Raw genomic sequence first — 115,343 nt, 5'->3', positions numbered from 1 at the left:
CGCCAGCGCGAGCGTCGCGTCGCGTGGAATGACGGCCAGATGCACGGGCAGGCCCAGTTTGTCGGCCAGCTCGGAAAGGCGGTCCAATTGCGGTGTTGGCGCAATGGCATCATCATCGCGCCACCACACAGGCAAGGGCAAGCTTTCGGCACGCCAATGGTTCAACTCGACGTCAAGTGGGCGCCAGTCGGGGTTCATGTGCGCTGCTCCAGCAGGCGCTTGGCGATGTGGACGGATTGGATAGCCCCGTCAAAACCGAAATCCTGTTGTACACGGGGGCCGTCGGCCACGACACGCTCCACCGCCCGAGCCAATGTCGCCCCGCTCAATGCTCTGCTTTCCAGAACTTCGATTGCGGGCAGATCGGACAGGCTTCGCCCGCGCAGCCCTTGTTCCACCTCTTTGCCGTCGTCGAAAGGCACAAACACGGCGGGGGTGCCACTTTGAAGGATATCCATGGCAGTGTTGTAGCCGCACATGCTTACCGAGGCCGCTGCAAGGGGCAGCATCTGGCGGAAATCCGGCCGCACCGGTTCCAGAACAACCGAAGCACCTTCGGCCATCCGAGACAATTCCGCGATCCGTGCCTTTGCATCCGTTCCACCGACCAGCAGGCGCCAGCGCCTGCTGGGCATCTTTCGGGCGGCCTCGATGGCTGCGCGAAAGATCGGTTGCCCGACGGATCCGCCGCCAGCGCTGACCAGGATTTCATCCTGGCCCGCCGCGTCGGGGTGAGGTTGGGGCAATGCAGGCGCCACAAAGCCGGTGTAGTGAAGTCGCTTGGCCAATCGGTCCGACACCGGCCAGCTGACCGACAGGGGCGTAACGCTTTCGGTCGAATGAACCAGAATGCCGTCATAATACCGAGACACGATTTCATCCGCGCGCTCGGCCTTGGCGGGTTTGGAGGGCGGAGCCAGAATGTCGCGGACCGATCCGAGAATGACGGGACGCTCAGGCAACGCGCTTGCCGCATTCAGGGCCGCATCGAACTCGGCCGACAGTGATCGGCGACCAAAGGGGTAAAGCTCGGTGATCAGGATCTGCGGCTGGAAGCTGTTCACCGCCTGCACCAGGGCGGCCTCGCGCGTGGCGTGATAGGCCGCGTCAGCCTCGTCGCCGGCTTCGGTCAGCAAACGGGTGAAGTTGGTTCCGTCTGATCTGAGCGGCGGCAAGCCGAACAGGGTCATGCCCGTGCTGTCCAATTGCGGCGCGGGCACGCCACCCGTCACGACCATGACGTCGTGGCCATCATCCCGAAAGGCCCGCCCCAATGTCAGCGCCCGGCTGAGATGCCCGGTGCCCAACAGGTGCGTGACGATGATCATCACCTTCATTGCGGGGCCTCGTATTTGATCAGGCGAACGGGGTCGGCGTCGGCGGTCATGGTCTTCATGTCGACGATATACAGCCGATTGCGTTTGATCTTAAAGGGGGCAGGTCCTTCGAAATTCCAACCCCATGCCCAAGCCAGAATGACCCGCATGATACCGATATGGCAGACCGCGACCGTATCCTGCCGCAGCGCGGACAGCCAGGGGCGAAGCCTGTCCCGAACCTCGGCCGGGCTTTCCCCGTTTGGTGGACGGAAATCCCAGCCCCAATGCTCGATATGACGATATCCGCTGGATGTGTCCGCGATCAGGTCGACCCCGCGCTGACCTTCCCAATCGCCCCAGTTCATCTCGGTCAACGCGTCCGCGGTGTTCGGGTCGCGACCGGTCACGATTTGCGCCGTCTCACTGGCGCGGTGCAGGGGGCTGGACCAGATGTCAGCCTCGGCCCAGTCCTGTGGCAATCCATAGCCCGCCAATTCGGCTCGGGCGTCATCGTCCAGCGGTATGTCGCTGCGCCCCTGGATCCGTCCCGCTCGGTTCCAATGGGTGTGCCCGTGTCGGAGCAGTGCAAGCCGGGTCATGATACGTCCTTCAGCAGGGGGCGGAGGGTTGCCCACAAGCGCTCGGTCGCCTGTGGCATCAGGTGGCGCTCTGCCACGTAGTTGCGTGCCGCAGCGCCCAGAGTGTGGCGCAGCGTGGAATCCGACAAAAGGGCCTGCATGCCATCCGCAAATCCCCTGGCGCCACTTTCGACGGATGGATAGGCCGCCGGGGACAGAACATCGCGTACGCCGGGCCGATCCTGAGCGACCACAGGCAATCCCGCAGCCTGCGCCTCGAGGTAAATCATGCCGTAAGCTTCGTTCACTCCGGGCCATGCAAGCAGAGATGATTGTTGATAGACGCGTTGCAGTTCTTCCCGGTCAAGCTGACCCAGAAAACGCACCCGCTGTCCGAACGGCGCCATCAGCGCCTCAACTTGCCTGCGCGCTGGGCCGTCTCCTGCGATGTTCAGGTGCCAGTCCCCGGTCAAATGCGCCAGGGCCTCGGACAATATCTGATAGGACGCCAGCTTGTCCCCATGCCGCATCATGCCCACGGTCAGCATGGGTGCGCCACCTGTGGCGGCCGGAGGCAGTTCCGAGATGGGCAGGAACGGAGGCAATTCGACCAAAGCCTGATCGCCAAAGCGATCCCGCTGCAAAGTGATCAGGTCGTTGGCCGTATGATAAAAGATCACATCCGCTGCATCGCAGGCCTGATGCGCCGCCTTGGCGAACTCAGCCCACGGCCCGTTTAACCGACTGGATGCGCGGGTGCTTTCCAGTTGCACATAGGGAATGCCACGCGCCTTGCAAACCCGAGGGCCCAGCAGGTCAGGTGCCTTGTAATAGTTGTGGTAGGTCACCCACAGATCGGTATCTGATGGCAAGTCAGAGACAAGTCGCTTCGCTTCATCTTCTGCCGCGCGCCTCAGGGCTTGTTGCAGGTCTTCGTCGCCGCTTTTGTCATAGATGCGCAAGTCGGTCGCCAGATCGACCGTTTCACCCTCGGCGGTCAGCGCCTGCATCAGATTCCGGGCCATTTCACGGTCGCCCGAAGGTTTCGGGCTGTCAGGAGATTTCATCGGGGCATAAAACGCGACCCGCGCCATTACGCGTTTTCCATGCACATGGAATTGAGGCGTTCCGACAGCCGTGCAATGCCGGGAGCCATTCGGAATTCGGCGATCAGGCGATCATAGGCCGCATGCGCCATCTGTGACGCTTGCTGCGGATTGGCTGACAAACGTTCGACGGCATCCGCAAGTGCAGAGGGGGCGTCATCGGACAGAACCCCATGTGTTCCGGTTTCGATAAACTCGGGGATCGCCGAGACCGGTGTCGACAGGATTGGCAACAACTGAGACGCGGCCTCCATCAACACATTCGGCAACCCGTCGCGGTCTCCGTCCTTCGCGATGCGGCTGGGCAGAACGAACAGGTCGGCATCACGCATTGCTGCGATGACCTGGGGCTGGTCGCAAGCCCCTTTCCAGGTGATCCGGTTCGCAATGCCGGCTGCGTTCGCCTGTGCCCGCAAAGCGTCACCCAATGCGCCGCCGCCGATATGGGTCCAGTGCCAGTTCAGGTCATCGGGCAGAAATGCAAAAGCCGCGATCAGACGATCGAAGCCTTTCTTCTCGACCAGCCGCCCGACGGAAATCATGTGAAAAGGATCATTCACAGCACGCAGCCTTCGCGTTGGGGGCTTGGGAAAGCGAGACAGGTCCAAACCGTGATAGATCAGGTCCACGCGCTTGGGGTCATCGGCCAGGCTGCGCAGATGTTCCGCTCCGATGGCTGTGCAGGTGGCGCCAAACGTGGCCCCGTAGGATGCGGCTTGCAGCTTTTCACGTTTTTCCCAATCCGGCGACGTCCAGATATCCTTGGCATGAGCCGAAAAACTCCACGGCAATCCGCGCATGATGGCGGCGTAACGGGCAACGGATGACGGCGTGTGCATGAAGTGAGCGTACAACCCTTGCGTCCGGGCAGGCAATTCCGCGGCCAGAACGCAGGCTTGCCCAAACCGTCGGATGCGATTGGGTGTCGGGTCGCGCTTCAAGTCCTGACGCCAGATCCGATAGGCCTTGTCGTAACCGGGAAGCGTTTGGGCAAGGGCCCGTGCCGCCCAGACCCGTTTGGGTTCGTCATGAAGATACTCGGGCAGGTATCGGACCTGTCCTGTGAACCGGTCGTGCAAGGGATGGCGTTTCGTATCGGTCGGGTGCCGCAAAGACCAGATGTCAAAGCGATGCCCGGCCTCCTGCAAGGCGACAAGTTCCTGCGCAATGAACGTTTCGGACAGTCGTGGCCAACCTTTGACCACAACCGCCAATCGAGGAGAATCTGAGGTCATCCGGTGGCTCGTTCCTGTTCCCAGGTCAGCAGGCTTTCGATGCGGTCGGTGACATAATCCAGCCCGTCCAGCAATCCGCTTTGTATCGCCTGCGACGGCAGGGACTGGTGCGGCAGTTCCCGAATGGCGCGGATCATCGCGTCCGGCGTCAGGCCATCCCGGTTTTCATCCAGCATTCGGACAAGGCCCAGCCCTTCTGCGCGCGAGGCCCGTATCCACTGTTCCAGACGAGGCGTGGTGCGCGGGACGATGACAGCGCGTTTGTCAAAGGAAAGAACCTCGCAGAACGTGTTGTAGCCGCCCATGCAGACGACGCCTTCGGCCCCTGCAAACAGCGTTTCGATCTGGGATTCGAACCCAACGGCGGTGACGCGACCGTTCAATGCGGCAACGCGGGTTTCGAAATCTTCGCGCAACTCACCGGACAGGAAGGGGCCATAGACCAAAACCGCCCGCGGCGACAGGTTTGGATCTTTTTCATAGGCAGACAGGACGAGGTTGACCATCGCCTTGCCGTCGCCGCCGCCGCCGGGCGTGATCAGGATATAGGGTTGTTTCGGAGGCTCGCCGACCGGACCAAGATCGCGGCGCAGATATCCCGTCCAGTGGATGCGGGACTGTGCCGCGGCGCTCAGCGGCAACCCCTTTGTCGGGTCGTAAATCGACTGCAAACCGTAAACCCAGATTTCGTGATAAAACCGTTCGGTGGCTTCAACCGCTTCCTTGCGCGCCCACTCGGCGGCCAGGACTTCGGGTTCATCCAGAACATCGCGCAACCCAAGCACCATTTTGGTTCCGCAGTTCTGTTGCAGGTGGTTCAGTGTCGGCAGCAGCTCACCCCGGAACCCCGTCGGTTCCTTGTCGACGATCAGCACATCAGGGTCGAACTGCTGAACAGCGGTTTGAATCAGACCCGACCGCAACTCGGTCACTTCTTCGATGCCCATCCCGATCGTGCGTGCAGCATAAGACCCGTCTGCGCGTTTGGTGACACCGGGCAGGCGCACGTGGTCAACGCGACGGGGAAAGGTAAACCGTCCGGCCACGGGTGATCCCGTCAGGATCAGCGCGGATGCGCTTTGGTCCGCCTGCGTGATCGCGGCCGCCAAAGCCCGAGACCGGCGAAGATGGCCCAGCCCGAACGTGTCGTGACTGTAAAACAGGATACGCGGTGCGCGGCCCGGTTTGGAATTGGTTTTGCCTAGGCTCATAGTGTTGCCTGTCTTCTTGATCCCGGTTCGAAATCCGCGCGTTTGCAAGCGTTACTGTATATATCCCCGTCACGCTTGCCAAAGGAGGAATTGCTCTTCCGCAAATGTTCCAAGCATTGCGATTTGGCAACAGCATATTGACGGTTTCGCGTCATGTCGCACCAAGGCTTGAGGGGGATCGCAAAAGAACCGGTGAACTGGCAAAGGGGCAGGGCCTACAGATCCCGTTCATATTCAATTTTCGCCAGATTGAAAACATCCGGAATCAGGCAGTGCGCCAAGAACACGCCCGGACACGATATTGAGCAGGGTGCGCCCGAGTGTTTGAACTGCCTGAAACCCTTCTGTAATCTGACCGCTATCGGAAAAACTGGATGCAAAACCCCATGAAACATACCTTTCTGGCCGCAACACTTCTGGCTTTGTGGGCTTTTGTACTGGCGCTTCCGGTCAGCGTTTCAGCGCAAACATCCTTGATTCCGGGATACAACGCGGACAGTTCGTCTGCGTCTACGCAGGAAAGCGACTTGGCTGCCGCAATTCGCGCCGCCAGCGAAGCCGGGGCCAGTGTGATCGTCATCGACAGCGCCGGGCAGGTTGTGACAACGGCAGGCGGCACGGATGCGGGCACGAATGATGCGGCGGGCGATTCGAACAATCCCATGGGTGAGGGATCGCAGCTGATGAAGGCGCAGGAGCGGTTCTCGAAATTCCGTGAGTCCATGCAATCACGGCTTGAGGCGCTGCCGTATTCGGTGTTCGAAGTGAAGTATATCCTGCGTCAGACCAGTCCGGACGGTCGCATTCAGACCTATGTGGAAGTTCTGGGCTGGAACATTCTGTTCCTGTTGTTGGGCCGCTGGCTGTCTATCGAGATATACGGGAAACGCATCGCGCGCCGCTGGGTCGTGGCGCGGATCAAGGATGAACCGCAGGGTTACCGAGAAAAGATGCCCTTCCTTCTGTTCCGGTTCCTGATGGGGATCGGAGCGACGATATTTGCCATGCTCATGGCCCTGATCGTCGGATACCTGTTTTTTGGCGAAGCGGACGATATCTCGATCCAGTTCACGGTCACGGCGATCTTCACGGCGTTCTTCCTGTCGCGCACGGTGTCCGATCTGTGGCGGATGGTATTGTCACCTTACCTGAGTCAATACCGGCTGCCACCGTTCTCGGACCGGGACGCCAAGCGGCTGTATCTGTGGGCTTCGGCACTCGCGACCTATGACATCACGGTTGTTCTGTTTTCGACCTGGGTTGCGGATTTCGGGCTGAACTACAACGTCTACGCCATGGTCTATGGCTGTCTGACAATGGTGGGCGCTTTCGGCAATATTCTGATGATCCTGTTCAATGCCCGGGCTATTTCAAATGCCATCCGGGGCGGCAGAGCGCCGGATCAGGTCTCGTGGTTGTTGCGGTTCGTATCCTTCGGCTGGGCACCTGCACTGATCGTCTATGTCGTGTTCAGCTGGTTCCGTCTGGCGGTTGATCTTGCACTGGAGAACCCAACGCCGCTGCCGCTGATCGCAAGCAGCTATATGATCTTCATGTCCGTCGTCGTTGCCTATGGTGCGATGAACTACGTGCTGGAGCGGTATTTTGACCGTTCGCGCAAGATCAACGAGATAAACGAAGAAACCGCCGCTCCCGAAGCGGATGCCGAGCCCGTGGAAACGCCCGAGGCAGAACAGCGCAAACAGTATCTTCTGACCTATGAAGATCTGGCGCGCCGGGTGGCCGGAATTCTGGCCTTTGTGATTGGTGCCTATGCCCTTGTGGTGATTTGGTACCCCGATGCGGACTGGAGCGAGGACCTGCCGGTTGCACGCGTGCTGGATGTAATGGTCATCATTTTCATCGGCTACATCCTGTTTCATTTCTTTCGCATCTGGATCGACAGCAAGATAGCGGAAGAAGTCGATGATGGCACCGAGGCCGAACTGGGCGATGAGGGCGGGGAAGGCGGGCAAAGCCGGCTGGCGACGCTGCTGCCATTGTTCCGCGGCGCAATTCTGGCCGTTGTGGTCGTGACCATCATGCTGATCGTTCTCATGGAACTTGGTATCAATGTCAGCCCGCTGTTTGCCGGTGCTGGTGTGGTTGGTCTGGCTGTCGGTTTCGGATCTCAAACACTGGTGCGAGACATCTTTTCAGGGGCGTTTTTCCTGATGGATGATGCCTTTCGGAAGGGTGAGTACATCGATATCGGAGACGTCAAGGGAACGGTCGAGAAAATCTCGGTCCGGTCCTTCCAGCTGCGTCACCATCTTGGCGCGCTGAACACGATTCCTTTTGGCGAAATCAAGGTTCTGACGAACTATTCCCGTGACTGGGTGATCATGAAACTGCCGCTGCGCGTGACCTATGACACCGACGTGGAAAAGGTGCGAAAGCTGATCAAGAAGCTGGGGCAGGAGTTGCTGAGCGATCCTGTGATCGGCGAAAACTTCATACAGCCGCTGAAGTCCCAGGGCGTGATCGAGATGCAGGATTCAGCGATGATCATCCGGGTCAAGTTCATGACCAAACCGGGCGATCAGTGGTTGGTGCGCAAGAAGGTCTATCAGGAAATTCGCGAATTGTTCGCGCGGGAAGGCATCAAATTCGCGCATCGCGAAGTCACCGTGAGGTTGGCGGACGGCAAAGAGGCCGATGACTTGACGCCGAAACAGCGTGAGGCGGTAACAGGCGCGGTGCAGGCGGCGATTGATGAGGATTATCTGGACGATATCGGGCCAGGGGGCGATGATCGATAGGGGCGCTCCCGTCGCTTTGGACTGCGTCTCTTACGAGACGCCACCCAAAGCGTTGGGCCCGGCCGCGCGTCCCGCGCGGCGGATGGTCAGTTGGCGTTGAGTGGCCAGACAGGGTCCGAAGCGCCCAGTTTCGACGCAGGCAAATCCCAGCGCATCGTCGCTTCGCCGACCCTCAGCGCAGGGTTGAGGCGATGGCCCGGCCCCCAGCCGGAAGTCTCTGTCGCCGTGCCGTAATCTGTTGTTGCCGGGGTGATGGGCGCGGATTGTGCTTCGTCTTTACCGAGCACGGCCAGAAGTTCGGCGGTGCGCGCCAGAGAGAGATGCGCGTGCATGATGGAATTGCCAGATGCGGCCTCGGCCAGTGCGGACAGGACGGCAGCCGCCATCAGATAGCCGGTCGCGTGGTCCAGAGCCTGAACCGGCAACGGGGTCGGCTTGTCCGCGTTCGCCCACCCCATCCCGGCATGGGCGATACCCGCGCTCATCTGGACAAGGCTGTCAAACCCGCGCCGGGTCGACCATGGACCTTGCCAGCCATAGGCATCCAGCGTGACTTCGATCCGGTTCGGAGCCAGCTCGTCACGTTTGGCCCGGGTCAGACCCAGTGCCTCCAGCGCGCCGGGTCGATACCCGTGTACGAACACATCCGCTTGAGCCAGCAACCCATGCAATCGTTCAAGGCCGGTTTCGGATTTCAGATCAAGATAGGCGCAGCGCTTTCCCAGCGATATGTCGGGGATCACCCCCGGTTCATCCCAGCCAGGCGGATCGATGCGCAAGACCTCGGCTCCGAACCCTGCAAGCGTTCGGGTAGAAACCGGGCCGGCCAGAACGCGCGTCAGATCCAGCACCCGCAACCCGGCCAGAGGCCGGTCAGCGGTGGCCCGAGGTCTGTCGCGCAGATTGACATAGCGCGGTCCCTGCCATCCGATCAAAGGGTCGCGCGACACGGCGCGGCCTTGTGGGTGATCAAGCCATTCCGTCCGGCTGCGCATGGCAGCGGCCACCCCACCTTCGGCAACAACCGCCGTTTCCAGATCCGATACTGACCAAGACCTGACGGCTTTTGCCACGGCTTCACGCTCTGGCTGGGTGGCAAGGACTTTCAACGCGGCAGAGCGATGGCGGGGCAGGTTTGTGTGCAGCCTGATCCAGCCATCAGCGGCTTTGTAGTCGCCCGCGACCGCATCCCACAAACTGGGCATGTCCCAACCTTCCGGTTTGAAGGAATAGCCGAACCACAGAGATGCCAGCCGATGATCGATCGAGACTTCGGGTGCGTTCGTGGACAGGTTGATCGCCTGGATCAGCCGGGCCATTTCCCGCCCCACGGCTGCGAAACTGGCGGTGGCCAGTTCGGAAACGGCAAAGGCGCTTGGCAGAACACCGGCACCGACCCTGTGATAGCTGCCGGCAGCGGGAAGCGTGGCCAGCAGACTCATTGCTGATAGGGGTCGAGACTGTCGCGCAGCCCGTCACCAAGGAAGTTGAACGCCAATACCACGACAATGATCGGCAGCATCGGGATTGCCGTCCAGGGATAGATCTCGATCGACGCGAGGTTCTGCGCGTCATTCAGCATCACGCCCCAACTGACTGCGGGTGCGCGCAGGCCGAGGCCAAGAAAACTGAGCGCCGTTTCCCCCAGGATCATGGCAGGGATCGACAATGTGGCCGATGCAATCAGGTGCGACATGAAGTTGGGCAGCAGGTGCTTGCGGATCACACGGCCAGAACTTGCCCCCATCATCTCGGCGGCTCTGACATATTCCTCTTCCCGCAAAGACAGGAACTTCGCGCGAACCGAGCGCGCCAGGCCCGGCCAGTCCAAGATGCCCAGAATGATCGAAATGATGAAGAACACCGCGACCGGGCTCCAGTTCGAAGGCACGGCGGCGGAAAGGGCCAGCCACAGCGGCAGTTCCGGCAACGAACGCAGGATTTCGATGACACGGTTGATGGTCCAGTCGATACGCCCGCCGAAATAGCCGGCCATCGAACCGAACAGGATGCCAAGAAAGAAGGACACCGAGATACCGATCAGTCCCACCGTCAAAGACAGCTGCGCGCCATAGAGAATTCGGCTGAAGATGTCTCGGCCCAGACGGTCGGATCCCCACAGGAACAGCGTTGTCCCCTCTGGCGGGCAGAACAGATGCGTGTCCGACGGTATGAAACCGGCCAGCTTGTATTCAGAGCCTTCGCAGAAGAACCGGATCGGGCGCGGGTCTTCCGTGTCGGGGACAAACTTCCATTGGAAGGTTTCAAGGTCCGCCTCGGCGACGATCGGATAGACATGTGGGCCGATGAACTCACCCTCGTGAAACCAGTTTACCGATTGTGGTGGCGCGTACAGGTGCTCTCCGTTTCGGTCATTTGGCCCGTAAGGCGCAATAAACCCGGCAAAGGGCAGCATTAGATAACAAAACAGCAGGAAGATGCCCGAGATCAGGCCCAGCTTGTGGGTTTTGAACTTGCGCCAGACCAGAACCCAGTTGGGGGCATCCAGATCGGCGCGTTCCAGCTGCTGAATCGAGGCCTGCGGATCAAACGGCGCATCATCGACATAGCGGTTGTCAGGACGATCAGTCATGCCTCGCGCCCCTCATACCGAATGCGCGGATCCAGCATCACCAGCAGGATATCAGAAATCATCGTGCCGATCAGCGTCAGCAGGGCGACGAACATCAGGATGAACGCGGACAGGAATTGATCCTGCGTCTTCAAGGCAGTCAGCAGTGTAGGGCCAATGGTTTGCAGGCCCAGAACGACCGATACCAGAACCGAGCCGGACACCATCGACGGCAGCAGGTTGCCGATATCGGCGACAAAGGGGTTGAAGGCCACCCGCAGGGGATACTTGGTCAGCATCCGTGACGGGGCCATGCCCTTTGCAATGGCGGTTTCCACATAGGGTTTGCCGAGTTCGTCCAGCATGTTCGCGCGCAGACGCTGCATCATCGCCGATGCGCCTGAAGTGCCGATGACGAAGGTCGGTACGATCAGGTGGATGAGGATGGATTTCAGTTTCTCCCAACTCATCGGCTGGCCTTCGAAACTGGGATCCATCAAGCCCCCGATCGGCAGGTTGAAATACTGGTGGCCATAATAGAACAGGATCAGCGCAAGCAAAAAGTTCGGCGTTGCCAGCCCCAGATACCCCACGAAGGCCGAGGTATAGTCGATCCATGTCCGGGACCGCGCGGCGGCGATAACGCCCAGCGGCAACGCGACGGCATAGACAAACAGGATCGCAGCCAGATTGACCACAACCGTCAACCAAAGCGTGTCGCCGACGATTTCGGAAACGGGACGGTCAAATTCAAAGGACCACCCGTAATTGCCCTGGATCAACCCCGAAAACCCGTGCGGTCCGGGCCAGAATCCCATCCAGATCAGGTATTGTTCCCACATCGGACGGTCCAGAGCGTATTCAGCGCGCAGGAACTCTGCCTTTGCGACACCTGCCGACTGGCCCGAGGCCTGAAGTTCAGCGATCTGGTTGCTCAGATAGTCGCCGGGCGGAAGGTTGATGATTACAAAAACCAGAACCGAGACCACCAACAAAGTCAGCAGCATCGTGAAAAAGCGATACACCACGTAGCGCAGCATGATCATTTAGCTGCTCCTGCTCAATCGGCGAAAAAGAACTCTTCCGGGCGGTGAATGCCGAAATGTGCACCGGGTTCCCAGGCCCACATAGCCTGTTCCGGAACATTTCGCAGGCGGTTTGACACCACAATGGGCTGGGGGGCGCCGTTCAGGATGCCGATGGCATAGACCTGATCGGCATGGATTTTCAACATCTCGGTCCAGACAGCCGCGCGTTCTTCATCGGTCGTGGCGATTTGCCATTCATGCGCCAATTCCATCAGGCGCTGCGCCTCTGGCATGTCGGGGGCTTCACCCGCTTCGCCACCGGTCTGATAGTGCTGCCCCCATTTTGGCCAGGCCAGGAACACCTGATCTGTCGGAGCGAGATAAGCCGGGGACGTATGCGCCTGCGGAATACCATCATCCCAACCGAACCAGACGGACGCCATCGAATTGCCCGCGAACACACGGTTGCGTAGGATGTCCCTGTCCAGCGGGCGCATGACCAGTTTGACACCGATTTCACGCCAGGTATCGGTTACGATCTGAAGCGCGTTTTCGACTTCCTGCCGCTCACCTGCGGTTTCGATTACCAGCTCCATTGGGCGACCGTCAGGCAACAGGCGAATGCCGTTCTTGTCGCGCTGATCCAGACCAGCCTCATCCAAAAGCGCATTGGCCTGATCAACATCGTATTGCGCCCAGGCCGCAGCGTTTTCTTCACTGTAGAAGGGCGAGGCGGGAAGAACCGAGTTCGCGGCGGGGTGTGCGAGTTTGAAGTAAAGCGCCTGGTTGATGGTCTGCCGGTCGATGGCCAGCGACAAGGCGCGCCGCACGCGAACGTCCCTCAGTACATCGCGCCAGACATCATCAGAAAAGTTCAGGTTCGGGTAGATCGCGATCTGCGAGGCCACGCCGGTTTTCCACAACAGCGTTTTGTATCCGCCTTGTGCTTCGCCTTTCTTGAGGATCGACGCGTCTCGGAAGGCAAGGCCACGGCCTTGCAGGTCGCTTTCACCGGCGTTGGTCTTGGCGGCAACAAGACCGGGGGCGACGATCTCCATCTCGACCACGTCAATATAGGGAAGTTGCACCCCCTTGCTGTCGATCCGGTGATAATAGGGGTTGCGCACAAAGTTGTGACGGATTTTCTTGCCCGAACTGGCGTTCAGCCATGGCTGCAACGTGGGAAGTTCGTGGTTGTCGAACTTGTAAAGATTATCCAGCTTGTTGTGCAGCGCCGCCCAGCTTTTGACCCGGGCATCTTCAACCTGAAAGGCAAGCTCTTCCGCGTCCGCGTATTTCTCGTGATACTGTTTCAGAAACGCGGCCGGCCGGTAAATAAACGGCGGTCGTGCTTGTGCCAGAGATTGCAGGAAGTTCGGGTTCGGGTCGTCCCATTCGAAGATCACGGTGGTCTCATCGGGAAACGTGACCGTGGGCAATTTACCTTCGACGATCAGAAAATCGGGTGGGCCTGACGGGCTGAGCAACTCGTTGCTGGCGACGTCTTCCCACCAATAGCGGAAGTCTTCCGAGGTAAAGGGTGAGCCGTCCGACCACTTGTGCCCTTCGCGCAGTTTCAGGGTAAATTTGCGATTGCCCTCGTTTTCATACGAGGCCAGCAGGTCGGGTACCAATTCGTAATCTTGGTTGAACCCAACCAACCTTGCATAGCCATAGACAACCATCTGCCGGATATCTTTGGATCGCGTGACCATAGTGCGCAGAGTGCCACCCGGTTTCCCGAATTCTCTTCCTTTTGCGGCCAGATCCACAATCAGAGGGTCCTTGGGCAAACGCCCCTGCACTGGCGGAAGATTGCCGCTTTCAACCTCGGCGCTCCAGAAGGCGCTTTCCTGAGGTGTTGGGATTGTATCTGCCGCCGCGGGCAGGATCCCTGAAAACGCCAGCATAGCAGCCAGCAGCAGAGGGCGAATGGTATTAAACATGGCAACGTACCTTATGGCCCGGTTCCAATTCCACCAGTGAGGGTATCACGGTGTCCGAGAAACGAAAGGCTTCATCCCAACTGTCCGGCGCGCCGGCACCCAGAGAAACCAATTGAAGGTCAATCGGGCGATTGATGTCGGGTTCGGGTTGAGCGGCAATCAGCGCCTTGGTGTATGGATGGCGCGGATTGTAGAAAAGAGTTTCGGGCGGTGCCTGTTCGACGATCAGACCCCGACGCATGACGGCAACTTCGTCAGCGATCCGTGCGACAACGGCCAGATCATGTGAGATGAACAGGTAGGACAGGTTCAGGCTGTCTTGCAGGTTTTCCAGCAACGTCAGGATTTGTTCCTGAACAGATACATCCAATGCCGAGGTCGGTTCGTCGCACACGATCAACTGCGGGTCCAGCATCATGGCCCGCGCCACTGAAAGGCGCTGTCGCTGCCCTCCGGAAAACGCGTGCGGATAGCGTTTGAGCATATCACCCGTCAGGCCGACGCGCTGCAACATCTCGGCGGCCTTGTCACGCTGTTCGGCTGTTGTGCCGATGCGGTGGATTTCCAGTGGTTCGGTCAAGGCGTCCTGAATGCGCATCCGGGGGCTGAGCGAACTGTAAGGGTCCTGAAAAACCATCTGTGCCTTGCGCTGAAACGCTGTGCGCTGGGCTCGGGTCATGTTGTGCACCGTGATCGGGTCGGCATCGGGGGCGGTACGAAACAGGACTTCACCACCGGGGTCGGGCAATTCAGCCCCCAGGGCGATGCGGGCCGCCGTTGTCTTTCCCGATCCGCTTTCACCGACAATTGCCAAAGTCTTGCCGCGCGCCAGGTTCAGGTCGACTCCTCGGCAGGCATAGATTGCTTTGTCGGATTGCCATCCTTTGCTGGACCGCATGGTGTAGGTCTTGGACACATCCTTCATCTGAAGGATCAGATCCGTGTCGGGCATCGGTATACCCACCGCATCCTGGTCCGGTATTTCCGGCGCGGCATCAAAAAGCTGCTTGGTATACGGGTGTGCGGGCGCGGTCAGGATCGGGGCGGCAGGGCCGGCCTCCATGATACGTCCCTTGTGCATGACGACGACCTGCTCGGCCATGTTGGCGACGACACCCAGATCATGAGTCACCAGAATGAGCGCCATGCCGGTTTCACGCTGCAATTCCTTGATCAGGCCCAGAACCTGCGCCTGCGTGGTCACATCCAGTGCGGTGGTCGGTTCGTCCGCGATCAGCAATTCTGGTTTTGACACCATGGCCATGGCGATCATGGCACGTTGGCGCATACCGCCGGACAACTCGAAAGGGTAGGAGTCATAGGCGCGCTGTGGATCAGGGAACCCGACGCGTTCGAATTGCGTCAGGACCTTTTTGCGTGCCGCGGACTCGGACAGCCCACGATGTAGCCACAAAACCTCGCTGACCTGATTGCCAATCCTGTGCAGCGGGGAAAGCGATCTCATGGGCTCCTGAAAGATCATTGAAACCCGATTGCCGCGGATGTCGCGCAGCTCACGTTCGGAAACCGTGGTGAGCTCGCACATGCCCTTGGAATCGTTCAGGGTAATCGTGCCGCTTCGAATCTGCGCCGTGCGGGGCAGGATACGTAAGGCTGCGCGGCATGTGATTGTTTTTCCCGATCCCGATTCTCCGACAAGGGCAAGCGTCTGTCCGGCTTGGACATCGAAGTTCACATCCGTGACCACGGAATTGCCCGTACCAAAGCCGATGCTGAGGTCTCTTACGGACAACAACGCGCTCATGCGGGTTTTCCACCCGTTTGACCGTTCGATGACATCGGTTACTTCAACTCCCCGTGATTTTTTGTTCAGTGTCGCGCGGTTCCGCCCGTCTAGTCAAACCCGTTCTTGGGCCGAAATGTCGCGAAATCGTGAAACTACGGGCTTCGTCGCTACACAAAGTCTTGAGATTTTGCCATCAAGGACGGCATCGGGCGCATTTATGCTCTCGAATGGTATCAAGGAGATATTTTCCGGTGTCCGAGAATCAAAGCCGTCTGGATCTGTTCATCGATCGCATGGTGTCACAGCGCGCTTGTCTGGATCACGCAATCCGGCTCACTGCGGGCATGGCGGGTCCGGTGTTCGAATTGGGTTTGGGCAACGGGCGTACGTATCACCATCTTGTGCAGCACATGGATGGCCGCCCGGTCTATGTGTTCGAACGCGCGGTGGCTTCGCACCCCGACTCGACCCCGCCCGAAGATCACGTGATTCTGGGCGATGTGCGGGATACCCTGCCTGCATCGGTTGAGCGGTTCGGCGCGTCAGCCAGCCTGATCCACGCGGATCTTGGTGGGCACAATCGCGAAAAGAATGACAAATTCGCGCGGTTTGTATCTCCGCTCATCGAGCCTTTGCTTGCTCCGGGCGGGCTGATGGTCTCAAGTGATCGGATGTATTTCGAAGGGCTGACCGAGATGCCGTTGCCCGAAGGCGCCGTCGAAGGGCGCTGTTTCATATATCGCCGCTGACCGAAAAGGAGTAACGGCATGATTTTTTACGATTGCTCCACTGCTCCAAACCCCCGTCGTGCGCGGATGTTCATTGCCGAAAAAGGATTGGATATCGAAACGCATGAGGTCTCGATTGCGAAAGGTGAACAATTGAGCGAAGCCTTTCGCGCCGTGAACCCACGGGCCACGATCCCGGTTCTGGTAACGGATGACGGAACCGTTCTGACAGAAAATCTGGGCATTGCGGCATTCCTGGAGGCACGGTTTCCCGAACCGCCTTTGATGGGCCGAACCCCCGAGGAAAAAGGATTGGTTCTGATGTGGAACGCGATCGTCGAACATCAGGGCGGGGCACCGATTGCCGAGGCTCTGCGCAATGGACATACTGCCTTCAAGGATCGCGCCATTCCAGGCCCTTCCAATCATGCGCAGATTCCCGAACTTGCACAGCGCGGGCGCGAGCGTGTGGCATCCTTCTTTGAAATGCTGGAATCACGTCTGACGGAAAGCCCGTTTGTGGCCAGTGACGTGTTTTCCCTGGCGGATATCTCGGCTTTCGTTTTTGTCGATTTCGCCCGCGTCATCAAGATGCGTATCCCGGAAGACAACGAGGCCACCCTGGCGTGGTTTCAAGCTATCCAATCTCGTCCAAGCGCAAGCCTGTAAACCGGCCGAACCGCGCCGGGTTGCGTTGTGATCGGCACTGTACAGAAATGTCTAGACAGATGTGAACAGTGCAACTAGCGTCTCCTCAGATTCTGTTCAGGGGAGGTCGGGATGAAATCCCAATATCGCGTCGTGGTCATCGGAGGAGGCGTTGTCGGGGCCTCGGTTCTGTATCACCTGGCCAAGTTTGGCTGGTCGGATGTCGTCATGTTGGAGCGGCGGCGGCTGGCGTCTGGGTCGTCCTGGCACGCAGCGGGGGGCATTCATGCTTTGAATGCCGATCCGAACATGGCGTCTTTGCAGGCCTATACGATTGATCTGCTCAGCGAGATCGAGAAGGAGTCAGGCCAGAATATCGGCCTGCACATGACCGGTGGTCTGACGCTGGCGGGAACCCCCGAACGGTGGGAGTGGTTGCAGGCCAATTACCGCATCTTCCAGTCCATCGGCATTGATGACTGTGAACTGCTGAGCCCTGAAGAGGCGCAGAAACGCTGCCCGATCATGTCCACCGATGGCATTCTGGGCGCGATGTGGGCCGACCGCGAAGGCTATATCGACACCACAGGCACCGTGCAGGCCTATGCCACAGCCGCGAAAAAGCGCGGGGCGGAATACTATGAGGAAACCAAGGTCGAGGAACTGATCCAGACGGCGGATGGCTGGCAGGTGGTGACCGACAGGGGCACGATCACTTGCGAACATGTGGTCAACGCCGCCGGCCTGTGGGCCAAGCAGGTGGGGCGCATGGCAGGGGTCGAACTGCCGGTTTCTCCGCTGAAACACCATTACCTGATCACCGACACGGTGCCCGAGGTCGCCGCGGCCGATTTCGAGATGCCGATGACCGTGGATCTTGAGGGCTTCACCTATATGCGGCAGGACCAGAAGGGCGTTCTGGTCGGCATTTATGAGGTCGATCACGAGCACTGGGCCATGGACGGAGCGCCGTGGAATTATGGCGAAGAGCTGTTCCAGGAGCAGCTGGACCGTATCGAAAACGAGCTGACGCTGGGGTTCGAACGCTATCCGGCGATCCAGAACGTGGGAATCAAGACATGGGTGAACGGCGCGTTCACCTTCTCGCCCGACGGCAACCCTCTGGTCGGTCCGGTGCCGGGCAAGCGGGGCTATTGGACCGCCTGCGCGGTGATGGCCGGGTTCCTTCAAGGCGGCGGCGTCGGCAAGACGTTGGCCGAATGGATGATCCATGGCGAGCCCGAGGCCGACGCCTGGCCGATGGACGTGGCGCGCTATGGCGACTATGCCCAGAACAAGCGCTATATCCGCGAGACGACGGGGCAGTTCTATTCCCGCCGCTTCGTGATGACCTATCCAAACGAGCAACTGCCCGCCGGGCGGCCGCTGAAAATGGCACCGGCGCATGATGCGATGACCGAGGCAGGGTGCAAATGGGGCGTCAGCTGGGATCTTGAAGTACCGCTTTATTTCGCGCCGAAAGGGTTCGAGGAAACCCCGACGCTCAAGCGTTCGAACGCGCATGACATCGTGGCCGAGGAATGCAATGTGATCCGCGAAGGTGCGGGCTTGCTGGATATTTCGGGCTTTTCTCGGTTCGAGGTTTCCGGTCCGAACGCAGAAGCCTGGCTGGATATGGTAATGGCCTCCAAGCTCCCCGGCCCGGGTCGTGCGAAACTGGCCCCGATGTTGGGTGAGGATGGGCGGCTGAAGGGCGATCTGACGGTGCTGAACTGGGGCGACGGGACCTGGTGGATCATGGGCAGCTATTACCTGCGGGCCTGGCATATGCGCTGGTTCGACGATCACATGATGGATGGCGTCAATATCCGTGATTTGGGCGAGGAATATTGCGGCTTTGCCGTGGTCGGGCCGAAGTCACAGGCGATTGTGGAAAAACTGGCGGAACAGGATATCTCGGGCTTGAAGTTCATGGGGTGCGGCGATTTCGATATCGGCCTCGTGCGCGCCCGCGTCGCCCGCATGTCGGTGACCGGAGAAAAAGGGTACGAGATCAACTGCCGCTATGGCGACCATATCAAGCTGCGCCGCATCCTGCTGGAAGCAGGGGCCGAGGAAGGCATCCGCGAATGCGGCTTCAACGCGATGCTGTCAACACGGCTTGAAAAAAGCTTTGGCATCTGGTCGGCGGAATTCACGCAAGCCTATACACCGGGCATGACCGGAATGGATCGCTGGATCGCCTGGGACAAGGACTTTGTTGGAAAGGCGGGCGCGCTTGCCGAACGTGACGGCAACGGCCCCGCGCAAATTCAGGCGACATTGGAAATCGATGCTCTGGACGCAGATGCCAGCGGATACGAACCGGTCTGGGCCAATGGCGAACGCGTTGGGTTCGTAACCTCGGGCGGCTACGGGCACTACACCGGCAAGTCACTGGCGATGGCCCTGATCGATCGGGACAAGGCGGAACCGGGCACGGAACTGTCCGTCCACGTGGTGGGGGTTGAACGCCCGGCGCGCGTGATTGCGCCGTCACCTTATGACCCCGAAGGCAAAGCGATGCGAGGCTGATCATGACTGCTGCGGAGCGCGGGCGCCGACGGCGGGGGCGGGGGGCTGAAGCCGCCCCGCAGCCCGGTCGCGATGTGAACTATCGCCAGCTCAGGAACCCTTTCCCACAGATGGAAGTGTTCCCGGCCGATCAGATCGCGGATATGCATGACACCGCCTTGCGGACACTGGAAGAGTTGGGGGTAAAGACCCTGCTGCCCGAGGCGCGGAAACTGTTCAAACAGGGCGGCGCGCGGGTGGATGAAGACACTGAGATGGTGTTTATCGGGCGCGAGATGGTTGAAGCCGCAGTCGCGTCAGCGCCCAAATCCATCGCCTGTCGCGCCGGCTCGCGGCGTCGCGATTTTACTCTCGAACTGGGCTCGCTGGTGTTTCAACCCGGAGCCGGCGCGCCGAACGCAACCGATCTTGAACGTGGTCGGCGCCCGGCGACAGGTCAGGATTACCTGGAGTTTCTGAAGCTCACCCATCATTTCGACGTGTTCCAGATGATTTCGCCACAGGTCGAACCGCAGGATGTGCCGACCCATCTGCGCCATTACTTCACGACTCGGGCCCAGATGGAACTGACGGACAAGTTTCCGTTCTTCTTCTCGCGCGGGACGCCGCAGGTGATGGACTGTTTTGAGATGCTGACCACGGCCCGCGGTCTTTCGGATGATGCGTTCCAGGGCAACGCGCATTGCTATACGATCATCAACACCAACAGCCCGCGCACCTTGGACATCCCGATGGCGCAAGGTCTGATCGACTTCGCCCGCCACGGTCAGATGTCGATCATCACACCCTTTACTCTGATGGGGGCGATGGCACCGATCACCGTGGCCGGGGCGATCACCTTGTCCCATGCCGAGGCCCTTGCCGCGCTGACTTTGACCCAACTTGTCAATCCTGGTGCGCCGGTCTGCTATGGCACGTTCACCAGTAACGTGGACATGAAGTCCGGCGCGCCCGCCTTTGGCACGCCCTCGCACTTTCAGGCATCACTGGCTGCGGGCCAACTGGCGCGGCATCTTGGTTTGCCCTGGCGGTCGGCTGCCGGATCGGCGTCAAACACCAACGACGTACAGGCCGCAAACGAGAACCAGTTTGGCCTTTGGGGATGCCTTATGGCCGGTGCAACGGTGATCATCCACTCCGCAGGCTGGTTGGAAGGCGGGTTGACGGTTTCCTTCGAAAAGCTGGTCTGCGATGCGGAAGTGCTGAATATGGTCGCCGAACTGTGCGCGGGCGTTCAGGCAGGGCCGTCCGAGATCGGGTTTGAAACTGCATTGAGTGAGGTTGAACCCAGTGGCCACTTCTTTGCATCAAGCCAGACGATGGAGCGCTATAATACTGAGTTCTATCAACCGCATGTCCATGACTACGCCAATTTCGGCACCTGGGCCGAACGCGGGTCTGTGGACGCAAACCATCGGGCAACGGATGTTTGGAAAGGCATTCTGAACGACTTCCAGGCGCCCGCTGTCGACAATGATCGGACAGGTGATTTACATGACTTCATTGCCCGTCGTACCGCCGAGGGCGGGGCACCGCCGGAGAGTTGAATGAGCCCGAAACCGATCCTTCATCGCGATGACCCCGAGGCCGAACCATTGATCGGCAACATCAAGGTCACGCGTGACGACTGGCTGAACGTGGCAATGGATGTGCTGATTTCGGACGGGGTGGACCAGATCAAGGTCCTGAACCTGGCCGAACGGATGGCAGTATCGCGGTCGTCGTTCTATTGGTACTTCAAATCCCGGCAAGAGTTGCTGGATGCATTGCTGGCGCGCTGGCAGGCCACCAACACCGCCGCCTTGGTCGCGCAGGCCGAAGCACCAGCCGAGACGATAACGGCGGCCGTCTGCAACGTTCATCGGTGCGTGGTGAACACCGATCTGTTCGATACGGCGCTGGATTTTGCCGTACGTGACTGGGCGCGAAAATCAGGCAAGGTGCGGCGTATGCTGGACCAGTCGGACGCCCGCAGGCTGGAAGCGCTGCACGCCATGTTCGCCCGCTACGGCTATTCCGAGATCGAAGCCGAAACCCGGGCGCGCGTGCTGTATTACATGCAGATCGGTTATGATCTGGCGCAATTGAACGAACCTATCGAAATGCGGCTGTCGATGGTGCCGCATTACCTCTACGCCTTCACAGGTGTCGAGCCGAAACCCGAGGAAGTTGAAGAATTCAGCGCGTATTCCCTGCGCTTTTGGAAAGGAAACCAGACATGAGCCAACCAGACGCAATCATCATCGGAACCGGCGTGATCGGCGCGGCTATTGCGTTCGAGATGTCCAAGGCGGGATGGAAAACCCTGTCATTGGACCGGAATTCTCAGGTCGGGCACGGTTCTACCGCGGGGTCCTGCGCGATTATCCGGATGCATTATTCTACATTTGATGGAACCGCGTTTGCCTGGGAAGGCTACCACTACTGGCGCGACTGGGCCGCGTATCTTGGCTTGCCGGAAGACGCCAACCTTGCGCAGTTCCGCGAAACCGGCTGTCTGGTCATGAAAACCGAGGCGAACGGGATGCTGGAAAAGCACATGCGCAATTCGTCCGAGCTGGATTGCCCGTTCGAGGAATGGTCAGATGAAAAAGTGCTGGAACGCTTGCCGGTCTATTCGCTGGACAGCTTTGCCCCCGCGCGCCGTATGGACGATCCTGAATTCGGCCAACCCAACGGGCGCAGAATGACGGGCGGTGTGTACTGGCCTCAGGCGGGTTATGTCACCGACCCGGCCCTGTCGGCCCAGAACCTGATGGATGCCGCGAAGCTGCATGGGGCAGAGGTGCGCACCGGCGCTGAAGTCACGGAAATCCTGACCGAGGGCGGGCGCGTTTCCGGCGTCAAGCTGGCCTCGGGCGAGGAAATCCACGCCAAGGTTGTGGTCAATGTGGCAGGACCTGGTTCGTCCATCATCAACAAGATGGCCGGCGTTCTGGACGATATGACCATCAAAACCCGGCCCTTGCGGCAAGAGGTCGTGCACGTTCCAGCCCCTGAAGGGTTCGATTTTGAACACGACGGAACCATCGTTTCGGACAGTGACATTGCCTGCTATTGCCGGCCGGAACACGGCAATCACATCCTTGTCGGATCTGAGGATCCGGAATGTGATCCGCATCAGTGGTGCGAGGACGATGTGAACTACAATCGTGAATTCACCGATCAATGGACCACGCAGGCCATGCGGTATGCGCAGCGTGTGCCCAGCCTTGGTATTCCATCGAAAACGCGGGGCGTGGTTGACCTGTATGATGCGTCTACCGACTGGATTCCGATCTATGACAAATCCAGCCTGCCGGGGTTCTACATGGCCTGTGGGTCAAGCGGAAACCAGTACAAGAATGCGCCGATTGCGGGCAAGATGATGGCGGCACTGATCGATTACTGTGAAGGTGGCGCCGATCACGACGCGAAACCGTTGCAGTTCGAATTGCCATATATCAAGCGGACAATCGACGTGGGCTTCTACTCGCGCAAACGCCCGATCAATGAGGAAAGCAGTTTCTCGGTTCTGGGCTAGTCGCGTTTCGCAAACGGTCTATGTCGTGTGTGGCTGTCAACAAGCCCGGCCCTGACATGACCGACCGAAAGACAACCGTATTGATCCTTGGCAGCGCCCCATCGGCGCTGGAGGCGCGGGCATGGTCGCGCGCGCCTTTCACGCATATCGTCGCCATCAACAACGCGTGGCGCATCCGAGAAGACTGGGATTACCTGATCCACCCCGAAGACTTCCCGGCAGAGCGCCGCCCTGGAAAAGTTTTTGGCACTCAACAGATAGTCACTGCCGACGAATATGTCCCAAGACAGAATGACTATGGCGGGTTCGTCTATGCCGGCGGAACGATGGCTTTCACGGCAGGCTATTGGGCTTTGTCAGCCCTGAAGCCGGATGTTCTGGCTTTTTCCGGTTGCGACATGATGTATTCAGGATCGGGACGAACACATTTTTACGGAAATGGCACTGCGGACCCTTTGCGAGAGGACGTGACACTGCGTTCGCTTGAAGCGAAGGCCGCCCGACTGGGTCTTTTTGCAGCCGCTCAGGGGTGCAGAACCGTACGGTTATCCGGCGCACCAAGCCGGCTGGTGTTTCCATCCGTCAACATATCTGACCTGACAGCCGCACCGCTTCCCGATATTGCAGCCATGCACAATGTGCAGCGAATGGAAGATGATCTTGGATATTATGTAGCCTCGGGACGGTATTGGGAAGTTGAACACCGGTTCGACCCTGCTGCGATTGACGCATTGGATCGTATGTGGCTAAGGGCCTATCGGCTTGCCGTATCGGAGAACGCGGCCTGACACCGTTCAGGCGGCGGCGAAGGTAACCCAGGCCCAAACCATCGCAACATAAGTTAAGTTGTGCATCAACTGATCCAAACCTGCAGCGCGCCAAAAAGCGGGTTGCGTTGGCTCAAGTCGCTTTTTGTCTGAATAGCTGGCCTTGATGAAATCGATATTGAAATGGATGAACCATTCCAGCGCCCCGACAATCAGAATAAAAGACAACGGCGCGCCGAACACCAAAAAAACGACGACAGAACCCACAACATGCACAGCGGCATGTTGCGCGCGTCCCAAGTGAAAATACTCACCCCGACCGGAAAGCATCTTCGGTGTCTGGAGGTAGTAGTCAGCGAACATATGCTTGATCAGCAAAAGACAAAGCATAAGAAACACTGCGCCAATACTGGCAGTCAAAAGAACCCTCCCGATATCGTTCTGACGCCAACATTAGGCAATAAAACGGGCACGCGTAAATGAACTAGTTCACATTCGGTCAAGAAATTTTCCAAAAGGGAAAAATTTGCTTATCCTGTCTGGATGATATTTGATTCATGCTGTTGAAATTGCATGCATTGCGTTTAATCCACGTCGAAGGTCAGCAGCAGGGGCAGGTTCCATAGAACGCACAATTTTCCGCTTTATCTGGAAATACTCCAAGCGCGAACAGCTGATCCTGCTGGCCGTGACGGCGACGCTGTTTCCTTTGCTGTACCTCACACTTGAGTTGCCAAAACGAATAATCAATGACGCGATCGGGTCGTCCACCTCTGAGGTGACGATCTGGGGCTATTCCATGTCGCAGACCAGTTTTCTGGTCGTTCTGTGCTTTGCCTTTCTGGCGGCCGTGCTGTGCCACGGCCTGATGAAAATGCGCATCAACACCATGAAGGGCGTGCTGAGTGAACGGATGCTGCGGCGCTTTCGCTATCAGTTGATCAGCCGGGCGCTGCGCTTTCCTCAACCCTATTTCGAGCGTGTAAGCCAAGGTGAAATGGTGTCAATGATCACCGCCGAAAGCGAGCCGATGGGCGGCCTGATGGGCGATGCGATCAGCCAGCCGGTTCTTCAGGCCGGCCAAATGATCACCATACTTTCCTTCCTGTTCCTGCAAAGTGTCTGGTTCGGGCTGGCCGCGGTGGCGCTGATACCCTTGCAGGCCTGGTTGATCCCCAAGCTGCAACGCCAGATCAATCTGCTGAACAAAAAACGCATTCAGGAGGTTCGGGTTCTGGCGGCGCAGATCGGCGAGAACGCAGCGGGCGCGTCCACCCTGCGGACCAATGGCGGCTGGCGTTTTCGCCGGTCGATGATCTCAGAGCAATTGGGACGCCTGTTCGGCATCCGTTTCGAGATCTATCAAAAGAAGTTTTTCATGAAATTCCTGAACAACTTCATCTCGCAGCTTACACCGTTCATGTTCTATCTGGTTGGTGGTCTGTTGGTGCTTCAGGGCTCGGTTTCGCTGGGGGCGCTGGTTGCCGCATTGGCTGCGTACAAGGATCTCAGCTCACCTTGGAAGGAACTGCTGACCTATTACAACCAGACCCAGGACATGTCGCTGCGCTGGGATGTGGTTCTTGACCGTTTTGCCCCGGCCGGAATGCATGATGAAACCTTGTTCAAAGGTGAACCTACCGAGTGGCCGCACCTGAACGGCGACATCGTGCTGGATCACGTTTCGGTGCGCGACATGGATGGCAATCAGGTGCTTGATGATCTGGACCTCAGTTTTCCTGCCGGAAAGACAATTGGGATCGCCGCCCCCAGCGAGGAAGATCGACGCGCCATCGGCGAATTGCTGACACGGGAAATACGTCCAAGTGCTGGCCAGGTTCGGATCGGGGATCTGAAACTGGCCGAGGTGCATCAGGCGGTTGTCGCCGCGCGTATCGGGTATGTCACATCACGCCCTGTCATGTTTCAGGGTACGCTGGGCGACAACGTGATGATGCCGATGCGGTTCAAACCGCTGACTGACCCGCCGGACGATCCGGATTTTCTTGAAACTCTGAGGGCGGGCAACAGTGCCGATCCGTTCAGGGCGGAATGGCTGGACCCAACTCTGGCCGGCTTTCAGGACGCCGCAGAACTGCGTGCCTGGTGGTTGCAGTTGATTGATGGAATGGGGTTTGGCGCAGCGCTGTTCCAACGAGGCGCCGAACAGAGTTTCGATGCGGCCGAGCATTGTGAATTGGCAAAGAAACTGATCGAGCTGCGCCCGGTCGTGCAGCAGGCCGTTCGGGAGGCCGGGCTGGAACAACAGGCGCTTGTCTTTGACCGGAACACCTATAACGCGGCCCTGCCTGTGGCTGAAAACCTGCTTTTCGCAACGCCACGTGTTCCTGTGACACAGGCTTTGCTTGCGCAGCAAAAGGTCTTTCTCGGACAGTTGCGTGAACTGGGGCTGGACGAGACATTGATCGCGTTGACACGCGATGTGATCGACATGCTGCGCCAGATCTTCGGGATCGATGGAACCGACCACCCGTTGTTCCAAAAGCTTGGTCTTGATGCAAAAACCTATGAAATTGCAGTGGATCTGGTGGACCAGACCCGCAAAGAAGGTTCGGACGGGCTGGATGACGAACAGCTTGCCAACATGTTGGCGGTGCCATTTGTGATCTCTGCCGAACAGATCGGACCTGCGTTCACGGATGAACTGAAGGATCGCATCCTTGAACTCCGGCACAGCCATTCCGAGAAACTGATGGAGCGTTTGCAAGACGTCTTCGTTCCATTGGATCCGAACGTCTTTGCGCCCGGATTGACGGTCATGGAAAATGCGCTGTTCGGAAAAGTCAGCCAGATTGGCGGTTCCCGTTCAGACGAAGCCCGCAAGCTGATTGTCGATGTGTTGGCTGAAAACGGCGCGCGCCCATTGGTCACAGAGCTGATCTATGATGTGCAGGTTGCTTTGGGCGGTCAGAATCTTCCGGCGGTATTTGCCGAGCCCTTGGCCTTTACCCGTGCGACGATCAAGAAACCTGACATCCTGATTCTGGAAAATGCGCTGGCCAGCTACGACATGAAAACGCAGGTGGCGGTCTATAAACGGCTCCGTGAACTGCTGCCGGACACCACTGTTGTCTATCTGAATGATCAGTTCGAAAACCCCGGTGCATTCGACATGTATGTGGAAATCCGGCAAGGTCGTGTGGTCTCGGACGGAGGGCCTGTGGAGGTGGAGGAAGACAGTGCGGCATCGGCGGACTTGACGCGGAAACTACGCGCCTTGGAACAAACCCCCTTGTTTTCGGGTCTGGATCGGCGTCAGCTGCGCCTGCTGGCCTTTGGCGCGCGCTGGTTTGATGCCGAGCCGGGGCAGGTGGTGTTCTTGAAAGATGACCAACCCACCGACGGTGCCTATGTGGTGCTGGAGGGCGAAGCAGGTCTGTACCTGCCGCAAGAACAGGGGCCTGACCAATTGATCACCAAAGTCGGGCCTGGTGCTTTGGTCGGAGAGTTGGGCCTGATCAGAAAAGAACCGCGTGCGCTGAGCATGGTGGCAGAAACCCAGCTTTCCTGCTTGCGGATCGGTGAAGAAGAATTCCTTGCCGTTGTGGAAAACGACGCGGCGACCGCATTCAAGCTGTTGCAGGTGATCGCCGGCTATGTGTCCAATTAGCGATCAGCAGTCCGTGTTGCAGAACAAATCATAAAGCAGACGGATCACTTTTTCCGTGGCGCCGTCGCGCAATGAATAATAGATCGTTTTGCCTTCCCGACGCGTCGAGACCAACTCTTCCTCGCGCAGGCGCGCCAGCATCTGGCTGACTGCGGCCTGCCGCAGCTGAAGCAGCTCTTCAAGTTGGCCAACGGATTTTTCACCACCACCAAGATGGCACAAGATCATCAGACGCCCCTCGTGCGCCAGTGTTTTAAGAAATGCAGCCGCGCGTGCAGCATTGTCTTTCATGTCCGGCAGAGCGTCTGTTGGGTGTTCCTGAGGTTCGGTTTCGTTAAGTGCCACTTTCTGACCGTCATATCGCGTTTGTGATGCCAATATGCATCAAGGCCATTGATATTGTCACCCCTCGGTTGCCGGGGCGCCCCCTTGAAAAGCGTTGCCTTCAACGTAATCGCATGGGTCTTCCTGCATTTGCAGATGCAAACCGTCTCCGTCATATGGGTGCGCGCGGGCCAGGTCTTCATCGACATCGATCCCAAGGCCCGGAGCATCCGGGGCGGCGACAAAGCCATTCTCGACCCGGATCGAGCCCTTGATCAGTTGATCGTGGAACGGTGTTTCGATGGTTTCCAGAAGCAGCAGGTTGGGAATGGACGCCGCCAGATGTATATTGGCGGCCCATTCCACCGGACCGGCATAGAGGTGCGGTGCCATCTGCGCGTTGAAGACCTCGGCCATGGCGGCGACTTTCTTCATCTCCCATATTCCGCCTGCGCGTCCCAGGGCCGGTTGCAGGATTTCGGCCGCTCCGGCGCGCAGGACGGCTCCGAATTCGGCCTTTGTGGTCATCCGTTCTCCGGTGGCAACCGGAATGCGTACATTGCGCGCGACGCGGGCCATGTCTTCGATATTGTCCGGCGGCGTAGGTTCTTCGAACCACAGGGGTTGGAATGGTTCCAACGCCTGCCCCAGCCGAATTGCACCGGCTGTGTTGAACTGGCCATGCGTACCGAACAGCAGATCGGCCCTGTCCCCCACGGCCTCACGGATCGCCTTGCAGAAGGCAACGGACATGGAAATGTCGCGCATCGCGGGCATGTGCCCGCCGCGGATGGTATAGGGGCCTGCGGGGTCGAACTTCACGGCGGTGTAGCCACGGTTTACCATTTCCGCCGCCGTTTCACCGGCCTGTTCGGCAGAGGTCCAGAAATCGTTCAGGTTGTGCTGGGGCAGGGGGTAAAGGTAAGTATAGGCCCGGATCCGGTCATTCATCCTGCCGCCCAGCAGCGCATGCACCGGCCTGTCGCGATCTTTGCCCAGAATGTCCCAGCAGGCTATTTCCAACCCCGAGAATGCGCCCATCACCGTCAGGTCCGGCCGCTGCGTAAAGCCGCTGGAATAGGCGCGGCGGAACATGAGTTCAATGTTTTCGGGGTTTTCTCCCAACATATGCCGGTCGAACACGTCCTGAATGACATGACGCATCGCTTCGGGGCCCACGGACGAGGCATAACACTCACCCCATCCCGTGATGCCGGTATCGGTCGTCACTTTGACAAGTATCCAGTATCGCCCTCCCCAGCCAGGAGCGGGCGGGGCGGTGACGATGACGTCTAGATCCTGAAGTTTCATCCCAAGTCCTTTTGGTGGGTCAGGTCCTGTCGAACAGGATCACATTTCGCTTGGCCGATCCGGTTTTGGTGTCGGCGATGGCCTCGTTGATCTGATCCAGAGACCAGCGGCCCGAGATCAGCTCGTCCAGTTTCAGCCGCCCCTGCTTATACAGGTCCACCATCCATGGTATGTCGCGCTGAATGACCACGTCGCCCATTTTCGACCCGACGATACCCTGGCCCAGGGCTGCCAATACAACAGGTTCATAGCTGGCCATGTCACCGGAATGTGGCATCCCGATCATGATCGCCTTGCCGCCGCGCCCAAGATAGCGCGGAGCCTGATCATAAGCGGGAACCGCGCCGACAGTGATCAGAACGGCATCGGCACCGCGTCCACCCAGCGCCCTGTATGCAGCTTTCCAAGGTTGATCCAAGCTGGCCAAAACGCCGTGGGTTGCGCCGAACTCTTTGGCGACCTCAAGCTTTTCTTCGGTCATGTCCACGGCCACGATCCGCCGGGCGCCTGCAATCCGCGCGCCTTGAATTGCGTTCAGGCCGACACCGCCGGCCCCAATGACCACCACGTCCTGACCGGGGCGCACGCCCGCCGCATTCACCGCAGCGCCGACCCCGGTGATCACACCGCAGGACAGCAGGCTGGCCAGTTCCTTGGGCAGGTCATCCGGGATTTTGACGATCTGGCGGTGGCTTACCACGACCTTTTCGGCAAAGGCCCCGCATGCCATCGCCTGTTCGAGCGGGCCGCCATCGCCTGTTTTCAATGGACCTTTGACAGTGTCGTAGGGTGTTTCGCAAATTGTCGGTTGCCCGCCTGCGCAAGCAGGGCAAGACCCGCAGGCGCGGATCAGGGTCACCACCACAGGGTCGCCGACCTTGAAATCCCCGGCCGCCTCTCCGACTGCGGTGATCACGCCTGCGGCTTCGTGCCCGTAAACGGCTGGCAGGAACCCTCCCCATGCGCCTTCGGCATAGGAAATGTCCGAATGGCAGATGGCCACGGCATCCAGTGTCACCTCGACCTCGCCCGTGCCGGGGGGTGCCAGATGAACGTCTTCGATCACCAGTGGCTCGCCAAATGCCCGGCAGACTGCGGCTTTGATTTTTTGCATGTTGTCCCTCACTCCCGTTGGGTTCACGGTGGCGCGGGAAAAGGCGGCTCGCAAGGCAGAAACCGCCATTTGCGTGTCGTTGTTACGCTACGACAGGCCGGGACCGTCTAAACAGAAGGAACCCTGCCAGCATCAACATGAGTGCCAGCAGGAAAGGGGCGCCGGGCAGGTAGAGCGGGGTGTCAGGTCGAATGAACTGCGCGAATACGCTGGTCATCACCAACGGTGAGATCACCATCGAAAGCGCATGCAACGCAGTCAGGACACCTTGCAATTCGCCTTGCTGCGAATCTGGTGTGGCCCGTGACATCATCGCCTGAAGGGCGGGCGTGATGACCGCCCCAATGGCGGTAATCGGAATGAGAAGCAGTGCAATCAGGCCGTTGGTCAGAAAGGCCAGAATGGCGAAGCTTATGATTTCAAAGATCATGCCATAGATGATTGTTGCCCGCTCGCCCAAAAGCCGGATGGCCGGGCGGATCAGACCGCCTTGCACGACGGCCATGCCGATACCATAGATTCCAAGCGACAGGCCGATCATCTGCGCGGACCAACCGAAGCGCTCGGTCGTGAAATAGGACCAGATGGCCGGATAGACGTAGATTGAAACCGAATACAGGAAATAGACCCACAGCATCGGCTGGATGCCGGGCAATGATGCTATGGCGCGAAGCGAGTTCACCGGGTTCGCGCGTCGCAGGTTGAAGGCACGCCTGTTTTCATCGGTCACCGTTTCGGGCATCACGAAATATCCGATGCAGAAGGTCAACGCCGCCAAACCCGCAGCAGCCCAGAACGGTGCGCGGGTTCCAAATTCGCTTAGCAATCCGCCGATCACCGGACCCAGAACGAACCCCACGCCAAATGCCGCGCCCAGAAGGCCGAAATTTGCGGCCTTGTCTTTTGGGGCGGACACATCGGCCATGAAAGCCGCCGCTGTCGAATGGGTGGCCGCCGTGATGCCGCCGACGATACGTCCGACCAGCAAAAGCCAGATGCTGCCCGCCATGGCCATGACGACATAGTCCAGCGCCATGACGAACAAGGACACCAGCAATACCGTTCTGCGCCCGTAAGCATCGGACAGATTTCCCAGAATGGGGCCGAAGATGAATTGCATCGCGGCAAAGGCTGTGCTCAGCACGCCGCCCCAGATCGCGGCATTGGCCAGGGTGCCGCCCTGAACCTCGACAATCAGTTGCGGCATGATCGGCATCACAAGACCAATGCCCATAGCATCGATCATGACGATGCCGAGGATGAAGAAAAACGGCAGACGCATCGGACCTGAACAAATGAGTTGTGAGCGGCACCCTAGTCATGCCCGACGAATGAGGAAAGAGACAGTTCCGCCGGACACCCCATGTCGTTGCGGCAGGTTGCTAGAGTTTGCCCGCCAGTTCGGACAGAAGCTCAGCCAATTCCTGCGGATGTGAAAAAAACGGCGAATGCGAGCTGTCGATTGTACGTCGAAGGTTTTCGGGGACGCAGGCGCTCATGTCTGCCTGGTACTCGGTCGGTATCGTGTGGTCGTCGGTTGTTCGGATATAGGCCTTGGGGACCTTGGCAAAGCGCGGGCCGACAGGCAGCGGTGTTTCTTGTGGCAGGATGGCTTGCGGACACAGGCGCGCGTATGCGTATGGCAGGACGTCGTCCGGGCAATCGTGATAAAACAGCTGTGGGATCGCATCCACGGACACGGTATAGGAAAGCCCGTCCGCAGATTTTTCCACTGCGTGCGCAATGGTTTGCCGCGGCCCGCGCCTGCGCATTTCCGCCATCGAAACACCATCCCGGGGGACATAGGCACACAGGTAAATCAAAGCGCGCATTGCATCCGGGCGCGCCTCGGCCGCTGCGCTGATCGGAAAGCCGGCCCAGGAATGGCCGACGACGATCGTATCGGGTGTACAGGCGTTCAAAATGGCATCGCGGCAACTGTCCAGCGTGACGTCGGCCACCGGCGTGGGGTCTGCACCATGGCTGGGCATGTCGATGGCGCGGGCGGTATGGCCCAGGGCTTCCAAAGCGGGGATCAGGTCGCGCCAGCACCAGGCGCCGTGACACGAGCCATGGACCAACAGGAAGGACGTCATTGTCATTCTCCTTCAGACATGTCCGATCTCGGTCAGAAATCCGGTCAGGATTTCTGCGTATTCCGCGGGTTTCTCAACGCAAGGCAAATGTCCGGCGCGGCGGATCAGCCGAAATCGGGATCCGGGAACAAGATCAATCGTTTCCCGCACCAGATCGGGCGGGGTCGATCCGTCTTCGCTGCCCACAATCCCAAGCGTGGGCAGGCGCAGGCCGCTTGTTGGGGTATAAAAGTCGGTACCGGCAATGGCGGCACAGCAGCCCAGATACCCTTCGACTGGTTGGCTGACCATCATATCGCGCCAGGGCAGGTGGTTTTGGGCGCGGCGGTATTCGCGCGAGAACCAACGCTCCATCGTGGCATCGGCCAGAGCCTCGATCCCGCCCTTTCGCACCGCCTGAATGCGCTCTTGCCAGATCGAAGGCGTAGCGATCTTGGCAGCGGTGTTCGACAGCACCAGCGCACGAAACTGGTCCATGCGTTTGACCGCCAGCCCCTGCGCGATCATCCCGCCAATCGAGAGGCCGACAAAGACGCAATCGCGAACCTGAAGGTGATCCAGCAGCGCCTCGGCATCCCGCACCAAAGCGCCCATCGAATAGGGTGCAGGGGGCACCGCGGATTGCCCGTGCCCACGTTTGTCATACCGGATGATGCGCATCCCGTCGGGCATGTATGGCAGCACCGCGTCCCAAAGATGCAGGTCGGTTCCCAGGGAATTGGCAAACACAATGGGTGCACCGTCCGTGGGGCCGTCGATGCGATAGTTCAGTTTCACGTCGCCCAGATCAGCGATCATCATGACAAAGGTCCTTGTCGTCATGCGGTCCTGATGCAATTTGCACAGCTTTCGCACCCATGTCAGGTCAGGAATTCCAACGCCTTAGCAAATATTCCCGGATCGACATTCCCGCCCGATGTGACGACGATCACGTCGTCGCCTTCGATCTCGTCGCCCCGGAAAAGGGCCGCGGCCAGGGCTACGGCGCCGCCGGGTTCCAACACGATTTTGAGGCGCAGAAAGGCATATGCCATGGCCTGCAATGCCTCGTCTTCGGTGACAGAAAGTCCGGGGCCGCAAAGACGATGAAGGATCGGAAAGGTGATATCGCCGGGCTGCGGTGTCAGGATCGCATCGCATATGTTACCCGACGCCGCATTGTTGTTTTGAATGCGACCTGACGCCAAGGATCGTTTGACGTCGTCGAACCCTTCCGGCTCACAGGGGCGCGCCCGCAAATTCGGCGCGTGTTTCTCCAGCGCCAGCGCAATGCCCGAGGTCAAACCTCCGCCGCCGCAACAGATCAGAACATCCGCCTGCGAAACCCCAATTTCCGCTGCCTGCCAGGCGATTTCCAGCCCGGTTGTACCTTGCCCCGCGATGACCTGCGGTTCGTCATAGGGGCGGATCAGGGTCAGACCCCGTTCGGCAGCGATGGCTTCGCCTATTTCCTCTCGTTTTTCATTCGCACGATCGTACAAAACGACTTCGCCGCCCAGCGCACGGGTGTTGTCGATCTTGAGTTGCGGCGCGTCCGACGGCATGACAATGACCGAGGCAATCCCGTGCTTCGCGGCGGCCATCGCAACGCCTTGCGCATGGTTGCCCGATGAATATGCGATCACTCCACGCTGGCGTATGCCCTCACCCAGCGCCGAAATGGCCGACCACGCGCCGCGAAACTTGAAACTGCCGGTATGTTGCAGGCATTCCGGTTTGACCCAAATCCGGCGGCCCGCAAGCGTGTCGAGAAAGGGCGACGACAGGATCGGCGTTTCGCGAACGTGTCCTTTCAGCCGTTCTGCGGCGGCTTCGATCATCTCAAATGTGCTCATGCGGCGTTCTTCAATACCTTCTGTATCAGGTCCAGTGACTGGGGTTCGTTCAGGAACGGAACATGCCCACGATCCGGTACCTCGACCGAGATCAGGCCCGGGTGTCGGTGCCGCATCTCGGCCAGAGTGGCCACGCCCAGAACATCGGAATTCGCGCCCCGGATCACACCGGTTGGAATGTCACGCAAGGCTTCGAAGAACACCCATAGATCAGGGGCTGCCCCGCTTGCAGCTTGTTCAAGAAGCGCCTTGCGCAAGGCTGGATCATATCGCAACTTCAGCCCATCCTTGCGCATTTCATACTGAAATTCTGCCTGTTTGCGCCAGGTTTTCAGTGGAACACCGGGAAATTGCGGCTCCAATACGTGTTTCAATGCGGCGGCGGCTTCATCATAGGTTTTGGCCGTGGGCTGCGCCCCCACGTAGGCCATTATCTTGGCGATACCTGACGGCTCGATAACCGGCCCCACGTCATTCAGAATTACGGCGGCCAGACGTTCGGGGTGGCTTGCGGCCAGCGCCATGGCGATCAGCCCGCCGCGCGATGTGCCCAGAATGACTGCTTTAGCGATCCCCAGATGATCGAGCAGCTCAAGCGCGTCATGGGATTCGCGGAAGATATTGTAGTTCATGAAATCGGAGTCGTATTCCGAACGCCCGCGCCCCCTGTAATCCATGGCGATCATGCGCAGGCCCGAGGCATGTGGCGCAAAAAACGAAAAGTCGCGGCTGTTTCGAGTCAGACCGGCCAGGCACAAAAGCGGCGTGCCGGTGCCGGTCTCTTCGAAATAGATGCGCCTGCCGTCCGTTGTCATGAATTCTGACATCAGAGACCGGCCAGCTTGGGAATCGAGGTCAGATCGGACAGCACATGCGCAGGTGTCCAGGGAAGGCGATCCATGGGTTCACCAATCCGATTGACCCATGCGGTCACAAAACCGTACCCGCTGGCCCCGGCAGCGTCCCAGCCGTTCGAACTGACGAACAAGACCTCATCGCGTGCGCAGCCAAACCTGTCTTGCACCAGATCATAGACACGGGCGTGGGGTTTGAAGACGCTGACGCTTTCGACCGACAGAACATCATCCAATACATCGCCGATTCCGGCGGACTTCACGGCTCCGTCCAGCATGGGGGGCGACCCATTGGACAGGATCGCCGTGTGCAGCCCACCATCCTTGAGGGCTTTCAGCATGGCCGGAACTTCGGGATAGGCCTGCAATTCCCAATAGAGATCAAGCAGACGTTGGCGCAGTTCCGGGTTGCCTTGCAGGCCTGTGGCCTCCAGAGCCCAATCCAGCCCGTCCTGGGTGACGTCCCAGAAATCCGCATGCGCATCCGCCACGGCGCGCAACCATGTGTATTGCAGTTGTTTCAGACGCCAATGCCCCGCAACGGTGGTCCATTTGTCTTTCAGGGCTTCGAAACCCGGCTCGTCTGCCGCCTGTCGGGCAGCCGCGGCAACATCGAACAATGTTCCGTAGGCGTCGAACACACAGGTCGTGATCGCCATATGATCCTCCTTTGATTGCGCGCAGGTTGGCACATCGGCGCAGGGGGTGAAAGAGCCGAGGGTTTACAACATTGTGTCAACCTATAGGGTTGGCCGCTTAACCCCTTGGAACGGCCGGAGGCCACGATGACCGAAATCAAACAAGGCGACACGGTTCGCATCCACTACACCGGGACGTTGCTGGACGGCAAAGTCTTTGACAGCTCGGACGGGCGTGATCCGCTGGAATTCGTGGTCGGGTCGGGCCAGATCATCCCGGGTCTGGACCGTGCCATGCCGGGCCTGTCCACCGGGGATAAGACGCGGGTCGAGATTGCCTGCACCGACGCCTACGGCCCGATCAACCCGGCGATGCGTCAGGAAATTCCCCGTGAAGGCATTCCAGACGACATCCCCCTGGATCCAGGGACACAGTTGCAGATGCAAACGCCAGAAGGTCAGGCCGTGCCTGTAACGGTTGTGGATTCAAACGACGCCACCGTTACCCTGGATGCAAATCACCCGCTGGCAGGGCAGGATCTGGTTTTCGAGATCGAAGTCGTTTCAGTCAACTGAGACATGGTTCGGGCCGGATGTCCGGCCCGGATCTCACCCTATCAGAGCGTGAAACGCGGCCCGCACCTGTGGCTGCGTAAAGAAGACAAACACCAGCAGCAGCGAAGTCAACGTAAGCAATAGCACCCTGGCCCGTTGGCTGAGAAAGCCGGGTTTTCGCCGACTTTGCGTCACGCGTGCATTATTTGCAATGATTTGGTCAAGTTTGCTCATATCGATTACCTGCCGCTAAATGATGGTAAAATCTGGGCAGCGGCAGGGAAAGATATGGTCACATGGATTCGGGTTGAGGCATGCCCAGAACGTGGAAACCACCGTCAACGCGGATGATCTCACCCGTCGTGCAGGCACCGGCATCTGACGTCAGGTACACAGCCGTTCCGCCGACAGCTTCAAGTGTGGCGTTAGAGCGCATCGGTGCATTCTGATCGCAGAATTTGTAGGTCTTGCGTGCGCCGCCGATGGCTGCACCGGCAAGGGTTCTCATCGGCCCCGGGGAAATCGCATTCACGCGGATGCCATCGGGGCCAAGATCGTTGGCCAGATAGCGCGTTGCTGATTCCAGCGCAGCCTTTGCGACACCCATCACGTTGTAGTTGGGCACAACCCGGTTGGAACCCTGATAAGTCAGGGTCAACAGGGAACCGCCATTGTCTTTCATCATCGGATAGGCGCGACGCGCGACCTCGATGAAGGAATAGGCCGAAACATCCATCGAATGCTTGAAATTGGCCCGTGTGGTATTCAGGAACCGACCTGTCAACTCGGACTTATCCGAATAGGCGATCGCATGGACCAGGAAATCTATGGTGGGCCAACGTTCGGCCAGCTCGCCAAAAGCGCGATCCAGAGACTCGTCGTCGGTAACATCCGCATCGACCATGAAATCGCTGCCCAGGCTCTGAGCCAACGGCTCCAGCCGCTTTCCGAATGCCTCGCCCTGATAGGTGAATGCCAGTTCGGCGCCGGCCTCGTGCATGGCCTTGGCAATGCCCCACGCAATCGAGCGGTCATTGGCCACGCCCATGATCAGGCCGCGTTTACCTTTGAGAAGATCCGACATTACTTTCACCCGTTATACTTTGAAAGAACCATGGACCCGTTTGTGCCGCCAAAGCCGAAGCTGTTGGTCATGACACTGTCCAGTCCTGCGTTTTCAACCACTTGAGTTGCAATTTCACCGGGCTGAATGCCTTCGGCAAGCGTGTCGACATTGATCGATGGTGTAATGAAATCATTTTCCAGCATCAGCAGGCAGAAAATCGTCTCAAGCGCGCCCGCCGCGCCCTGAGCGTGGCCTGTCATCGACTTGGTCGAGGAGATGGGGGGTACATTGCCTTCGCCAAAGATGCGGCGCACCGCCTCTACCTCACCCACATCGCCGACGGGGGTCGAGGTGCCGTGGGCATTGATATAGCCGACCTTGCGCCCCTCGGGCAGGGTACCCAGAGCAAGTCGCATCGCGCGCTCGCCGCCCTCACCTGAAGGAGCAACCATGTCGTGGCCGTCTGAAGTTGCGGCATAACCCGTAACTTCAGCATAAATCTTGGCGCCGCGGGCCAGGGCGTGGTCCAGCTCTTCCAGAACAACGATTCCACCGCCGCCCGAAATCACGAAACCATCGCGGTTTTCGTCGAACGCGCGCGAGGCTTTATCGGGTGTGTCATTATATTTCGACGACATGGCGCCCATTGCATCGAACAGGCAGGAAAGCGTCCAGTCCAGTTCTTCACCGCCGCCGGCGAACATGACGTCCTGCTTGCCAAGCATGATCTGTTCGGCCGCGTTGCCGATGCAATGCAGCGAGGTCGAGCAGGCCGACGTGATCGAATAGTTGATGCCCTTGATCTTGAACGCGGTCGCCAGATTGGCCGAGATCGTCGAGCACATGCATTTTGGCACGGCAAACGGCCCGATGCGCTTGGTCGCGCCCGTCTTCAGAACAGTCTGATGCGCCGTCAGCATCGCGCTGGTCGATGGTCCGCCAGAGCCAGCAACAAGCCCGGTGCGCGGATTGACGATCTGGTCTTCGGTCAGACCAGAATCGGCAATCGCCTGGCTCATGGCGATATGTGCATAGGCCGCCCCTGGACCCATGAAGCGCAATGTGCGCTTGTCCACATGCTGGGCCACGTCGATCTTGAGCGTTCCTGCGATCTGGCTGCGAAAACCATGTTCCGCCATCTGTTCGCTGGCCACGATCCCGGATTTACCTGCTTTGAGCGAGGTCAGTACCTCTTCGGCATTGTTCCCGATCGAGGACACAACCCCCAGACCGGTGACGACTACTCGACGCATGTGCGCACTCCTTGTTTCAGACCGTTCAGGCTCAGGCCTCGGACAGAACGACCTTCATGTCCTTGACATCATAAATCATCTCGCCATCGGCTTCGACAATGCCATCCGCCACACCCATTGTCAGGCGGCGCGTTTGAATCGCTTTTTTGAAATCGATTTTATACGTCAGCATTTTACGGTTCGGGCGCACCATGCCGGTCAGCTTTACTTCGCCGACGCCAACGGCCATGCCGCGCCCTTGCCATCCACGCCAGCCAAGGTTGAAACCGGTCAGTTGCCAAAGCCCGTCCAGCCCCAGACAGCCCGGCATGATCGGGTTGCCCGGAAAGTGGCACTCAAAGAACCAAAGGTCGGGTGTGATGTCGAATTCGGCCAGCACATGGCCCTTGCCGTGCAGACCACCATCCGCAGAGATGTCGGTGATCCGGTCCATCATCAGCATCGGTGGGGCGGGCAATTGTGCGTTGCCGGGGCCAAATAACTCACCGCGAGCGCATTTCAGCAGATCATCTTTGTCAAAACTGCTAGGGAACTGGGCCATTCTGCCACCTTTCCTGCCGGGGGTCTGTCTTTACATCTGGCTTCGTCTAACACCCGTTTGCAAGGTCCTGCAAGAGCGGCGCGCCACATCATGTTGTGTTGGTTCTTATCTTGCGAATGAATTTCATTTGTAATTGCCGGTGATGCGCCCCTATATATATAGGCAGCAATAACGGGTATCGGATCGATGACACCTCAGAGCCGCGAAATCGCAACAGGTTGGCTGGTGAATGCCGGCTTGCGACCGACGCGTCAGCGCGTGGCGCTGGCTGAGCTTCTGGTGGGCGACGGCCGCCATCGCCACGTCACCGCAGAAAGCCTTTTTGAATCGGCAAAGGCGAACGGGGATGCGGTGTCTCTGGCAACGGTCTACAACACTCTGCGTGCTTTTTGCGATGCGGGTGTGCTGCAAGAAATCACAGTGGACGGATCGAAAAGCTATTTCGACACGAACACGCATGATCATCCCCACTTTTATTGGGAAGACGACGCAAGGCTAAGCGATGCGCCGTCGGATCAGCTGGTCATTCAGCGCCTTCCCGAGGCGCCGGAAGGTGTCGAAATCGCCTCTGTCGATGTCGTCATTCGCTTGCGCAGGAAGTAACAGACCTTAAACGCCTGTCAGCCCGGCCACCAAAACACGTTCGGCCTTTTCTATGACCGTGTCAGAGGGCCCTGTACCGTGCCGTGCCAGAACGACGGATTCCGCTGTGTCCGGATTGGCGATCGGTACGCTGACCAGATGCTTGTTGTCATAGCTGAAGCTGCTGGGTGGGCTGGCATAGCTGATCCCGATTCCCTCACCATGGGCGGCAAGGCTGCGTTGAATCTCAAGGGATGCGGCCCGGTGCGCGACGGTAGGGCGCAGCCCGTTTTGTCGGAACAGGCCGAGAATGTGTTGGGCGGACAAACCTTCCGAAGACAGAATCAGCGGATAACCCTCCAGCGCCGCAAGGGTGACTTCCGTGGTTGTCGCCAATGGATGATCCGGGGGCATCAACGCTTTCGGTCTACTGTCGAACAGCTTTGTACGGGCGAACCCCGCATCCATGGTCAGGTCGTATGTGATTGCAATGTCAATCTGGCCATCCATCAATCCATTCAGCAGCCCTTCGAAGGACCCGGCCACATATGTAAGGTTGATATCAGTGAACCTGTCTCGGAGAAGTTGCAGGGCCGGGGCCAAAAGGAAGGGGGCCAGGTCCGTAAAGCAGCCCAATCTCAGCCTGGTGGTGCCCGGCGCGGAGGTATCGGACGTTTCGATTCGCGCAGCATTTTTCAGCAAGACCTCGGCCTGGTCTATGAACGCACGTCCCTAGGGTGTCAGTGCCATGGCTGCGCCTCGGCGGCGAACGAACAGCGGATACCCCAAATGGGCTTCAACACGCGTCAGCGCAGTGGACAAGGCCGGTTGCGATACATTGAGATGCTGGGCTGCCGCCGACAAACTGCCGTGACGCCCGACTGCCCAGACATATTCATATTGGCGCAGCGAAATATATAACATGAGGTTAATAATAGCTTCGAAAGATATGATTTGAACAGAATACATTTTTCCGGGCAAAAACAAAAAAACTTCAGGAGCTTCCGATGCCACACCCTCTTGTTTCTCAGCAGATGATCGACACTTATCAGGCCGACGGTGTCGTACTGGTCAAAGGGCTGTTTGCGGATCACGTGGATCAACTGCGCGATGGTGTGGCCGTGAATATGGCCGATCCCGGTCCCTATGCCTCGGAAAACAAGAAGGCGGGTGAAACAGGTCGTTTCTTTGATGATTACTGCAATTGGACCCGGATTCCGCAGTTCCGCGACGTGATCGAGACGTCTCCCGCAGCTGAGGTTGCCGCGGATCTGATGCAATCGAGACGCGTTCAGATGTTTCACGATCACGTGCTGGTCAAGGAACCCGGTACGTCGATGGCGACACCGTGGCATCAGGACGGCCCATATTATTTCGTCGAGGGTCAGCAGACGATCAGCTTCTGGTCTCCGCTTGATCCGGTCAGGCAGGCGACGCTGCGGTGTGTCGCCGGGTCGCACCGATGGGAGAAAGAAGTTCTGCCGACCCGATGGGTTTCCGAGGACGGCTTTTTCCCGGATGAAGGTCAGTACATCCCCGTGCCGGATCCGGATGCCCAAGGTATGAAGATCGTCGAATTCGAGATGGAGCCCGGCGATGCCGTTGCTTTCAACTATCGCACGCTACACGGTGCACGCGGAAACCAATCGGACAGCCGTCGCCGCGCGTTTTCACTGCGGCTGGTGGGCGACGATGCCCGGTATGTAGAGCGCCCCGGCCGAACCTCGCCCCCGTTTCCCGGTCATGACATGACGCCGGGACAGCGCCTGCGCGAGGATTGGTTTCCGATCTTGTTGCAGCGCCAGGCCGGCTCAGAACCACTGACCTGATTCGATCAGCCCGAGATCCAGCAGCTGGTGGGACTGCCATTCAAACGGCACCGAGTTGCGCCAGCGAAAGCTTCGGATGTCAAAGGTTGACCCTGCATTGGATTTCAGCGCCTTCGCGGCACGGAAGGAACAAATGGCGGCCGTCAGGTTGTGATGCCAGGGACAGGAATAGGTATTGTATTCCGGTTCGTTGAAGGTGTGATCGGGTCTCAGCACCAGGTTTTTTTGCGCTTTGAACAATGCGATGCGGTCGATCCTGCGACGTTCGTATGGAATGTGGTCCTCGAACCGCCATCGCAACCCGCCTGAAAGATCCACCTGACGGTCCAGCGGTTGGCCGCTTGGGTCGTGGCGGGTATGGGCATAATAGCCAACACTGTCGAACATGGCCTGATCGGGGGCCACGCCATTGGGATGTGCGGTCAGATCCTCGGCGTATAGGTCAACGACATAGCTGAGCATCGCATTGCGACGCTCTTCACCATGAAAGACAAGCATCTCGCCCACGCTGCGCGTTTCGCAGTAGGGAAAGAATAGGTATTCGGCGTTGTAGCAATAATACATCCAGATGCCGGGTGCGGCCTGAATGATCCTGTTTATGGTTTCGAACACGACCAGCCGGGGAACACATTTCAAATTGACCCGATGTACCTTGGCGGACAGGTCCTCTGTCAGGTGAAACTCGTCCGGGGCAAAGACGATCACGGATTTGAAACCCAAGCTTAGATGATGGTGCAGCGTGCTGGCCAGCTCCACGTCGTCCTCGGCAAAAATCAATGCTACGGGGCCTTTGGCCAGTGCGGCCTGTCCCGATTTCAGGAAATGGTCGAGGGAATCGTACGTCATCGGGTGCTTTTTGGTCCGGTCTTGCTGGAAAGTCCTGCCAAATTCGGGTAATTGCGCCCGCATTGCAAGCGGCGTTCGAAGCGTATAGATGACGCCGATCCAGCGAATGCAAAGGCCCGTCCCATGTCCGAACCGAAGAAGCTGTTTATCAAGACTTATGGCTGTCAGATGAACGTCTATGACAGTGAACGCATGTCCGAGGCGCTGGGCGGGCAGGGCTATGTCGAAACCAAAACGCCTGACGATGCCGACATGATTCTGCTGAACACTTGTCACATCCGCGAAAAAGCGGCTGAGAAAGTGTATTCGGAACTCGGTCGCTTCAAGGGTCTGAAGGCCGAAAAGCCTGACCTGAAGATCGGTGTGGCAGGCTGTGTTGCGCAGGCCGAAGGTGAAGAAATCATGCGCCGCCAGCCGCTGGTCGATCTGGTAGTCGGTCCGCAAAGCTATCACCGTCTGCCCGAGATGGAGGCCAAGACCCGTGCGGGCGAAAAGGCGCTGGACACCGATTTCCCCGAGGAAGACAAGTTCGAAAAACTGAAAAACCGTCCCAAGGCCAAACGCGGCCCGACGGCGTTTCTGACCGTTCAGGAAGGGTGCGACAAGTTCTGCGCCTTCTGCGTGGTGCCTTATACGCGTGGGGCCGAAGTCAGCCGCCCCGCGGATCGCATCATCCGCGAAGCCCATGATCTGGTTGAACGCGGCGTGCGCGAGATCACGCTGTTGGGCCAGAACGTGAACGCCTATCACGGGGCCGGCCCCGACGGAGACATGACCCTGGCAGGGCTGATCTGGGAACTGAACAAGGTTGACGGGCTGGAACGTATTCGTTTCACCACGTCGCACCCCAATGACATGGCCGACGACCTGATCGAGGCACATGGCAGCTGTGAGAAACTGATGCCGTATCTGCACCTGCCGGTTCAGTCGGGCTCGGACCGTATCCTCAAGCGAATGAATCGCAGCCACACGGCAGAAAGCTATCTGCGCCTGATCGAACGCATTCGTGCGGCGCGCCCGGATATCGTGATGTCAGGGGATTTCATCGTCGGCTTCCCCGAAGAAACCGAAGAGGATTTTCAGGCAACGATGGATTTGGTTGAAGAGGTCAAATACGGCTACGCCTATTCCTTCAAGTATTCCACACGCCCGGGAACACCGGCGGCCGAACGGGCTCAGGTTGATCCGGCTGCGGCGGATGATCGATTGCAGCGCCTTCAGGCCCTTATCACAAGACACCAAAGGGAAATTCAGGACGGTATGGTCGGTCGTACAGTCCGCGTTTTGTTTGAAAAACCGGGCCGCCTGCCGGGCCAGATGGTCGGAAAATCCGAGTATCTGCATTCGGTGCACGTGAAGGGCACCGGGATTGCCGTTGGTGATCTGAAAGAGGTCCGGATCACCGACTCGGGCGCCAATTCTTTGGCGGGTGAGCTGCTCTGAGTCGGTAAGATTCCGCCGTTCAGACACCATAGTTGGTGTTTGTTTCGAAAATTTACCCTTGATTTATTGCTTGGAACTATGCTCGGAGAGGAGCCATGTTTTTTCAGGCGCCGTTTTTGCGTCAAAAAAACGATTATTCGCCGATCCCGAGATCGGAGTGATGGAGGTACGAGTGCCAATCTTGAACAGCTTCAGGACCCTGAGCCTAGTGAAAACCTTGCCTTTGGCCTCGGTTGTCACTTTTTTTGCCAGCGCGACGATTGCCGGAGACCTGAAGGGCACGACAACCGATCCTGTCGTTATCAGCCCCAAGAAGTTCAGCAGTGACGTCAGTGCATTTTACCTGGGGATTGCTGGCGGCTACGCATCTGGCTGGGACGATCGATTTGGTCTGAGAACGCCCGCCGGGCTGTTTGATATTGGCGACCTGAACGTATCCGGCGCATACGGTGGCTTTCGTGGTGGCTGGCGTGGTGTTCTGCCTTCAAGGTGGGGGCGTGATTTCGTTTATGGTTTTGAAGTCAGTTATGATTTCGGATCCTTGGACGATAGTGTCAGAACCCAGATCTCTGGTGCCGATGTTCAGGGTGGGACAGAGGTTTCTGACGTTTTGTCCCTCAGGTACCGAAGCGGCCTGACAAGTCGAAACGGTCGGGTTCTGTACTTTTTCAGTGTCGGTTACTTGTGGGGGGATGTTGAGACAACCAACAATATCGCAACGGGGACTTCGACACAGAATTTTGCGGTGTCGGATCGGCGGGGCGGATATACCGCAAGCATCGGTGCCGAACACAAGCTGACAGACAATTGGTCGGTCACCGGCGAATACGAATACGTCCAGTTCAAATCCGAAGACGTTCAATTCGGTTCGGGCTTTTCCACGAAGTCCACACCGAAATACGGCGGCTTGAGATTCGGGCTGAACTATACGTTCTGATGCGCGTCTGACAGGCTTTTTCTTTTGTATGATCGGCGCTTTTGTCATCTGTGGGCTTATTTTTGAAACTGTGGCTTGCGCCCACCGAGATTTGTTGTCTACGCTCAGGGTGAACTGCCAAGACAGGAGAACGGATTGGCCATCGGTGCCCTGACCCCACCGCAAGACGAAATGCCCCAACGCGAGGCGTTTTTAGAGTTTCCCGACAACCGATTGTTGATTGACCTGTGCGGCGAATACGACCGCAATCTGACCGACATCGAAAGCAAGCTTTCCGTCCAGATCGTACGCCGCGGCAATCAGCTTGTCGTGATGGGCGATGAAGACGCCCAGAAGCAGGCTATTGAGGTGCTTCAATCGCTTTACACGCGATTGGAAGGCGGGCGCGAGGTCGAGGCCGCGGACGTGGACCGAGAACTGCGGATGGGTAGTTCGGAACAGGGGACCGGCAGCCGCGACGGCGATCAGTTGGAAATGTTCAAGGGCGGTTCAGTCGAGATCAAAACCCGCAAGAAACTGGTGGAACCGCGCACGGACGCCCAGAAAGCTTATGTGCAGTCACTGTTTCAAAATGAGCTTGCATTTGGCATTGGGCCTGCTGGCACGGGGAAAACCTATCTGGCTGTCGCGGTGGGCGTGTCGATGTTCATTGGCGGGCATGTGGATCGAATCATCCTCAGCCGTCCGGCGGTCGAGGCGGGTGAAAAACTGGGCTATCTGCCCGGTGACATGAAGGACAAGGTCGATCCCTACATGCAGCCGCTGTACGACGCGCTGAACGATTTTCTGCCCGGCAAGCAGCTGGCCAAGCTGATCGAGGAAAAGCGAATCGAAATAGCGCCGCTGGCGTTCATGCGTGGACGCACGTTGGCCAATGCTTTTGTGGTGCTGGACGAGGCACAGAACGCCACGACCATGCAGATGAAGATGTTCCTGACTCGTCTGGGCGAAGGCAGCCGTATGGTAATCACCGGCGACAGGTCTCAGGTGGATTTGCCACGCGGCGTTCAGTCGGGTTTGCAGGATGCCGAAAGACTGTTGAAAACGATCCCCAACATCAGTTTCAACTATTTCACGTCCAAGGACGTGGTTCGCCACCCGCTTGTGGCCGCGATCATCGAAGCGTATGAGGCGGATGCGGGCCGCGAAACCAGTTGATTGCAAGGCTCATTCACAGGGCTGTTGTGCGATAAGATGAATCTGGAACTCACTGTCGAAGACGACCGGTGGCAAGGGCTTGAAGCTTTGTCGCGGCAAGCGATATCCGCCGTCCTGTCCCATGCGGAACTGGACCCTGAGCTTTGCGAGATCAGCGTTCTGGGATGCGATGATGCGCGCATTTCGGAGCTGAACGCCGAGTTTCGCGGCAAACCAGCCGCCACCAATGTTCTGAGCTGGCCGGCAGAAGACTTGGCCCCGGACGAATCCGGGCAAGCGCCGCATCCGCCAAAGCCGGATTTCACCGGTGAAATTCCTTTGGGCGATATTGCGATCTCCTTCGACACCTGCGCGCGTGAGGCGGATGAGGCGGGCAAGGACATTGATGATCACGTCATCCATTTGCTTGTTCACGGAACGTTGCATTTGCTGGGATATGATCACATTCGTGACCCCGATGCCGCTTTGATGGAAGGGATTGAGGTCGAGATACTTGGCAAATTGGGTATCGATGACCCATATAAGGTATAAGGTGGGTCATGTGACCCGATCAGTTGGAACAAGGTAATGGGCGAAACAGACGGCAGTTCTAGGGCGGCGCAAAGCGCGCAACCTCAGGACAGCGGCAATGATACAGAAGAGAAAAGCGGGTTTATTTCCCGCATTTTCGACGCGTTTTCGGGTCATGAGACTCAGCAAAACCCGGGGATGAATGGGCAGAGCGCAGCGGCCGCTCGGCCTCACGGGATGATGAACCTGCGCCGGATGCGCGTCGAAGACGTGGCCATTCCAACGGCCGAGATCATCGCGGTTCCTTCTACCATCACCAAGGATGAACTGGCTGACGTGTTCCGGGACAGTGGGTTGTCCAGAATCCCGGTCTATGAAGGAACGCTGGATACGCCGTTGGGCTTCGTTCACCTCAAGGATTTCGCACTGACCCATGGTTTCAATGGCGGTGCCGACAAGTTTGACCTGAAATCCATGTTGCGCACGCTTTTGTTCGTGCCGCCTTCAATGCCGATCGGAGTCCTGCTGACCAAGATGCAGACCGAACGTCGCCATATGGCGTTGGTTATTGATGAGTATGGTGGCGTCGACGGGCTGCTGACGATCGAAGACTTGATCGAACAGGTCGTGGGTGAGATCGCGGATGAACACGATGCAGACGAAGATCAGCTTTGGGTGCAGGAAAAGCCGGGCTGTTACGTTGTGCAGGCACGTGTGCCGCTTGAGGACTTCGAGGCCGAGATCGGCAGATCCTTGACCAGCCACGAGGATGTGGATGAAGAAGACATCGACACGCTGGGGGGGCTAGTGTTCATGCTGTCCGGGCGTGTTCCGGCACGGGGTGAGGTCGTGATTCATCCGGAAGGGCCGGAATTCGAAGTGATCGAAGCCGACCCGCGACGCATCAAACGGTTGCGCGTCATGCTGCCGGACGTCGCTGCATGACGCCTGTCCGGGGCTGGCCGTTATCGTCGAGACTGTTTGCCGCCGCCGCACTGGGCGCCTTCGGCGCTTTTGGCCAGGCACCGCATGGGTATTGGGGCGCTACGGTTGTTGCACTGGTTTTGATCGTTCCGGTGTTCCTCGCCAGTGAAACCCGTGCTCGCGCGGGGTGGATCGGCTGGTTCTTCGCCACCGGCTATTTTGCCCATGCGCTCAGCTGGATCATCGAGCCCTTTCAGGTGGATGCAGAGCGCCACGCCTGGATGGCGCCGTTTGCGCTGGTGTTTATGGCCGGCGGGCTCGCCCTTTTCTGGGCGGTTGCGTTTCGACTGGCGCGGCATGTTGGCGCGATCGCCATGCAGCAAAGCGTTTTGCTGATCGCAACGCTGTCGCTGGCTGAACTGGCACGGGGATACGTGCTGACCGGGTTCCCCTGGGGCGGAGTGGCGCAAATCTGGGTGAATACGCCCGTGGCGCAAGTGCTGTCTCTGGTAGGGCCGTATGGCCTGAATGCGCTGACATTTGCCGTGGCGTTTCCGATAGGGGCGGCACTGATTCAGGAAAGACGCTTGCGGGCACTGCTCCGTCCACTGGGATTTACATCTGCGGCGGCGGCGCTGGCAGTTGGCTATGCGTCGATGCGGCCAATAGTGCAGGAAGGCCCGCACACAGTTCGTGTTGTTCAGCCCAACGCGCCGCAGCACCAAAAGTGGGACCCGGCATATGCGCCCTTGTTCTTTGCCCGTCAGATTGAATATTCCGCCGCTTTGCCCAGACCGGACCTGATCGTCTGGCCCGAGACCGCAGTTCCAGCCTGGCTGGGCAGCGCGCAATCGTATTTGACGGCCATTGCGGATGCCGCTCAGGGGACGCCCGTGGTTTTGGGGATCCAGCGCGGAGACGGCCCGAGGATTTTCAACTCGATGGTCTATCTGGATGAAGCCGGGCAGCAGGGCGGTCTGTATGACAAACACCATCTGGCCCCGTTTGGAGAATATGTGCCTTTTGGCGAGTTGATGGGCCGTTTTGGGATTTATGGGATGGCGGCCACAACGGGGCATGGATTCAGCGCAGGGCCGGGGCCCGAGCTCTTAGGCCTTGGCAAATTGGGAAAGGCGCTGCCTCTGATCTGTTACGAAGCCGTGTTCCCTCAGGATGTGAACGGGGCGGCGGGTCGGGCGGACTTTCTGTTGCAGATCACCAATGACGCGTGGTTCGGAACGCGTTCGGGACCGTTTCAGCATCTGGCACAGGCCCGGATGAGGGCAATTGAACAGGGTTTGCCGATGATCCGTTCGGCCAATACCGGCATATCGGCCATGATTGACCCATTGGGTCAGGTCACGGCCTCATTGGCGCTGGGCAAGGCGGGATATGTGGATGCGATCCTGCCGCAGCCACATCAGCCAACAGTTTATTCCCGCATCGGGGACAGCCCTGTTCTTGGACTGCTATTGTTTCTTGCTGCATTGGCGTGGTTCAACATCCGTCGCCTGACCAAATAATTTAAGATTGACCCCATCTTTAAGCGAGCGTATGCGTCTGTGACCTGTCACAACGGCTTCCTGGCGTGGCGGAGAAACCCCTAATGGAGCGCATTTATGTCCCGACAGAACTATACATTTACTTCGGAATCCGTTTCCGAAGGGCATCCCGACAAGGTCTGTGACCGCATCTCGGATGCTGTCCTTGATGCATTTCTCAATGAAGAACCAGAAGCCCGTGTGGCCTGCGAAACCTTCGCCACGACCAACCGGGTTGTGATCGGTGGCGAAGTAGGTCTGTCTGATCAAGACAAGCTGCACGATTACATGGGACGCATCGAACAGATCGCCCGCGACTGTGTCAAAGACATCGGTTACGAGCAGGACAAGTTTCACCACGAAACCGTCGAAGTAACCAATCTGCTGCACGAACAATCCGCCCATATCGCTCAGGGCGTTGATGCTGCGGATGACAAGGACGAGGGTGCCGGCGACCAGGGCATCATGTTCGGTTATGCCACGACTGAAACTCCGGCGCTGATGCCCGCACCGATCCAGTATTCGCACGCTATCCTGCGGCGACTGGCGGAAGTACGCAAGAATGGTACCGAACCTGCTTTGGGCCCCGACGCAAAGTCGCAGCTGTCAGTCGTTTATCGCGACGGCAAGCCGGTCGGCGTCAGCTCGATCGTTCTGTCTACGCAGCATCTGGATGAAGCGTTGTCTTCGGATGATATCCGCGCCATCGTCGAGCCTTATATCCGCGAAACCCTGCCTGACGGCTGGCTGTCGGCCGAAACCGAATGGCACGTCAACCCGACCGGCAAATTCGTTATCGGCGGACCGGATGGTGACGCGGGCCTGACCGGGCGCAAGATCATCGTGGATACCTATGGCGGTGCGGCCCCTCATGGCGGCGGCGCGTTCTCGGGCAAAGACCCGACCAAGGTTGACCGCTCGGCAGCATACGCAGCACGCTATCTGGCCAAAAACGTCGTGGCGGCCGGCATGGCCGAACGCTGCACGATTCAGCTGAGCTATGCGATTGGCGTGTCCAAGCCGCTGTCGATCTATGCCGACACGCACGGAACCGGCCAATTGGCGGATGCGGTTATCGAAAAAGCTGTGGGTGAGGTCATGGATCTGACACCGCGCGGCATTCGCCAGCATCTGCAACTGAACAAGCCAATCTATCAGCGCACTGCTGCTTACGGCCACTTTGGTCGTCAGCCGAGCGATGATGGGGGGTTCAGCTGGGAGCGCACCGATCTGGTCGATGCGTTGAAGTCCGCAGTTTGATCTGAACAACACAAAGCGCGCCTTTCAGGGCGCGCTTTTTCCTCGTGTGTACCGCGCGCCCTTGCAACGTTCTCTGGCGCGCAGTATGGCGACCGCCATGAGCACCGAGACCCCACAACGCCCGCGCAGAAACTTCTATGGCCGCTTCAAGGGCAAGACCCTGAAGCCCAGCCAAAAGACCTATCTGAACGAAGATCTGGCGGCTTTGTCGCCCGGTGCGGTGGATTGGGATACAAACCCCGAACGCAGGCCGTTGGACCTGAACAAGTTGTTCGGCGGCAAGCCGGTCTGGCTGGAAGTCGGCTTTGGCGGCGGCGAGCATCTGGTTCATCAGGCGCAAAGCAACCCCGACATCGGCATCATCGGGGCCGAGCCCTATATCAACGGCGTTGCCATGCTGCTGGGCAAAATTCGGCAGGCGGAGGTTGATAACCTTGCCGTGCATCCCGGCGATGCCCGAGACCTGTTCGACGTTCTGCCAGAGGCCAGTATATCGCGCGCCTTCCTTCTGTATCCTGACCCGTGGCCCAAAACCCGGCATCATCGTCGCCGTTTCGTGACACCGGAACATCTTGAACCCTTGGCAAAGGTCTTGAAGCCCGGATCGATCTTCCGGGTCGCCACGGACATCCCCGACTATGTGCGGCAGACTCTCGAGGAAGTCCCCCGCGCCGGATTCGAGTGGCTGGCCGAGCGCCCCGCAGATTGGCGCGAGCCGTGGGACGACTGGATTTCCACACGCTACGAGCAGAAAGCCTTGCGTGAAGGTCGCACGCCCCATTACCTGACCTTCCGCCGCAAAGACTGATTGCCGCTGGACCAACCGGTGCCAATTCGCTAATCGGCTTGAGCACTGATAGCGCAAAAGGAGCCCCCATGTCCGGACACGGAACGCCCATCCCGATGACTTCGCATCCCTGCGGCCCGCTGACCGGCACGGCAGAGGTGCCGGGCGACAAGTCGATTTCGCACCGGTCGTTGATCCTTGGCGCGATGGCTGTGGGCGAGACCAGGATCTCGGGGTTGCTCGAAGGTGAGGACGTCTTGGACACCGCAAAGGCAATGCGGGCCTTCGGGGCCGAAGTCACAGATCATGGCGGCGGCGAATGGATGGTGCATGGCGTGGGCGTCGGCGGGTTTGCCGAACCGGATCAGGTGATTGACTGCGGCAATTCCGGCACCGGAGTCCGGCTGATCATGGGTGCCATGGCGACCTCGCCGATTACGGCAACCTTTACTGGTGATGCCAGCCTGAACAAGCGCCCCATGGCGCGGGTAACGGATCCGCTTGCGCTGTTTGGGGCGCAGGCCGTAGGCCGCTCGGGGGGGCGTTTGCCCATGACGATCGTCGGTGCGTCGGACCCGACTCCGGTCCGGTACGAAGTTCCGGTGCCCTCGGCCCAGGTGAAATCCGCCGTTCTGCTGGCGGGGCTGAATGCCCCCGGTAAAACCGTGGTTATCGAGAAAGAGGCGACCCGCGATCATTCCGAGCGGATGTTGTCCGGTTTCGGTGCCGAAATTACCGTGGAAGACACTGTTGAAGGCCGGGTCATCACTTTGACGGGGCGCCCGGAATTGAAGCCGCAAGTCATCGCCGTTCCACGCGACCCGTCCAGCGCGGCCTTCCCGGTTTGCGCGGCGCTGATCACGCCCGGTTCGGACGTTCTGGTGCCGGGTATCGGCCTGAACCCCACGCGCGCGGGCCTGTTCACGACGCTGCGCGAGATGGGCGCCGACCTGACCTATGAAAACGAGCGCGAAGAGGGCGGCGAGCCGGTTGCCGATCTGCGCGCGAAATACTCGCCAGACATGAAGGGTATTGACGTACCGCCTGAACGCGCGGCCTCGATGATCGACGAATACCCCGTTTTGTCCGTGGTTGCCGCAAACGCCACGGGCACCACGATGATGGGCGGGGTGAAGGAACTCCGGGTGAAGGAAAGCGACCGCATCGATGCCATGGCGCGCGGTCTGCGCGCAAACGGCGTCACGGTCAACGAGGGTGACGACTGGTGGTCGGTCGAAGGGTTGGGTATCGGCAAGGTTCCGGGCGGCGGGACGTGCGAAAGCTTCCTGGATCACCGCATTGCCATGTCCTTCATGGTGATGGGCATGGGCGCGCAGAACCCGGTAAGCGTGGATGATGGTGGTCCGATCGCGACATCCTTCCCGATTTTTGAACCGTTGATGGCGTTGCTTGGTGCAAAGGTAGAGCGCAGGTGAGCTTCACTGTCGCCATTGACGGACCTGCGGCTGCGGGCAAGGGCACGATCTCCAAGGCCGTTGCGGCGCATTTCGGGTTCGCGCATCTGGACACCGGCTTGCTGTATCGCGCCGTTGGGCGGCGCACTCTTGAAGGGTTTGGCGCGCTTGAAGCAGCGCAGGCCCTGACCGCCGAAGAGCTTGAGCAGGGTGATCTGCGCACGGCTGAAATCGCGCAGGCCGCATCCAAAGTGGCGGTGATTCCCGAGGTTCGCGCCGCCTTGGTGGATTTTCAGCGCGCCTTTGCCCGAAGGTCGGGCGGAGCCGTTTTGGATGGGCGCGACATCGGGACGGTGATTTGTCCCAATGCCGAGGTGAAGCTGTTTGTAACAGCCAGCCCAGAGGTGCGAGCCGAACGCCGGTTTCTGGAGCTTAGTACAAAAGGTGCTGACGTGACGCGCGAACAGGTTCTGGCAGATGTCAAAGAGCGGGATGCCCGCGACGCAGAGCGCAGCGCTGCGCCGATGAAGCCAGCTGAGGATGCAGTGCAACTGGACACGACAGACCTCAGTATCGAGGCTGCATTGGCCAAAGCGCTTGAAATCATAAGCGCAAAACTGCCCGCGACGCGCTGACGTCGCAGGCAGGGGCGACATTTACAGCTCGCCTACGGCGATGCTCTTGATGTTTGCCCACTGTTCGTCCGCCGTTTTTGCGGTGGCGGGAACGTCCTTCAGGAAGGCCGCGCGGGTTTCGGCGTTCAGGAACAGGTACAGTTTTCCATCTGCGACCAGGTACTGATCCGGGTCTCCGTCGAACTTCTTGCCGACCGATACGCCGAATGAACAGAACCCACCATGCTGCGGCAGGTAGGCCTCCGGGTTCGCTTCGAACGCCTCGAGGTTGGCGGCTGTGGTGAAGTAATAGGATGCGCCATCATAGGTCGCCGAGTGGGTGGCGAAGCCTTCGACCGGATTACCATCATTGACCAAAGCAACCAGATCGACCCCATGTGCGGCAAGCGGGGCACCTGCGGCCGAGATGCCGTTCGACACGTTGATTTCGTCCGCGGCAAATGCCGGAGTGGACAGGGCGATGGCGGCTGCCAGGGCGGTGAAGACGATAGTTTTCATTACACGTTTCCTCTTGGTTCTGGGTTCGGGTCGATCGGATCGTCGACCGGTGAAACATAGTTAGGGGATGAAAGCTGGACGTGTAATCGCAGATAGGCCATCAGATATTGCAGATCGTACAAGTATCTGAATGTCCAGAGGGTGCGTTCACCAAGCTTTGTTTGGTCAGTGTGGTTTTGCGTACCTATGCTGAAAGAATGCCCGCAGGAGTGCCATCATGATCCGATTAGCCCTCATCCTTGTTTTCATTGCCCGAAGCCTTGCCGCGCAAGAGCCCGTGCAAAGCCCACCCGAAGCCGAGCCGCCGATGACGTATGAACGGCTGGGCAACATTCTTTTCGCGCTTGACCCCGAAGCAGAGCCGAGCGGCCCCGGGTTTCAATTGACGATTGCAGGGGTGGAGGTCTTGGTCATCACCGACACCAATGCGGATCGGATGCGGGCCATGGTCCCGATCCGCAGCGCCGAGGCGCTGTCGGAGGAAGACTTGATCCGAATGATGCAGGCCAATTTCGACAGCACGTTGGATGCCCGCTATGCGATTGCCAATGGCACCTTGTGGGCTGCGTTTATCCACCCATTGTCCCTTTTGGAAAAAGACCAGCTGATCTCGGGGCTGGCCCAGACTGTGAACATCGCCAGGACATATGGCACCCTGTATTCCGGCGGCGCGGCAGAGTTCGGAGGCGGCGACAGCACCGATCTGCAACGTGAGTTGATTGAGGAACTGCTGAAGAAAGGCGAAGAGATCTGACTGCATCGTGAATATGGGACTGGCGTGACGCCAGCTGATAGGCCGACGTTGCGCGGACGGGCCTTCAGGCCGGTGCGTCATAGACCCTAGATGGATTCAGGAAAGCTGTTATAGTTTCTTCCCAGCGAAAAGGGAAAGCTGCGACACAACCCGCAAAAAAACAGGGGCGCAGCAAAAAATTCCCAAGCCAACAGGGACAAAACTACATGAACAATCGTTTGAACAAAATCACCATCGTGGGTGGCGGTACGGCTGGATGGATGACCGCGCTGATCCTGGACATGGTGTTTTCCCGCACGTCGGCGCCCAAGGGTCGACCGCAAATCTGCCTGATCGAAAGCCCGAACATCTCGACCGTGGGGGTGGGTGAGGCCACGGTTCCGCGGATGCCTGTCACGCTGCGTCAGGCGGGTATTTCAGAGCGGAGTTTCTTCCGCGAGACCAACGCGTCCTTCAAGCTGGGTGTGAAGTTCTGCAATTGGAACAATGACGCCAAGGGCAATCGCATCGACTACATGAACCCCTTTGCGCACGGCCAGATGCTTGAGGGGCTGGAGGCCGCCGAGTATTTCCTGCGCTTCGGCAATGGCGACAGGGATTTCACGCAGTCCATATCGCCGCATGATGATCTGGCCCGTTTGTGTAAGGGCGCGCGTCAGTTGGGGCAGCCGGAATTCGAACAACGGTTTGGTTATGCCTATCATCTGGATGCCGTAAAGTTTGCAGGCATGCTGACCAGGGTCTGCACGAAGCGCGGAGTGGAGCATATCCGGGATGAGGTGCAAACGGTCGAGTTGGATGAACAGGGCAATGTCAGTCATCTCATGCTCGAAGCAAAAGGCCGCCATGACATTGAGATGGTCGTGGATTGCACCGGGTTCCGTGGGCTGATCATCAACAAGGCACTTGGCGAGCCATTTTTGGATTACTCTGACTACCTGCCCAATGATCGGGCCATGGCGTTGCAGATCGAGCATCCGGATCCTGACAAGATCGAAAGCGCCACCAGATCCACTGCCTTGGGCGCAGGTTGGACGTGGCGCGTGCCGCTTTTTAACCGTGTGGGCACAGGATATGTCTATTCGTCGGCACACCGCACGGATGATCAGGCAGCGGACGAATACCTTGAGTGGCTGGGTGACAGCGGCAAAGGTTTGACACCGCGCGTGATCCCGATGCGCGTCGGTCGCGTGCGCAATGCCTGGGTCAAGAATTGCGTGGCCATAGGCCTGTCCGGCGGGTTCATTGAACCGCTGGAAAGCACGGCGATCCATATGATTGACCATGCGATACGCTGGTTCGCCGAGCATTTGCCCACGCGAGACATCGAGCCTTCGCTGAGGGACAGATACAATCGACAGATGGACAAGCTTTATAACGAGGTACTGGAATTCATCTGTTTGCACTATCGGTTGGGCAACCGTACCGATGACCAATACTGGATCGATGCGCGCACCGAGATGAAGATACCGGATCGGTTGGCCGAAAATCTTGACTTGTGGCAGTATCGCCTGCCGATGGATCACGATATCGAGTTCGCCACTTTGTTTGACAGCCGCGTTTATCAGACCGTTCTTTTGGGCAAACAGGTTTATGATACGGGCTATGGTTCAGGCATCCGTGATCGTCTTCGACCGTTGAAGAAACCGATTTGGTTCCAGGGTATGAAGAACGCGAAAATGGATCTGGCGAAGATCGTTAAATCCATGCCGGATCACAAAACACTGTTGCGCGATATCCGGGGGGAACTTGATCAACCTGCCTTTGGAATGGCGGCGGCAATGAAGCCTACAGTGGCGATGCCGGGCACGGCGCCAGCCCCTGTTGTCATCGAGAACATGCCGAACTTTGCTGAAATCCAAAGCGGCAAAAAGGATCTGCAACTGTTCTGACTGCTTCCTGCCCGTCGCGCAGGGAATGTTTGCAGGAAAGGCGGGGTGCAAACTCCCCGTCTTTTTTACTTCCGTGTGCTTTGTTGATATGTAATGTAATTACATACACATTGCGAAAGGCGACCGTATTGCAACAACTCAAGAAACAAGGGCAAACAAGGGGTCGGAACTTGCGGAGTACCCTCAAACGTCGGAGACGACAGGCGGCGCCTATGCAGGTCTACGACTCTCTGCCGTCAGGGCTGCGCCTGTGGTTGGCCTCGGCAAGCTTGCCGTGGAGCCCCGTTTCTGCGCAAAAAATCTGGAACCGGGCCGGAGGTGCGCGCAACCCATCCGCAGCGTTGATGCGACTGGACGCAATTGAACAGGCCATGCTGCGGCGCGATGCCGGGGTTTGGACCTTCAAAACCGGCAACGCGCCTGGGTACAGAGCCGCCAAACCTTGAAAATATGGGCTTTGCCCTTGCACATACCGGGGAATCCGCCTATACGCGCGCTGTCGATACAAGGGCGGTCAACATCCGGATGACGTTTCTGAGCAGGGCCGAGTTACCTCGGCCCTTTGTGTTTGTTTGTTCAGGGGCGCACCGGATCACGCCTGAAGACATCATGAAACAAGACCGGCGGAGACAACCGCTCGGCCAGCAAAAACGTATTGTAAAGGAAAACAACGCCACATGGCTAACGCATCCATGGAGGAATTCGAAGCCCTCCTGAATGAAAGCTTCGAAATGGACACACCCGAAGAGGGGTCTGTTGTCAAAGGCAAGGTTCTGGCGATCGAAGCCGGCCAAGCCATCATCGACGTAGGCTACAAAATGGAAGGCCGCGTTGATCTGAAAGAATTCGCAAATCCCGGCGAAGCCCCTGAAATCGCTGTAGGCGACGAGGTCGAAGTTTACCTGCGTGCCGCAGAAAACGCCCGTGGCGAAGCCGTCATCTCGCGCGAGATGGCCCGCCGTGAAGAGGCATGGGACCGTCTGGAAAAAGCATATGCCGACGACCAGCGCGTCGAAGGTGCAATCTTTGGTCGCGTCAAAGGTGGTTTCACCGTCGATCTGGGTGGCGCAGTTGCGTTCCTGCCCGGCTCGCAGGTTGACGTTCGCCCCGTGCGCGACGCTGGCCCGCTGATGGGTCTGAAGCAGCCGTTCCAGATTCTGAAAATGGACCGCCGCCGTGGCAACATCGTTGTTTCGCGTCGCGCTATCCTGGAAGAATCGCGTGCCGAACAGCGTGCCGAAGTTATCGGCAACCTGTCCGAAGGTCAGACCGTCGAGGGTGTCGTCAAGAACATCACCGAATACGGCGCATTTGTTGACCTGGGCGGCGTTGACGGCCTGCTGCACGTCACCGACATGGCATGGCGCCGTGTGAACCACCCGTCCGAGATCCTGACGATCGGCGAAACCATCAAGGTTCAGGTCATCAAGATCAACAAAGAGACCCACCGCATCAGCCTGGGCATGAAGCAGCTGCAGGAAGATCCGTGGGATCTGGTTGCTGCCAAGTACCCGCTGGGCTCGGTCCATCAGGGTCGCGTTACCAACATCACCGACTACGGCGCGTTCGTCGAGCTGGAAGCCGGTGTCGAAGGTCTGGTGCACGTGTCCGAGATGTCCTGGACCAAGAAAAACGTCCACCCCGGCAAGATCGTTTCGACCAGCCAGGAAGTCGACGTCATGGTTCTGGAAATCGACGGCGCCAAGCGTCGCGTGTCTCTGGGCCTGAAGCAGACTCAGCGCAACCCGTGGGAAGTGTTTGCAGAAACACACCCCGAGGGCACCGAGGTCGAAGGCGAAGTCAAGAACATCACCGAATTCGGTCTGTTCATTGGCCTCGAAGGCGACATCGACGGCATGGTTCACCTGTCCGACCTGTCCTGGGACGAGCGTGGCGAGGATGCGATCCAGAATTACCGCAAGGGCGATGTCGTTCAGGCGGTTGTCTCGGAAGTTGACGTCGAAAAAGAGCGTATCTCGCTGTCGATCAAAGCCCTGGGCGGTGACAAGTTCGCCGAAGCCGTGGGCGGCGTGAAGCGTGGCTCGGTGATCACTGTCGAAGTCACCGCGATCGAAGATGGCGGCATCGAGGTCGAATACGAAGGCATGAAGTCGTTCATCCGTCGTTCGGATCTGTCGCGTGACCGTGCCGAACAGCGCCCCGAGCGTTTCTCGGTCGGTGACAAGGTCGACGTCCGCGTCACCAACGTCGACAGCAAGACCCGTCGTCTGGGCCTGTCGATCAAGGCGCGCGAGATCGCCGAAGAGAAAGAGGCCGTGGAACAGTACGGTTCTTCCGATTCGGGCGCATCGCTGGGCGATATCCTGGGTGCAGCCTTGAAATCCGGCGACTGAGCCAAGGCAGTATCCCAAGCATGAATTTCGGCCCCGCACGACAGTGCGGGGCCGTTTTTGTTGCGAATCAATATGTTCCGAACCGCAGGGTTAATAAGGGGATTGATCGCGCATTAAGTGTGGAAATTGGCCTGACAGATAAAATTTCGCGCGAGAATGTGGCAAAATAAAGCCTCAAAACTCAGAGTATCCGTTCCCCCCTTCCGGGTTTTTTCCTATACTGTCAAAACAGTAGACCTGTCACACCGGCTGCCTGGGAGGGTATCACGCATGATCCGTTCAGAATTGATTCAGAAAATCGCTGACGAAAACCCGCATCTCTATCAGCGTGATGTCGAGCGGATCGTGAACACCGTATTCGAAGAAGTCACAGACGCCATGGCGCGCGGTGACCGTGTCGAACTGCGGGGCTTTGGTGCCTTTTCCGTGAAGAAACGCGACGCACGTGTTGGGCGCAACCCGCGCACGGGCGAGACAGTGCAGGTCGAAGAAAAATGTGTACCGTTTTTCAAAACTGGCAAGTTGCTCAGGGATCGATTGAACGGTAAAGCCTGACACCATGATGCGTTACCTTCGATATGCTTTTCTGGCGGCTCTCGGGATCATCCTGATTTCCGTGTCTCTTGCCAATGTTCAGTCCGTTGAACTGAAACTGATGCCGGATGCTCTGGCCGAGCTTCTGGGTTTTAACCTCAGCGCGTCACTGCCGCTGTTTCTGGTGGTTTTAGGGGGTGTTGCAGCAGGATTGGTTATTGGTTTCCTGTGGGAATGGCTGCGGGAACACAAGCACCGCCGCGACGCGACAGTGAAGAAAACCGAAGTGCGCAAGCTTGAGCGCGAAGTCAAGAAACTCAAGAAAAAGCAAAACGAAGGCAAGGACGACGTGCTTGCCATTCTGGATGAGGCGAGCTGAGCCTGACCGATATGCCTGATGTTCGGTTCAAAATCTGCGGTCTGACCGCACCGGATCAAGTGCGCGCTGCGGCAGACGCCGGGGCAGGCTATGTTGGGTTCGTTTTCTTTCCGAAATCGCCACGCAATCTGGATGTTTCGCGGGCCGCAGAACTGGCGCATCTGGTCCCAGTTTGCGTTGCCAAGGTGGCTTTGGTGGTGAATGCCACTGACGAAGAATTGGACGGCATCGTTTCGACTGTACCGCTTGATATGCTTCAACTGCATGGCAAGGAATTGCCCGAACGGGTTTCCGAAATTCGCGAGCGATTTGGTTTGCCGGTGATGAAAGCCATAGGAGTGGCCGAGGCCGAGGATCTGGCGGCCATCGATCTTTACTCGGAGGTGGCCGATCAACTGCTGATCGATGCGAAACCGCCCAGAGAGGCTGAGTTGCCGGGCGGCAACGGGTTGGCCTTTGACTGGCGGCTGTTGGCCGGACGGAAATACTGGCGGCGACCCTGGATGCTGGCCGGAGGCCTGACACCCCTGAACGTTGCCGAAGCTGTCCGGATGACAGGTGCCCGGCAGGTAGATGTGTCATCCGGTGTCGAAAGCGCGCCTGGTGTGAAAGATGCGGCCCTGATCCGCGACTTTGCATCGGCTCTCAGGTGATCTGAAAAAGATCTTGTTGCGTATCCCTCGAAACAGAGGGGTTGAGCATGCTCGCAGCAATCGGGGGCGTTTCCTTGAAACATTGGTACCATGCGCCGGAGTTTTTCTGGCGCGCGGGACAGGCCTGTCGGCAGGCGCAAGGCGACCCATTGTGCCTGCACGCTGACTTGTTCAGGCAGGATGGCATCTATTTTTCATTCAGTGTCTGGCAAGACATCGAAGCAATGCTGACATTTTCTCAATCCGGCCCCCACAGGCGTGCCGTGTTGGCGGCCGATCGTTTGGCGGATGTGAACAGGTTTCATCATTTTCCGTGCATTGGTGTGCCCTCGCCGGAACAGGCGATTCAGGTCTGGCGTCAAAACACGCAGGTTGTGGAATGATGCGTTTTGCCCATGGCAAATCCCGCTGCCACCACCTATGAACAACAGATACGACGAGGGAGACACCCATGGCCAACGATCTTTTCAATTCCTTCATGTCCGGCCCTGACGAACAGGGACGTTTCGGCATCTTCGGCGGGCGTTTTGTCAGTGAAACTCTGATGCCGCTGATCCTGTCGCTGGAAGAGGAATACAACAAGGCCAAAGATGATCCGACGTTCTGGGCCGAAATGGATGACCTGTGGGCAAACTATGTGGGTCGTCCTTCGCCGCTGTATTTTGCGGAACGCCTGACCGAGCATCTGGGGGGTGCCAAGATCTATCTGAAGCGTGACGAGCTGAACCACACCGGCGCGCACAAGATCAACAACGTGCTGGGTCAGATCATTCTGGCGCGGCGTATGGGCAAGACCCGGATCATTGCTGAAACCGGGGCAGGGCAGCACGGCGTGGCCACCGCCACCGTATGTGCCAAGTTTGGCTTGAAATGCATTGTCTATATGGGGGCGCACGACGTGCAGCGTCAGGCCCCGAACGTATTCCGCATGCGTCTTCTTGGGGCCGAGGTGATCCCTGTGACCTCGGGTCGTGGGACGCTCAAGGATGCGATGAATGACGCGCTGCGTGACTGGGTGACTAATGTGCGCGACACGTTCTACTGCATCGGCACCGTGGCTGGACCGCACCCCTATCCGGCAATGGTCCGCGATTTCCAGTCGATCATCGGCAAGGAAGCGAAAGAGCAGATGATGAAGGCTGAAGGCCGTTTGCCTGATACGATCATCGCGGCAATCGGCGGCGGTTCGAACGCGATGGGTCTGTTCTATCCCTTCCTCGACGACAAGGACGTCAACATCATAGGCGTCGAGGCGGGCGGAAAAGGTGTGAACGAGAAAATGGAGCATTGCGCCTCGCTGACCGGCGGTCGGCCGGGCGTGTTGCACGGCAACCGGACCTATCTGTTGCAGGATGACGATGGCCAGATTCTTGAAGGCTATTCGATCTCGGCCGGGCTGGACTATCCGGGCATCGGGCCCGAGCATTCCTGGCTGCACGAAATTGGACGCGCGAATTACGTCTCGATCACCGACAAGGAAGCGCTCGAGGCGTTCCAGCTGTGCTGCGCAACCGAGGGGATCATCCCGGCGCTGGAACCAAGCCACGCTTTGGCCCATGTGATGAAGATCGCACCGGAATTGCCCAAGGATCACCTGATCTGCATGAACATGTGCGGTCGTGGAGACAAGGACGTTCAGACCGTGGCCAAATATCTGAACTTCGATATGTCAGACACCGAAGGCCGTACGGCGGACTGAGTGTGAACCGGGGCGGCATGTCCCGGTTGCTCTGTCTTGGGGTCGATGGCTCAAGCAGACCTGAAAGCAATAATTCCAAGGCAGGAAAGGCGGGATAGTCAAACATGTGACATGTCCGCCGAAATCAGGTTGCCCTGCAAAAAGGACCGCCGCCAATGCGCATATAAGGACAACACAGAAGCCCGAGGAATCGCCGGCTGCTGTGAAACCTCGATCATTGTGCCTGCATTTGTTTCCCAACAACTGCCAGTTGCGACCCCTGCCCGAGATTGTTGCGAATATCCCGTCAAAGCCGAGGGTCTGTATCCGGCATATCTTGAGCATATGACTTGCAAAGTCTCGGCTTGTTGTGACCTTTCGCCTAAAAGACACCCTGAAAACACCGAGGTCCGAAGTGTTTTCCGGGGATTTTTCGCCTTTGCCTTGCGGTTTGTGCATGGCCATGTGGCCCGCACGCCAAAGTTGAGTTGCTTCCAATTCTATACAGTGTCTCCAAATTGAATTAACTATTGGGTAACAGGCGTAGTTGCGGCCGGTTCAGGGGACGTCTCTGCAATGGATGGGACAATGGATGACGTGGTTCGGGGCACAGTGTCTTTGCCCGGGCGCCCTGGTGTTTAGCGCCCTCGCGGTGTTGTAGGAGGTAAAATGGTTAGGTCCGTTATTTCGAGGCTGTTGTGCCTCTGTTTTCTGATTTCAGCACTCATGATCGGAAGCGCGAAAGAGGGTGCGGCTCTTGGTGGCGGCTTCATCATAACCTCGGTTCCGACGCCGAACGGGGGAAGCATCTTTTTCAACAATATCCCATTTACCGGCACGGCCTTTGTTTCTCTGGGGGGGTCGGGGCAGGTTCCCGGCGGCAGTTTCTATTTCAACAACGGCATTTTGAACCAGAGTGCGATCACGCCCGCCGGCCTTGCTTCCCTTGGCTATATCGGCGCAACCATTCTCAGTCAGGATGGCGCGGATTCCACATATGCGGCAGACGGGTACATGGGGATTACGTTCACCGCGCGCGAAACCGTTGGAGGGCCGCTTTATCGCTATGAGATCGCGTTGTCCGGTGTAACGAACACCCAAATCGTCAACACGCGCGTTCTGGTGGATACGACACAGCCAACTGCAACGATCGGGGCCTTGACGCCGACCGGCAGTGGAACGTTTCAAGCAAGCATTACCCTCAGCGAACCAAGCACCGATTTCACCGTGGGCGACCTGTCCGTCACCAATGCAACGGCTACTCTGACCGGGTCCGGCACCAGCTATGTCGCCACTTTGACGCCCCAGAACAACGGTACCATCGAGCTTTTCATTCCGGCAGGGGTGTTCTCGGACGCGGCTGGGAATCTGAACCTTGAGTCAAACAGGGTCAGCACGCTTCAGGCCGTGACAAATGCCCAACGTCAGATTCAGGCGTTCCAGAACGCCCGGGCCAACAGCCTTGTGACGAACCAGCCGAAACTGACCCAGTTTCTGCAAGGTTCGGGGTCGGGTGTACTGGACACGTCTGTCACGCAGGGCTCAGGGTATCTGAATTTCGCCAGTGATCCGTCGCGCCCCGTCTGGTTCAGTGTGACCGGCAACTGGAGCTCGCAGGATGATTTTGATAGCTCCTATGCACTGGCTGTTGTCGGGGCGCATCGTCAGGTCAGTTCGAACCTGTTGATCGGAGCCATGCTTCAGTTCGACTATGCCGAAACGGAAAACGGCCCGGCCAGCGTGGATGGTACGGGCTGGCTGGTTGGTCCCTATGTTGTGGCAAAAATGCCCAATCATGCGGTGTTTTTCGAGGGGCGTGTTCTTTATGGACAAGCCGACAACAACATCTCACCGTTTGGCACTTACGAGGACAGTTTCGACAGTGACCGTTGGCTGGTCCAGTCGCGCGTAACCGGTGAGATAAAGCGTGGCGCCCTGACATTGATGCCTTTGCTGGACGTAAGTTATGCCAGCGACGATCAGAAAGCTTATACCGACAGCCTGGGCAATCTGATTCCACAGCAGGATTTCAGTTTGACGACGGCACGGTTGGGTGTCGATTTCAGTCACCCGTTGCAAGTGTCACGTGGAGAGATGATGCTGACGGGTGGGCTTTCTGGGATTTGGAGCACGACTTCGGGTACCGGGACCGCCCCGGGCGTGACACCGATTGGCGATACCGCCCGTGCCCGCGCGGATCTGGGCCTGGACTACCGGCTGGAAAACAACAGCTTGCTTGCAGCAAACGTGTTCTACGATGGCATTGGTGAAAGCGGTTTCGAAAACTACAGCATCAGCCTGATCTGGCAAATGGCATTCTGACCTTGGGGCGAAACTGGATCGCGGATCACGTCTCGCCCCGGGCGCAATGGCTTTCAGGCATTCGCCTTGTTCTGAAGCAAGATATCAAGCGGCACAATCTCGAGCGCGCGTTGATGGGTCGCCTCCAGGTGAACCTTTGGGGCGCATCCTTCGTCATGGGCCTGTAGGAACCGGCCGGCACACAGACACCAGCTGTCACCGGGCTTGAGGCCCGGGAAATCGAACTCGGGCCGAGCCGTGCTCAGATCATTGCCGACGTATTTCGAGAATGCCAGAAACTCGGCCGTCATCACGGCACATACGGTATGGCTGCCCTGATCCTCGGGGCAGGTATTGCACGCACCATCCCGAAAGAACCCGGTCAGAGGATCGCGTGAGCAGGGCGCCAGAACGCCGCCGAGTACATTGATACTATCTTGCTTCTGCATGAACACACCTTACAGGCTTTCTGCGATCTTGCGGAACATTTCGATATTCTGGTCGTTTACGCCAGTGTCGCGGAATTTCCGATCAGCGCCGGTAGACACAATCAGAATGCCGCGAGGTTGGTTGAAATAGATGTATTGCCCATACACGCCCCGGGCCAGAAACTCTCCCTCATGGGCGCCGCGCGGGATCCACCACTGGTACCCATATCCAATCTTCCCCTGAGCGGTCGGGGCGCTGGGTTGAGTTGCCTCGAATATCCAGTCGACGGGCACCACTTGCCGGCCGTTCAATTTCCCATCTTGCAGGATCATTTGCCCGAACCGTGCAAAGTCACGTGTTGTGAAGTTCAATCCGCCCAGAACAAATGCGACACCGGCGCCGTCAGTGACATAATACCCGTCACGCTCAAGGCCCAGGGGCTGAAGGATTTTTTCCGTCAAAAGATCCGCGACACTGCGACCGGTCGCCCCGCGTATCACCATGCCCAATACATGCGTGTCTATGGAAACGTATTGCCAGGTTTCACCAGGGGGCGCGAAACTGTCCTGCAATGAGGCTGCGAAATCGTCCAGTTCACCGCCTAGGGCAATCACACGGCCCATCCTGTTGATGTCAGATTTCGGGTCCAGATAATCTTCGTCAAACGTGACGCCGCTGGCCATGTTCAGAACGTTCCGAATTGTCGCCCTGTCATATGCGCTGCCTGCAAGTTTGGGGGCGTATTTGACGACGGGATCATCCAATGAATCGATTGCGCCCTCTTGCAGGAGAATGCCGAAAAGCGCCGACAGATAACTTTTTGCCACTGACCACGAAATCCGACGATCATCGGGACCGGTGCCCAGATAGTATTCCTCGAACCGGATCTTGCCGTTCTGCATGATAAGCAAAGAAGTGACCGAGCGTTCATTGATCCAAGTGTCGGTGCCTTCCGGAAGATCGAAACCTTCGCCGTAGGGCAATTCCCATGTCGGGGCGTTTCCGCGCGGCAGATCCACGGTCAGAAAGGCTTCCTCCATATGCGAAAAGTTGTGAACGATCTTGTCCTCGGCAAACAGAGAGTTCACTGCCATCAGGCGCTGTAACTCTTCGCGTTTCCAAAGCCCAACGGCAGCGGCGGCCAAAGCCAGCGCCAGCACAATGCGCAGAACCCACTTCAGTATGGACCGCATCGCATAGCCTCCCTTGTTTGCGTGTATTGGAACGCGGACATCCCTCTTTCGCAACGCCGACGTAACGGAAAGAGGGCGGGGCGCTATTTGAACTTGTCCAACAGTTTCTGCATGGTCGACCGTTCGTCGGCCGGTGGCTTCGGAGGTGCCTTAGTTGCGGTTTCAGCTTTCGGAGCCGCCGTCTTGGACGACCGGGGCGGAGCAGTGCGCAGGGCCACCGCGTTCATGAATTTTCCACCATCATCCCGCGCCAGATGGCGCGCGCCATCCGAAACACCCCGAAGAACGTCGTCCAGCCAGTCACTCTCGGATTTCGCAAAGTCGCTCAGGACATAAGCCGAGACCATTTCCTTGCGGCCCGGATGTCCGATCCCAAGCCGGACACGGTCATAGGCTGCGCCTATATGGTCGTGGATCGAACGCAGACCATTATGCCCAGCGTGTCCGCCGCCCGCCTTTACCCGCACTTTGCCCGGGGCGAGGTCCAACTCGTCATGGAACACGACAACATCTGTGGACTCGAGCTTGTAGAAACGCATCGCTTCACCCACGGATTGACCGGACCGGTTCATGAAGGTCTGCGGTTTTAGCAAAAGGATTTTTTCAGACCCTAACCGCCCTTCCGAGATTTCGCCCTGAAACTTGGATTTCCATGGGCCAAACCCATGATCTTTCGCAATCCGCTCCACAGCCATGAACCCGATATTGTGCCGGTTTCGGGCGTATTTCTGCCCCGGGTTTCCCAATCCGACAAAGAGTTTCATGACCAAGCTCCGCCTTTGTAGCCTCGAGGCTATGTGATGCCCGGAATTGCCATGGAAATCCAGTCAGCGCCGCGCGCCTTGGCCATAAAAAAACGGGGCTCGTCAGAACCCCGTTTCAAAATCCAGACGTTTGATCCGGATTTATTCTTCTTCTTTGCCGACGACTTCGACTTCGTCGACTGCAACTTCTGCTTCTTCACCTTCTTCGTCGTCGCTTGTCGACAGACCGGTCGGTGCCGAGACGTTTGCGATCACGAAGTCGCGGTCGATGGTCGGCTTGGTGCCTTTGGGCAGTTCAACCGACGAAATGGTGACAACGTCGTTGATGTTCATTCCGGCCACATCAACGGTGATCTTCTCAGGAATGTCACCTGCGGTGCACAACAGCTCGACTTCCGGGCGGACAACGGTCAGCACGCCGCCCTTCTTGATGCCGGGGGCTTCATCTTCGTTGATGAATTCAACCGGAATGTACAGCGCGATCTTGGTGGTCCGGCGCAGGCGCATCAGGTCCAAGTGGGTCGGCAGGTCTTTGACGACATCACGCTGAACATCGCGGCAGATGACGCGAACGTCTTCATGGCCTTCGACCTTCAGGTTCCACAGGGTCGACTTGAAGCGACCGGCCTTCAGGCGCTTGAACAGTTCGTTGAACGGAATCTGAATCGGCAGCGGATCTTTGTCGCCGCCAAACACAACGCCCGGAACCATGCCTTCGCGGCGTGTTTTGCGAGCGGCGCCCTTGCCTGTCCCCGTCCGTTCCAGAGCTACGAGATCAGGAATCTCTCCAGCCATGATAATTCTCCAATGTTAGGGCGGGTATCCTCCAAGGCTGTATACCCGCGTGAAGCCGCGTCCTTATCTCGATTCATCCGGTTTGGAAAGGGGTAATTCACAGCTTGCCCTTTTGTGGGGCTCAGCCGCGCGCTCCGAAGTGTTCTTCGCCAGATCAGTGAAGAGTCCGCTGCTTCATCTGGCCACAAATATCCCGGGGGAGACGCCCGGAACGGGCGGCGGGGCAGAGCCCCAAATCTCCCGCGGGCTCAGCCTTGCCAGCGACCACCAAAATCTTCTGGTACCAGAAGATTGTGCGCCCCCAGTGCGCTAACGGTTTTTTCACCGCACAGCGCCATTGTTGTATCAAGTTCCTTCTGAATCACTTCCAGCGCGGTGGTGACGCCTTTCTGACCCATGGCGCCCAACCCATAAACAAATGCGCGGCCGATATACGTCCCCCTGGCCCCCAGCGCCAATGCCTTGAGCACGTCCTGACCCGAGCGGATACCACTGTCCAGATGCACTTCGACATCATTGCCGACAGCGTCCATGATTTCGGGCAATACCCGGATCGAGCTGAGCGCACCATCCAGCTGACGCCCGCCATGGTTCGACACGACAATGGCATCCGCTCCCAGCTTGGCAGCCATTTTGGCATCTTCCGCGTCGAGTATGCCTTTCAGGATCACCTTTCCGCCCCACTGTTCCATCAGTTTTTCGACTTTACTCCAGTCGAGGGTGGGGTCGAACTGTTCAGCGGTCCAGGCCCCCAGTGAAGACGCGTCCGAGATACCTTGCACATGTCCCACTATATTGCCGAACTCGCGCCGTTTGGCACCCAGCATTTCAATGCCCCAGGCCCATTTGGTCATCAGGTTCGCGATGGTCTTTGCGGTCAGCTTGGGGGGTGCGGACAGGCCGTTCTTCAGGTCTTTGTGCCGTTGGCCCAGAATCTGCAGATCCAACGTAATCACCAGCGCCGAACACCCGGCGTCCTTGGCCCGCTGGATCAGACGGCTGACATAGTCAGCGTCCTTCATCGTGTAGAGCTGAAACCAGAACGGCTTATCGGTGTGCTCGGCCACGTCTTCGATCGAGTTGATCGACATTGTGGAAAGGGTAAAGGGAACACCAAAATCCTCTGCGGCTTTGGCGGCCTTCATCTCTCCGTCCGCATGCTGCATCCCCGTCAACCCGACCGGGGCCAACGCGACCGGCATCGACACCTTCTGGCCGATCATTTCCGAGGCAGTTGAACGCCCGGACATATCAACGGCAACCCGCTGACGCAGGCGGATCTTTTCAAAATCGGAACTGTTTTCGCGGAATGTCTGTTCCGTCCAACTGCCGCTTTCAGCGTAGTCGTAGAACATCCGCGGCACGCGACGCTCGTAAATGCGCCTGAGGTCTTCAATATTGGTTATCACAGGCATGACTCAGACCTCCGAACTTACTGGTTCGTTTTCCTTACCAATGCATGTCAAAGCCTGCAATGATCTGGCCCGGCGGCGGGCAGTCAAAAAAGCCTGCCCCAGAACAGTCTGCGGCAGGCTTTCGAGTGTGTTGTGTTATCTGCCGGATCAGGCGCTATGAGCGCCATCCGACAGGGACTTTACAAAATCCAGAACTTCCTCGACTGGTTTGCCTGCGCCGATCTGGCTGACGATCGCCGATCCGACTACGGCACCATCTGCCACGGACGCGATATTGCGGGATTTCTCGGGCGTATTGATGCCAAAGCCCACGATCACCGGCAGCTCGGTAGCGGCCTTGATGCGGGCAACCTCGGGGGCCACATCCGTTGCCTGCGCCTCGGCCGCGCCGGTGATGCCAGTGATTGAGACGTAGTACACGAAGCCCGAGGTGTTTTGCAGAACGCGCGGCAAGCGCTGGTCATCCGTGGTAGGTGTTGCAAGACGAATGAAGTTCAGCCCGGCCGCCTGCGCAGGCAGGCAAAGCTCTTCGTCTTCCTCGGGCGGCAGATCGACAACGATCAGCCCGTCAATACCGGCATCTTTGGCATCGGCCAGAAAGGCCTCGACACCCCGGCTGTAAATCGGGTTGTAGTACCCCATCAGGACAATTGGTGTCGTGTCATCTGTTTCCCTGAACGCGCGCGCCAGATCCAATGTGCGCTGCAACGTCATCCCGCCGTCCAGCGCGCGTTGGCCCGCCGCCTGAATTGTGGGGCCATCCGCCATCGGATCAGTGAAGGGCAAACCAAGTTCGATGATGTCCACACCCGCGCCGGGCAGGCCTTTGACCACGTCGAGCGAGGTGTCATAGTCTGGGTCCCCTGCCATCACATAGGCAACAAAAGCCTTCTTTCCTTCGGCTTTCAGGGCGGCAAACTTAGCGTCGATACGGGTCATCGGATGTCCTTGCAATCGGGTTTGGACCCGTGTGCAGAAACTTTGACCGAAAATCAATCCCGCCAACGCAGGAATAGCTCAGAAGCCCAGATGGTACCGCAGCAGAACCGCGTTTACACCAGGGTTCTCATCATTGGTGCTGGCGTTCGATTTGTGCGTGATCGCAACTGACATTCTGTTGCCGTTGTTCAGGTTATATCCAAGACCCAAAAGGCTGCGGATCTGAAAGTCTCCGCCCAGGTCGTTCTGGTCGTTGCTGGCATTGAAGTACCCCGGCATGACACTGCCTTCGACGAACCAGCGCTCACCCAGAGAATACAGTCCGACCAGCCCCACACCGATATGCGTATCCCCGTCTTCGTCCACAGAAAACGCAGCACCCCAGCCAGCACTGAACCGAATTGCCTGGTGAAAAGGAGTGTGATGGTACTCGAGAGCGATCAGTGCCTGATCTTCGGACGTCGCCTCGGAAAAATCTGAATACCCGGCACCAAAAACAACCGTCTGAGCTTGGGCTGTAGCAAGTGTAGAGACCGTCAGTACGGCTGCAAGAAGTAGTTTTTCCATTATATTCTGCCATTTAATTTGGTCGCGCTATGTTAATTGTTCATCCTACCCTTCGTTTTTCAGGACCGACAAGAACACGATTTGAGAACAATTTCGTGATGTGGCCGAAGGGACTCAAACAAAGTCGCCCGGCAATCACTTGCGCATTGATGCGGACCTGCATAGAAGCTGCGTTCGTATTCTATGCAGGAGGCCGTTATGGGCTTTAAGATGGGAATCGTGGGTCTGCCAAACGTGGGCAAGTCGACCCTGTTCAATGCGTTGACCAAAACCGCTGCCGCGCAAGCCGCGAACTTCCCGTTCTGCACGATTGAGCCCAATGTCGGCGATGTGGCCGTGCCGGATGAGCGGCTCGACAAGTTGGCAGCAATCGCGTCGTCAAAACAGATCATCCCGACGCGCATGACATTCGTGGATATCGCCGGTCTGGTGAAGGGGGCCTCGAAAGGCGAAGGGCTGGGGAACCAGTTTCTGGCAAATATTCGCGAGGTCGATGCCATCGCCCATGTCCTGCGCTGTTTCGAAGATGGCGACGTGACCCATGTAGAAGGCCGCATCGATCCTGTGGCCGACGCCGAGACCATCGAGACCGAGCTGATGCTGGCCGATCTGGAAAGCATCGAAAAGCGCCGTGCCAACCTGGTGCGCAAGCTGAAAGGCAATGACAAAGAGGCCCAACAGCAGGACCGCCTGCTTGCCGAAGCGCAAAAGATGCTGGAGAGCGGCAAACCTGCACGGTTGGTCGAGGTTTCGGACGAGGATGCCAAAGCTTGGAAGATGTTGCAGCTGCTGACCACCAAGCCGGTTCTTTATGTTTGCAACGTGTCCGAGGAAGAAGCCGCTGAAGGCAACGAATACTCGGCGAAAGTCGCCGAGATGGCTGCCGCCCAAGGCAACTCTCACGTCATCATCAGCGCCAAGATCGAAGAAGAGATCAGCTTGCTTGAAGCGGACGAAGCACAGATGTTCCTTGAGGAAATGGGTCTGGAAGAACCCGGCCTCGACCGTCTGATCCGTGCCGGGTACGACCTGCTGAAACTGGAAACCTATTTTACGGTCGGCCCGAAAGAAGCCCGCGCCTGGACCATCCGCACTGGCACCGCTGCACCGCAGGCGGCTGGTGTCATTCATGGTGATTTCGAAAAGGGATTCATCCGCGCCGAGACCATCGCCTATGACGACTTCATCGCCTGCAACGGCGAGCAGGGGGCGAAAGAGGCAGGCAAGATGCGGGCCGAAGGGAAAAGCTATATCGTCAAGGATGGCGACGTGATGCATTTCCTGTTCAACACCTGACGCCATTTGCCCTGTGCCGTCATCAGGGCGTTTCGTTCAAGCTGCATTGTCGAATCAGCCACCCGCCGTCCGGCTGTCTGTACAAAACGTTGAGAGATGTGCCGTCATCAGTTGTTCCTTCGCGGAAAGTCGCCAGGCACCAGCCGATTTGGCCGTCGATGCCAGCCTGCACAACTTCGATGACTTTGTCCTCGCCACCTTCCTCCAGCCATTCCGAATGTATTGTTTCAATGGCTGTTCGTCCTTTGGCTGCGGGGCCAAAAGGTGAGTATAGCTCTGCGTCTTCGGTGAAAAACGATGCGCACCCAGCTGCGTTTCGGGATCGGTAGCATCCGACATACGCGTCAAACAGTTTTTGAAATACGTCTACAGCGGTCATGCGGTACCTCGCCTTCTTGTTCCCAGCGCCCATTAATGGCGGGCAATCTTATACGACAAAGCACCAGTTTCCGACGCGCCCGCGCTGAAAGACGGTGCTTTCCCTGTACGGTAATGCAGTTAGAGTGGTCTTTGGCCTGATGTTGGAAATTTGAATCATGATCGAAATCCGCGACCTGCAATTGCTCAGTGCCTTGGCACGGCATCGGCATTTTGCAAAGGCCGCCGAGGAATGCGGGATTTCGCAGCCCGCCTTTTCCATGCGCATCCGCAACCTCGAGGATCGGCTGGGCGTGTCCATCGTCCGCCGCGCCAACCGGTTTCAGGGCTTGACCGAAGAGGGCGAGATGATCGTCCAACGGGCGCGGCGTATTCTCGATGACACCAAAGCACTGGAACAGCAGGTGCTGGCCACCAGGGGCGAGATCACCGGTACGCTGATCCTTGGGGTGATTCCGACAGCCATCGCCTTTACCGGGCGCCTCACCAAACGCTTTCGGCAAGCGCATCCGCGCATCGTTACGCGCATCGAAACCATGTCTGCCACCGCCATTCAACACCGGCTGGACGAAGGAAGCCTGGACGCCGGGATAACATATGGTGACAGCATCGGGACTGATCTGCGACAGGTGCAACCTTTGTACGAGGAAACCTATGTTCTGCTGGTTCCGTCGCATATGACGGACGAAACCGGCCCCTTGCCTTGGGCGCGCGTGGCTGAGTTTCCGCTGAGCCTGCTCGAGCCGCAGATGCAAAACCGGCGTATTCTGGACCGTATCTTTGCCGAACAGGGGCTGCACCCGGACGTGGTCGCCGAAACCAGCGGATTCACCGCGTCGATGGTGATGGCACGCGAGGGGCTGGCTGCCACGGTTGTGCCCCGTGTCCTTATTCGGGCATTGGGCGAGTTGCAGGGGACAAAGGTGCTGCCGCTGGTCGATCCGATTGTAAGTAAACCGATCTGTCTGGCCACCCTGAGCCGAGACCCTGAACTGCCAACGGTGCAGGCACTGCGCGCTGTGGTGACGTCTTTACGGTGATAAGTTGTCGTTATCGTGCGATTGCAAAAAGCGATTTGACGATATGCTAGCCTGATGAGACACGAGGCCTGGATCGGAGGGCATCATGGCACCATTAGACACCAAGCCATCAGGCGCACCCAAGGGCGTCTGGAAGTCAGGTAAAGGCAAGGGGCGGCACACGCCCAAAGGCCGACAGTTCACGGATGAAGCACAGGCCGAAATTGCGCGCCTGCTGGGCGACCGCCCACGCCGCCGCGACCTGCTGATCGAGTATCTGCACCTGATTCAGGACACGCACGGCCATATCAGCGCCGACCATATCGCCGCGCTGGCCGTCGAGATGCGGATCGGGCAGGCCGAGATTTACGAGACCGCGACCTTCTATGCCCATTTCGACGTGGTGAAAGAAGGTGAAACACCGCCCCTCGCGCTGACCATTCGTGTCTGTGATTCCCTGTCCTGCGAAATGGCTGGCGCGCAGCAGTTGCAAAAAGCGTTGGAGGATGGGCTGGACCCGTCCGAAGTGCGCGTTCTGCGCGCGCCCTGCATGGGGCGCTGCGACACCGCGCCGGTGCTGGAAATCGGGCACAACCATATCGACCACGCGACCCCTGAAAAGGTGCAGGCCGCTATTGCTGCCGATGACACCCATGCTCATCTACCCGATTACGAAACCTTCGCGGCCTACGAGGCCAATGGCGGCTATACCAAGCTGAATGAGCTGCGCGAGGGCGGCGACTGGGAAGAGGTCCAGGAACAGGTTCTGGCCTCGGGCCTGCGGGGCCTCGGCGGTGCCGGTTTCCCGTCGGGCAAGAAATGGGGCTTTGTCCGCATGAATGACGGCCCGCGTTTCCTGGCCGTGAACGGGGACGAGGGCGAGCCGGGCACATTCAAGGATCGCTACTATCTGGAACGCACGCCGCATGCTTTCCTCGAAGGTATGCTGATCGCTGCCTGGGCGGTTCAGGCCGAGACCTGCTTCATCTACATGCGCGACGAATATCCAGCCGTTCTGGAAATCCTGCGGCGCGAGATCGCGGCTTTGGAACAGGCCGGGATCGTCGAGAAAGGCTATATCGACCTGCGCCGCGGCGCGGGCGCTTACATCTGCGGAGAAGAATCCGCGATGATCGAGTCGATCGAGGGCAAAAAGGGCCTGCCGCGTCACCGCCCGCCCTTCGTGGCGCAGGTCGGCGTATTCGGCCGCCCGACGCTGGTGCACAACGTGGAAACGCTCTACTGGGTGTCCAAAATCTGCCGGGAAGGTCCGGAGATCCTCAATTCGGTTGAAAAGAATGGCCGCAAGGGGCTGCGCAGCTATTCGGTCTCGGGCCGGGTGGCCAAGCCGGGCGTTTACCTGCTGCCGGCAGGGTCGACTATTCTTGACGTGATTGATGCAGCCGGGGGCATGGCCGAAGGTCATGTGTTCAAGGCGTATCAACCGGGCGGGCCGTCGTCAGGTCTTCTCCCCTCCAGCATCGACGACGTCCCGCTCGACTTTGACACACTACAGCCGCTGGGCACCTTCATCGGGTCTGCTGCGGTTGTGGTTCTGTCCGATCAGGACACGGCCCGTGATGCGGCGCTGAACATGCTGCGGTTCTTCGAGGACGAAAGCTGTGGCCAGTGCACGCCCTGCCGGGCGGGCTGCGAAAAGGCGGTGAAGCTGATGCAGGCCGAGAAGTGGGACGCCGATCTGCTGGAAGATCTGTGCCAGGTGATGGGCGACGCTTCGATCTGCGGTCTGGGGCAGGCGGCCCCGAACCCGATCCGTCTGGTCATGAAACACTTCGCTGAAGAAATCTGAGGGAGACAGAGCCATGCTTGATGTAAGCCCAAACAAGACCGTCACCTTCAACCTGAACGGCGATGACGTCACCGTGCCCGAAGGCACCACCATCTGGGAAGCGGCCAATGGCCGTGGGCTGGTGATTCCGCATCTGTGTCACAAACCGGCACCGGGCTACAAACCCGATGGCAACTGCCGCGCCTGCATGGTCGAGGTGGAAGGCGAGCGTACGCTGGTCGCCTCGTGCATCCGTCCGGCGGCTGACGGGATGGTGGTGAAAACCGACACCGACCGCGCCGAGAAATCGCGCGCCATGGTCATGGAACTGTTGGTGGCCGACCAGCCCGAGCAGCCGCACGATGCCTCGAGCCATTTCTGGGACATGGCCAAGCTGAACGATGTCAGCGACAGCCGTTTCCCGGCGAAAGAGCCCGAGAAGATTCCGCTGCTGGATGACAGCCACGTGGCGATGCGGGTCAATTTGGATGCCTGCATCAACTGCAACCTCTGCGTCCGCGCCTGCCGCGACGTACAGGTCAATGACGTGATCGGCATGGCCGGGCGCGGGCATACCGCGCAGGTGGTGTTCGACCAGAACGACCCGATGGGCGAGTCGACCTGCGTGGCCTGCGGTGAATGTGTTCAGGCCTGCCCGACCGGCGCTCTGATGCCCGCCACCGTGCTGGACGACCAGCAGCACGGCGACAGCAAGGATTACGACTCTGAGACCGAAAGCGTCTGCCCGTTCTGTGGCGTGGGCTGCAAGGTTTCGCTGAAGGTCAAGGACGGCAAGGTCAAGTATGTCGAGGGTATCAACGGCCCGGCAAACGAAGGCCGTCTGTGCGTCAAGGGCCGGTTCGGGTTCGACTATATCCACCACCCGCACCGCCTGACCAAGCCACTGATCCGGCGCGAGGACGCGCCCGAGAAGGGGCTGAACGTCGATCCCGGTAACCTGTCGACCCATTTCCGCGAAGCAACTTGGGACGAGGCGATGGATCTGGCCGCAACCAGGCTGAAAGCCCTGCGCGACGAAGACCCGCGCAGCGTTGCGGGCTTTGGTTCGGCCAAATGCACCAACGAAGAGGCCTATCTGTTCCAGAAGTTCATCCGTCAGGGTTTCAAACACAACAATGTCGACCACTGCACCCGTCTGTGCCATGCGTCGTCTGTGGCCGCTCTGATCGAGAACGTGGGCTCGGGCGCGGTGACGGCGACCTTCAACGAGATCGAGAATGCCGATGTGGCGATCATCATCGGCGCCAACCCGATCGAGAACCACCCCGTCGCGGCGACCTATTTCAAGCAGTTCGCCAAGCGCGGCGGCAAGCTGATCGTGATGGACCCGCGCGGTGTCGGCATGCGCAAATTTGCCGACGAAATGCTGCAATTCCGGCCCGGTGCCGATGTCTCGATGCTGAACGCGATCATGAACGTGATCGTCGAGGAAGAGCTGTATGACAGCCAGTACATCCACCGCTGGACCGAGAACTGGGAGGCCGAGAAGGAGCATCTGCGCCAGTTCGCCCCCGAGAAGATGGCGCCGATCTGCGGCATCGAACCGGATCAGCTGCGTCGCGTTGCGCGCACCTTTGCGCAAGCCAAGGCTGGTCTGATCTTTTGGGGCATGGGCGTCAGCCAGCATATCCACGGCACCGACAATTCGCGCTGCCTGATCTCGCTTGCATTGATGACCGGGAATGTCGGCAAACCCGGCGCGGGTCTGCACCCTCTGCGGGGCCAGAACAACGTGCAGGGCGCATCAGACGCCGGCCTGATCCCGATGTTCCTGCCGGACTACAAGACGGTGACGGATGACGGCATTCGCGCGCAGTTTACCAATATCTGGAAATCGGACGACTTCTCGAACGAGAAGGGTCTGACCGTCACCGAGATCATTGACCAAGCCTATGCGGGCAACATCAAGGGCATGTACATTCAGGGTGAAAACCCGGCCATGTCCGATCCGGATGTTGGCCACGCACGTGAGGCCCTGGCCAAGCTGGACCTGATGATCGTGCAGGACATCTTCCTGACCGAAACCGCGAACTATGCCGACATCATCCTGCCGGCCTCGGCGCTGTATGAAAAGAACGGCACGGTGTCGAACACCAACCGTCAGGTGCAACGTGTACGTCCGGCCGTGGCGCCTCCGGGTGAGGCGCGCGAGGATTGGAAGATCACAGTCGAACTGGCGCAGCGCATCGGGCTGAACTGGGACTACTCCGATGTGTCCGAGGTCTTTGCCGAGATGAAACTGACCATGGAGTCGCTTGACAATATCACGTGGGAACGGCTGGAAAACGAGACGATCACCTATCCGTCGCTCAGCGAAACCGATCCCGGCCAGTCTATTGTGTTCGGCGATGGTTTCCCCCGCGCGGGTGGCAAAGCAAGGTTCACTCCGGCCAATGTCATCCCGCCTGATGAGGCGCCCGATGATGAATACCCGATGATTGCCACCACCGGCCGTCAGCTGGAACATTGGCATACCGGCTCAATGACCCGCCGGGCAAAGGTTCTTGACGCAGTCGAGCCAGAGGCCAATTGCTCGATGAACCCGCGCACGCTGAAGCTGATGGGGATTGAGCCGGGCGAAATGATCCGCCTGACCACGCGTCGTGGTTCGATTGAAATCATGGTGCGCGCAGACCGGGCCATTGCCGAAGACATGGTGTTCATCCCGTTTGCCTATGTCGAAGCGGCGGCGAACATCCTGACGAACTCGGCCATCGACCCCTACGGCAAGATCCCCGAGTTCAAGTTCTCGGCCATTCGTGTCGAAAAGATCGAGGATGCGATGGCAGCGGAGTAAGATCGCTGCCAGACTGAACGAAGGCGGCCTCTGGCAGGGGGCCGCTTTTTTCTTTGCCGCGCCATCGTTCAAACGATTGCCCCATCTGACTTGCCCTGGCAATTCGTTGGGTTTTCATTTGGCTGCGGCACCACGCAAGTTTCCGTGCTGGCGATTGCATCGCGACCACCAACGAAATCGGAAACAGGCGTCGATAAGACAATTTGTACACCCGTCACCTGCTTGGGCGACATGAACGGATGGCTCAACTTGGTTTCTTTTTTGACAGTTGGTCAGTAGTCACGCTCGAAAAACACACCCACGCCCGTCTCTCCTCGGCCATCGACCGTACCGCGCACGGTGAAATTGTCCGTGACATCGAGGTTCAGGTTCACTTCGGTGTCACCTTCGGTGTTCACGGTGAAGTCCGTATAGAGGTTTTCACCCAGGTACGCGCCCGCGCCCAAACGGCCCGCGCCGCTTTCGGACGCTCCTATGTCGACCGTGTCGACTCCGGTGGAGTCGCGGAGACCTTTGGTTGCATCCCCTCCCGCACCGCTAAGCTGCGCCAGTGATGCTGCCATCTGCGCGATCAGGAACGGCGAGATTTCTGAAAACCGGTTCCCGAACAGCAACATTGCCAGTGCTTCTTCAGCCGGACGTTCGGGGTCGGAAAACACATTGACCTCAGGTGAATCCAGCGGGCCGGCAATTTCGATCGTCGCGGTGCCGTCAGACGTGCTGGCTGAAGACTCGAACTCGATATACGGGGTCAGGTCGCCCTGCAACGTGACGATCCCTTTGGTCAGTGCCAATCTGCGGCCCAGAATGTCGAAATTCCCCCGGATCAGTTCGATCTGACCGGACGGAACGACAGAGGCAGTGGTGCCGCCGATGAAAATTCGACCACCCAGTTCAGCGTTCACCCCGCGCCCTCTGACGAAAACCGCTTTGGGTGCAAGCAGGCTAATATCCAGCGCAATACGGGATGCGCTTTTCTCCGATCCTTCGGTCACGACCAATCCGGCCCGCTCTCGGGTGACGAAACCGGCGCGACTTTCGTTGATGTGCTGGATGTCCGGGATAGGTGCCGCGCCTACCGCGCCGGACGCGGCGGCAAGGTTGATGTTGGTTTCGTCAAACGTGATCTGACCGGCAAGCGAACTGTTTCCGGCCAACGCCCCGGTCATGGCAATCTGACCGTTCAGGGTGGTTTCATACAGCAACCGGTCTGTCAGCACCAGGTTGTTCAGGGTGGTGGTAATCTGGGCGTTGAACGGAGGGGTCAGGTCAACAGGCCCGTTGACGGTAAAGTTGCCGCCCGCCCGAACTCCGCCATTCAGTGTGATGTTTGCGCGACTTTGCGCCAGATCCACCTGACCACTGATCCCGGTAATGGTCTGACCAGCACCCGGAATGGCAAGGGATGTGCCCGAAGTGGTGACCGAACCGCTCAGCGACGCCAGCGCCGGAGCACCTTTGAGTGCCAGATCGAAGCGCGCCGACCCGTCGATCTTGTTGGGTGTGATGAAGACATTCGCGATCCCAAGGTTGATGCCGCCCTGTGCCTTCAGATCCGCCTGACTGCTGGTTTCATCAAAAGTGCCGGCCAACGTGGTGTCTATGTCGGCAGGCCCTTGCGCCTTGGCGTCAATCGTCCAGACACCGTTATCGCGTTTGGCCGTTCCCTTTGCTGCCACAGTGCCGGGAAATTCGGGAACGAACCGCTCGATCCGGTTCAGTTTGGCGTCAAAATCCACATCAGCCGAGCCATTCTGGCCGACCGTTCCTTGAAGGCTGGCGTAAGAGCTGTCAGGCCCGTCCAGGCGAGCAGTGCCTTCCAGTCCAGAGCCGGTCGGAGCGACGTTCCCGCTCAGGTTCAGCGGTCCGGACAAAGTTTGCGACAGACGGGCAAGGTCATCCAGTTTGGCGGAAAAGTCCAAACCGCCGGCGTCTCGGTTCAGCTTGCCCGATGCATTCGCCGAAAGGGCGGTTCCAATCAGTTGGAACGTACGGATATCCAGGCCTTCATCGTTGTTCATCGCGTCCACGGTCAGGTTCGTTCGCCCCTGGATCAGGTCGTCAACGGCGTCGATCCCGGTTTTGATGTCGTCCGCCGCCAGATTGCCTTTTACGTCGAACGCTTTGCTGCCGACTGCGCCCTTGCCGGCAACATCCGCTCGGATCGCCCCTGCCAGATCGCGTTTTGCAAGGCTGGAAAACGGTGACAGGTCCGGGATGTTCACATTGACCTGCCCGTCAATGGCAAGGGCTTTCCTTGGATCGTCTATGGTAACAGAGGCCTTGGCGGTCAGGGCTGAACCGTTCACCGATGCGTCGCGGATAACAATCTGTTCTTGGCTCAGCGCACCGTCGAACGTGATCTCGTTGCGACCGACCAACAGAGGGTCGATCTCGGTTAGACTGGTTTTGATATCCCGGCCCGATACGCTGGCCGTGCCGTCAAACTCCAGCGTCTGAACGGTTCCTTTTCCGTTCAGTTTCGCTTGCACTGCACCCCCAAGCTCGCGTTTGGCAAGGCCGGAAAACACGGACAGGTCTCGGGAATTGACCGTCGCCTGACCATCGATCGTCACGTTGCCATCAGGGGTCGTTACGGTGCCGTCGGCCTGGGCGCGCAAGGTATCACCGATCAGGGTGAAATCTCGGATGGTTACGCCATCTGCGCCGCGCCTGGCGTCGAGCGTTATTGTTGTATTGCCCTTGATCACCGGATCGATGTCATCACGCCCGGTCGAGAGGTCGGTTCCTTCGACCTCCAGTTTGCCGTCGAAACTGCCTTCCAGTGGTGAGCCTTGACCGTTTAGACGGGCCGAGACCTGGCCTCCCAGCTCCAGTTGGGCCAGTTCTGAAAACCGGGACAGATCCGTGGCTTCCAAAGTGGCGGTGCCGTCGACGGCCAGACCGGTGGACAGGCCGCTGACCAATGCGTCGACGCCCAATTCGTAATCCGCACCAACCAGTTCGAGACCGGTCAGGTTCAGGGATTGGTCACTGCCATATTCGAAAGTGCCATCCAGAGTGACGAGGTCGCCAATTGCTGCATTCAGGGCCTTGTCCGCCAGGTCAATACCGTCCAACGCGGCCTGCAGGTTGCCATTGATTTTTAGCACTGCGCCCTGTTCCAGGGTCCCGTGAGCAGTAATTTGCGCGCGCTCCAAATCAACCTGCTCGGCCTGCACGGCGTTTGCAGTCAGGCTTAGGTCCCAATGATTGCCGTTTTTTTCGTCGTACAGCGCCGAAATCTGTGCTGCTCCAACGGACGTGTCACCGCCCGAAGCTGGAAGAGTTACCCTTTCACCCTCCGGCGGCGTTATGCGTCCTTGCAGGGCTGCGAGTTGCAATCGCCCACCTGCCGCCAACTGTAACTGGCCTTTCAGGTTCAGTGCTTGTGACGAGATCTCAAGCTCGTCAATTTCCAGCGCACCTTCAGGTTGGGTTCGCCCATCCACATAGAGCTGTGTTTTGGCACCGAAAAACGTATCCATTTCTTCGGCGACAAAAGGTGTCAAATCACCGCCGAGATCGGCAGTAAACGCAATGCCCTCTTCTGCGCTGGCCGCGGCAGTCGGGGCCGAGCGTAACCGAACCTGACCCGTCACCCGAGGCTGACCATCGCTGCTGAGACCGATATCGGCCGTAAAATCGGTCACGGGTCCGGATCCTTTCGCTGTCAGCGCGATAGGCGGGGTATCCGGCATTTTAAGAGCGGTCGAGATCAGGCCGCCCGCCGCCTCTGTCACCTGAAGATCAAGATCGATCTGGCTGTTTGAATTCTGAAAGCCCGCTGTCAACTTGATTTCATCACCTGCCCGGTCCAGCCGGGTGATATCAAGGTTGGTGTCCAGCGTCCCGTCGGCCAGTGACAGGTTGCCACTAACCGCCAGTTCTGCGGCCACTCCGATCAGGGGCTCGCCCAAAGCCAGCTCGTCGATGCGAATTTCACCGATTTCGATGGCAACAGGCAGTTCAGGCAGTTGGAAGCCTTTTGCCTCTGCGGTTGGCGGCGGCGTGTCTTTGGTGGTGGTGCCAGGCGCGCGGGCAACATCGATCTCTTGCGCCGTCAGGGCATTGACTGAGAACCGCCCACGGATCAAAGCCAGCCGGTTCCAGTCAAGTTCGGCATCTTTTATGGTCAGCCAGACCCCTTCGTCATCGGCAACGGTGATCTCGGCAATCGTGGCACGTGAACTCAGTGCACCTTGCAGACCTTTGACAGTAACGTTCTGATCCTCGCCCGACAGGGTATCCTGCAGGAACCGCTCGATCATGCTGCCGCCTTCGTCCTCCTGCGGATGTCCGGCCACAGGCACGATTGCCAGCGCGCCGATCAGCAGAGGGTATGAAAGGTACCGTCTCAAAATGCCTGTCCTATCCCGATATAGAACTGTAGCCCGTCCCCGGTGGGACCGCTGACAGGATAGGCCAGATCAAGACGCAAGGGGCCAAACCCGCCCAGATCATATCTTACGCCAATACCGGCGCCCGAGTGATCTTCTTGCGCGCCGCTGCCGACAAAGGAAGATGTATCGACGACACCGTAGTCATAAAACCCAACCAGCGACAGGCTGTCAGTAACCTTGCCACGGATCTCGCCGGACAAGCCAATAAATGACTTGCCGCCCGCGATGCCGGTCCCGACCGGAATGCCAAGGCTTTCATAGGGTTGCCCGCGAACGGTTCCCGCACCGCCCGAGAAGAACAGAAAGTCAGGCGTGACGCCATCGGCAGGTGGGCCAATCACGGATCCCAGCTGCGCGCGACCGGCCAAAACGATCCTCCCCCCTGTCCCCAAGCTGGTATAGGCCCGCCCATCAAAGAAAAGGCGGAGGCCGGTATCCGTACCGGATATTCCGACAAAGGGCATGACTTGCGAGTCCAGATAGAATCCGCGTGTGGCGCTGACTTTGCTGTCGCGTTGGTCCCATTCAGACCGGAAGGGCAGGATGAAATACCTGAACTTGCGACCAGTGCCATATGCGTCGTCGGCGTCTGACAGCTGAAACCCGGCGGATGCCTCGGCATATAAGTTGTCGGAAAAAGTGCGGCGCGCACCATAGGCCAGCGAAGCCACCGTTACATTATAGTTTTCCGTGTTGCGGCGTTCCAGCAGGGCGCTCCAGAAGGTGTTGTCATCCGGGCCAAGCCGGTCAGGTTGATCCAGACGCAACCCGATCCGGCCATCAATATCCTCTGCACCGCCAATATTTCGAACCGCCACTTCGAAGCGCAGACGTTCTGCGCGCCTGAACATATTGCGATGGGTCCACGTCGCGGTCACATCAACACCATCGCGAGAGGCCAGTTCGACACCAAAGGTCAACCGACGTTTGGGCAGGTCTTCGAACGTGGCATCGAAATCCAGTGTGCCATCCGGATTCGGCGTCTCTCGTTCCTGCAACGAGACCACGTTGAACGTGCCGGTCCGGCGCAACCGTGTTCCCACCTTCTGGATTTTCTCAGGGGAATAGACCTCTCCGCTTGGAAACCCGGCGATCTTTTCGATGGATCTGTGGCGCACATCTGAATTGCCCTTGATGAACATCTTGCCAAATGTCAGCCTGCGCCCGGGATCAAGGTCGATCTGGGCATCCAGACGGGCTTGGGCGTGGCGCGCGATGATTGTCTGACCCGCAATTCCGGCTTTTGCGTGACCCGCGTCCCTCCATCCCTGAACACCGGCCGAGGAGGCCTGTTGAATGGCACCGGTCGTCGCCAGTTTCCCGGGGGCAAAGTTTTCGGGCAGTTCCGTTCCGGGGGCCAGGGGCTTGACAGTGGCGGTGCCGAATTTGAAGCTTGGCCCGGTTTCAACGGTAATCGCAGCACGGTTTATTTGTGCAGGCACCGTGAGAGAGCTCAACTCGGCCGCCTCCTGTCCATCAAGCTTGATGCTGACGACCGGGCTGAAATACCCTTCGTCGTAAAGGATTTGCACGATCGTACGGTAATCCGACAAAGCTGCCGAGAGGATTTCAAGCGGGGTGTCGAGGCCGCGTTCCTCAGCCGTGGTTACTGAGGAGGTCTCCTTGAGGCGATCAACCAGTTCTTTCGATGCGCCGGGGGCCGAAAGGGAGGTTTCCAGCGCCGCCAGCGTGGTTGGGGCCAAAGTCACAACTGTGGCCATCAGCCAGCGCCCCAGACGGCATTGCCGCTTGCTCCTTTGCATGAATTGCCCCAACTGTCCCAAATCCAGTTCTCTTGTCCGTGTCGTGCACGGCCCTTTGAATTCAGGTTAGAGCATCTGAAAGCGGATGGGGAAAGGAATTATACATGAGACGAGAATTTTTTCGGCCAAATCGTGTTGAGGTTGCCGCCCGGCTATTCGGCTGCCATAAGGCGGGCCACGTCCAGCATTCGCGCCGAGAAGCCCCATTCGTTGTCGTACCAACCAAAGACCCTGACCTGATTTTCACCCACCATACGGGCCTCGGGCCCGGCAACAACCAGCGATTCAGGGCGGGACCGCAGGTCGGACGAGACCAGTGGCAAATCAGTCCAGCCAAGCACTGGGGATGCAGCAACGGCCTGCTTCAGGGCTCGATCGAAGATCTCGGCGCTCATACCGCGCTGCAATGTGACCACGAGGTCCACGGCTGACACACTTGCCGTTGGAACGCGGACAGCCGCGCCCGAGATACGCCCGGCCAGATGCGGAAGGACGACATCGATAAGGTGCATCGCGCTCGATGTGGTCGGAACCATCGACAGCGCCCCAGCCCGAGAACGGGCAAGGTCGCCACGCGGCGCATCCACCATCGGTTGGCTGTTGGTATAGCAGTGGATGGTGGTCATGTGCCCCGATGCAACACCGCCGATATCGTCGATGACCTTGACCAGTGGCACCAGCCCATTTGTGGTGCAGGATGCGTTTGACACAATCCGGGCGCTGCCCAACTGGTCTTCGTTCGCACCCAGAACGATGGTGACATCAGCAGCGGGGGAGGGGCCTGAAATCAGTACTTTGCCTGCGCCCGCAGACAAACCGCGACGCGCAACGTCCGAACTGCGGGCGATACCCGTACAATCCAGCATGACGTCAACGCCCGACAGATCAACGCGGGACAGATCATCGCTATGGGTCATGGGAATTGAGTGCCCATCCACGATCAGCGCGGCGTCCCCTGCGGACACATCGCCGGGATAGGGACCAAATGTGCTGTCGTATTTGAACAGGTATGCACAGGTGTCCAGCGGCGCGATATCATTGATCAGCACCAGCTCGATATCTGACCCTGCCGGCAGGGCCAGAACCTGCCGCAGGATCGTACGGCCAATACGGCCGAATCCGTTTATTGCGAGTTTCATGCGCAAGCTATGGCAGGCCGGTCGGGCGACCTCAATGCCTGATCTGACGCTGTGTCAGTTGCAGCTGACCTGCGAGAAAAACTGGCCCGAGATGTTCTGGTACATGCTGGCCACAATCGGTTTGCAACCCGTTGCCTGCTGAATCGCGGCAATGGCCTGAACGGTGCGCAGGCGCGGTGGCGGACCGAATGGGTTGAGGTTGTTGTTGTCACGCGTGGCGCGATAAACGACCGGCGCGTCGGAAACCTGTGTCACCGCCCAGGTGCGGCTCATGACGAACACGGATTTGGTTTCTTCCTTGGCCGAGATGGGGGATGCAAAAAGGGCCGCGGATGAAGCGAGTGCTGCGACGGCCAGCAGGGCAGGGCGTAGTTTCATGGAACAATCTCCAGTGCTCAAAATCAGAATTTACTTGGATTTCAGCAAATTCCGACCCGCCTGTGAAGCCCCAAGGTCAGAAATTTGCGACGCCACCCCGTCGGAAAGGTGTTACCGGCGAGCTGTGGGCAATGGCAAATGTCGGTTGCAGTCCCTGTGCCGCCAATGCCCGAACCACCCCGGATCGCCCGCGTTGCGGGCTTGCGAACAAAAGTCTCGCAGACAGGTCTTTCCGGGGTGTTTTGAAGGTTCGCGTCAGGGGCTTGGCCCTGCCGGATTAGAGGTATAACCTTGACCACAAATGATTTCAGCTCTGCGAGGCCGCCATGAATGCCCCATGTTTTACCGCCATCGCCGCATGCGGCATTTTATTGATGAGCACTGTGGTCGAGGCCAAGCCCCTTTCTCGAATCATAGCCGAGATGGGGTTGTCTCCGGCAGATTTCGAAGTGGTCAACGCAGCCTCGAACGCGCTTTTGACCAGCGGTACGCCTTCCGTGGGCCAGGAACGGTCATGGAAGAATGACGACACGGGTTCCAAGGGGACAATCCGGGTGCGATCGGTACAGGGAAATTGCGTTGGTCTTCAGCATGTGATTCAGCCGGAAGGCGGTGATCAGAGCAGGGAAATCCGAACCCGCCGCTGCAATGACGGCAACGGCAATTGGATCCTTACGCCCTGATTATCAGCTCAGAATTCAGTAGCCCTGATCACGATTGACTTCATGCAGCAAGGCCACGCCGGAACTGAGGCGTCGGAAGTTTTCAGCCACATCCGACAAGGCGTCGCCCAGATGCCAGCCTGAAACATGTGGAGTGATCGTCACGCCGGGGTGGCGCCATAGCGGGCTGTCTTGTGGCAAAGGTTCCCGCGAGGTGACGTCCAACACGGCATGCCCCGGAACCCCTGCTTCCAGTGCCGCGATGAGGGCGTCCTCATCAATCAGATTTCCGCGCCCGGCGTTCAGCAACTGACTGCCGGGTTTCATCGCCGCCAGCATCCGGGCATCAAACAGGCCAGCGGTCTGAGGGGTCGAGGGCAGGATGGCGCAAACGTGGTCACATTGGCCAAGAAGCGCGGGCAACGCGTCCTGCCCGTGCATGCAAGTTACGCCTTCAATGGCTTTGGGCGTCCGGCTCCAGCCCATCACCTGAAAGCCCACGGCGTGCAGCATCCGCGCGGTGCGGGCGCCGATGTGGCCAAGACCTAGAACACCGACCACGGTGTCCGGCGTAAAAACCGGTGCGCGCGGGGACCACTCGGCGCGGGTTTGGGCCGCTTCGTGAAACGCCATGTGTCGCTGAGCGCGCAGGATATAGGCCAGAAACCACTCGGCAATGCCCTGTGCCGGTGCGTCAGGCTTCAGGCGGGCGATGCGAACGTGACCGGGCAGACCGGGATGGCTGACAATGGTCTCTACCCCTGCGCCCAGCTTTTGAACCAGTTTCAGGTTCGGCAGTCGCGTCGGGTGGTCACGTTGCATGTCAACCACGGCCAGCATCGTTATGTCATCCGGATTGCCCAACGTTTCGGCGGTGCGGATATCCGCATCCGGTAACACGGCCTGTAAACTGCGGGCAATTTCGTCATCACTTATCCAGTTGGACAGCCCGGTTTCGATCAACAACGCCATGTGCGGCTCCTGCATATGTTTGATGTGGTGACGTCCCGTCACTGCGGTGGACAGGGCCCGGGCAGTTAAGCCATCCTTGCGGCAAAAGTATAGCCCGGACCCGGTGCTTCAGAGGGACATTTCCGAAAACATGACAATCAGTCTGGCCGTGCAAATTCATGATCATCTGCAAGACGTTGCTGATATGACCGGGGCCGAGGTCACTCGGATGGATGACACATGTTTCCCTTGCGGTGATGGCGAAACTGATCGCAAGGCCGGCTTGTCCTGCGTTTTCGCCGCCAAAGTCGGAACGGGGAAAGTGTTTGAACGCCTGGGTTCAGACAAACTGAAACGATTTGCGCAAGAACAGACCTGAGGATCACATGGCCGAAGCGCTCGACTTTACCAACACGACCTATTTTCATCAGCGCGAGGACGGGGCGTTTGTTGGCAACGATGCCGCGCGCGGGCCTTGGTCTGCCGCACATTGCCACGCGGGGCCGGTCAGCGGCTTGATCGTTCGGGCCGCAGAAACCGAAATCGGCCCGGAGAAGATGCTGACCCGACTGACTGTCGATTTGCTGAGGCCGCTCCCGCTGGCCGGGCTTCGCGTTGCGGCAGAGACCACGCGCCACACAAAGACGCTCGGGACTACGCGGGTCACGGTGCACGATCTCGACGATACGTTGTGCGCCAAGGCCACAACCATGCATCTTTTGCGGCGCGATCTGGGGCAGGTGCCGAATGTCGAAATGGATGCGCCGAGAATAGAGGACGTCGTCGATGGCCCTTTTCCGATAGGTGAAATTCGCCACGACCTGCCGGGCTTTGCCCATTACAGCGATATTCGCTATCCCTCAGGGGGAAAACAGGGGGCCGGACCCAAAACGATTTGGATGCGTACTCCGCAGCTTTTGCAGTGCGAGGATCAATCGCCCATACAGGCCCTGTGTCCGTTGGCGGATTGTGGCAATGGTATCTCATGGAATGCGCCGACCACGGAAATGGGGTTCATGAATACGGACCTGACTGTGCATATCCACCGTGAACCGGTTTCGGATTGGCTGGCCTCAAAATCGATTTCGCATTGGCAGCCTTCAGGCATCGGCATGTCTCAGTCCGTCCTCTTTGATACACAAGGTCCGGTGGGCACAGCGCTGCAAACACTGGTTCTGTTTCCGCCGACCTGATGGTGGGCCGGATTTCGCATCGGGAGTGAAAATGTCGTTGCCGCCACGCGGAGGGAGACCTATCTTGCGCCTATGCGTTACCTTATAACCACTTTGATCCTTTGTTTACCGATGCAGGCCAACGCCCACCCGCATGTCTTCATTGATACCGGGCTGGAGTTCGTCGTGGATGACGCTGGTCAACTGACCCATGTTCGCGTGACCTGGGCGTATGACGAATTCTACTCGTTGCTGGTTCTGGAAGACATGAAGCTGGATCAGGATGCTGACGGCGTTCTGACGGAAAGCGAAGAACGGTTCCTGACCGGGTTCGATACGCAGTGGGTGGAAGGATATAACGGCGATCTTGTCGTTACCGCAGACGGAAACCATGTCGCGCTGTCGGGCCCGATGGAGGCGCAGGCGACAGTTGAAGACGGACGCGTTGTCACCACGCATCTCAGGGCGGTGGAGGCCGGTTCCGTCGCGGCCGCGGCGCTGTCTGCGAAAGCGTTTGATGAGACGTTTTATACCGCCTACGAGGTGACGCGGCCCGTGACCGTGACGGGCCCCGCCGCGTGCCAGATTGACCGGTTTGACCCGGATATCGACGGCGAACTGGCCCAGATGCAGGCCTTTCTGCTGACCCTGGACGCCGACTACGACCTCGAGGAAAATGACATCCCTCTGGTCGGTGAACGTTTTGCGACCGAGATCCGCGTTTCATGTCCCGCTACCTGATCCTGCCTGTCGGCCTGGCGATTGTACTGCTGCTCTGGTTTTGGGGCAGCGGAGGCTTTGACAGTCTTGCGGCCTGGGCTGCGGGGGAGCAACGAGAATTCCAGAACCAGATCGCCCGGTCCTTGCGTGCCGCGCGTGCCGAGCAACCCGAGGCGGTGGCAACGCTGTTGACGGTCTGTTTCGCCTACGGGTTCTTTCATGCCATCGGCCCCGGCCACGGAAAGGTCCTGATCGGGGGTTACGGTTTGGGTCGGCGTGTCGCCTTCTGGCGGTTGTCGGCGATCAGTGTATTGTCCAGCCTGGGGCAGGCGGTGACGGCCGTCGTCTTGGTCTATGCCGGGGTGCTGGTGTTCCAGATGTCCCGTGAAAGCCTTGTTGGAACGACGGAACAGGTCATGGCACCGATAAGCTACGGAGCGATCGCCCTTATCGGTCTTTGGCTGGTGGTCCGGTCCTTGCGCAGTTTTGCAAAGAGACGGAATACCACGTCGCCCCATGATCACCAACATCACGAAAACGATCACTCGCATCATCCCCACCACGATGGAGAAGTCTGTTCAGATTGCGGCCACCGCCATGGCCCGACCGCACAGGAAGTTGCAAATGTGGGTTCACTGCGCGAGGCCCTGATCCTGATTGTGGGCATCGCGGCACGACCGTGCACAGGGGCTTTGTTCGTGCTGATTCTGACGTGGCAGATGGGCATCGCGATGGTCGGTATCGCCGGGGCTTTTGCCATGGCATTGGGCACGGCGCTGGTGACGACATTGGTGGGATGGACGTCCTTTGGCCTTCGCGGAGGTCTGCTGGCCTCAGCCTCAGCCACACGGTTCGCGTCGGTGCTGGCCCCAACAATCGAACTGGTGGCCGGGCTGATCATTGCCGTGATCGCAAGTGGTTTGCTGCTGCGTGCGATTTAGGTCAGTCGAAAACCGGTTCCGGATACCCGACCCGCGCCAGATACAGCCCCTGCGGCGGGCACACTGGACCGCAGGCCGCACGGTCGGCAGCTTCCAGCGCCTCGCGCACCTCTTCCGGGGTCCACGCTCCGGCGCCCACACGTTCCAGCGTTCCGACGAAACTGCGCACCTGATTGTGCAGAAATGACCGAGCCCTTACGTGGAAATGAACCTCGGGGCCGGAAAAGCCCTGAACCTGTTCAACCCGCAACTCATCCAGAGTTTTGACCGGGCTGGCCGCCTGGCAAATCGACGACCTGAAGGTCGTGAAATCATGGCGACCCAGCAGCATGTTCGCCCCTTCCTGCATGGCCTCGACATCCAGCGGATGGTTGATCTGCCAAACCTGCCCTTTGTCATGGGTTGCAGGCGCGCGTCGCATCAGGATGCGGAACAGGTATTGCCGTTCGACCGCTGAAAACCGCGCGTGCCAATCGTCGGTCACGCGCGCGGCGTCCACGATCGCCACCGGCTGCGGTTTGAGGTGATAGTTCAGTGCCTCGGACAGGCGGAACGGGTCCCAGTCCTTGGCCATGTCGCAATGGGCGACCTGACCCAACGCGTGAACGCCGGCGTCGGTGCGCCCTGCGGCCGCAATCGTATGCGCACCCGGCTGGATACGGGACAGGGCCTGTTCGATTGCGCCCTGCACGGACGGCTGATCCTTTTGCCGCTGCCATCCGGCAAACGGTTCCCCCTGGTATTCGACTTTCAACGCGTATCTGGGCATGTGCCGCTGGTACAGCGCGGCGCGGGAACGGGCAAGGGGGCGAAAGCGCTGGTATGTGCGGTACCCGCTACCTATCTTGGGTGAAACGATAATTGCGGGGCGACGGATTGGTCATCTCATCTCTGGCAGACAGTCTTGTGCGCGGCGTCGAAACCATCGGCGACAGCGTATCCGAGACGTTTTTTGAGCCTGTCATCCGCCTGGGTGTCACCGGGTTGGCGCGGTCGGGCAAGACGGTTTTCATCACCTCGCTGGTGGCGAACCTGCTGGATCGGGGGCGCATGACCGGGTTGGTTGCGCAGCAGGAAGGTCGGATCAATGCCGCCTATCTGCAACCGCAGCCGGATGACACCGTGCCCCGGTTCGATTATGAAACGCACCTGTCCGCCCTAACGGGTCCGACACCGCACTGGCCGGACAGCACGCGCGCGGTGTCAGAGCTGCGCCTGTCCTTCAAAGCCCGCCCAGCCGGCTTGCTTGCCGGCTTGCAGGGACCGCGCACCGTTCATCTGGACATCGTCGACTACCCCGGCGAATGGCTTCTGGATCTGGCCCTGCTGGACAAGTCTTATGCAGACTGGTCTCGGGAAACACTGGAACGTATCGAGGCCCGCTCGGAGGCGGTCGAGTATCTGGGGCAGGTCAATGCCGCAGACCCTTCCGGCGCGCATGACGAGCCGACCGCGCAGGCGCTGGCATCGTCGTTCACGACCTATCTCAATCAGGCGCGTGAAGCGGGGTATTACGACTGTACCCCCGGGCGTTTCCTGCTGCCGGGGGATCTGGCCGGATCTCCGGTTCTGACCTTTGCGCCGTTGGTGGTGTCTGGCCCGTCGCGGCGCAGAACGCTTCAACGCGAGATGGAACGGCGATTTGAAGCCTATAAAGCCCAGGTCGTGAAACCGTTTTTTCGCGATCATTTCTCGCGCATCGACCGGCAGGTGGTTCTGGTCGATGCGCTGGGCGCTATTCACAAAGGTCCTCAGGCGGTCGAGGACATGCGCCGCGCCATGGCTGATATCCTGTCGGCCTTTCGCCCCGGCCGAAACGCGTGGCTCAGCCAATTGCTGCTGGGCAAAAGGGTTGAACGCATCCTTTTTGCGGCGACAAAAGCGGACCACCTGCACCACATGCAGCACCCCCGCCTGACCGCGATTATCGAGGCGTTGACGCGTGAGGCGCGTGATCGGGCGAATTTCGCCGGAGCCCGGACCGAGGCCCTGTCTCTGGCTTCGCTGCGTGCTACGACCGAAGAACTGCGCCACCACGACGGGACAGACTTGCCATGCGTTCGGGGTACCCTGTTGGAGAGCGGCAAACAGGCCGCCTTCTACCCGGGAGAATTGCCCGAGGATCCAGCGCATCTGTTGGGTCCGGCCCGAAACGGGGCTGATGCGTGGTTGGGCGAAGATTATGGCTTCATGGCCTTTGCCCCGGCGAAACTGTCGCTGAGACCCGGTGATGGCCCGCCGCATATCCGGCTGGACAGGGCGGCACAGTTCTTGATCGGAGATCGGTTGTGACGACAATTCTACGCCACGCACGCCCGACGGATGCGGGCACCATCGGGTCGATCCTGCACGGTTTCGCCTTGGAAAACGACTGGATGCCTGAATTGCACAGCTGCGCCGAGACGATCGCTTTCTGTGGTCGAATGATTGATCTGGAATGGGTGACCGTGGCCGAAACCGAGGCCGGCGTTGTTGGCTTTTTGGCGCTCGACGGTCATGAAATCCATTCGCTTTATCTGGATGCTTCGGTTCGGGGCTGCGGGATTGGTCGGCAATTGCTGGATCACGCCAAATCGGCCCGCTCAGAGCTGAGCTTGTACGCGTTTCAGAACAATGCCCGAGCCTGCCGGTTTTATGAACGTAACGGCTTTGCCGAGGTGGCCCGCAGCGATGGGGCGGACAACGACGAAAACCTGCCGGACATACGGTTTGTCTGGCGCAGCGAGGATGTGATCGATGGCTAAAGGCCCGGTTTTGATCGATCTTGAAACGGATGAGCCCCCTGCCGATGTCGCCAAGGCCCCGCCGGTGCCGGACATCGCGCAACCACAAGGGCAGGCGATGCAAGGCGCGGCGCGGCTGGCGGCGCGCAGACCATCGGCTCTGGCACGCTGGTTCTGGGGGCTTGCTCTGGCGGTGATCGGGGCGGCCGTATCGGTGGCCGCGTGGGATTTTGCAACTTCGCTGGTGGCGCGAACGCCTTTTTTGGGTTGGATCGTAACCGGATTGATCGCCGCTCTGGTTCTTGTGGCGCTTATGATCGCAATCCGTGAACTGGCCGCATTGGGGCGATTGTCCCGTGTGGATGGCATGCGCCGGGCCGCAGATGCCGCGTTGGCTGAGGACGATCTGGCTCAGGCCCGCGCAGTCACCAATCGTATCATCGCATTCTACAAAGGCCGGGAAGACACGCGCTGGGGCCGCGAACGATTGACCGAGCGGATGGCGGATCAGTTCGATGCGTCAGCTCTGCTGGAACTTGCCGAAGTTGAGCTGTTGGCGCCTCTGGACGAAGCCGCCAGCCGCGAGGTCGAGGCCGCGGCCCGGCAAGTTGCAACCGTGACCGCATTGGTGCCATTGGCGCTTGCGGATGTGATAACCGCGCTGGCCGCGTCATTGCGGATGATCCGCCGGGTTGCCGAAATCTATGGCGGGCGCGCGGGTACGTTGGGCGGCTGGCGTCTGACCCGCAGTGTATTTGTGCATCTGGTGGCGACAGGGGCGGTTGCAGTCGGCGATGATCTGCTGGAGCCCGTCCTGGGCGGTTCCGTTCTGAGCAAACTGTCACGCCGGTTCGGCGAGGGTCTGGTCAACGGGGCCCTCAGCGCTCGTGTGGGTGTGGCCGCGATGGAGGTGTGCCGCCCGTTGCCTTTCTCGGACAGGCACAAACCTTCGACGCGGGGCATCATCAAGCGCGCCTTGCAGGGCCTGTTTTCCAAGGGTTGATCCAAAGCAAGGCGCCCCGGCCTGCGCTTCGGCACACTGAATGTGTCAAAGGAGCCAGCCATGACGGATCACGGTCACAGCCCGCAGGAAATCGCCGAACGGATCAACGCGCCGCCCGGACGCGGCGTGTTGCGTGATGTCGTATATGGCGGCATCGACGGGTCCGTCACCACATTTGCCATTGTGGCAGGCGTTGCAGGGGCAGGTCTTTCCCCTTTCGTTATCGTGGCGCTTGGCCTGGCGAATGTTCTGGCTGACGGGTTTTCGATGGCGGCGGGCAATTATTCGGGCACCAAGGCCGAGCTGGACAACATTCGCCGCATCCGCGCGGTCGAGGAACGCCACATTGCGTTGTACCCGGATGGTGAGCGCGAAGAAGTGCGAGAGATCCTTGCGCAAAAAGGGCTGTCTGGCGACATTCTGATCGAGGCCACGGCAGAGATCACCTCGAGCAACGAAAACTGGATCAACCTGATGATCGAAGGTGAATATGGTCTGGGCAGTGTCGACCCGCATCCAATGAAAGCGGCTGTGGCCACCTTCTTCGCGTTTCTGGTGGCGGGGATGATCCCATTGCTGCCGTTTCTGGCGTCCGTGCCGAACGCGTTTGCGATCTCGGCCTGGATGACCATGGCTGTCTTTTTTGCGATTGGCGCGCTCAAAAGCCGGTGGTCACTGGCCCCCTGGTGGCGGTCGGGGATCGAGACGTTTTTGATCGGCGGGCTGGCCGCGCTGATCGCGTATCTCGTCGGGTCCTTGTTCCACCCATAAATTTTGCGCCGCTGGGATGACGGTTGTTGCGGCAGGCGTTACCGCAGACCCCGGACCTTTTCAGGCCGACGATCGCGCGTCCGGCGATTTCGGTGCTTTAGATCGGATCACAGCTTTCCTGACTGTCACTTTCGGACGGCTCAAGATAGCCTGACCTCCAAAAGGATCGGAGACTCGGTTGGAATCGCTGCTTGTTCTTGTTGGCCTGATAGTTCTGGCCATCCCTGTGACATTGATCGCTCTTTTGGTCGGGCATTCCCGATTGCGTCGCCGGGTAGAGCAGCTGGAAGCGCAAATCAACGCATTGGCCTCAGGCGATGCGACCGTCCTGCCGCAACCGGAACAGGAAACGCCTGCAACGCAACCTGCTGCCGAAGAAAAGCCGCGCAGGCCGGCACCCTGGTCGGCTCCAAAACGGCAGGAAGACAACAGTGCCGACGCTCAGGATGCAGAGGTTTCTTCTGCGGCTGTCGTGTTTCGCCATGACAGGTTTGCGGCTTTGGGCGCGTGGCTGCGCGAGAACTGGTTTTATGTGGTTTCGGCCCTGTCTCTGGCGCTGGCCGGTATTTTCCTCGTGCAATACGGCGTCGAAAACGGTTTGCTGCCGCCGGCGGCCCGTGTCGTCGCTGCCCTGGGTTTCGGCACGGTTCTGATCCTCGGAGGAGAAATCCTGCGCCGCAAATTCGGTGATGACGAAGCGGTGGCAACCGCCTATCTGCCCTCGGTCTTTTCCGGTGCCGGGCTTGTCACTTTGTTCGGGGCCATCCTGTCCGCGCGCCAGCTGTACAACCTGATCGGTGCCGAAACGGCACTGGCAGGGATGGTCGTTGTTGCGCTGGTGGGGCTCGTTCTGGGGTGGTTCCACGGTCCGCTGCTGGCTGCGGTCGGTCTGATCGGTGCCTTCGCGGCACCTTTCCTGGTCGGGGGCGCGTCCGATGATCCGTCGTGGCTTTATGCGTATTTCCTGCTGGTTGCCGTCTTGGGGCTGGGTATCGACACGGTACGGCGCTGGGCATGGATCTCGGTCCTGACGCTGTTTGGGGCTTATGCGGCGAACCTGCTTCTGGTGATGGGCGCGCCGAGTACGGAATCGGGATACCTGATCGCGGCAACGGTGCTGGCGCTTTTGGCAACCGCCATTCCGGTGCGGCGCATTTGGCCAAATCACGCGGGCCCCATGCTGACTGAGATGATCCGCCGCCCAAAGGCCCGCCCTTGGCCGGAATTCCCAACTCGACTGGCCGCCGGGGCCATCGCGGCAAGTACGGTGATCCTGTCCTGGCATTGGGCGGACACGGAACCCGAATTCTGGTTGGGCGTCAGCCTGTTGTCTGCCCTTGTTCTGGCTCTGCTTCTATGGGCTAAGGATGCACCGGCCCTCCGGGACCTGACCGTCCTGCCTGCGGCTGGTTTGGTGGTCTTTGTCGCCTCTCACGGGCTTGAGAATGGCGCGGTTCTGGACAGGTTTGCGGGCACTTACGCGGAAACGCCCGAGGCCGACTATCCGATGGTGGTCACTGTGCTGGTCGCTTTGGGAGGTTTGATGTCGGCCCTGATGGCGTGGCGGTCATTCAAGGCAAACCAGTATCGCGCCGTCTGGGCCGGAGGAGCCGCGCTTTTTGCACCCGTGCTGGCCATCGCGCTGGAAATAGGCTGGCATCCGGCTTCGGTGATCGGGGCTTATCCTTGGGCGCTCCACGCGATTGCGCTGGCTGTGTTGATGGTGGTTCTGGCTGAACGCTTTGCCCGCGTTGACGGCGATGACCGGATGCGGGCGGCACTGGCCACCCTGTCCATGCTGTCGTGTCTGGTCTTTGCCTGTGTCATCGTGCTCAGCTCGGCGGCGCTGACGGTTGCATTGGTCGCCAGCGTTGTTGTTGCGGCCGCGTTGGACCGCAGGTTCATCCTGCCGCCGATGAGCTGGTTCATCTGGGCCGGTGTCTTTACCGTCACGGTGCGTTTGGTGCTTGATCCCGGGCTGGACTGGGCCAATTCCGCTCCGGTGTCCGAGATGGCGATGGTCTATGGCGTGGCCACATTGGGATTTGTCGTGGGCTGGTGGCTTTTGCGTCCGTTGAAGCGCCCACTGGCGGCGCTGCTGCTGGAAAGTGCGGCCCGGGCGACAGCGGGTATCCTGCTTTCATTGCTGCTTCTGCGTTGGCTCGAAGGCTTTGGCGAGGGCGGCGCTGACAACAGCCATTGGGGCCTGGGTCTGTTGGCCGTCATCTGGCTTTTGCTTGCGTTCGCGCAGGTGCAGAGGTTCGGGCTGGGTGGCAAACTGAACTACCTGCGATACCTGCTTGCTCTGTTCTTTGCGGGTCATGGCCTTTTCTATCTGTTGCTGGCATTGGCGGACCAGAACCCCTTGTTTGATCCGAATGCGGATCCGGTGCTTGGGCCGCCGGTTTTGAATACGCTGGCCGTTGCCTATCTGTTGCCCGCATTGGCCATCGGCGGATCGGCCTGGAGGATCCGGGAAATGCCGAAACCGATCATGCAAGCAAGCTTTGCCGTTGCAGGGACATTGGCGGCAGTTTGGTTGGGTTTGACGATCCGTCACGTCTGGCAGGGCGCGGCGGGTATGTATGAAGGCAACGGCGTCACCCAGCCGGAACTGTATACCTACACTTTGGTGCTGCTGCTGATCGGGGCCGCTCTGTTCTATCAATCTCTTGCCCGCCGATCCGACCTGATGCGCAAGGCAGGGCTGGCGGTGATCGGGCTGGCGGTGGCCAAGGTCTTCCTGATCGACATCGCCGGTCTGGGCGGCCTGATCCGGGTGTTTTCGCTGTTGGCGCTGGGCCTTGCGCTGGCCGGTCTTGCGTGGCTGAACCGGTGGGCAAAACTGCGCCATTCGCCGCAGCGGGCAGAACCTCTGGACCATTAGGTGCAGGCGTCATATAAGCGCGCCATGCATGACCGGATGGCCATCATTATTCGAATTATATCCCCGGCGCTCTGACCTCCTGAGACGCCGGGCAAAGGTGTTTGAGACTTCGCACCGACCGCTTCGATCCAATAGACGACCAGATCATCCAAAGGACGCCCCAAATGTGCGCCGACACGATCCAGACACCTGATTACAAAGACACGCTGAACCTGCCCAAAACCGATTTCCCCATGCGCGCCGGCCTGCCCAAGCGCGAACCCGCATGGCTGGAACGGTGGGAGACCATCGGTGTCTATGACCGCCTGCGCGAGAAAAAGGGCCGCTCGCCCTTTACGTTGCACGATGGCCCCCCTTACGCGAATGGTCATCTGCATATCGGCCACGCCCTGAACAAGACCATCAAAGACATGATCGTGCGATCCCATCAGATGATGGGCTTTGATGCGCGATACGTGCCCGGCTGGGACTGCCACGGCCTGCCGATCGAATGGAAGATCGAGGAAAAGTACCGCAAGAAGGGCAAGAACAAGGACGAGGTGAACATCGTCGACTTCCGTCAGGAATGCCGCAAGTTCGCCGAGGGCTGGATCGACATCCAGCGCGAAGAGTTCAAGCGTCTAGGCATCACCGGCAACTGGGCCGATCCCTACGTCACCATGGATTATCACGCCGAGGCGGTGATTGCGGACGAATTCATGAAGTTCCTGATGAACGGCACGCTCTATCAGGGCTCGAAGCCTGTCATGTGGTCGCCCATCGAAAAGACGGCCCTGGCCGAGGCCGAGGTCGAGTATCACGACAAGGAAAGCTTCACCATCTGGGTGAAGTTCAAGGTCGTGAATGCGGGCGATCTTGATGATGCCTATGTGGTAATCTGGACGACGACGCCGTGGACCATGCCGTCGAACAAAGCCGTCGTCTATGGCAAGGACATTTCCTACGGTCTCTACGAAGTTACCGGCACGCCCGAGGAATGCTGGGCCAAGGTAGGCGACAAGTTCCTGCTGGCCGACAATCTGGCCGCTGACGTTCTGGGCCGTGCCCGTCTGAACGACGATCAATGGACCCGTGTGCGCGACGTGACCGCCGACGAATTGGAGAGCGTGCAGCTGCTTCACCCGCTGGCCGGGGCCGAAGGCGGCAATGGCGAATGGGACGACATCCGCGATTTCCGCGCCGCTGACTTCGTAACCGATACCGAAGGCACCGGTTTCGTCCACTGCGCGCCGTCCCACGGGATGGAGGAGTTCGAGCTGTACCGTGATCTGGGCATGCTGGAACAGGTCATCACCTATAACGTGATGGACGATGGCTCGTTCCGTGCCGATCTGCCGTTCTTTGGCGGCAAATACATCCTGTCCCGCAAGGGCGGCGAGGGTGACGCAAACAAGGCCGTCATCGACAAGCTGGCCGAGGTCGGCGGGCTGCTGGCGCGCGGCAAGATCAAGCACAGCTATCCGCATTCGTGGCGCTCAAAGGCGCCGATCATCTATCGCAACACGCCGCAGTGGTTCGCATCCGTCGACCGCAAGCTGGATGACGGTATGGGCGAGATGGGCAACACCATCCGCGAACGTGCCCTGCGGTCGATTGACGAGCTGGTGAAGTGGACGCCGCAGTCCGGCCGCAACCGCCTGTATTCGATGATCGAAGCGCGCCCGGATTGGGTTCTGTCGCGCCAGCGTGCATGGGGTGTGCCGCTGACCTGCTTCACCAAGAAGGGCGCTCTGCCCACCGACGCGGATTACCTGCTGCGCAACGCCGAACTCAACGCCCGCATCAAGGCGGCGTTCGAGAAGGACGGTGCGGATGTTTGGTACACCGACGGTTTCAAGGAAAAGATCCTCTACGGAATCGCCAACCCGGACGACTACGAACAGGTCTTTGACGTACTGGATGTGTGGTTCGACTCGGGTTCAACCCACGCGTTTGTTCTGCGCGATCGCGAGGACGGGACCGAGGATGGCATCGCCGATGTCTACATGGAAGGCACCGACCAGCACCGCGGCTGGTTCCATTCGTCCATGCTGCAAGCCTGCGGCACCAAGGGCCGCGCGCCCTATCGCAACGTAGTGACCCACGGTTTCACGCTGGATGCCAAGGGTAACAAGATGTCCAAGTCGCTGGGCAACACCATCGTGCCGGAAGAGGTCGTCAAGCAATACGGCGCCGATATCCTGCGCCTGTGGGTGGCGCAGACCGACTATACCGCCGATCAGCGGATCGGGCCGGAGATTCTGAAGGGCACCGCCGACAGCTATCGTCGTCTGCGCAACACCATGCGGTTCATGCTGGGCTCATTGGCCGACTTCACCGAGGCCGACCGCGTCGCGCGCGAGGATATGCCGCGTCTGGAACGCTGGGTTCTCAGCCGTCTGGCGGAATTGGATGCGCAGGTGCGCAAGGGTTATGCCGCGTTTGACTTCCAGGGTGTTTTCAGCGTCGTGTTCAACTTTGCTACGGTTGATCTGTCGTCCTTCTATTTCGACGTTCGCAAGGATGTTCTGTACTGCGACGGGGACAGCACACGCCGCCGCGCCGCGCGCACTGTTCTGGATATCCTGTTCCACCGTCTGACCACCTGGCTGGCCCCGGTTCTGGTCTTCACCATGGAAGAGGTCTGGCTGGAGCGGTTCCCGGGCGATGACAGTTCGGTCCATCTGGTGGACTTTCCGGACACACCCGCCGATTGGCGCGATGCCGAGCTTGAGGCCAACATGGCCAAGGTGCGTCGTGTGCGCCGGGCCGTGACTGCCGCGCTGGAGGTTCAGCGTCAGGACAAAGTGATCGGCTCCAGCCTCGAGGCGGCACCGATCGTGCATGTCGAGGATGGCGATACCCGCGATCTGCTGGCCACGTTCGACGTGGACGACATGTGCATCACCTCGGGCCTGACCGTGACCGGCGATCCCGCCCCGGCCGAGGCGTTCCGTGTGCCGGAAATCGAAGGCGTTGCCGTCGTATTCGAAAAAGCAGAAGGCGAGAAATGTCAGCGTTGCTGGAAAATCCTGCCTGATGTGGGCCGCCACACCCATGCGGGCGTCTGCGGGCGCTGCAATGAGGCGCTGGGATAAATCAACGCGCCCCCCGAATTCAGTCGGGGGGCATTTTGGGCTATGTCTGCACAGATTGCGGTGTTGGATTGAACAGATCAAAGCCAATGGCAGGATCTGACAGTGCTTTCCAAACCTGATAGTCCGTAAAGTAACCGGTGTGCCCGCCAGGATCGACCGGGATGTTTCGATTTGCAAAAATGAGCCCACCCTCGATCTCGGTTCCGACAAAATCGTCCTGCCGGAAGATGTTGAACCACGCGGCGTTCAACTGACTGGCCGTGATGGTGAACATCTCGGGAAAATAGCGCTGATAGATATGGGTGACCGGAGAGCCCATCGTGATGAGTGTCAGGGTCCGCCCGCCGATGCGTCTCTGGACGCGTGGGTCAGCAAGCATCTGCGTGGCAATCACGGTGCCCTGCGAATGGGATATCACCGTAATATGATCCGCTGGAAAGATATCGAGAACATAGTACAACGTGCGATAGAAACGTTCGTCTATCGCCTTGCGATCCGGATAGTTGCGTTGTCGCGTTTCCAGATCTTTTCCCAGATAGCATTTGTCACGAATGGCGTAGGTAACGATATCCCGTGCAACGCCCAGCCCGGCGGAAACAAAATCAGAAAACCGGTACATCAACGCAGTTGCGCCAAGAACGATCAGGCCGATCTCGCCTTGCGAACAGGCCAACCTGTCCAAAGCCCAAGAGATCGGGTTGGTTTCACCTATGCCCACGTTGCATGCGGCCTCAAAACTCTGGTTGGCTGCGATCTCTCGGATCGTGACCAGAACCAGCACGATTGTACCAAACAGAAAGACCCACTGCGCCAGCCGGTTTACAATCGCCCGGCTGATCAGACCGCTGCGGGTGTGAAGGTTGGCCTTGTACGTTTTGCGACCTGCAAAAAGCCCGACGCCAACGAACCCCAACAGAACGATGGCCACAAAGGCCACGCTGAGAGTTTCGATGGACTCGTTCAAATTGCTTTCAAAAAGACGTTGCAGCTGACCGCCGGACAGGCCCGAAACAGTTTCCAGCAATTGCTCTATGGTCAACCAGAGGCCGGAAATGAAGAACATCCAGAAAACCAGCATGCCTGCACAGATGCTGGGGTACAGCCGCCTGTGCTCTGAAAGTGTGTCATTGATCTGCAGCGTCCAGGCGGACAACGCGTAAAGAATGAGTGTCAGGAAGATAAGAGTGGCCCAGAAAATGGACAGCAGAAAAACCTGAAACGCCACGAATTGCTCCAGGGCCGGCGGGCAATTTCCCGTGTCGGAAGGGACGCAGACCCACAATTTCAGGCCCAGCGGCCCAATGACCAGGCACAGAGTCAGTGCTGTTCCCATTGCGAGCATTCCACGCCAGAAGACCCGCCTGAGATAGGTCGGCGCCGATCGGCTTTGCCCCAGCCCGACAATGGCCCCGCCGGCGTACAGCCCGAACAGAAGCCAGAACAACAGGGCAGGGTTCTGGAAAACCGAGACAGGTATCCGGTCGGTCATGACCGCTGCGGCACCAATCAACAAAAAGACGTTCAGCGTCGCAACCGCACCGAAGAAGATCCATGTGAAAAGATGTACCAGCTGTGCCGCAAGTGTATTCCTGCCATTGGGCTGGTCCGAGGCAACGCCTTTGCGGATGTGGGTTTGCTCGACATTGTCCATCGCCAGATATCCCAACGCCAGAACGACCCAAATCAGGTCCAGCACGGTTTTGATCGCTCCTTTCGGGGCCGGAGAGCGATCAGCCCAATAAACTTCGGCAAACAGGGCCTTGTCCTGAGGAACAGCCGGGTCAGTCACCGTGCGCAGATTGACTTCGAACAGCTCTGCATTTCTTGGATTTCCGTCGAAGGTGGATTCGGCCAGTTCGATCATGCCGCGTTCGACTTCGATCGGTGGTCTGGGGTTTCCATCCAGCCAGGTTGTTGCTGCGCCAACGACCTGATCGACGGTTTCGCCGGGTTTTTGTTCACCGATTCCATGTACCGTGAGGATCAAATGTCGACCCATTGCGTTCTCCAAAATCTCTTTAAGTAACGGCAGGAGCGTATCACGAATGGCGCCAATGCCCAAAAATGACTTTTTGCGTGGTCTTGCACATTCCCGTGCTTGTGCTTTGCGCTTTGATCTGAAACCGTCGGTCCATGGCGATGATTTCCGTTGAAACTCAGTTCGGACGACTTGGTGTTGAAGAAACAGACGGAGCCCTTACACGGCTTGTCTGGAACGGCAGGGACGAGGGTGAGCCGACTGCGCTGCTGCGCGAAGCCGCCGCCCAGTTGAGGGCCTATGATCAAGGGCGGCTTGACCGTTTCGATCTGCCGTATCGCATTGACGGATCAGAGTTTCAAAAGCAGGTCTGTGACCTGATCTATGCCATCCCGCTTGGAGAAACGCGCACCTATGGCGATATCGCCAAAGAACTGGGGCAACCCGCCCAGCCGGTTGGCCAAGCCTGCGGATCAAACCCCATTCCCGTGATCATTCCCTGCCACCGGGTACTGGCCGCAAATGGCTTGGGCGGTTTTTCGGGCGACGGTGGTGTTGAGACGAAAGTTGCCCTGTTGCGGCATGAGCGGGCGGCAGGTCTTTTGATCTGAGCGTCGAAATTCGGTTGCAATCCGCTTTTTGCAGACACAACTTGTAACAGTTGCTGAATTTGAAGGACCGCATTGCATGACCACTGAACAAGACCGTGCAGCCCGCAAGAAGGCCATTATCGACCGGTTGATGTCGCTTGAAGCGCAAGAGCTTGCAACGGCGCAGGCGCATTACGATGCGTTTTTAAAAGATGCCCAGTTGGACGACCGGGAAGGTCACGACAAGGATGACATTGCCGCATCGCGGGAAAACGCCGATCTGGCGGCTGCCTTCGACGCGCCTGTCCATGCGCATCATGCAAAGATTGATGTCATCGAAAATACCGATTTCAGCCTTGCCGACACGGTCAGGCCAGGAGCTGTGATCAAGTTCAACAACCGCAGATTTGTTGTGTGTGTTTCAACAACGCGGTTTGAAGTGGATGGCAAGACCTATATGGGTATTTCAACCCAAAGCCCGATATATCTGGCGATGGCAGGTCTGCAAAAGGGCGACGTCTTTACCCATAACGGCACCGAATTCGAGGTGCAGGACGTTCTGTAAAACGGGACGGGCAGCGCTGCGTCAGGCGCGGCGCTGCGGAACAACCTGTTGGGCGATGCCTGCGAAGGTCAGGTACAGGCTGGTGATGACCAGCCCCCAATGGGCCCAGCTTTCCGGGTGAAAATCGACCCATGCAGCCCAACCCGCGAAGAACGTCCATGCCAGCGCCATCGGCAAAGTCAGGCTGCGCCAGCGCTCGGTGCGCACGGGATGAACGAATTTCAGCGGTAGAAACATGGCCAGCGACAGCAGGGTGACCAGCAGCAGGATGATCCAGAAATTCGGTTCCAGCGCGAAGATCACGATCACGAACATGTTCCAGCACCCGGGAAAACCGGAAAAGGAATTGTCCTTGGTTTTCATGCGTGTATCCGCGAAATACATCGCACTGGCAAATGTGATGACGATGATCGCGAACCATCCGGTCCAGCCGTCCATCAGCCCCGATTTGAACAGGGCAAAGGCCGGGATGAACACATAGGTCAGGTAATCGATGATCAGATCCAGCAGAACGCCGTCGAACTCGGGCGCGTTGTGCTTGACGTGATAATGTCGCGCCAGCGGGCCATCGATACCGTCTACAATGAAAGACACGACAAGCCAAAGATACATAAGGCTCCATTTCTCTTCAACGGCAGCCAGCATGGCCAGCATGGCAAAAACAGCGCCTGTTGCAGTAAAGAGATGAACGGAAAGAGCTTTGAATCTGAGTGTCATGCGAGCGTCATGACTGATGCGCGTCCGAGATGCAAACCAAAAGCCCGGGTTTTCGAGTCATGTGCACGTCAGGCTTTGGGATGCGCGCGGTTGTAGACCTCCATCAACCGCGCAGTGTCCACTGCCGTATAGGTCTGCGTCGTCGACAAGGAGGCGTGGCCCAGAAGTTCCTGAATGGCACGCAGGTCGCCTCCGGCTGTAAGCAGGTGGGTGGCAAAGCTGTGCCGCATGGCGTGGGGCGTTGCAGTAGAGGGCAGGCCCAATTGCATACGTGCCTTGGCCATGACCCCTTGGATCGCGCGCGGGTTCAGTGCCCCTCCTCGGACGCCGCGAAACAGGGCTTTGTCCTGTGTTTGTGGATGGGGACATAGCTTCAGGTATCTGTCGACCGCTTCCCGAGCCGCGGGAAGAACCGGTACGACCCGCTCTTTGTCGCCTTTGCCGACGATGCGCAGCGTGGCGGGCAAAGGTGCGTCCGTACCGGTCAGGGACAGTGCCTCGGATATGCGCAGTCCGCATCCATAAAGCAGCGTGACAACCGCGACGTCGCGGGCTGCGACCCAGTCCGACGTGGATTGTAGCTCCACTGTATCGATCATGGCGCGGGCTGCGTCTTCGGCCAGTGGACGTGGCAGTTTCTTGGTGAATTTTGGCGCGCGGGTGGACAGAACGGCGGTGGGCTCGAACCCCTCACGCTCTGCCAGCCAACGGTAGAAGCTTTTGACCGCCGAAAGTTTGCGCGCCAAAGACCGCGCGCTCACGTCTGCGCCGCGCTGATCCGCCATCCAGGCGCGCATATCCGACACCGTGATCCGTTCCAGCGCTTTCAGGCCATGCCGTTCGGCGTGATGCAGGGTCATGAACGACAGAAACTCGACGACATCGCCTCGATAGGCGTTTTGCGTGTTCTTGGATCGTCCGGCCAGTGCGCCCAGGCTGTCCAGCCATTGCTGAAGCGCGTCGCGGCAGGCGGGTGAGATCAGGCTCACGACAGCCAGTGGCGCATCGAGCGTTCGAATACGCCGGCAAAAAAGGCCAGAAGATCGGTGCCCAGCTGCGGTGTGAAATGCCGCGGGTCGCGGGCTGCCATGACGATCATGCCCGGAAGACGACCGGCCCCGAGGTCAAGCTTCAGGCAGGCCTCGGAACGAAGCTGATCGGCCTGTGACCCGAAAATGCGGCGGCTTGGCTGATGTATTTCCCGCAAGATCACGTCCCGTGCGGGGCCACCGCGATCAATGGTCAGATACCGGTCGATGAAGCCGGGTTCCGCGATCGTCAGGACACCACCCAGCGTGTCAATCGCAGGATCGTTCTGAACCACGGTGGTTTCCAGAACCAGCGTAACGCTGTCGACGCGCAGGATGTCCGCCACATCGGCGCCCAGCGCGCGCAGGAAATCTTCGAACTCGACAGGTTCCAGCAATCGCAGAATGGCGCGGTGGACCTGATTGGTGCCCGCGAGGTTTTCATAGGCCGCAGCGATGACGGAACGGTGGGTGTCTTCCAGCCGATCCAGCCGCGCCTCGAGCCGTTGCATCGCAATGCCGCGCAGGTCAATCACGTTGTCGCCGCGCGCTTGCTCGTTGGCTGCGACAAGCGCCTGCATCAGGTCTTTGTCGTCCAGCACGACATCCGGCTCGGCCAGAATTGCCGCGCGGAGGTTATCCTCGAGTTTGGGATTGCTGCTCATGTTCCGTCCGGTCTTTTTTGTTGTCGCGGCTTATAACATGCCGGTCCGGATTTGCCTCGGAAAAAATGCACGCAAGGGTGGGTTTCCTTGCATGCTGTGGCGCAGGGGCTCCCGCCCGCCATGCCTGATCACAGATCAGGCATTTGGCCGTTGGGCCGGGCGCGGCGCCTTTCGGCACCGCGCGGTCGGGTCTGGGATCAGAGGATCTTCTGGCCGGTTTTGGCCCAGTCCGCGAGGAAGGTTTCCAGACCTTTGTCCGTCAACGGATGGTCGGCCAGCTTCTTGATGACGGCAGGCGGCGCAGTGATCACGTCGGCCCCGATGCGGGCGCTGTCGGTCACATGGTTGACGGTACGGATCGATGCGGCAAGAATTTCGGTCTCGAACCCGTAGTTGTCATAGACCTGACGGATGTCTGCGATCAGGTCCATGCCGTCGAGGTTGATATCGTCAAGCCGTCCGATGAATGGCGAGATGAATGTCGCGCCCGCCTTTGCAGCCAGAATCGCCTGATTGGTCGAGAAACAGAGGGTCACGTTGACCATCTGGCCTTCGTCGCTGAGCGTTTTGCAGGTTTTCAGGCCCGCCCATGTCAGCGGAACCTTCACGGCGATATTCGGCGCGATCTTGGCCAGCTTGCGGCCTTCGGCGATCATGTCGTCAGCTTCGGTAGCGACAACCTCTGCCGATACCGGGCCGTCGACCAGCTCACAAATTTCTTTGGTTACTTCCAGAATGTCGCGACCCGATTTCAGGATCAGCGAAGGGTTGGTGGTTACGCCGTCCACCATGCCCAGATCGTTCAGTTCGGCGATGGCGTCGATTTCGGCTGTGTCTACGAAGAATTTCATGAGGGCAGTCCTTTGATGGGTTGGCCTTGGTCGCGGATGGCTTTACCTCAAAGAGACCCCTGCTGGAACCCCCTGCGAAGGACATGCCGTGAGCGCTAACGGATTTTTCGACCAAGGAGAGCTGGTTGCGGTGCTGACAACGCAGCCGCTTGACCGGACGCTGGATTACAAAGCGCCCGAAGGCGGGTGCGTTCTGGGCGCGTTTGTCGAGGTTCCTTTGGGCCCGCGCAAGGTGCTGGGGGTGGTCTGGGGGCCAGGGCAGGGTGGTTTTGATCTGAGCAAGGCGCGGTCGGTGATCCGGGTTCTCGAAGTTGCTCCGATGCGTGAAGAAATGCGGGTGTTTCTGGAGAAGGTTGCCGATTACACTCTGACGCCAATGCCTGCGATGCTGCGTCTGGCGACGCGGGCACCGGGCCTGGGTGATCCGCCGTCTATGCGCAAGGTCTACCGGCTGGGGGATACTGAACCTGACCGAATGACCGATGCCCGGAACCGGGTTCTGGAGGTATTGCGGGATTATGGCGGGCTGGCCTTTACCTTGAAGGAACTCGCCGAACAGGCAGGTGTAACGTCATCTGTTGTCAAGGGGTTGGTCAAACAAGGCGCCGTGCGCGAAGAGGACAGCCCGCGCGACCTGCCTTATCCGCATCTTGATCCGGACCTGCCCGGGAAAGACCTGACCGCTGATCAGGCAGCGGCGGTCAAACGGCTTCAGGCCGGGCAGCGGACAGGCGATTACGGCACCACGCTGCTGAAAGGCGTTACCGGTTCCGGCAAGACCGAGGTCTATTTAGAGGCCGTGGCCGAGGCGTTGCGCATGGGGCGGCAGGCCTTGGTTCTGCTTCCCGAGATTGCCCTGACCGCAGAATTTCTGACCCGGGTCGAGGCGCGGTTCGGTGCGCGCCCGGCGGAATGGCATTCCGGCGCGACCATGACGGAACGGCGCCGGGTCTGGCGGATGGTCGGACAGGGGAATGCGCAACTGGTTGTGGGCGCCCGGTCGGCGCTGTTTCTGCCATTCCGCGATCTGGGGCTGGTGGTGGTCGATGAAGAACACGACACGTCCTACAAACAGGAAGACGGCGTGCATTACAGCGCACGCGACATGGCAGTTCTGCGCTCGGCGATCTGTGGCGCCCGGGTGATTCTGGCCAGCGCGACGCCTTCGCTGGAAAGCTGGGCCAATGCCGAGGCCGGCAAATATGAACGGCTCGACCTGACCTCGCGCTTTGGAGCGGCGGTATTGCCCGAGATGAAGCCCATCGACATGCGGGCCGAACAGATGACTCCCGGAACGTGGGTTTCTCCGTCTTTGCGGCAAGCGGTGCAGCAGCGGATCGAAAAAGGCGAACAATCGCTATTGTTCATCAACCGCCGTGGCTATGCGCCGGTCACGTTGTGCCGGGCCTGCGGTGAGCAGATCGCCTGTGATCAGTGCGATGCACGCATGGTCGAGCATCGGTTTCTCAAGCGATTGATGTGCCACCAATGCGGTGAAACCAAGCCGATGCCCGAAGCCTGCCCCTCCTGTGGTGTGGAAGGCAAGCTGGCCCCGGTCGGGCCGGGGATAGAACGGCTGGCGGAAGAAGCCGAGGCGACCTTCCCAGAGGCAAGCATCGCGATGCTGAGCTCTGATCTGTTCGGTTCGGCGCGGGCCTTGAAGGCCAAGATTGAAGAGATCGCCGCCGGGGATGCCGACATTATCATCGGTACGCAGCTGGTGGCCAAGGGCCACAACTTTCCCAAACTCACATTGGTCGGTGTGATCGACGCTGACCTTTCCCTGCATGGCGCGGACCTGCGCGCGGCTGAGCGTACGTTTCAATTGATGCGGCAAGTGGCCGGGCGCGCGGGACGGGCGGACAAGCCGGGGCAGGCGTTGTTGCAGACATTTCAACCGGAACACCCGGTGATCCGGGCCATCCTGTCGGGTGACGAGGAAGGGTTCTGGAAAGCCGAGGCAGCGGGTCGGCAGGCGGCAGGCGTGCCGCCCTATGGTCGCATGGCCGGGATCGTGTTGTCGGGCCCCGAGGTCGGGCCGGTTTTCGATATCGGCAATGCAATGGCGCGCAACGATACACCTTTGACGCAGATCGGCGCTCAGGTCTTTGGCCCGGCGCCGGCACCCATCGCACGTATACGTGGCCGCCACAGAGTACGCTTGTTGGTGAAAGCCCCGAAAGGGGCGCCGATTCAGGATGCCATTGCCCGCTGGATCGCCCCTTTGCGTCTGAAGGGTGATATCCGTCTGACCGTCGATATTGACCCACAGAATTTTTATTGACCTCTGCATCTGTGCAGGGTGATTGTGCGCAGACCGCTTCCCTCTCGCCAAAGCGGTGAAATGGGCGTAGAGGGGGCTCATGCTGAAACCCATGCCCCTTGCCGAGGCTAAGAGCCTGCCGTTCTGGCGCCGCCCCATCACGCTGTTGTTCATGATGGCGCTGACCATGCCCATTGCGTTCAACGCATGGAGCGCGCTGCTGAACAACTTTGTTATTGAGGTGGCGAATTTTGATGGCGCGGATATCGGTCTGCTGCATACCGTGCGCGAGATTCCGGGGTTTCTGGCGGTTGGCGTGATTGCCGTCATCATTTTCATTCGCGAGCAGGTGCTGGCGATGATCTCTCTGATGATGCTTGGTGTCGCAACGGCGGTGACCGCCTGGTTCCCCAGCCTGGGCGGGTTGCTTTTCGTGACCTTGTTCAGCTCGATCGGGTTCCATTACTACGAGACCGTGAACCAGTCGCTTCAATTGCAGTGGCTGCCCAAGGATCGTGCTCCGCAGGTGCTGGGATGGCTGGTTGCGATGGGATCGGCGGCGACCATGGTGGTGTATGGGCTGATCGTACTGACCTGGGATCGCTTTGATCTGTCCTACAACTTTGTATTCATGGCGTCGGGTGGTGTTACGGCTGCGCTGGCCCTGTTCTGTCTGTTCGCCTATCCGCAATTCGATGCGCCCACGCCGCAGACCAAGAAACTGATCCTGCGTCGCCGGTATTGGCTGTATTATGCATTGCAGTTCATGGCAGGCGCGCGGCGGCAGATATTTGTCGTCTTTGCCGGGTTCATGATGGTCGAGAAATTCGGCTTTGAAGTGCATGAGCTCACCAGCCTTTATCTGATCAATCTGATGATCAACATGATGGCCGCCCCATTGCTGGGAAAGGCGGTGGCAAAGTTCGGTGAGCGGCGCACGCTGATATTTGAATATACCGGTCTGGCCATCGTGTTCGCAGCCTATGGCGGCATCTATTGGTTCGGCTGGGGTGTTCTGCTTGCGGCAATCCTTTATGTGATCGACCACGTGCTGTTTGCGCTGGCATTGGCGTTGAAAACCTATTTCCAGAAAATCGCCGACCCTGCTGATATCGCGCCGACCGCTGCGGTGGCCTTTACGATCAATCATATTGCGGCGGTGTTTTTGCCCGCTGTGCTTGGCCTGCTTTGGGTCGTGTCGCCGGGCGCTGTGTTTGGCCTGGCCGCGGCGATGGCGATCGTTTCGCTGCTGTTGTCGCTGTTGATCCCGCGTCACCCCGAGCCCGGCAACGAGACCATCCTGACCAAATACGCTCCGGCCCCTGCGGAATAGGTCTCGGCGCTTGACCTTGACGGCGCGGCGTCCTAGGCGCGGTGTCAATCGAGACAGGAGGCCCCAATGCCCACATTCACCGCACTGACGACGCTGACAGGTAAGAAGGCCGCCGAAGGTCTGGGCGAGGCGATGGAACGTCTGGAGCCAGAGCCAACCGGCGTTGGTGTGTTCGAAGTCGAAGACGGTTCCGGCCTGTGGGAGGTCGGCGGATATTTCACCGAAGCCCCCGACGAGACCGCACTGGCGGTTCTGGCCGCGGCATTCGACGCCAAACCGTTTGTTGTTTCAGAGCTGCCGGAAACCGACTGGGTTGCGCATGTACGGCGCGAGCTTGCGCCCGTCGAGGCGGGGCGTTTCTTTGTCTATGGAAGCCATGATGCCGACAAGCTGCCCGAGGGCCGCATTCCATTGCTGATCGAGGCCGCAATGGCCTTTGGCACCGGCCACCATGGTACGACGTTGGGGTGCCTCAAGGCCTTTGACAGATTGCTGTACGAAGGGTTCACCGCGACGAAAGTGGCGGATATCGGCTGCGGCACCGCCGTTCTGGCCATGGCCGCAGCCCGGGTTTGGGACGGCGACATCATTGCCAGTGACATTGATGAAGTGGCCGTTGACGTGGCCGAAGCCAACCTCAAGGCGAACGGGATGTCCGGTGCCGTACGGTGCGTGGAAGCCGCTGGTTTCGATCACCCCGATCTCAGGGCGCACGCGCCCTATGACCTGATCTTTGCCAATATTCTCAAAGGTCCTCTGGTCGCCCTCTCGCCGGAAATCGCGGCGAATCTGCGTCCCGGAGGGTATGCAATCCTGTCGGGGATCCTCAACGAACAGGCCGATGATGTGGTGTCCGTTTATTCTCAAAATGAATTCAATCTTACCCATAGGGATGAGATTGGTGAATGGACGACCCTAATCTTAATGAAACAGGGCGCAAACTAGGCCATTTGCAGGAGTTTTGTGGAATTTTGCCACGTTTTTGTCGTAATCTCTTTTTACCGTTTTCTGACTGAAGTCGAGGGGGGCGGTTTTTGGAGGCTGCCATGACGGGTAAACAACTGGAGTTCACTCAGCGCGTTAATCGCCTGAACAAAAAACATCAAAAGATGAGCCGTGGCTATCGCGCGACGATGCGCAAGGATGGTCTGGTCGTCATGAAGCCGCAGCGGGTAAGCTCGGCAGTGCCGGCCAGGGTGCTGTTGCTTACGCTTCTGAGTGTTGTGGCGTTCAAGGCGTTTCTTTTGTCCAGCCTTGGCCCGACCGGATACCAATATCGGATCGACAGTTTAAACGAAGGCACATCGGTCGAAAAAGCAGGTGCCTGGGTGATGCAGATTGACCCGGTGTCACAGGCGATTGCCGCCCAACTCAACAAGATTATGTACTGAATCTCGGTTTTCGGAAAAAAACACCGCGTGCCTGGGGCGCGCGGTGTTTCTGTTTGCCCCTCAAGGGAGGAAGTAGGGGCGAATGCGAGTGGTGGTCGGTATTACCGGCGACCTTGAGCGATGGCGTCGATGTCGCCACGGCACAGGCCGATATCTTCCAGTTCACGATCGCTCAGACCGGTCAGCGCGTTGCGGGTAACGCGGGCGTCATTCCATTCGATGGCGGCGTTCACGGCCGATACGAAAAATGCGCCGATACGGCCAACGAGGCCGAACGAGCCAGTGGAGGCGAAGCGGGTGGTGTCCAGTGCAGCCATATCCTGTTTCCTTCTGGTTGGTGTTCATTTTGCAGTCTTGCGATCTGCCCGGCATCTAGTGCCGCCAAATCGCCCGCACAAGTTCAGTTTTTGCATGTGTCCTATGCGTTTCCTGCAACGCTCCAAAAGGCTGTAATCCCCTTAAATAATTGGTGAAAACGCGTTCACAAAAGTGTCGAATTCAGACTTTTTGAAGTCGCAATTGGCGTGTTGAGTCGCCTATGGGACAGGTGTGTCGTTTTCAGGCCTTGGGTCAATTCGCTTGGAAAATGTTCACGCTTCGTGCTAGGCGTTGAAAAAAGATCACAGAACCCGAGCAGGCCGAGGCAAAACATGCGAATTCTGGGCATTGATCCGGGGCTTAGGACCCTGGGGTGGGGCGTCATCGAATCAAATGGCAGCCGCCTGAGCCACGTGGCCAACGGTTTGTGCAAGTCGGATGGGGATGATCTGGGTGAGCGGCTGTTGTCTCTGCATAACCAGATTGTCGAAGTCATCGCCGATCACCAACCGGACCAGGCGGCCATCGAACAGACCTTTGTGAACAAGGATGGTGCCGGTACGCTCAAACTGGGTCAGGCGCGAGGCGTGGCGTTGCTGACGCTGGCACAGGCCGGATTGCCGGTGGGGGAATACGCCCCGAACCGGGTCAAGAAAACGGTCGTGGGTGTCGGGCACGCGGAAAAGGAGCAGGTGTTGCACATGGTCAAACTGCAATTGCCCGGATGTGAGCCCAAGGGCGCGGATGCAGCAGATGCTCTGGCGATTGCGATTTGCCATGCCTACTACGGCAAGACCCAGCAGGCGCGTGTGAAAGAGGTGCGGGCATGATCGGAAAACTCACCGGAAGGCTGGACTATCGCGCGGCAGATCATGTGCTGATCGATGTCCGGGGTGTGGGCTATATCGTCTATTGTTCCGACCGGACCATGGCGGCATTGCCGGGCGTGGGCGAGGCGGTTTCGATTTATACGGACATGGTCGTGCGCGAAGACCTGATGCAGCTTTATGGCTTTCTTTCGCTGGTCGAGAAGGAATGGCACCGGCTTTTGTGCTCGGTTCAGGGGGTCGGAGCGAAAGTCTCTCTGGCGATCCTCAGCGCGCTGGGGCCGGACGGTGTCAGCCGCGCAATCGCGCTGGGAGATTGGGCGGCGGTCAAGGCGGCGAAAGGTGTGGGCCCGAAAACGGCGCAGCGGATCGTTCTGGACCTCAAGGACAAGGCGCCGGGCGTGATGGCCATGGGTGGCACCTTGACCGATGCGATGGATGGCCCTTCGATCGAAGTTGTAGAGCCTGTCGAGGCAGCGCCTGCTCGGAAGCAGACGCCAAAACCGGCCTCTGGGGCCGCCGCGGCGTCCGCGGGTGCGCTGTCTGCCTTGTCTAATCTGGGTTATGGGCCATCGGATGCAGCAGCCGCGGTTGCCGAGGCGGCCGCCAACAACCCGGATGCAGACGAAGCGGGTCTGATTCGTGCCGCGCTGCAATTGCTGGCTCCGAAAGGCTGAATGAATGGTAGACGCTGATCCCACTGTGCGCCCCGATCCATTGCCCGAGGACAACGACCGCGCATTGCGCCCGCAGGGCTTGGATGAGTTCATCGGTCAGGCCGAGGCACGCGCCAATCTGCGCATCTTCATCCAATCCGCCCGCCAGCGGGGCGAGGCGATGGATCACACGTTGTTCCATGGCCCTCCGGGGTTGGGCAAGACGACGCTGGCGCAGATCATGGCGCGTGAACTGGGGGTGAATTTTCGCATGACGTCCGGGCCGGTTCTGGCGAAAGCGGGCGATCTGGCTGCGATCCTGACCAATCTCGAAGCGCGGGATGTCTTGTTCATCGACGAAATCCACCGCCTGAACCCGGCGGTGGAAGAGGTGCTTTACCCCGCGATGGAAGATTTCGAGCTTGATCTGGTGATCGGCGAGGGGCCCGCTGCGCGAACCGTACGGATCGAGTTGCAACCCTTCACGCTTGTCGGGGCCACGACGCGCATGGGTTTGCTGACCACACCTTTGCGCGACCGGTTTGGTATTCCAACCCGGTTGCAGTTCTACACCGTGGACGAACTGCATGAGATCGTAACCCGAAACGCGCGGAAACTCGGCGCTCCGGCGGATGATGAGGGCGCACGCGAGATTGCGCGCAGGTCGCGCGGGACACCGCGCATCGCCGGACGTCTGCTGCGCCGGGTGGTGGATTTCGCCATTGTCGAAGGAGATGGGCGGATCACCCGCGAACTGGCTGACGGAGCCTTGACGCGGCTGGGTGTGGACCATTTGGGACTGGATGGTGCGGACCGCCGGTATCTGAAACTGATCGCCGAGAATTATGGTGGTGGTCCTGTCGGGATCGAAACGATGTCAGCCGCCTTGTCTGAAAGCCGGGACTCGCTGGAAGAAGTGATCGAGCCCTTTCTGTTGCAACAGGGGTTGATCCAGCGAACACCGCGTGGGCGGATGTTGGCGCAAAAGGCCTGGACGCATCTGGGCATGACTGCACCCAAACGGCAAAGCGATCTGTTCGGTTGAAGCTTGCGCTTGGAAATTTTATGCCTTCGGCGAGAGTATTTTCGAAAAGATGAAGGCCTGACCGTGACACCGGAAGAAATTGAGGCGCTGTTCACGCGCGAAAGCGGTGAGTTTCTGTTTGCCCGTTGGGGACGACCCATCGTGCCGATTGTGTTTGGCGTTGAAGACGAAACGCTGTCCACTGTGAAGGGCGCCTTCGAGGCGGTTGTCACCTTGGCCGGTCACAAAATGGCCGAAACCGACCCCGAACTTGGTGCCAACTGCATGGTCTTCTTCTTCCGGGATTGGCAAGAGCTGCTGGACGTGCCGGATCTTGATCGTCTGATCCCGGATCTGGCACCGTTGGTCGGGCGCTTGGTTGAAGCGGATGCAAACCAGTACCGCATTTTCCGGTTCGAAGAAGACGGCGCGATCCGTGCGGCTTTTGTTTTTCTTCGCATGGACAAGCAGTTGTCCAAGGTACCGGCGGAAACGCTGGCGCTGAGCCAGGTGGTGCAGACCATCCTGCTTTGGTCCGATACTGCGTTTCGGACGCAATCTCCGCTGGCCGTGGCGGGCGAAATGACGATCCTGCGCCCCGATATTGCTGCGTTGATTCGGGCTGCTTACGATCCGGTTTTACCGGGTTCGGCGCAGGATGCGTCTCATGCGCTCAGGTTGTTTGCCCGGTTGGAGCCACTGCAATGAAACATACCTATCCGGTTCGCGTTTATTATGAAGACACCGACATGGGCGGCGTCGTCTATCACGCGAACTATCTGCGGTATATCGAACGTGCGCGTTCGGATTGGGTGCGCAATCTGGGCAATGACCAGAACGCGATGCGGGAAGAGGGCATTGTTTGGGTCGTGCGGCGGGTCGAGGCCGATTACCTTTCGCCCGCCAGGTTCGACGACGAACTGATCGTCGAAACCGAAGTTACGGAAATCTCGGGTGTGCGGCTGACCATGGCGCAGCTGGTCCGGCGCGGCGAGACCGAGATTTTTCGCGCCTCGGTCACTGCCGTTTGCATCAACAAGGATGGCAGGCCGATCCGGCTTCCGGCAGAGATTCGCGCATTGATGTAACAATTTGCGGGTCACGGGTGGTTCTGTTGGCATTTCAGCCCCAACTGCGTTAGCGTTTGGCAAAACAAGGCCAAACAAACGGCCGTCAGGCAAAAACAAAGAGCAGGTTCATGGAAGCTGAAACGCTGGCGCTGGCGCAGGAGATCGATTTCTCCATGTGGGGGCTGTATGCCCGCGCGACCTTTATCGTCAAATTGGTGATGTTGATGCTGATCGGTGCATCA

Annotated in this window: 108 protein-coding genes and 1 riboswitch (2 of these 109 cut by a window edge); of the genes, 59 read left to right on the top strand and 49 right to left on the bottom strand. The window is 58.8% G+C overall.

Annotation, left to right across the window (positions count from 1 at the left end; genetic code table 11):
• The 6 genes in view from GS620_RS13915 to GS620_RS13890 are tightly spaced (each overlapping or abutting the next) and all read right to left on the bottom strand, a layout consistent with a single transcriptional unit that may run on beyond the window.
• A protein-coding gene (locus GS620_RS13915) for a polysaccharide deacetylase family protein (RefSeq protein WP_171616407.1) crosses the window boundary here: on the bottom strand, window positions 1–198 show its start. Its footprint begins 558 nt before the window's first position; the window shows 198 of its 756 coding nt (coding positions 1–198); its start codon is at window positions 196–198; its stop codon lies beyond the left edge, outside the window.
• A complete protein-coding gene (locus tag GS620_RS13910; RefSeq protein WP_171616405.1) occupies window positions 195–1,337 on the bottom strand; it encodes a glycosyltransferase family protein in 1,143 nt (380 codons plus the stop codon). Before GS620_RS13910 ends, GS620_RS13915 begins: the two co-directional genes overlap by 4 nt.
• The gene (locus GS620_RS13905) at window positions 1,334–1,918 is read right to left on the bottom strand and encodes a histidine phosphatase family protein (protein ID WP_170344880.1); all 585 of its coding nucleotides are present in this window, start codon (window positions 1,916–1,918) and stop codon (window positions 1,334–1,336) included. The genes GS620_RS13910 and GS620_RS13905 overlap by 4 nt, the downstream gene beginning before the upstream one ends.
• Complete coding sequence (locus tag GS620_RS13900; protein ID WP_171205572.1) at window positions 1,915–2,991, bottom strand: glycosyltransferase family 4 protein; 1,077 nt, start codon at window positions 2,989–2,991, stop codon at window positions 1,915–1,917. The genes GS620_RS13905 and GS620_RS13900 overlap by 4 nt, the downstream gene beginning before the upstream one ends.
• The gene (locus tag GS620_RS13895; protein WP_171616403.1) at window positions 2,991–4,238 is read right to left on the bottom strand and encodes a glycosyltransferase family 4 protein; all 1,248 of its coding nucleotides are present in this window, start codon (window positions 4,236–4,238) and stop codon (window positions 2,991–2,993) included. Before GS620_RS13895 ends, GS620_RS13900 begins: the two co-directional genes overlap by 1 nt.
• Window positions 4,235–5,449: a glycosyltransferase family protein gene (locus GS620_RS13890; protein WP_171616401.1), complete on the bottom strand. Its 1,215-nt coding sequence runs from the start codon at window positions 5,447–5,449 to the stop codon at window positions 4,235–4,237. Before GS620_RS13890 ends, GS620_RS13895 begins: the two co-directional genes overlap by 4 nt.
• A 386-nt stretch (window positions 5,450–5,835) precedes the next feature.
• Between GS620_RS13890 and GS620_RS13885 the strand changes: the two genes are divergently transcribed.
• Complete coding sequence (locus GS620_RS13885; RefSeq protein ID WP_171616399.1) at window positions 5,836–8,211, top strand: mechanosensitive ion channel family protein; 2,376 nt, start codon at window positions 5,836–5,838, stop codon at window positions 8,209–8,211.
• Between the two features lie 86 nt (window positions 8,212–8,297).
• Here GS620_RS13885 and GS620_RS13880 read toward each other — a convergent pair whose 3' ends face one another.
• From GS620_RS13880 to GS620_RS13860, 5 genes are read right to left on the bottom strand one after another with little or no spacing between them, the layout of a single operon-like run.
• Entirely contained in the window at window positions 8,298–9,653 is a 1,356-nt protein-coding gene (locus GS620_RS13880; RefSeq protein ID WP_171616397.1) for a CoA transferase, read from the bottom strand.
• Window positions 9,650–10,804 (bottom strand): ABC transporter permease, encoded by a 1,155-nt coding sequence (locus tag GS620_RS13875; RefSeq protein ID WP_152457136.1) that lies wholly within the window; start codon window positions 10,802–10,804, stop codon window positions 9,650–9,652. Before GS620_RS13875 ends, GS620_RS13880 begins: the two co-directional genes overlap by 4 nt.
• Window positions 10,801–11,829 carry an ABC transporter permease gene (locus tag GS620_RS13870; RefSeq protein WP_152457137.1) on the bottom strand — a complete coding sequence of 343 codons (1,029 nt, stop codon included), beginning with the start codon at window positions 11,827–11,829 and terminating at the stop codon, window positions 10,801–10,803. The genes GS620_RS13875 and GS620_RS13870 overlap by 4 nt, the downstream gene beginning before the upstream one ends.
• 14 nt (window positions 11,830–11,843) lie before the next feature.
• A complete protein-coding gene (locus GS620_RS13865) occupies window positions 11,844–13,757 on the bottom strand; it encodes an ABC transporter substrate-binding protein (protein ID WP_171170970.1) in 1,914 nt (637 codons plus the stop codon).
• Window positions 13,750–15,522, bottom strand: coding sequence for an ABC transporter ATP-binding protein (locus GS620_RS13860; RefSeq protein ID WP_171616395.1), 1,773 nt, complete (start codon window positions 15,520–15,522; stop codon window positions 13,750–13,752). Before GS620_RS13860 ends, GS620_RS13865 begins: the two co-directional genes overlap by 8 nt.
• A 209-nt stretch (window positions 15,523–15,731) precedes the next feature.
• On the opposite strand from GS620_RS13860, the gene GS620_RS13855 reads away from it, so the two are divergent.
• The 7 genes from GS620_RS13855 (at window position 15,732) to GS620_RS13825 (ending at window position 23,726) form a co-directional block, all read left to right on the top strand.
• Window positions 15,732–16,253: a class I SAM-dependent methyltransferase gene (locus GS620_RS13855; protein WP_171616393.1), complete on the top strand. Its 522-nt coding sequence runs from the start codon at window positions 15,732–15,734 to the stop codon at window positions 16,251–16,253.
• An 18-nt stretch (window positions 16,254–16,271) separates the two neighbouring features.
• Window positions 16,272–16,901, top strand: a complete 630-nt coding sequence (locus GS620_RS13850; protein WP_171616391.1) for a glutathione S-transferase family protein — start codon at window positions 16,272–16,274, stop codon at window positions 16,899–16,901.
• Between the two features lie 111 nt (window positions 16,902–17,012).
• Window positions 17,013–19,415, top strand: a complete 2,403-nt coding sequence (locus GS620_RS13845) for an FAD-dependent oxidoreductase (protein ID WP_171616389.1) — start codon at window positions 17,013–17,015, stop codon at window positions 19,413–19,415.
• 2 nt (window positions 19,416–19,417) lie between these two features.
• Window positions 19,418–20,962 carry a trimethylamine methyltransferase family protein gene (locus GS620_RS13840; protein WP_171616387.1) on the top strand — a complete coding sequence of 515 codons (1,545 nt, stop codon included), beginning with the start codon at window positions 19,418–19,420 and terminating at the stop codon, window positions 20,960–20,962.
• Window positions 20,963–21,637: a TetR/AcrR family transcriptional regulator gene (locus GS620_RS13835; protein ID WP_152457143.1), complete on the top strand. Its 675-nt coding sequence runs from the start codon at window positions 20,963–20,965 to the stop codon at window positions 21,635–21,637.
• Window positions 21,634–22,938, top strand: coding sequence for an FAD-binding oxidoreductase (locus GS620_RS13830; RefSeq protein ID WP_171205583.1), 1,305 nt, complete (start codon window positions 21,634–21,636; stop codon window positions 22,936–22,938). The genes GS620_RS13835 and GS620_RS13830 overlap by 4 nt, the downstream gene beginning before the upstream one ends.
• Window positions 22,939–22,994: 56 nt before the next feature.
• Window positions 22,995–23,726 (top strand): hypothetical protein, encoded by a 732-nt coding sequence (locus GS620_RS13825; protein ID WP_171616385.1) that lies wholly within the window; start codon window positions 22,995–22,997, stop codon window positions 23,724–23,726.
• 6 nt (window positions 23,727–23,732) lie between these two features.
• Here the strand turns inward: GS620_RS13825 and GS620_RS13820 are convergent, their stop codons facing one another.
• On the bottom strand, window positions 23,733–24,095 hold the full coding sequence (locus GS620_RS13820) for a DUF3307 domain-containing protein (RefSeq protein ID WP_371419740.1): 363 nt from the start codon (window positions 24,093–24,095) through the stop codon (window positions 23,733–23,735).
• Between the two features lie 244 nt (window positions 24,096–24,339).
• Between GS620_RS13820 and GS620_RS13815 the strand changes: the two genes are divergently transcribed.
• Window positions 24,340–27,336 (top strand): cyclic nucleotide-binding domain-containing protein, encoded by a 2,997-nt coding sequence (locus GS620_RS13815; RefSeq protein WP_171616455.1) that lies wholly within the window; start codon window positions 24,340–24,342, stop codon window positions 27,334–27,336.
• A gap of 3 nt (window positions 27,337–27,339) precedes the next feature.
• Here GS620_RS13815 and GS620_RS13810 read toward each other — a convergent pair whose 3' ends face one another.
• The 9 genes from GS620_RS13810 to GS620_RS13770 form a co-directional block, all read right to left on the bottom strand.
• Entirely contained in the window at window positions 27,340–27,627 is a 288-nt protein-coding gene (locus GS620_RS13810; RefSeq protein ID WP_170345119.1) for a helix-turn-helix transcriptional regulator, read from the bottom strand.
• A gap of 111 nt (window positions 27,628–27,738) precedes the next feature.
• A complete protein-coding gene (locus GS620_RS13805) occupies window positions 27,739–28,971 on the bottom strand; it encodes a mandelate racemase/muconate lactonizing enzyme family protein (RefSeq protein WP_171616383.1) in 1,233 nt (410 codons plus the stop codon).
• Window positions 28,972–28,990: 19 nt separating this feature from the next.
• The gene (locus GS620_RS13800; protein WP_171117350.1) at window positions 28,991–30,085 is read right to left on the bottom strand and encodes a Zn-dependent alcohol dehydrogenase; all 1,095 of its coding nucleotides are present in this window, start codon (window positions 30,083–30,085) and stop codon (window positions 28,991–28,993) included.
• 82 nt (window positions 30,086–30,167) lie between these two features.
• Complete coding sequence (locus GS620_RS13795; RefSeq protein ID WP_171616381.1) at window positions 30,168–31,367, bottom strand: TCR/Tet family MFS transporter; 1,200 nt, start codon at window positions 31,365–31,367, stop codon at window positions 30,168–30,170.
• A gap of 100 nt (window positions 31,368–31,467) precedes the next feature.
• Window positions 31,468–32,181 (bottom strand): alpha/beta fold hydrolase, encoded by a 714-nt coding sequence (locus GS620_RS13790; protein WP_171616379.1) that lies wholly within the window; start codon window positions 32,179–32,181, stop codon window positions 31,468–31,470.
• A 12-nt stretch (window positions 32,182–32,193) separates the two neighbouring features.
• Window positions 32,194–32,982, bottom strand: coding sequence for a 3-oxoadipate enol-lactonase (gene pcaD, locus GS620_RS13785; RefSeq protein ID WP_171616453.1), 789 nt, complete (start codon window positions 32,980–32,982; stop codon window positions 32,194–32,196).
• A 59-nt stretch (window positions 32,983–33,041) separates the two neighbouring features.
• Window positions 33,042–34,016, bottom strand: coding sequence for a threonine/serine dehydratase (locus GS620_RS13780; protein WP_171616377.1), 975 nt, complete (start codon window positions 34,014–34,016; stop codon window positions 33,042–33,044).
• The gene (locus tag GS620_RS13775; protein ID WP_171616375.1) at window positions 34,013–34,843 is read right to left on the bottom strand and encodes an alpha/beta fold hydrolase; all 831 of its coding nucleotides are present in this window, start codon (window positions 34,841–34,843) and stop codon (window positions 34,013–34,015) included. The genes GS620_RS13780 and GS620_RS13775 overlap by 4 nt, the downstream gene beginning before the upstream one ends.
• Window positions 34,843–35,529: a haloacid dehalogenase type II gene (locus tag GS620_RS13770; RefSeq protein ID WP_171616373.1), complete on the bottom strand. Its 687-nt coding sequence runs from the start codon at window positions 35,527–35,529 to the stop codon at window positions 34,843–34,845. The genes GS620_RS13775 and GS620_RS13770 overlap by 1 nt, the downstream gene beginning before the upstream one ends.
• Before the next feature lie 126 nt (window positions 35,530–35,655).
• Here GS620_RS13770 and GS620_RS13765 point away from each other — a divergent pair, with 126 nt between their 5' ends.
• A complete protein-coding gene (locus GS620_RS13765) occupies window positions 35,656–36,084 on the top strand; it encodes a peptidylprolyl isomerase (RefSeq protein WP_171117363.1) in 429 nt (142 codons plus the stop codon).
• A 271-nt stretch (window positions 36,085–36,355) separates the two neighbouring features.
• Here the strand turns inward: GS620_RS13765 and GS620_RS13760 are convergent, their stop codons facing one another.
• From GS620_RS13760 to fabA, 3 genes are read right to left on the bottom strand one after another with little or no spacing between them, the layout of a single operon-like run.
• The gene (locus GS620_RS13760) at window positions 36,356–37,147 is read right to left on the bottom strand and encodes an enoyl-ACP reductase (RefSeq protein WP_171117365.1); all 792 of its coding nucleotides are present in this window, start codon (window positions 37,145–37,147) and stop codon (window positions 36,356–36,358) included.
• 5 nt (window positions 37,148–37,152) lie between these two features.
• Complete coding sequence (fabB, locus tag GS620_RS13755) at window positions 37,153–38,382, bottom strand: beta-ketoacyl-ACP synthase I (RefSeq protein ID WP_171616371.1); 1,230 nt, start codon at window positions 38,380–38,382, stop codon at window positions 37,153–37,155.
• Between the two features lie 31 nt (window positions 38,383–38,413).
• Window positions 38,414–38,923, bottom strand: coding sequence for a bifunctional 3-hydroxydecanoyl-ACP dehydratase/trans-2-decenoyl-ACP isomerase (fabA, locus tag GS620_RS13750; protein WP_171616369.1), 510 nt, complete (start codon window positions 38,921–38,923; stop codon window positions 38,414–38,416).
• Between the two features lie 186 nt (window positions 38,924–39,109).
• Here fabA and irrA point away from each other — a divergent pair, with 186 nt between their 5' ends.
• The gene (gene irrA / locus GS620_RS13745) at window positions 39,110–39,526 is read left to right on the top strand and encodes an iron response transcriptional regulator IrrA (RefSeq protein WP_117872833.1); all 417 of its coding nucleotides are present in this window, start codon (window positions 39,110–39,112) and stop codon (window positions 39,524–39,526) included.
• A gap of 6 nt (window positions 39,527–39,532) precedes the next feature.
• Here the strand turns inward: irrA and GS620_RS13740 are convergent, their stop codons facing one another.
• On the bottom strand, window positions 39,533–40,207 hold the full coding sequence (locus GS620_RS13740) for a LysR substrate-binding domain-containing protein (protein WP_253283933.1): 675 nt from the start codon (window positions 40,205–40,207) through the stop codon (window positions 39,533–39,535).
• Window positions 40,208–40,237: 30 nt separating this feature from the next.
• A complete protein-coding gene (locus tag GS620_RS22060) occupies window positions 40,238–40,519 on the bottom strand; it encodes a LysR family transcriptional regulator (protein WP_371809808.1) in 282 nt (93 codons plus the stop codon).
• Here GS620_RS22060 and GS620_RS13735 point away from each other — a divergent pair.
• Window positions 40,513–41,334 (top strand): phytanoyl-CoA dioxygenase family protein, encoded by an 822-nt coding sequence (locus GS620_RS13735; RefSeq protein ID WP_171616367.1) that lies wholly within the window; start codon window positions 40,513–40,515, stop codon window positions 41,332–41,334. The genes GS620_RS22060 and GS620_RS13735 overlap by 7 nt on opposite strands.
• On the opposite strand, the gene GS620_RS13730 is transcribed toward GS620_RS13735, so the two are convergent.
• Window positions 41,317–42,180, bottom strand: a complete 864-nt coding sequence (locus GS620_RS13730) for a hypothetical protein (protein WP_171616364.1) — start codon at window positions 42,178–42,180, stop codon at window positions 41,317–41,319. The two genes, GS620_RS13735 and GS620_RS13730, sit on opposite strands and share 18 nt — an antisense overlap.
• A 123-nt stretch (window positions 42,181–42,303) precedes the next feature.
• On the opposite strand from GS620_RS13730, the gene miaB reads away from it, so the two are divergent.
• The 10 genes from miaB (at window position 42,304) to cmk (ending at window position 52,790) form a co-directional block, all read left to right on the top strand.
• Window positions 42,304–43,623: a tRNA (N6-isopentenyl adenosine(37)-C2)-methylthiotransferase MiaB gene (miaB, locus tag GS620_RS13725; protein ID WP_171232632.1), complete on the top strand. Its 1,320-nt coding sequence runs from the start codon at window positions 42,304–42,306 to the stop codon at window positions 43,621–43,623.
• A 172-nt stretch (window positions 43,624–43,795) separates the two neighbouring features.
• Window positions 43,796–44,560: an outer membrane protein gene (locus tag GS620_RS13720; RefSeq protein ID WP_367396956.1), complete on the top strand. Its 765-nt coding sequence runs from the start codon at window positions 43,796–43,798 to the stop codon at window positions 44,558–44,560.
• A 135-nt stretch (window positions 44,561–44,695) separates the two neighbouring features.
• Window positions 44,696–45,718, top strand: coding sequence for a PhoH family protein (locus GS620_RS13715; RefSeq protein WP_171232631.1), 1,023 nt, complete (start codon window positions 44,696–44,698; stop codon window positions 45,716–45,718).
• Between the two features lie 36 nt (window positions 45,719–45,754).
• Complete coding sequence (ybeY, locus tag GS620_RS13710; RefSeq protein ID WP_171117393.1) at window positions 45,755–46,249, top strand: rRNA maturation RNase YbeY; 495 nt, start codon at window positions 45,755–45,757, stop codon at window positions 46,247–46,249.
• 36 nt (window positions 46,250–46,285) lie between these two features.
• Window positions 46,286–47,173, top strand: coding sequence for a hemolysin family protein (locus tag GS620_RS13705; RefSeq protein ID WP_152457166.1), 888 nt, complete (start codon window positions 46,286–46,288; stop codon window positions 47,171–47,173).
• Window positions 47,170–48,675: an apolipoprotein N-acyltransferase gene (lnt, locus tag GS620_RS13700; protein ID WP_171616362.1), complete on the top strand. Its 1,506-nt coding sequence runs from the start codon at window positions 47,170–47,172 to the stop codon at window positions 48,673–48,675. The genes GS620_RS13705 and lnt overlap by 4 nt, the downstream gene beginning before the upstream one ends.
• Before the next feature lie 41 nt (window positions 48,676–48,716).
• Window positions 48,717–48,766: riboswitch (SAM-SAH riboswitch) on the top strand.
• 5 nt (window positions 48,767–48,771) lie between these two features.
• A complete protein-coding gene (metK, locus tag GS620_RS13695) occupies window positions 48,772–49,953 on the top strand; it encodes a methionine adenosyltransferase (protein WP_171229546.1) in 1,182 nt (393 codons plus the stop codon).
• A 97-nt stretch (window positions 49,954–50,050) separates the two neighbouring features.
• The gene (trmB, locus tag GS620_RS13690; RefSeq protein WP_171616360.1) at window positions 50,051–50,761 is read left to right on the top strand and encodes a tRNA (guanosine(46)-N7)-methyltransferase TrmB; all 711 of its coding nucleotides are present in this window, start codon (window positions 50,051–50,053) and stop codon (window positions 50,759–50,761) included.
• 68 nt (window positions 50,762–50,829) lie between these two features.
• Window positions 50,830–52,176, top strand: a complete 1,347-nt coding sequence (gene aroA, locus GS620_RS13685; protein ID WP_171616358.1) for a 3-phosphoshikimate 1-carboxyvinyltransferase — start codon at window positions 50,830–50,832, stop codon at window positions 52,174–52,176.
• A complete protein-coding gene (gene cmk / locus GS620_RS13680) occupies window positions 52,173–52,790 on the top strand; it encodes a (d)CMP kinase (protein WP_152457171.1) in 618 nt (205 codons plus the stop codon). Before aroA ends, cmk begins: the two co-directional genes overlap by 4 nt.
• Before the next feature lie 21 nt (window positions 52,791–52,811).
• Here cmk and GS620_RS13675 read toward each other — a convergent pair whose 3' ends face one another.
• Complete coding sequence (locus tag GS620_RS13675; protein WP_152457172.1) at window positions 52,812–53,288, bottom strand: YHS domain-containing (seleno)protein; 477 nt, start codon at window positions 53,286–53,288, stop codon at window positions 52,812–52,814.
• 217 nt (window positions 53,289–53,505) lie between these two features.
• Between GS620_RS13675 and GS620_RS13670 the strand changes: the two genes are divergently transcribed.
• From GS620_RS13670 to GS620_RS13625, 10 genes are all read left to right on the top strand, one after another.
• Window positions 53,506–54,042, top strand: coding sequence for a hypothetical protein (locus GS620_RS13670; RefSeq protein ID WP_171330066.1), 537 nt, complete (start codon window positions 53,506–53,508; stop codon window positions 54,040–54,042).
• A 206-nt stretch (window positions 54,043–54,248) separates the two neighbouring features.
• The gene (locus GS620_RS13665; RefSeq protein ID WP_171616356.1) at window positions 54,249–55,934 is read left to right on the top strand and encodes a tryptophan halogenase family protein; all 1,686 of its coding nucleotides are present in this window, start codon (window positions 54,249–54,251) and stop codon (window positions 55,932–55,934) included.
• 29 nt (window positions 55,935–55,963) lie between these two features.
• Window positions 55,964–56,380 (top strand): DUF6525 family protein, encoded by a 417-nt coding sequence (locus GS620_RS13660; RefSeq protein WP_371809807.1) that lies wholly within the window; start codon window positions 55,964–55,966, stop codon window positions 56,378–56,380.
• A gap of 231 nt (window positions 56,381–56,611) precedes the next feature.
• Window positions 56,612–58,288, top strand: a complete 1,677-nt coding sequence (rpsA, locus tag GS620_RS13655) for a 30S ribosomal protein S1 (protein ID WP_068337749.1) — start codon at window positions 56,612–56,614, stop codon at window positions 58,286–58,288.
• Between the two features lie 270 nt (window positions 58,289–58,558).
• A complete protein-coding gene (ihfB, locus tag GS620_RS13650; protein ID WP_050603110.1) occupies window positions 58,559–58,843 on the top strand; it encodes an integration host factor subunit beta in 285 nt (94 codons plus the stop codon).
• 7 nt (window positions 58,844–58,850) lie between these two features.
• Window positions 58,851–59,201, top strand: a complete 351-nt coding sequence (locus tag GS620_RS13645; protein ID WP_171117412.1) for a lipopolysaccharide assembly protein LapA domain-containing protein — start codon at window positions 58,851–58,853, stop codon at window positions 59,199–59,201.
• Between the two features lie 11 nt (window positions 59,202–59,212).
• Window positions 59,213–59,854, top strand: coding sequence for a phosphoribosylanthranilate isomerase (locus GS620_RS13640; protein ID WP_171616354.1), 642 nt, complete (start codon window positions 59,213–59,215; stop codon window positions 59,852–59,854).
• Window positions 59,855–59,901: 47 nt separating this feature from the next.
• Window positions 59,902–60,237 carry a hypothetical protein gene (locus tag GS620_RS13635; RefSeq protein ID WP_152457178.1) on the top strand — a complete coding sequence of 112 codons (336 nt, stop codon included), beginning with the start codon at window positions 59,902–59,904 and terminating at the stop codon, window positions 60,235–60,237.
• Window positions 60,238–60,305: 68 nt separating this feature from the next.
• Complete coding sequence (trpB, locus tag GS620_RS13630) at window positions 60,306–61,553, top strand: tryptophan synthase subunit beta (protein WP_171170912.1); 1,248 nt, start codon at window positions 60,306–60,308, stop codon at window positions 61,551–61,553.
• Window positions 61,554–62,201: 648 nt separating this feature from the next.
• Window positions 62,202–63,854: an Ig-like domain-containing protein gene (locus GS620_RS13625; RefSeq protein WP_171616351.1), complete on the top strand. Its 1,653-nt coding sequence runs from the start codon at window positions 62,202–62,204 to the stop codon at window positions 63,852–63,854.
• A 53-nt stretch (window positions 63,855–63,907) separates the two neighbouring features.
• Here GS620_RS13625 and GS620_RS13620 read toward each other — a convergent pair whose 3' ends face one another.
• From GS620_RS13620 to GS620_RS13590, 7 genes are all read right to left on the bottom strand, one after another.
• Window positions 63,908–64,282, bottom strand: a complete 375-nt coding sequence (locus GS620_RS13620) for a DUF2237 family protein (protein WP_171117420.1) — start codon at window positions 64,280–64,282, stop codon at window positions 63,908–63,910.
• A 9-nt stretch (window positions 64,283–64,291) separates the two neighbouring features.
• Complete coding sequence (locus GS620_RS13615; RefSeq protein ID WP_171616350.1) at window positions 64,292–65,455, bottom strand: serine hydrolase; 1,164 nt, start codon at window positions 65,453–65,455, stop codon at window positions 64,292–64,294.
• Window positions 65,456–65,538: 83 nt separating this feature from the next.
• The gene (gene pth / locus GS620_RS13610) at window positions 65,539–66,219 is read right to left on the bottom strand and encodes an aminoacyl-tRNA hydrolase (protein WP_171616348.1); all 681 of its coding nucleotides are present in this window, start codon (window positions 66,217–66,219) and stop codon (window positions 65,539–65,541) included.
• A gap of 141 nt (window positions 66,220–66,360) precedes the next feature.
• On the bottom strand, window positions 66,361–67,014 hold the full coding sequence (locus GS620_RS13605; RefSeq protein WP_152457184.1) for a 50S ribosomal protein L25/general stress protein Ctc: 654 nt from the start codon (window positions 67,012–67,014) through the stop codon (window positions 66,361–66,363).
• A 248-nt stretch (window positions 67,015–67,262) separates the two neighbouring features.
• Window positions 67,263–68,429, bottom strand: a complete 1,167-nt coding sequence (locus GS620_RS13600) for an alpha-hydroxy acid oxidase (RefSeq protein ID WP_171616346.1) — start codon at window positions 68,427–68,429, stop codon at window positions 67,263–67,265.
• Between the two features lie 147 nt (window positions 68,430–68,576).
• A complete protein-coding gene (trpA, locus tag GS620_RS13595) occupies window positions 68,577–69,368 on the bottom strand; it encodes a tryptophan synthase subunit alpha (protein WP_171117431.1) in 792 nt (263 codons plus the stop codon).
• A 78-nt stretch (window positions 69,369–69,446) separates the two neighbouring features.
• Window positions 69,447–69,935 (bottom strand): acyloxyacyl hydrolase, encoded by a 489-nt coding sequence (locus tag GS620_RS13590; protein ID WP_171616344.1) that lies wholly within the window; start codon window positions 69,933–69,935, stop codon window positions 69,447–69,449.
• Window positions 69,936–70,133: 198 nt separating this feature from the next.
• On the opposite strand from GS620_RS13590, the gene ychF reads away from it, so the two are divergent.
• Window positions 70,134–71,231, top strand: a complete 1,098-nt coding sequence (gene ychF, locus GS620_RS13585; RefSeq protein ID WP_152457188.1) for a redox-regulated ATPase YchF — start codon at window positions 70,134–70,136, stop codon at window positions 71,229–71,231.
• A gap of 22 nt (window positions 71,232–71,253) precedes the next feature.
• On the opposite strand, the gene GS620_RS13580 is transcribed toward ychF, so the two are convergent.
• Window positions 71,254–71,610, bottom strand: coding sequence for a nuclear transport factor 2 family protein (locus tag GS620_RS13580; protein ID WP_171117435.1), 357 nt, complete (start codon window positions 71,608–71,610; stop codon window positions 71,254–71,256).
• A 157-nt stretch (window positions 71,611–71,767) separates the two neighbouring features.
• Between GS620_RS13580 and GS620_RS13575 the strand changes: the two genes are divergently transcribed.
• The 3 genes from GS620_RS13575 to fdhF all read left to right on the top strand — a co-directional run bounded on the left by GS620_RS13575 (window position 71,768) and on the right by fdhF (window position 77,235).
• Complete coding sequence (locus GS620_RS13575) at window positions 71,768–72,649, top strand: LysR family transcriptional regulator (protein ID WP_152457190.1); 882 nt, start codon at window positions 71,768–71,770, stop codon at window positions 72,647–72,649.
• 85 nt (window positions 72,650–72,734) lie between these two features.
• Window positions 72,735–74,438 carry an NAD(P)H-dependent oxidoreductase subunit E gene (locus GS620_RS13570; RefSeq protein WP_171616342.1) on the top strand — a complete coding sequence of 568 codons (1,704 nt, stop codon included), beginning with the start codon at window positions 72,735–72,737 and terminating at the stop codon, window positions 74,436–74,438.
• A gap of 13 nt (window positions 74,439–74,451) precedes the next feature.
• On the top strand, window positions 74,452–77,235 hold the full coding sequence (gene fdhF, locus GS620_RS13565) for a formate dehydrogenase subunit alpha (protein WP_171616340.1): 2,784 nt from the start codon (window positions 74,452–74,454) through the stop codon (window positions 77,233–77,235).
• A gap of 68 nt (window positions 77,236–77,303) precedes the next feature.
• Here the strand turns inward: fdhF and GS620_RS13560 are convergent, their stop codons facing one another.
• From GS620_RS13560 to GS620_RS13540, 5 genes are all read right to left on the bottom strand, one after another.
• Window positions 77,304–77,483, bottom strand: coding sequence for a hypothetical protein (locus GS620_RS13560; RefSeq protein ID WP_171616338.1), 180 nt, complete (start codon window positions 77,481–77,483; stop codon window positions 77,304–77,306).
• 24 nt (window positions 77,484–77,507) lie between these two features.
• Complete coding sequence (locus GS620_RS13555) at window positions 77,508–81,596, bottom strand: translocation/assembly module TamB domain-containing protein (RefSeq protein WP_253283931.1); 4,089 nt, start codon at window positions 81,594–81,596, stop codon at window positions 77,508–77,510.
• A complete protein-coding gene (locus GS620_RS13550; protein ID WP_171616336.1) occupies window positions 81,593–83,401 on the bottom strand; it encodes an autotransporter assembly complex family protein in 1,809 nt (602 codons plus the stop codon). Before GS620_RS13550 ends, GS620_RS13555 begins: the two co-directional genes overlap by 4 nt.
• 152 nt (window positions 83,402–83,553) lie before the next feature.
• Window positions 83,554–84,540, bottom strand: a complete 987-nt coding sequence (locus GS620_RS13545) for a type I glyceraldehyde-3-phosphate dehydrogenase (protein WP_171616334.1) — start codon at window positions 84,538–84,540, stop codon at window positions 83,554–83,556.
• 54 nt (window positions 84,541–84,594) lie between these two features.
• Window positions 84,595–84,918: a hypothetical protein gene (locus tag GS620_RS13540; protein ID WP_170344942.1), complete on the bottom strand. Its 324-nt coding sequence runs from the start codon at window positions 84,916–84,918 to the stop codon at window positions 84,595–84,597.
• 374 nt (window positions 84,919–85,292) lie between these two features.
• Here GS620_RS13540 and GS620_RS13535 point away from each other — a divergent pair, with 374 nt between their 5' ends.
• Window positions 85,293–85,601, top strand: coding sequence for a hypothetical protein (locus GS620_RS13535; RefSeq protein ID WP_253283503.1), 309 nt, complete (start codon window positions 85,293–85,295; stop codon window positions 85,599–85,601).
• A 15-nt stretch (window positions 85,602–85,616) separates the two neighbouring features.
• Here GS620_RS13535 and GS620_RS13530 read toward each other — a convergent pair whose 3' ends face one another.
• Entirely contained in the window at window positions 85,617–86,552 is a 936-nt protein-coding gene (locus GS620_RS13530; RefSeq protein ID WP_171170889.1) for a glyoxylate/hydroxypyruvate reductase A, read from the bottom strand.
• A 130-nt stretch (window positions 86,553–86,682) separates the two neighbouring features.
• On the opposite strand from GS620_RS13530, the gene GS620_RS13525 reads away from it, so the two are divergent.
• From GS620_RS13525 to GS620_RS13510, 4 genes are all read left to right on the top strand, one after another.
• On the top strand, window positions 86,683–86,910 hold the full coding sequence (locus tag GS620_RS13525) for a hypothetical protein (RefSeq protein ID WP_171616332.1): 228 nt from the start codon (window positions 86,683–86,685) through the stop codon (window positions 86,908–86,910).
• Window positions 86,911–86,917: 7 nt separating this feature from the next.
• The gene (locus GS620_RS13520; RefSeq protein WP_171616330.1) at window positions 86,918–87,724 is read left to right on the top strand and encodes a thioesterase family protein; all 807 of its coding nucleotides are present in this window, start codon (window positions 86,918–86,920) and stop codon (window positions 87,722–87,724) included.
• 72 nt (window positions 87,725–87,796) lie between these two features.
• Entirely contained in the window at window positions 87,797–88,444 is a 648-nt protein-coding gene (locus tag GS620_RS13515) for a DUF1007 family protein (RefSeq protein ID WP_171363679.1), read from the top strand.
• Window positions 88,429–89,364, top strand: coding sequence for a nickel/cobalt transporter (locus GS620_RS13510; protein WP_171616328.1), 936 nt, complete (start codon window positions 88,429–88,431; stop codon window positions 89,362–89,364). The genes GS620_RS13515 and GS620_RS13510 overlap by 16 nt, the downstream gene beginning before the upstream one ends.
• 1 nt (window position 89,365) lies before the next feature.
• On the opposite strand, the gene truA is transcribed toward GS620_RS13510, so the two are convergent.
• Window positions 89,366–90,133, bottom strand: a complete 768-nt coding sequence (truA, locus tag GS620_RS13505) for a tRNA pseudouridine(38-40) synthase TruA (protein WP_152457202.1) — start codon at window positions 90,131–90,133, stop codon at window positions 89,366–89,368.
• A 107-nt stretch (window positions 90,134–90,240) separates the two neighbouring features.
• On the opposite strand from truA, the gene GS620_RS13500 reads away from it, so the two are divergent.
• The 6 genes from GS620_RS13500 to ileS all read left to right on the top strand — a co-directional run bounded on the left by GS620_RS13500 (window position 90,241) and on the right by ileS (window position 99,825).
• Window positions 90,241–91,656 carry a YcjX family protein gene (locus GS620_RS13500; protein WP_171205617.1) on the top strand — a complete coding sequence of 472 codons (1,416 nt, stop codon included), beginning with the start codon at window positions 90,241–90,243 and terminating at the stop codon, window positions 91,654–91,656.
• Entirely contained in the window at window positions 91,653–92,108 is a 456-nt protein-coding gene (locus GS620_RS13495; protein ID WP_171205618.1) for a GNAT family N-acetyltransferase, read from the top strand. Before GS620_RS13500 ends, GS620_RS13495 begins: the two co-directional genes overlap by 4 nt.
• Complete coding sequence (locus GS620_RS13490; RefSeq protein ID WP_171616326.1) at window positions 92,101–93,090, top strand: YcjF family protein; 990 nt, start codon at window positions 92,101–92,103, stop codon at window positions 93,088–93,090. The genes GS620_RS13495 and GS620_RS13490 overlap by 8 nt, the downstream gene beginning before the upstream one ends.
• 60 nt (window positions 93,091–93,150) lie before the next feature.
• Complete coding sequence (locus GS620_RS13485; RefSeq protein ID WP_171117463.1) at window positions 93,151–93,861, top strand: VIT1/CCC1 transporter family protein; 711 nt, start codon at window positions 93,151–93,153, stop codon at window positions 93,859–93,861.
• 178 nt (window positions 93,862–94,039) lie between these two features.
• Window positions 94,040–96,748: a DUF2339 domain-containing protein gene (locus tag GS620_RS13480; protein WP_171616324.1), complete on the top strand. Its 2,709-nt coding sequence runs from the start codon at window positions 94,040–94,042 to the stop codon at window positions 96,746–96,748.
• A gap of 164 nt (window positions 96,749–96,912) precedes the next feature.
• Window positions 96,913–99,825 carry an isoleucine--tRNA ligase gene (ileS, locus tag GS620_RS13475; protein WP_171616322.1) on the top strand — a complete coding sequence of 971 codons (2,913 nt, stop codon included), beginning with the start codon at window positions 96,913–96,915 and terminating at the stop codon, window positions 99,823–99,825.
• 40 nt (window positions 99,826–99,865) lie between these two features.
• Here ileS and GS620_RS13470 read toward each other — a convergent pair whose 3' ends face one another.
• Complete coding sequence (locus GS620_RS13470) at window positions 99,866–101,824, bottom strand: hypothetical protein (RefSeq protein WP_171616320.1); 1,959 nt, start codon at window positions 101,822–101,824, stop codon at window positions 99,866–99,868.
• Between the two features lie 134 nt (window positions 101,825–101,958).
• Here GS620_RS13470 and GS620_RS13465 point away from each other — a divergent pair, with 134 nt between their 5' ends.
• Together GS620_RS13465 and GS620_RS13460 are read left to right on the top strand one after the other, a co-directional pair.
• A complete protein-coding gene (locus GS620_RS13465; protein WP_171117470.1) occupies window positions 101,959–102,414 on the top strand; it encodes a methylated-DNA--[protein]-cysteine S-methyltransferase in 456 nt (151 codons plus the stop codon).
• Between the two features lie 76 nt (window positions 102,415–102,490).
• Window positions 102,491–102,958, top strand: coding sequence for a hypothetical protein (locus tag GS620_RS13460; RefSeq protein WP_152457211.1), 468 nt, complete (start codon window positions 102,491–102,493; stop codon window positions 102,956–102,958).
• Between the two features lie 21 nt (window positions 102,959–102,979).
• Here GS620_RS13460 and GS620_RS13455 read toward each other — a convergent pair whose 3' ends face one another.
• The 4 genes from GS620_RS13455 to fsa all read right to left on the bottom strand — a co-directional run bounded on the left by GS620_RS13455 (window position 102,980) and on the right by fsa (window position 106,219).
• Window positions 102,980–103,675, bottom strand: a complete 696-nt coding sequence (locus GS620_RS13455) for a phosphatidylcholine/phosphatidylserine synthase (RefSeq protein WP_152457212.1) — start codon at window positions 103,673–103,675, stop codon at window positions 102,980–102,982.
• 68 nt (window positions 103,676–103,743) lie between these two features.
• Window positions 103,744–104,664, bottom strand: a complete 921-nt coding sequence (locus GS620_RS13450) for a tyrosine-type recombinase/integrase (protein WP_171616318.1) — start codon at window positions 104,662–104,664, stop codon at window positions 103,744–103,746.
• Window positions 104,661–105,368 carry a DUF484 family protein gene (locus GS620_RS13445; protein WP_171616316.1) on the bottom strand — a complete coding sequence of 236 codons (708 nt, stop codon included), beginning with the start codon at window positions 105,366–105,368 and terminating at the stop codon, window positions 104,661–104,663. The genes GS620_RS13450 and GS620_RS13445 overlap by 4 nt, the downstream gene beginning before the upstream one ends.
• Window positions 105,369–105,565: 197 nt before the next feature.
• Window positions 105,566–106,219 (bottom strand): fructose-6-phosphate aldolase, encoded by a 654-nt coding sequence (gene fsa, locus GS620_RS13440; protein WP_117869747.1) that lies wholly within the window; start codon window positions 106,217–106,219, stop codon window positions 105,566–105,568.
• Window positions 106,220–106,307: 88 nt separating this feature from the next.
• Between fsa and GS620_RS13435 the strand changes: the two genes are divergently transcribed.
• The 4 genes from GS620_RS13435 to GS620_RS13420 all read left to right on the top strand — a co-directional run bounded on the left by GS620_RS13435 (window position 106,308) and on the right by GS620_RS13420 (window position 111,206).
• Window positions 106,308–108,503: a primosomal protein N' gene (locus GS620_RS13435; protein WP_171616314.1), complete on the top strand. Its 2,196-nt coding sequence runs from the start codon at window positions 106,308–106,310 to the stop codon at window positions 108,501–108,503.
• A gap of 79 nt (window positions 108,504–108,582) precedes the next feature.
• Window positions 108,583–109,815: an MFS transporter gene (locus GS620_RS13430; protein ID WP_171616312.1), complete on the top strand. Its 1,233-nt coding sequence runs from the start codon at window positions 108,583–108,585 to the stop codon at window positions 109,813–109,815.
• A gap of 66 nt (window positions 109,816–109,881) precedes the next feature.
• The gene (locus GS620_RS13425; RefSeq protein ID WP_171117480.1) at window positions 109,882–110,760 is read left to right on the top strand and encodes a 50S ribosomal protein L11 methyltransferase; all 879 of its coding nucleotides are present in this window, start codon (window positions 109,882–109,884) and stop codon (window positions 110,758–110,760) included.
• Between the two features lie 89 nt (window positions 110,761–110,849).
• A complete protein-coding gene (locus GS620_RS13420; RefSeq protein WP_253283929.1) occupies window positions 110,850–111,206 on the top strand; it encodes a hypothetical protein in 357 nt (118 codons plus the stop codon).
• 101 nt (window positions 111,207–111,307) lie between these two features.
• On the opposite strand, the gene GS620_RS13415 is transcribed toward GS620_RS13420, so the two are convergent.
• Window positions 111,308–111,523 carry a DUF1127 domain-containing protein gene (locus GS620_RS13415; RefSeq protein ID WP_171616310.1) on the bottom strand — a complete coding sequence of 72 codons (216 nt, stop codon included), beginning with the start codon at window positions 111,521–111,523 and terminating at the stop codon, window positions 111,308–111,310.
• Between the two features lie 333 nt (window positions 111,524–111,856).
• Here GS620_RS13415 and ruvC point away from each other — a divergent pair, with 333 nt between their 5' ends.
• The 6 genes from ruvC to tolQ all read left to right on the top strand — a co-directional run.
• A complete protein-coding gene (ruvC, locus tag GS620_RS13410; protein WP_171616308.1) occupies window positions 111,857–112,354 on the top strand; it encodes a crossover junction endodeoxyribonuclease RuvC in 498 nt (165 codons plus the stop codon).
• Window positions 112,351–113,028 (top strand): Holliday junction branch migration protein RuvA, encoded by a 678-nt coding sequence (ruvA, locus tag GS620_RS13405; RefSeq protein ID WP_171117485.1) that lies wholly within the window; start codon window positions 112,351–112,353, stop codon window positions 113,026–113,028. The genes ruvC and ruvA overlap by 4 nt, the downstream gene beginning before the upstream one ends.
• 4 nt (window positions 113,029–113,032) lie before the next feature.
• Window positions 113,033–114,052 carry a Holliday junction branch migration DNA helicase RuvB gene (gene ruvB / locus GS620_RS13400; RefSeq protein ID WP_171616306.1) on the top strand — a complete coding sequence of 340 codons (1,020 nt, stop codon included), beginning with the start codon at window positions 113,033–113,035 and terminating at the stop codon, window positions 114,050–114,052.
• A gap of 63 nt (window positions 114,053–114,115) precedes the next feature.
• Window positions 114,116–114,739: a hypothetical protein gene (locus GS620_RS13395; RefSeq protein WP_171616304.1), complete on the top strand. Its 624-nt coding sequence runs from the start codon at window positions 114,116–114,118 to the stop codon at window positions 114,737–114,739.
• Complete coding sequence (gene ybgC / locus GS620_RS13390) at window positions 114,736–115,119, top strand: tol-pal system-associated acyl-CoA thioesterase (protein WP_171205628.1); 384 nt, start codon at window positions 114,736–114,738, stop codon at window positions 115,117–115,119. Before GS620_RS13395 ends, ybgC begins: the two co-directional genes overlap by 4 nt.
• 110 nt (window positions 115,120–115,229) lie before the next feature.
• Window positions 115,230–115,343: the beginning of a protein TolQ gene (gene tolQ, locus GS620_RS13385; RefSeq protein ID WP_152457225.1), read on the top strand. 582 nt of this gene lie beyond the right edge of the window; 114 of the gene's 696 nt are visible here — the first part of the coding sequence; its start codon is at window positions 115,230–115,232; its stop codon lies beyond the right edge, outside the window.

It is taken from the genome of Ruegeria sp. HKCCD6428 (assembly GCF_013110595.1).
Classification (GTDB): domain Bacteria; phylum Pseudomonadota; class Alphaproteobacteria; order Rhodobacterales; family Rhodobacteraceae; genus Ruegeria.
The sequence above is the reverse complement of the archived record's forward strand: the minus strand, read 5'-3'. Positions and strand labels throughout refer to the sequence as shown.

Bases quoted from the DNA above. Each gene is read 5' to 3' on its own strand.
- GS620_RS13880 (WP_171616397.1), bottom strand. From the start codon at position 9,653: ATGAGTCTGCTGGCCACGCTTCCCGCTGCCGGCAGCTATCACAGGGTC.
- GS620_RS13665 (WP_171616356.1), top strand. From the start codon at position 54,249: ATGAACAATCGTTTGAACAAAATCACCATCGTGGGTGGCGGTACGGCT.
- GS620_RS13415 (WP_171616310.1), bottom strand. From the start codon at position 111,523: ATGGCTGCACTGGACACCACCCGCTTCGCCTCCACTGGCTCGTTCGGC.
- GS620_RS13425 (WP_171117480.1), top strand. From the start codon at position 109,882: ATGCCCACATTCACCGCACTGACGACGCTGACAGGTAAGAAGGCCGCC.
- GS620_RS13515 (WP_171363679.1), top strand. From the start codon at position 87,797: ATGCGTTACCTTATAACCACTTTGATCCTTTGTTTACCGATGCAGGCC.
- pcaD (WP_171616453.1), bottom strand. From the start codon at position 32,982: ATGATGATCGCTGATCTGGGCGACGTGAAACTGAACTATCGCATCGAC.
- GS620_RS13545 (WP_171616334.1), bottom strand. From the start codon at position 84,540: ATGAAACTCGCAATAAACGGATTCGGCCGTATTGGCCGTACGATCCTG.
- GS620_RS13540 (WP_170344942.1), bottom strand. From the start codon at position 84,918: ATGAAACTACGCCCTGCCCTGCTGGCCGTCGCAGCACTCGCTTCATCC.
- fabA (WP_171616369.1), bottom strand. From the start codon at position 38,923: ATGGCCCAGTTCCCTAGCAGTTTTGACAAAGATGATCTGCTGAAATGC.
- GS620_RS13645 (WP_171117412.1), top strand. From the start codon at position 58,851: ATGCGTTACCTTCGATATGCTTTTCTGGCGGCTCTCGGGATCATCCTG.
- irrA (WP_117872833.1), top strand. From the start codon at position 39,110: ATGACACCTCAGAGCCGCGAAATCGCAACAGGTTGGCTGGTGAATGCC.
- GS620_RS13460 (WP_152457211.1), top strand. From the start codon at position 102,491: ATGACCACTGAACAAGACCGTGCAGCCCGCAAGAAGGCCATTATCGAC.
- truA (WP_152457202.1), bottom strand. From the start codon at position 90,133: ATGCCCAGATACGCGTTGAAAGTCGAATACCAGGGGGAACCGTTTGCC.
- GS620_RS13855 (WP_171616393.1), top strand. From the start codon at position 15,732: ATGGTATCAAGGAGATATTTTCCGGTGTCCGAGAATCAAAGCCGTCTG.
- trpB (WP_171170912.1), top strand. From the start codon at position 60,306: ATGGCCAACGATCTTTTCAATTCCTTCATGTCCGGCCCTGACGAACAG.
- GS620_RS13825 (WP_171616385.1), top strand. From the start codon at position 22,995: ATGACCGACCGAAAGACAACCGTATTGATCCTTGGCAGCGCCCCATCG.
- GS620_RS13580 (WP_171117435.1), bottom strand. From the start codon at position 71,610: ATGACCGCTGTAGACGTATTTCAAAAACTGTTTGACGCGTATGTCGGA.
- GS620_RS13820 (WP_371419740.1), bottom strand. From the start codon at position 24,095: ATGCTTTGTCTTTTGCTGATCAAGCATATGTTCGCTGACTACTACCTC.
- GS620_RS13530 (WP_171170889.1), bottom strand. From the start codon at position 86,552: ATGGCGTTGTTGATCGAAACCGGGCTGTCCAACTGGATAAGTGATGAC.
- GS620_RS13485 (WP_171117463.1), top strand. From the start codon at position 93,151: ATGACGGATCACGGTCACAGCCCGCAGGAAATCGCCGAACGGATCAAC.
- trpA (WP_171117431.1), bottom strand. From the start codon at position 69,368: ATGACCCGTATCGACGCTAAGTTTGCCGCCCTGAAAGCCGAAGGAAAG.
- GS620_RS13510 (WP_171616328.1), top strand. From the start codon at position 88,429: ATGTCCCGCTACCTGATCCTGCCTGTCGGCCTGGCGATTGTACTGCTG.
- GS620_RS13640 (WP_171616354.1), top strand. From the start codon at position 59,213: ATGCCTGATGTTCGGTTCAAAATCTGCGGTCTGACCGCACCGGATCAA.
- GS620_RS13810 (WP_170345119.1), bottom strand. From the start codon at position 27,627: ATGAAAGACAATGCTGCACGCGCGGCTGCATTTCTTAAAACACTGGCG.
- fabB (WP_171616371.1), bottom strand. From the start codon at position 38,382: ATGCGTCGAGTAGTCGTCACCGGTCTGGGGGTTGTGTCCTCGATCGGG.
- ruvC (WP_171616308.1), top strand. From the start codon at position 111,857: ATGCGAATTCTGGGCATTGATCCGGGGCTTAGGACCCTGGGGTGGGGC.
- trmB (WP_171616360.1), top strand. From the start codon at position 50,051: ATGAGCACCGAGACCCCACAACGCCCGCGCAGAAACTTCTATGGCCGC.
- GS620_RS13905 (WP_170344880.1), bottom strand. From the start codon at position 1,918: ATGACCCGGCTTGCACTGCTCCGACACGGGCACACCCATTGGAACCGA.
- fdhF (WP_171616340.1), top strand. From the start codon at position 74,452: ATGCTTGATGTAAGCCCAAACAAGACCGTCACCTTCAACCTGAACGGC.
- GS620_RS13675 (WP_152457172.1), bottom strand. From the start codon at position 53,288: ATGAAAACTATCGTCTTCACCGCCCTGGCAGCCGCCATCGCCCTGTCC.
- GS620_RS13760 (WP_171117365.1), bottom strand. From the start codon at position 37,147: ATGTCGGATCTTCTCAAAGGTAAACGCGGCCTGATCATGGGCGTGGCC.
- GS620_RS13535 (WP_253283503.1), top strand. From the start codon at position 85,293: ATGAGCACTGTGGTCGAGGCCAAGCCCCTTTCTCGAATCATAGCCGAG.
- GS620_RS13590 (WP_171616344.1), bottom strand. From the start codon at position 69,935: ATGGAAAAACTACTTCTTGCAGCCGTACTGACGGTCTCTACACTTGCT.
- GS620_RS13550 (WP_171616336.1), bottom strand. From the start codon at position 83,401: ATGCAAAGGAGCAAGCGGCAATGCCGTCTGGGGCGCTGGCTGATGGCC.
- GS620_RS13670 (WP_171330066.1), top strand. From the start codon at position 53,506: ATGATCCGATTAGCCCTCATCCTTGTTTTCATTGCCCGAAGCCTTGCC.
- GS620_RS13445 (WP_171616316.1), bottom strand. From the start codon at position 105,368: ATGAGCAGCAATCCCAAACTCGAGGATAACCTCCGCGCGGCAATTCTG.
- GS620_RS13800 (WP_171117350.1), bottom strand. From the start codon at position 30,085: ATGCAAAAAATCAAAGCCGCAGTCTGCCGGGCATTTGGCGAGCCACTG.
- aroA (WP_171616358.1), top strand. From the start codon at position 50,830: ATGTCCGGACACGGAACGCCCATCCCGATGACTTCGCATCCCTGCGGC.
- GS620_RS13575 (WP_152457190.1), top strand. From the start codon at position 71,768: ATGATCGAAATCCGCGACCTGCAATTGCTCAGTGCCTTGGCACGGCAT.
- GS620_RS13430 (WP_171616312.1), top strand. From the start codon at position 108,583: ATGCTGAAACCCATGCCCCTTGCCGAGGCTAAGAGCCTGCCGTTCTGG.
- ruvA (WP_171117485.1), top strand. From the start codon at position 112,351: ATGATCGGAAAACTCACCGGAAGGCTGGACTATCGCGCGGCAGATCAT.
- GS620_RS13465 (WP_171117470.1), top strand. From the start codon at position 101,959: ATGGCGATGATTTCCGTTGAAACTCAGTTCGGACGACTTGGTGTTGAA.
- rpsA (WP_068337749.1), top strand. From the start codon at position 56,612: ATGGCTAACGCATCCATGGAGGAATTCGAAGCCCTCCTGAATGAAAGC.
- metK (WP_171229546.1), top strand. From the start codon at position 48,772: ATGTCCCGACAGAACTATACATTTACTTCGGAATCCGTTTCCGAAGGG.
- GS620_RS13730 (WP_171616364.1), bottom strand. From the start codon at position 42,180: ATGACGTACGATTCCCTCGACCATTTCCTGAAATCGGGACAGGCCGCA.
- GS620_RS13735 (WP_171616367.1), top strand. From the start codon at position 40,513: ATGCCACACCCTCTTGTTTCTCAGCAGATGATCGACACTTATCAGGCC.
- GS620_RS13520 (WP_171616330.1), top strand. From the start codon at position 86,918: ATGGCCGAAGCGCTCGACTTTACCAACACGACCTATTTTCATCAGCGC.
- GS620_RS13705 (WP_152457166.1), top strand. From the start codon at position 46,286: ATGGGCGAAACAGACGGCAGTTCTAGGGCGGCGCAAAGCGCGCAACCT.
- GS620_RS13605 (WP_152457184.1), bottom strand. From the start codon at position 67,014: ATGGCTGGAGAGATTCCTGATCTCGTAGCTCTGGAACGGACGGGGACA.
- GS620_RS13850 (WP_171616391.1), top strand. From the start codon at position 16,272: ATGATTTTTTACGATTGCTCCACTGCTCCAAACCCCCGTCGTGCGCGG.
- GS620_RS13775 (WP_171616375.1), bottom strand. From the start codon at position 34,843: ATGTCAGAATTCATGACAACGGACGGCAGGCGCATCTATTTCGAAGAG.
- GS620_RS13600 (WP_171616346.1), bottom strand. From the start codon at position 68,429: ATGCCTGTGATAACCAATATTGAAGACCTCAGGCGCATTTACGAGCGT.
- GS620_RS13765 (WP_171117363.1), top strand. From the start codon at position 35,656: ATGACCGAAATCAAACAAGGCGACACGGTTCGCATCCACTACACCGGG.
- GS620_RS13900 (WP_171205572.1), bottom strand. From the start codon at position 2,991: ATGGCGCGGGTCGCGTTTTATGCCCCGATGAAATCTCCTGACAGCCCG.
- lnt (WP_171616362.1), top strand. From the start codon at position 47,170: ATGACGCCTGTCCGGGGCTGGCCGTTATCGTCGAGACTGTTTGCCGCC.
- GS620_RS13635 (WP_152457178.1), top strand. From the start codon at position 59,902: ATGCTCGCAGCAATCGGGGGCGTTTCCTTGAAACATTGGTACCATGCG.
- GS620_RS13780 (WP_171616377.1), bottom strand. From the start codon at position 34,016: ATGAGCACATTTGAGATGATCGAAGCCGCCGCAGAACGGCTGAAAGGA.
- GS620_RS13890 (WP_171616401.1), bottom strand. From the start codon at position 5,449: ATGAGCCTAGGCAAAACCAATTCCAAACCGGGCCGCGCACCGCGTATC.
- GS620_RS13490 (WP_171616326.1), top strand. From the start codon at position 92,101: ATGGCTAAAGGCCCGGTTTTGATCGATCTTGAAACGGATGAGCCCCCT.
- GS620_RS13865 (WP_171170970.1), bottom strand. From the start codon at position 13,757: ATGTTTAATACCATTCGCCCTCTGCTGCTGGCTGCTATGCTGGCGTTT.
- ychF (WP_152457188.1), top strand. From the start codon at position 70,134: ATGGGCTTTAAGATGGGAATCGTGGGTCTGCCAAACGTGGGCAAGTCG.
- GS620_RS13805 (WP_171616383.1), bottom strand. From the start codon at position 28,971: ATGAAACTTCAGGATCTAGACGTCATCGTCACCGCCCCGCCCGCTCCT.
- GS620_RS13525 (WP_171616332.1), top strand. From the start codon at position 86,683: ATGACAATCAGTCTGGCCGTGCAAATTCATGATCATCTGCAAGACGTT.
- GS620_RS13795 (WP_171616381.1), bottom strand. From the start codon at position 31,367: ATGCGTCTGCCGTTTTTCTTCATCCTCGGCATCGTCATGATCGATGCT.
- GS620_RS13835 (WP_152457143.1), top strand. From the start codon at position 20,963: ATGAGCCCGAAACCGATCCTTCATCGCGATGACCCCGAGGCCGAACCA.
- GS620_RS13570 (WP_171616342.1), top strand. From the start codon at position 72,735: ATGGCACCATTAGACACCAAGCCATCAGGCGCACCCAAGGGCGTCTGG.
- GS620_RS13615 (WP_171616350.1), bottom strand. From the start codon at position 65,455: ATGCGGTCCATACTGAAGTGGGTTCTGCGCATTGTGCTGGCGCTGGCT.
- GS620_RS13845 (WP_171616389.1), top strand. From the start codon at position 17,013: ATGAAATCCCAATATCGCGTCGTGGTCATCGGAGGAGGCGTTGTCGGG.
- ybeY (WP_171117393.1), top strand. From the start codon at position 45,755: ATGAATCTGGAACTCACTGTCGAAGACGACCGGTGGCAAGGGCTTGAA.
- ihfB (WP_050603110.1), top strand. From the start codon at position 58,559: ATGATCCGTTCAGAATTGATTCAGAAAATCGCTGACGAAAACCCGCAT.
- GS620_RS13910 (WP_171616405.1), bottom strand. From the start codon at position 1,337: ATGAAGGTGATGATCATCGTCACGCACCTGTTGGGCACCGGGCATCTC.
- ybgC (WP_171205628.1), top strand. From the start codon at position 114,736: ATGAAACATACCTATCCGGTTCGCGTTTATTATGAAGACACCGACATG.
- GS620_RS13870 (WP_152457137.1), bottom strand. From the start codon at position 11,829: ATGATCATGCTGCGCTACGTGGTGTATCGCTTTTTCACGATGCTGCTG.
- GS620_RS13770 (WP_171616373.1), bottom strand. From the start codon at position 35,529: ATGGCGATCACGACCTGTGTGTTCGACGCCTACGGAACATTGTTCGAT.
- ruvB (WP_171616306.1), top strand. From the start codon at position 113,033: ATGGTAGACGCTGATCCCACTGTGCGCCCCGATCCATTGCCCGAGGAC.
- fsa (WP_117869747.1), bottom strand. From the start codon at position 106,219: ATGAAATTCTTCGTAGACACAGCCGAAATCGACGCCATCGCCGAACTG.
- GS620_RS13830 (WP_171205583.1), top strand. From the start codon at position 21,634: ATGAGCCAACCAGACGCAATCATCATCGGAACCGGCGTGATCGGCGCG.
- GS620_RS13470 (WP_171616320.1), bottom strand. From the start codon at position 101,824: ATGGGTCGACATTTGATCCTCACGGTACATGGAATCGGTGAACAAAAA.
- GS620_RS13625 (WP_171616351.1), top strand. From the start codon at position 62,202: ATGGTTAGGTCCGTTATTTCGAGGCTGTTGTGCCTCTGTTTTCTGATT.
- GS620_RS13860 (WP_171616395.1), bottom strand. From the start codon at position 15,522: ATGAGCGCGTTGTTGTCCGTAAGAGACCTCAGCATCGGCTTTGGTACG.
- GS620_RS13455 (WP_152457212.1), bottom strand. From the start codon at position 103,675: ATGACACTCAGATTCAAAGCTCTTTCCGTTCATCTCTTTACTGCAACA.
- GS620_RS13790 (WP_171616379.1), bottom strand. From the start codon at position 32,181: ATGACGTCCTTCCTGTTGGTCCATGGCTCGTGTCACGGCGCCTGGTGC.
- GS620_RS13840 (WP_171616387.1), top strand. From the start codon at position 19,418: ATGACTGCTGCGGAGCGCGGGCGCCGACGGCGGGGGCGGGGGGCTGAA.
- GS620_RS13885 (WP_171616399.1), top strand. From the start codon at position 5,836: ATGAAACATACCTTTCTGGCCGCAACACTTCTGGCTTTGTGGGCTTTT.
- ileS (WP_171616322.1), top strand. From the start codon at position 96,913: ATGTGCGCCGACACGATCCAGACACCTGATTACAAAGACACGCTGAAC.
- GS620_RS13620 (WP_171117420.1), bottom strand. From the start codon at position 64,282: ATGCAGAAGCAAGATAGTATCAATGTACTCGGCGGCGTTCTGGCGCCC.
- miaB (WP_171232632.1), top strand. From the start codon at position 42,304: ATGTCCGAACCGAAGAAGCTGTTTATCAAGACTTATGGCTGTCAGATG.
- pth (WP_171616348.1), bottom strand. From the start codon at position 66,219: ATGAAACTCTTTGTCGGATTGGGAAACCCGGGGCAGAAATACGCCCGA.
- GS620_RS13895 (WP_171616403.1), bottom strand. From the start codon at position 4,238: ATGACCTCAGATTCTCCTCGATTGGCGGTTGTGGTCAAAGGTTGGCCA.
- GS620_RS13875 (WP_152457136.1), bottom strand. From the start codon at position 10,804: ATGACTGATCGTCCTGACAACCGCTATGTCGATGATGCGCCGTTTGAT.